This window comes from Bartonella sp. ML69XJBT, assembly GCF_028618515.1.
Taxonomy (GTDB): domain Bacteria; phylum Pseudomonadota; class Alphaproteobacteria; order Rhizobiales; family Rhizobiaceae; genus Bartonella.
Genome location: NZ_JAQITB010000004.1, coordinates 1 through 115343 on the forward strand (window position 1 = coordinate 1; position 115343 = coordinate 115343).

Consider the following 115343-nt stretch of genomic DNA (forward strand, 5'->3'; position numbering starts at 1 on the left):
GCCATAATGCGAATAACCGGCTCAGTTCCAGAAGCACGGATCACCAATCGTGCGGCTTTTCCCAAACGCTGTGCGGCTTGATCTATTGCCGTTTTGACCGGATTTTCTTTCAACACATTTTTGTTTTTAATCGTTACATTTTTTAAAATTTGTGGCACAGGTTCAAATCGTTTACACAATTGACTCATCGGGCTTTGACTTTCCTGCATACAAGCCAATACCTGCAAAGCAGCCACCAGCCCATCGCCCGTTGTCCCAAAATCACTCAAGATAATATGTCCAGAAGCTTCACCACCAACATTATATCCCTTTTGGCGCATCGCTTCCACCACATAACGATCCCCAACATTTGTCCGCACAAGCTCCAAGCCTTTGCACTCTAAAAAGCGCTCTAGCCCAAGATTTGACATAATCTTTGTAAAAAAGAAAGCATTCCTTTATGATAGGGCATCGTGATGGGTGATAACCTCCATCATCTCTGCCACCGCAGCATCCAGAACGTCTCTAGCGTCACCTTCCGCCATAATGCGAATAACCGGCTCAGTTCCAGAAGCACGGATCACCAATCGTGCGGCTTTTCCCAAACGCTGTGCGGCTTGATCTATTGCCGTTTTGACCGGATTTTCTTTCAACACATTTTTGTTTTTAATCGTTACATTTTTTAAAATTTGTGGCACAGGTTCAAATCGTTTACACAATTGACTCATCGGGCTTTGACTTTCCTGCATACAAGCCAATACCTGCAAAGCAGCCACCAGCCCATCGCCCGTTGTCCCAAAATCACTCAAGATAATATGTCCAGAAGCTTCACCACCAACATTATATCCCTTTTGGCGCATCGCTTCCACCACATAACGATCCCCAACATTTGTCCGCACAAGCTCCAAGCCTTTGCACTCTAAAAAGCGCTCTAGCCCAAGATTTGACATAATCGTTGTCACCACGCCGTTACCCTGTAACCGTCCGGTTTTATGCCAATTTTCAGCAATCACAGCAATCAACTGATCCCCATCAATTGTTTGCGCTTTTTCATCCACCAAGAGAACACGATCCCCATCGCCATCAAGAGCAATCCCAACATCGGCACGCACTTCATGAACTTTTTGTTTCAAAGAAGTCAGATCGGTTGACCCACATTTTTGATTAATATTGGTACCATTTGGTGTATCATGGATAGCAAACACCTCGGCTCCCAGTTCCCACAAAGCACGTGGAGCAGCTTTATAAGCAGCGCCATTGGCGCAATCCACAACAATACGCAAAGCATCCAACCGAACATCCCGTGGCAAAGTTCGTTTAGCATATTCGATATAACGATAAATATCGCCCTCAACCCGTTTTGCATAACCAATTTCAGCAGAACTTGCTAAAGATTTTGAAAGATCTGTATCGATTAATTGTTCAATTTTTTCTTCCATTTCATCGGAAAGCTTAAAACCATCAGGACCAAAAAGCTTAATTCCATTATCATAGAAGGGATTATGAGAAGCAGAAATCATCACCCCAAGATCAGCGCGCAAAGAGCGACAAAGCATAGCAACAGCAGGTGTTGGCACAGGTCCCAACAAAAAAGCTTCCATTCCCGCAGCTGTAAATCCTGAAACTAAGGCATTTTCCAACATATAACCAGATAATCGTGTATCCTTACCAATCACCACACGACGCGACTGACGTTGTGAGCGAAACAAAACTCCCACAGCCATCCCCACTTTCATGGCAAAATCTGGTGTCATAGGAAAAGCATTGGCTTTCCCCCGAATTCCATCTGTACCAAAATATTTTTGCGCCATCCCTATTTCCTTTATACGCATTCTTTTTTCTGCTCTTCCATGAGAGCAGAAACTCCGCTCAAATGAAATCCTTCATGTGACTAAGGACACGCCTTTATTCTCAAATCCTAAGAGATAACAAAGCTGCTGCCCACCACCTAAAGAAAATTTCACAACAACGACACCAAAACTCCTCATGATGTCTTGCCACTCTTCCTATTAAGTCCTAAGATTACTCATAGGGAAACACTGGCTTTGCCCTTAAATTCCATCTGTAGCAAAATATTTTTGTGCTTTTCTTACTTCCTCGATACGCACTCTTTACTTTTATCATCCTGTTAGAGCAGAAACTCTGTGAGAGCAAAACATCCTATGAATAAGAGCATTTGCACCCCTTCATTCTCAAATCCTCAAACAACAAAATCGCCCACTACCACCTAAAAAAATCTCTACCAAAACTACAGCAAAACTCCTAATAATGTCTTTCCGCTCTCCCTATTTAATCCTATGATCATTCATGGGAAAAACATTGGTTTTTTCTTGAATTTTCTCCGTAGCAAAATCCTTTTGTGCTATCCCCTTGATACGCACTCTTTCTTTTATCATCCTGTTAGAGCAAAAACTCTGTGAGAGCAAAACATCCTATGAATAAGAGCATTTGCACCCCTTCATTCTCAAATCCTCAAACAACAAAGCCGCCCACCACCACATAGAGAAAATCTCTCCAACAAGCATATCAACGCTATCAATTATGCTTTGATATCGCACATACTAAGCAATACTATCCCTGCATGTTTTACACATACGCTCTGCTTTAAACAAAACCTCTCCTTAACAAAACCAAAGAAAAAAAACCTCTATCAAAAGACCAATACCCCATTTCACACGACAAGCACAAAGTCACCAATCTTAAGTCCCCACATCACCAGCCAGAGATCCAAGCAGACACTTTGAGAATGCAGGAATTGCACAGGGACCTTCCCCTCTGGGGGATTTCACACTCTTCCCACATTCCTTGGGAGGCGCAAGCAAGACTCGCGCCTTGCTCAAAAAAAATCCTTAGAATCCTCTCTAAAACTAAAGTGAATCAAGCGTCGTTAGAAGGCTCCTGTTTTTCTTTATCACGTCCTGGAGCATTCGACTTCTTTCCAGAATTGGTTTTACTTACAGAACGATTGACGACCTTTGTCGTCCTTTTTGCGCTTTGCGTTTTTTTCTCCATCTCACGAGATGGCCTACCTTGAGACGCAGCATCATTGGCTTTAACATCACTGGATTTTGTTGTTCCCTTTACAATTTTTGGCTCTGCTTTACCAACATTGGTTTTATTGGCATTGGTTTTCTCAGCATCAGCTTTTTTAACAACCGTTTTTTCAACATCTGTTTTCTTAACGTTTGTTTTATCCGCTGTTGATGTATAAGCCTCTGCCTTTATGACTCCCGTTTTAGGCACAGAAGAAACGCGCGGAGCACTTTCATCTTTTTGAGTGCGTGAAGGAGGTTTTCCAGCAATGACTTCATTAATTTCAGCACCAGTTAAAGTTTCATATTCCAATAAACCTTGTGCTAAAGCGAACCATTCTTTTCTTTTTGTGTTCAGAATTTCGGTAGCACTTTTATAAGCATTATCGATGAGTTTACGCACTTCAGCATCGATCATACGTGCTGTTTCTTCAGAGACATTTTGTGTGCGTGCCACAGAATGCCCTAAAAAGACTTCATCCTGATTATCACCATAGGCCACATTGCCAAGCAGATCAGAAAAACCCCATCGTGTAATCATGGCGCGTGCTAATTTTGTTGCTTGTTCAATATCGGAAGCAGCACCGGAAGTGATATTTTCCTTACCAAATTTCAATTCTTCTGCCACTCGTCCTCCCATCATGATAGCCAGACGAGAAATCATCCAGCGATAACTCATGGAGTAGCGATCACCTTCAGGCAATTGCATGACCATTCCCAAAGCTCTTCCTCTTGGTACGATTGTTGCTTTATGGACAGGATCAGCAACAGGCACACTCAACGCGACGATAGCATGTCCTGCTTCGTGATAAGCGGTGAGTTCTTTTTCTTCTTGTGTCATAGCGGTTGAACGACGTTCAGCTCCCATCATCACCTTATCTTTGGCGTCTTCGAACTCTTGCATAGTGACGACTCTTTTATTGCGGCTAGCAGCCATGAGAGCGGCTTCATTGACAAGATTCATCAGATCAGCACCAGAAAAGCCTGGAGTCCCCCTTGCTAAAACTTTCAAATCCACATTAGGGGCTAGAGGCACATTGCGCACATGCACTTTTAAGATTTGCTCACGCCCAGAAACATCAGGGTTTGGTACCACCACTTGCCGATCAAAACGCCCTGGTCTTAACAAAGCAGGGTCGAGCACATCGGGACGGTTGGTTGCGGCAATAAGAATAATACTTTCATTAGGCTCAAAACCATCCATTTCGACCAGCAGTTGGTTTAAGGTTTGTTCACGTTCGTCGTTTCCGCCTCCAAGTCCAGCACCACGATGGCGTCCCACCGCATCAATTTCATCGATAAAGATAATACAGGGCGAATTCTTTTTAGCCTGTTCGAACATATCGCGCACGCGGCTTGCCCCAACACCAACAAACATTTCGACGAAATCAGAACCTGAAATAGTGAAGAAAGGTACATTAGCTTCGCCTGCCACAGAGCGTGCCAGCAGAGTTTTACCAGTCCCCGGAGGACCAACCAGCAAAACACCTCGTGGAATACGTCCCCCTAAGCGTTGAAATTTTTGTGGTTCACGTAAAAATTCAACAATTTCTTGGAGATCCTGCTTTGCTTCTTCAACGCCGGCGACATCTTGAAAGGTCACGCGCCCCTGTGCTTCGTTAAGCAATTTTGCTTTTGATTTACCAAATCCCATTGCCCCACGTGATCCATTTTGCATTTGTCGCATAAAAAAGACCCACGCCCCAACGATAATAATAACAGGAAGCAAAGAAAACAGCAGATTAAGGAAGATACTATTGCCAGAGCTTTCAGGAATAGCTTTGACATTGACATTTCTGTTTTCCAATTTTTGTATCAAACCTGGATCTCGTGGAGCATAGGTTGAAATAACTCTGTGCTCAATGGTTTGTCCTGTTAATTTTTGACCTTGAATGGTCACAGATTTCAGCTCATTATTTTCGACTTTTTGCAAAAATTCGGAATAAGAAATCTCTCCACCACCAGAACGCTGGCTATCTCCATTAAAGAGAGAAAACGACACAATCAAAATCAAGGCAATAACTCCCCAAATGAGGACAGAGCGGTAATTGGAATTCATATTCAGCCCACTTAATTCAATATATATATTTTAATAGTTCCCCTTAACATATAACCTTGTCAGCTTCTTGCCAAGGTATGAGAAGATGTTTATTGTCTTTTTAGAGTGATTTTTCTTTATCTTTTCATCTCAATGTTAAAAAAAGGTTCCACAACATTCACCAGAGTGGCATCTTCACATGAGAAAAGCCAATGGAAAGGAGCCATAATTCGCTTGACGATAATATTTTGCTGAAAAACAGTAGGGTTCGTCAACTCTGGAATATCATATCCTTTGTCATTTGAAACCATCACCAGCGATTGCAAGGAAGGAAAATGAGGATTTTCAAGATCAACATAACTCTTTTTAAGGAGAGATTTCAGTTCCTCTAAACCCGCTGCCCTAACCTTTATGGCATCAGCACCATGATTGGTAATCTGATAGCGCCCATCCCACAAAAAAGTTGTTTTTGGCGCAACGACAGCCTCTCTCATATTTCGCGCCTCGCGCCAAAAAGCGATTCCATTTTTATTATATTCAATAACAGATCCAGCATAAGTAAAGCGCTGCTTTTTGGATGAATGAAGACACAATTTTTGCACAAGAGTGGTCAATTTTTGCCTGGGCAGCAAATAAAAACCTCCTCCCATCAACACAGCAAACAACCCAACAACAAAGGGAAAACCGGAATGATTCTGTAGAAATGGTGCAGGTTTTGCAATAAAACAACGTCCATATTCTACCATGATATCCAGCGCCAAAATCAAATCAGCAATTATTTGTGCCTGTTGACGACGCGCCCGTGCAGCTTCATGAACCTTTTCAACAATATTGGCAAGCGTTTTGGGATGAAGCGATTGGCGCACACGCACGCGTTCAAAATTGCAATTTTCATTGCTTGGATCATCAATCCATGTTGTCCCCTTAAAATGCAAATAAGCACGCAATGTTTCACGCTTTACAGCAAGGAGTGGGCGAATCAAACGGACTTTTTGCCGCAACATCGCCTCGCGCGTCATACAAGATAAACCACGCGCAGACAACAACCCATCATTTTTTTCGCTAACAATACAATTTTCCTGCGCACTCTTTTCTCTAGCTTCTGTAAAAGATACTCCACTATGCATAGTTTCAAAAGCTTTACCTTGCACAATGCCAAAAGATGCTCTCACATAGCCCCCATCACGCATCCCCTCAAAGGCTACACCTTTCACAACATCTGCAAACGCCCCCGCATACCCCCCATCACGCATACCCTCAAAAGCCTGGCTTTGCATAACACCAGAAGCCCCCGCATAAACCCCATCATGCATGCCCTCAAAGGCTACACCTTGCAAATCCTTATTTTTTCGAAGACGTTGGGAGCGCATTTGATAGGTTTCCACCTGATCATTAAGCGTATGCCCTGTCATAATAAGCGTTGCGCCTTGTTTTTGCGCTTCTTGAAACAACAGATCATAGCGTGCAACACGGGCACTTGAAGCGATATGCGTCTTTGGTTTTTTGCCTTCCCAGCGCACGGTGACATGTTTAATGCGATGAGCACGACAAATTTCTGCAACAATTGAAGCTTCACCAGCCGATTCTTTTCGCAATTGATGATCAACGGTGACAGCAATCATTTCTGGAGGAACGGAGAGAGTTTTTAAATAGTCTTTGACTAAAAACAGCAAAGCCAGAGAATCACTCCCTCCTGAGACCGCAAGGATCAATTTTTGACACTGGATAAAATCCGATGTTTTAAAGAGATTTCCTGCTAGTCTAATGCACACCGTGGATGACCTCACTCCTTTTCAGAGGTTTACAAAAGATAGATTCTAAAGTTTTAGAGTGTTTTGATTTTTTTGCGAAAAATGCACAAGACTCTTTATTTGGTTCAAGAGTCACCATACTTCTCGCCAATTTCAGCAAAATCTCAGAAGTGTAGGCTTTCTTTTTGTCTGCATACCATACATTAAGATAAACTTGTGCTGCTTCATGATAGCGTTTTTGTCCCAACAAAGCTTCTGCTAACCAAAACAAAGCATCATCCCTTAAAGGATCTTTTTGATAATGCTGTTGAAAAGCACAAAAGGCTTTTTCAGCATCAACATAATTGGCAGCAAGAAGAGCATCATAGCCTTTTTTATACAACTCTTTAGAAGAGAGAGAAGAGGTATCTTTACCCTGCTGTGGTTCAATATGCTCAATTGCCCCATAGGTTTTCTCTAAAAGCTTATGAGCTTCCTGCAAATTATCTTCTGTTTGCTTGGCAAACTTATGTATTTCCTTCAGATTTTCATCCGTTTCTTTTAAATGATCATGGCTCCTCACTGTAGCATGATTGCTTTCCACATCAGCAACACTCTTCATACCATCTTTTAGGCTATGCTCCACCACCTCTTGCTTGACAGCAAACAGACTTTCATCCCCAAGAGCACTCTCAAAAGCACAAGAATAAACAGAAGAGTCTTGTTTATCAAAAAGCTGGTGGAATTGCTTTTGAACATTTTTCAAATTGTTATGCTCAAGCACTGTTCGTATATGATGCAAAAGTTTATCCAAATCATAATCTTTAAAGAGAGTCTTTTGATTTTCTAGGAGTGACTCTCGACTTTGCAACGCCCCCTGAACAGGGAAATCCGTAGCATCCGCGGCTTTTTCCACAGCACCAGCAGCAGCATTCTTCACCGCATCAGCAGCCTTTTCTGCCCCACCATCAGTAGCCTTATTCACCGTATCGCCAACCTTATTTACGACATCGCCAGCTTTTTCCACCGCACCAGCAGCAGCATTCTTCACCGCATCGCCAGCCTTTTCCGCCCCACCATCAGTAGCCTTATTCACCGCATCGCCAACCTTATTCGCTACATCGCCAGCTTTTTCCACCACACCAGCAGCAGCATTCTTCACCGCATCAGCAGCCTTTTCCGCCCCACCATCAGTAGCCTTATTCACCGTATCGCCAACCTTATTTACGACATCGCCAGCTTTTTCCACCACACCAGCAGCAGCGTTCTTCACCGCATCAGCAGCCTTTTCCGCCCCACCATCAGTAGCCTTATTCACCGTATCGCCAACCTTATTTACGACATCGCCAGCTTTTTCCACCACACCAGCAGCAGCGTTCTTCACCGCATCGCCAGCTTTTTCCGCCCCACCATCAGTAGCCTTATTCACCGCATCGCCAACCTTATTCGCTACATCGCCAGCTTTTTCCACCGCACCAGCAGCAGCGTTCTTCACCGCATCGCCAGCTTTTTCTGCCCCACCATCAGTAGCCTTATTCACCGCATCGCCAGCCTTATTCGCTACATCGCCAGCTTTTTCCACCACACCAGCAGCAGCATTCTTCACCGCATCAGCAGCTTTTTCCGCCCCACCATCAGTAGCCTTATTCACCGCATCGCCAGCCTTATTCGCTACATCGCTAGCTTTTTCCACCACACCAGCAGCAGCATTCTTCACCGCATCAGCAGCTTTTTCTGCCCCACCATCAGTAGCCTTATTCACCGCATCGCCAGCCTTATTCGCTACATCGCCAGCTTTTTCCACCACACCAGCAGCAGCGTTCTTCACCGCATCAGCAGCTTTTTCCGCCCCACCATCAGTAGCCTTATTCACCGCATCGCCAGCCTTATTCGCTACATCGCCAGCTTTTTCTGCTGCACTAGAATCCGAATTATCCTTAGAATATTGTGTGAACCAGCGCGCTCCACTTTGAACAGATGAAGCAGAACAAGCTACGAGAACAGCCATATAAAAGACAGTTCTCCAATTTTTTTTACCATACATCCACATAGTTTTTTCCCCTCTAGTGCTGGTCTTTAATGACCGTTCATGTTACTTCAGTGTTGTAACAGCACGACGATTTTGGTTCCAACAGGAAATATCATCACACACTGCTACAGGCCTTTCTTTCCCATAAGAAATTGTTTGAATCCGTTGTGCGGAAACACCAAGAGAAATCAAATAATCACGCACAGCGACAGCACGACGTTGTCCAAGTGCTAAATTATACTCACGTGTTCCACGCTCATCAGCATGACCTTCAATCATTATAGAATAATGAGGATAATGCAGCAACCATTCTGCTTGGCGCATCAAAACAGGTTCAGCATCAGAATCAATGGAAGAAGAATCAAGACTAAAGAACACACGGTCTCCAACGTTCACCATAAATTCTTGTCCCGAACCTGGTCCTGTCTGATTCACACCAGCACCATTCAAATACGCACTATTCATACCGTTGAGTGTACTACCACGTTCTTTTCCACAACCAACCAAAGACAGTGAGCCAAACAAGACCATAGCTAAAGGATGAAAGATAATATTTTTGATAGAGCGCATGTATTAATTCTCCTTAACGAGTGCCCACAAAAATTGAAAGAATAGATTCTTTCAAAAACGTCTCAAGAATAGCTGCTAATTCCTAATGAAGAAAAAATTTTTCATTTTCACCTATTATCCTTCATTTAAACTTCCAGCATTCCTTTTCATCGCCAAGCTTTCAGCATAAAGAGAAAAATGCATTTACAGTTAACCATTTATTTATGCATCATCATCCTGACGGTTTTTTTGTAGTGCATTAAGTTTTGCAAAAACTTTATCGGCATCAAAATTTTTATTATGGTCATTTTCCATATGCTCTTCCTGAAGATCAACATTTTCTGTCACGGATGCAGGCAGCAAAGATCTATCGCCTTCTACGGAGGCAGGACGATTTTTTGCCGCACGTTGGAGCTCAAAATCCAAATCGATTTGTGAACATAGTCCCAGCCCGACAGGGTCGAAAGGCACCAAGTTTGCACTATTCCAATGGGTTCTCAGGCGAATTTGCTCAATGGTTGCTTTTGTTGTACCAATTAATCGTGCAATTTGTGCGTCCTTCAATTCAGGATGATTGGTTACCAACCATAAAATACCATTGGGACGATCTTGACGTCGAGAAAGGGGGATATAGCGCGCACCTTTACGCTTTTTCTCAGGAATGCGTACCCGAGACTCGGAAATTTTTAAGCGTGCATTTTGATCAGCCTCCACCCGTGCAATTTCACTACGTGTCAACTGCCCAGAACTAATGGGATTAAGCCCCTTAATACCGTGAGCAGCTTCGCCATCAGCAATAGCTTTCACTTCCAACACGTGTAATTTACAAAACTCTGCAATCTGATCAAAAGAAAGAGCAGTGTTATCAACCAGCCAAACAGCTGTAGCTTTGGGCATCAAAAGTTGCGTTGCCATCTTTATCATATCCTCTCACTTTGCCTCTTTGCTTAATTTATTGAGGCAGATTATTGCCCACTCTGGAGCACTGGATCTTTTTCTTACACATCAGGTCTTCTTCACTCCCTCTTAAATTAAAGCGAGTTATGAAATAAACCACTTTTGTCATGAAATTATATTCTGTTATAACCTGATTTTTGCTACACGACAAGAGATCTGTCTTGTCATGCTGCTCAACAGAGTATCTTTACCTTTAAGATGAATTTTCTTATAAAGGATTCATTTGATCACTTCATCTTGATACTGTGGCACATTTATTCTGGTGGGATGTATGTTTCAGCACCTAAAATTTTAGAAACATTCCCCCAAGAAAGAAAGCCCTCAAACTGGAAAGAAAACTATGGCAGGTCATTCACAATTTAAAAATATTATGCACCGTAAAGGACGTCAAGATGCAATGCGTTCGAAAATATTTTCTAAGCTTGCACGCGAAATTACCGTTGCAGCCAAACAAGGCGCCCCTGATCCAGCCATGAATCCACGCTTAAGGCTTGCTGTCCAAAATGCTAAAGCACAGTCTATGCCAAAAGACAACATTGAACGCGCCATTAAGAAAGCGTCAGGAGGAGATGTCGAGAATTATGATGAAGTGCGCTATGAGGGCTATGGTCCAGGCGGCGTTGCTGTCATTGTCGAAGCCTTAACGGATAACCGTAACCGCACCGCTTCAAATGTACGTGCTGCTTTCACCAAATCAGGTGGTGCACTTGGAGAAACAGGATCAGTCAGCTTCATGTTTAATCGGATTGGCGAAATAATCTATAAGCCAGAAGTAGGAACAGCAGACAGCATCATGGATGCCGCTATCGAAGCTGGTGCGGACGATGTGCAATCAGAAGAGACCGGACATCATATTACCTGTGCCTTTGAAGATATTGGTGAAGTTTCTAAAATGCTTGAAGCCACACTTGGCGAAGCAGAATCAATTAAAACCATTTGGAAAGCCACCACCCTTGCGCCCATCGATGAAGAAAAAGCTTTATCCGTTTTACGGCTTATTTCTACATTAGAAGAAGATGATGATGTACAAAATGTCTATGCTAATTTTGATGTGAGCGATGAAGTTTTAGCAAAACTGTCTGGTTAACCTCCACATGGCGAACCCACGCCATTATCATGCTATGGGCTCCCCTCTTTTCATGAGAACCACACATATCTGTCTACAAAAAGGTGTAATCGCTTCTCATCTTTACTACAACAAACAAGCCCTGCTTCAAACGCAGGGCCATATAACCTCTCAAACATTTTCCATAAGAAGCATAAAAGTTTTTCACCAAACTTTTTCACAGAGCTCTTTGGCTTAAAACGTCATTTCCTCAAAGAAATAACAGCCCCCCAAAGGAGCAAGAAAAACGCACAATATATTTAAATCAACACATTATTATGTAAAACTATCTTCCTTACATGGCAGAAAGAATTGTTATCGCACAAAGATCACATGATGGGCTTGCACCGTCAATCACCACCTTTAACAACGCATCTGAAAGCCTAAAAACTTACCCCAAAATATTTCACTGAAGAAGTACCCCCAAAAACTCCCACATCTCTAAATGTCATTTCTCAAAGAACTGACAGCAACAGTAAGAGCACAAAAGAGAGAGGGATTGAAAATATATCACATCAACAGATTAAAAAGCACAAACGCCCCCTTTAGCCATAAAAATGCTTATTGCCCAGACAAAAAGCATTATCTTATACAAAAACAAAATAAATTCAACATATTAAGTTTATCTGTTTTAGATAAGTTCCCTTTAAGAGTCCACACTTTCCTGTTTAAATTGACCATTTTTTATAAAAGATTGTCCTCTATGAAGAAACCATAAAAAGCAAATTATAAAAAGGTTTAAGAAGCAAAAACAACCTCAAATTGTCCTTCAATCTTTTTAACTTTTTTAGAGCTCTCAACAATCTTGATTGTCATTTCCCAATTTTGCCAAACACACAAGCATTTTCATCACACGCATTTCTCGAAATTCTCCATTTAAAAGTTTAGACCATTGAGGCTCTGTCATTTTTAAAAGTTGACGAGCCTGTTTTCAGGTTCTTTTCTTTAAGAATTGACTCCTTTTGTGAACAATTTGCGCTTTTATAAGCATCTTTCGAGAGTCTAAAAACCAAGGTCTGCATAAACATTGGAACTACCATGAAAAACATTTATCATCTTCATTCCTTATCTCTTGCTCTGCTCACTGGAGATGCTCTTTAATCAAGTTGATAACTGGTTTTGGTGTTGCAATAGCATGAGTTGCTTTTTTGAGAGAAATCTACGATTTCCCAGACTCTCATGCAACAAGCAAAACACTGAATTGTCATTATAAAACAAAATCTTGCAAATCCCATGATGCGCTTGCGCCATCAATCACCACCTTTAACAACGCATCTGAAATCCAAAAACACTTGCCAACAAATAATTCACTGAAGAAATTCCCCCAAAACTTCCGCATCTATGGGATGACGATCGATGTGGTATAAAATTTACAACCTCTCCAACTGATTAACAAACACAAACGGCTCTCTTAAGCTGTAGATGCTTGGTTGACCTACAACCACAGAGAATTTTACCTTGTTTATTTTTATCAACCACCTCGTTTATTGTACAGTAAGCAATGGCGACCATGCCGGATCAGAAGCATCATTGGGGGTCGGCAATTGGCGTTCATTGCGCCCTGTAATATCAATAGTATAAATTTTGGGGCCCATACCTGGATTTTTGCGAAAGAACATCAAAACGCGTCCATTAGGTGCCCAAGTTGGACCTTCATTGTGAAACCCTGTAGTTAAAATGCGCTCTCCTTGTCCATCAGGGCGCATCACACCGATAGAAAATTGGCCTTCTGATTGTTTTGTAAAGGCAATATAATCACCTCGTGGAGACCAAATGGGTGTAGAATAGCTCCCCTCATTTGAGGAAATCCGCTGAATATTGCTCCCATCCGCATTCATAGTATAGATTTGCGGCTTTCCACTGCGGTCTGATGAAAAGACAATTTGCGACCCATCCGGCGAATAAGAAGCAGATGTATCAATAGCTGCAGTTGTTGTAAGCCTCGTCATTGTGCGGGTGCGTAAATCCATGGTATAAAGATTTGCGCTCCCATCATTTTGCAACAAACTCATAATAACTTTTTGCCCATCAGAGGAAAAACGCGGAGCAATTGTCATATTTTCAAAAGTTCCTATCAACTCTCTTTGCCCCATTTCGATTTGTTGCAAATAAACATGCGGCACTTTATTGTGCTCGTAAGCCATATAGGTAATTTCTTGTCGTTTTGGTGAAAAGCGTGGAGTGAGAACCAATTCACTGCCATCAGACATATAGATCAAATTTGCTCCATCTTGATCCATAATCGCCAAGCGTTTAATGCGTGCATTTTGTGGACCTGTTTCATCGATAAAAACAATCCGTGTATCAAAATAACCACTTTCTCCTGTCATCTCACTATAGATCTCATCAGCGATCATATGTGCAACTCGCCGCCAACGTTCTGTAGCGGTATAAAAACGGCGTCCTTTGAGTTGACGCTGTCCAAAGACATCCCATAAACGAAACTCAACTCTCAACCGCCCATCGGTTTCTCTGATCACTTGTCCAGTCACCAACCCTTGTGCTTTTATTTTTTTCCAATCAGAAAAAGCAGGGGGTCTATTAGGATTGGAAATTTTTTCAAAAAAACTTGCCTTATCAAGGGGCAAAAACAGTCCTGAGCGTTCAAGATCAGCTGTGATAACAGCAGACATTTTAAGCCCAATTGAATCATTAGAAACAAAATCTGGTATTGCAATAGGAATAGGATTAAAGTCGGCACTTGAAATAGTGCCTTTGAGTTGTGCATAAACCGATGAAAAACTCGAAAGCCACAAACCGCAAGTGACAATACACCAAGAAAAAAATTTCTGTCTCGTTATAGTCATCATGGAATGTATCCTTTCATTAAAGAAAAATATCTTTGTTTTTCATCGTGTTATTTCTTGAAGGGGATCAACATTAAAATCAAAGCCCTGCCCCCATAAATCATATTGATCGCGTGGAAGATCAGCATAAGGTTGACATGAAAAAACGGCTGCGTACACCTGCCTTATCATAATGTTTTGCTGGCTTTGTGCACCGCTTAGGGGATCAATGATTGGATCACCCATAACCATTCCTTCACGATTGAGAGTAAATCGCAACCGCACAACTGGACGGTTTTTTAAATCACCACCAAGCGCCACAAGTTTAAGCTTCTGTTGAATACACCCCCCAACGATACTGACAAGAGTTTGTGCCATTTTTGTGGTATCGTTGATATTTTTTCTTGCTCCCAGAGCCTCTGGTGTATCGGAGCGTTTTGCCCCACCTCCTTGGGTACGAGCACGATTGAGGAGATTATTTTCCTCCATGGTGAGAATATCTTCAATTGTCTTATCTTTTATTTGTTGTTTTTTCTGATTGTGAGCTTGTGCATTTGCAATTTTTGCTTCTTTAGCAGGTTTTGGTTTCAACTGTGGGAGAAGAGGTTTTTCTGGCAAGGCAATTTGCGGAAGTTGTGGATGCATTGTTGTTTGCTTTACAGGTTCTTTTTTCACCACTGGAGGAGTCAATTCCTGTGGCGATACTCTTTCTTCATTTTTGCGTACCTCTAACGGCACCTCAGGCATAGCCTTTGGCGTATCCTCTGATCTTTCTAAAGGCGCCTCAGGCATAGTCTTTGATGTATCCTCTGATCTTTCTAAAGGCGCCTCAGGCATAGCTTTTGGTGTATCCTCTAATCTTTCTAAAGGCAGCTCAGGCATAGCCTTTGGCGTATCCTCTGATCTTTCTAAAGGCAGCTCAGGTATAGCCTTTGGTGTATCCTCTACTCTTTCTAAAGGCGCCTCAGGCATAGCCTTTGGCGTAGCCTCTACTCTTTCTAAAGGTGGTTCTGTTTCCGATAATTCTGGTTTGGTTAATTCTGGAAGAGGTTTTTCCGGCGCCTTCTCTTCTCCTGATGGTGAAGGTATTGTCTCAACGCTCCGAGGTTTTTCTTTAGGTTTAAAAGGTGCAGAACTGTCTATCTGTCCCTCTCCCACATGGTGTGCATCTTCTTTTTCTTGTGGTTTAGTGGTTGGTTTTACTGCGGGAATTGCTCGCACAGGGGCATTCACAGAGCCTTGCTGAGAAGAAAGCTCTTGTGTCAAAGGAGCAAGGGTGATGGGAATTGCTTCTAACTGTTGTGGTAAAGAAACGGGATGAATGAAGGTAATAGCCCCCCAGCTAACAAAAACGACATGGAGTGCAAGGGATAAAGCCAAGCCTCGTTTCATGCTATGATAAGAGCCTTTGTTCATCTCTCTACCTTGCGTTTTTATTTTTATCACTTTCATATTGTTTTGCAAACAATAGATGACAGTTTATCATGATTTTATTGTGCGAGACTAGCTAACGAAACTTGTGAAAAGCCTGCTTTTTGAATATCGGCAAGCAATTGTAGCACTTGTTGATATTCAACGGTTTTAGCAGCCCGCACGAAGATACGTTGGCTTTTTTGTGTAGGGTCTTTTTCCAATAAGCTTTTAAGTTGTGCAATCAAAGCCTCAGGGGTATCGTAATAATCTTGATTAATAGCCAAGCGCCCCCGTGCATCGAGTGAAACCGTGAGTGGAGTCTTGTCCATACGGACAGGTCCTGCTTGGCTATGAGGCAAATCGAGGGGGACACCGTTTACCAAAAGTGGTGCAGAAACCATAAAAATAATCAACAACACCAGCATAACATCCACAAAGGGTGTGACATTGATTTCGCTCATCAATTGACTGTGTGCATGATGCCGCCTACGTGTTTTTTTTTGAGAAGAAGAAGCAACAGAAACGCCCATAAATAATCCCCTTTAGAATGATGAATTCGTCGTACGTGTTTCATCGAGACGTCGTGATATAATTGTCGAAAATTCATCGGCAAAATTTTCTATTTGTGCAATAATTCGCGCACTTTCACTGGTCAATTTGTTATAAGCAATAACGGCTGGGATTGCTGCAAACAAACCAATAGCAGTTGCCAACAGCGCTTCAGCAATACCTGGTGCCACAATGGCAAGCGAAGTATTTTGAGAGGCTGAAATAGAAAGAAAGGACCCCATAATGCCAACAACGGTTCCAAAAAGACCGATAAAAGGTCCTGCTGAGCCAAGGGTTGCAAGAAAGCCTAATTTTGATTCTATTTTTGCACTTTCACGCCCCAAAGTCAGATCCATAGCCTTATCAATCCGGCTCTGCAAACTTATCGATGTATGGATTCCTTTTTCAAGGGATTTTTTCCATTCCACCATTGCAGCCATAAAAACTGCGGATATACTATTAGTACGTTGACTTTTACATTCTGCATAAAGATCTTCTAGCGCCTTTCCCGACCAAAATATGCGTTCAAATTTTTTGATCTCACGCCGTATTCTGCGATAGGTGAAGATTTTATCAAAAATAATAGCCCAGCTCCATACAGAAGCCAGCAGTAATAAAATCATCACAGCTTTAACAACGAAACCCGCTTGCATAAACAAATGCAATATCCCAATCATTTCTGGATTCGTGAGTTCTACATGCGGCATAATTTTTGTCCCTCTAACTGAAAGGTTTGTTGATGAAACAAAATAAAACAGATTATTTTATAGTTTCTAAATCTAAAAAACAAATTCCCCTCCGTCTCTTTAGCCAAAGAGTTCATACAATATCACTTTTTAAAGTGAATACAGTTTAAACAACAATTATTTTTAAACAACAATTGTTGCAAAAAGCCCTTTGGGTAAACGGCGTGGTTTTCCTGCCTCATTAATAAGAGCAATTTCAACTTTTGCTGTTACCAACATCATATCCTCATGGAGAATATGTTGCTCCATAAAAAAGCGAGCCCCTTGAATGCGGTGAATTCGTGTTTTAATTGTTAACAAATGATCAATTTGTGCTGGTCGTAAAAAATGAAGTTCCATATGGCGAACAACAAAAAACAGTTTTTCCCCCTCCACACCTGCTGCTAACATCTTGTTATTAAAACCGGTATCGCGTAAGAATTCTGAACGTCCCCGTTCAAAAAATTCGAGATACCGTGCATGATACACCACACCAGAAAAATCTGTATCAGCAACATAAACACGCACTTGCAAATCATGAAAATCATTTTTAGGAGTGCTTGTCAAAGAATTTGTTTCAGTCATCTGCTCTATCCTATAAAATTATCTAAAGTCGTTTATTATTTTGTGTATGAAGCAGTTGAACGTGTTTTTGTGGTAAAAGAGTGGAATCGTTAGAACAAAGTCTGAACTTCTCCCAAACTTTTTCTGTAAGCATTTACCCACCTATGGAGCATTTTATGGCTCTCTTTAAAAGAAAATGTTTTAGTCATCTTCTCCGTCCCATAAAGTTGCCTGAAGGGATGCATTATCCTTTGTGTCGAACAGTTGCGCGCGTCTTTGTGGTGAAGTCTGAGATGCTGGAGGACAAAGCCCTAAATGGCTCCATGCTTTTTCTGTAAGTATTCTCCCACGAGCAGTGCGTTGCATAAAGCCTTGTTGGAGCAGATAGGGTTCCACAATATCTTCCAGAGCATCACGTGGTTCCGAAAGAGCAGCAGCAATGGTTTCAATACCCACCGGTCCACCTAAAAAAGTTTCCGCAATCAAGAGCAAATAGCGGCGGTCGAGCGGGTCAAGACCAAGATGATCAACTTCCAAGCGTGAAAGGGCTTCATCAGCCACTTTTTGATCAATTTTTTTTGCCCGCCTCACCAGTGCAAAATCACAAACCCGCCGTAAAAGCCGCCCAGCAATTCGTGGAGTACCGCGTGCACGGCGTGCAATCTCATGGGCACCATCATCACTAATCTGTACTGAAAAAAGCCGTGCATTACGTTGAACGATGTACTCCAGCTCCTCTATAGTATAAAAATTGAGGCGAATGGGGATACCAAAACGGTCCCGCAGTGGTGTGGTCAAAAGTCCCAAACGGGTGGTTGCAGCCACTAGTGTAAATTTAGCCAGATCAATTTTTACGGAGCGTGCCGCCGGTCCCTCACCAATGATCAGATCCAGTTGATAATCTTCCATAGCTGGATAAAGAATTTCTTCCACAGCTGGATTGAGCCGGTGGATTTCATCAATAAACAGGACATCGCGTTCCTCTAGATTGGTTAAGAGAGCTGCTAAATCTCCCGCTTTAGCAATAACTGGTCCTGAGGTAGAACGAAAATTAACGCCTAATTCTTTAGCCATAATCTGTGAGAGCGTTGTTTTTCCCAAACCAGGTGGTCCAACGAATAACACATGGTCGAGCGCTTCGTGACGTGCTTTGGCTGCTTCAATAAATATCTTCAAATTTGCCCGTGCAGCTTCTTGACCAATAAAGTCGTCGAGCACTTGTGGTCTTAAGGAACGATCTGGATCGTTTTGCAGGGGAGCAGCCCCCAAAAGGCGTTGATCTTCATCTTTATGCATTGTTACCTTATACTCAAGTAGGAGAAGAAAGCAATTTGAGACTATGGCGTATAAGCAGTGCTGAAGAAATGTTTTCCCCCTCAAGAGCCTTCATCGCTAAAGCAAGCGCCCGTGCTGCTTGATCACGCTCAAAACCAAGCTTGATCAAAGCAGCAAGCGCCTCATTTGTTGGTTGATGGGTCTCTTCCAGATGAGGACGCGAAACATTATGGAATGCTTTTTCATGAAAGGGAAGAGCTTTACTTTTTAGTTCGCGGACAATCCTTTCACTGACTTTTTTACCAACGCCTGGAGCACGACTGATCATTGCCACATCATTTAAGGCAATCGCCTGCGCCAGTTCATCTGGTGACAAAGTCCCCAAAATTGCCAAGGCAACTTTAGCTCCCACGCCAGGAACATTTTGCAGCATACAGAACCATTCTTGTTCAACTCTTGTCGCAAAACCAAACAGGCGAATGGCTTCTTCACGCACATGGGTTTCAATAAAAAGGCTTAACGCCTCCCCCACAGCTGGTAAAGAAGCACGCAGCCGATTTGAGACAAAAACCACATAGCCCACCCCATGAACATCAACAAGAATATGATCATCAAAAATATGTTCAAGGATACCTTTTAATTTGCCAATCATGCTGTAAGTCCGATCATATAGCCAACCCTCATCATATCACAATCTTTGCATGATGAGAGACATGAGCACTCTTATGAAGCACAAGCCAGCACAGAGCAAGCACATCCGCCGCGTCACTGCAGGCAAATTCAGCCAAGATCCACAACACCACCATCTTAGCATAATAAACAAAGATGCGTTGAAAAAGGCTCTTGTCCATCATGCCATCACCCTTGCACGATGAGAGATACTGCTGCGGTGCACACTCAGGCACAAAGCAAGAGCAAGCACATCCGCCGCATCACTGCAGGCAAATTCAGCCAAGATCCACAACACCAACATCTTAGCATAATAAACAAAGATGCGTTGAAAAAGGCTCTTGTCCATCATGCCATCACCCTTGCACGATGAGAGATGCTGGTGCGGTGCACACTCAGGCACAGAGCAAGAGCAAGGGCATCCGCCGCATCACTGCTGTCAAATTCAGCCAAGATCCACAACACCACCATCTTAGCATAATAAACAAAGATGCGTTGAAAAAGGCTCTTGTCCATCATGCCATCACCCTTGCACGATGAGAGATGCTGGTGCGGTGCACACTCAGGCACAGAGCAAGAGCAAGGGCATCAGCCGCATCACTGCTATCAAATTCAGCCAAGATCCACAACACCACCATCTTAGCATAATAAACAAAGATGCGTTGAAAAAGGCTCTTACTCATCATGCCATCACCCTTGCACGATGAGAGATGCTGGTGCGGTGCATACTATGGCACAGAGCAAGAGCAAGGGCATCAGCCGCATCACTGCTATCAAATTCAGCCCGTGGCAGCAAAACTTTTACCATCATATGAATTTGTTCTTTATCACCATGCCCAACACCAATAACGGATTTTTTGACTTTATTTGGAGCATATTCAAAAACAGGAAGCTTTGCTTGTGCTGGAACAAGCAAAGCAACAGCACGCGCTTGACCAAGTTTTAAAGTTGCCGTAGCATCTTTATTGACAAACACATGTTCCACGGCAGCTTCATGGGGCATGAATTGATGCACAATCTCTGAAAGTCCGTTGTGAAGCTGGCAAAGTCTGGAGGCAAGATCACATCGCACATCAGAAGAAACTGTCCCTGCTGCAACGAATTGAAAGCGATTACCGGAGAGATCGATAACACCCCACCCTGTCCGCCGTAATCCTGGATCAATGCCTATAATACGAATCGTCTCTGCCATGCTCCCCAGCCTATACACTTTTACGGTGCTTTAAAAGAGGTGAGAGAGCAAAGAAAAACAAAGGCAACCAAAACGCATACTTAAAGCAAAGCACTTTCTCCCCATATGCCTCAAAACAGCAAAGAGAACACCAAATGAAAAAGCACTACATGGCAAAATTTACTAAGAACGGCCAAATACAGTCTTCAGCAATTCGATTTGTTTGCCCACTGGGTTCTCTTCTTGCAATCCATCGGTAGAGCCGTCTTCTTTGCCAATGCGCATATATTGCATACGTGCTTCTAGCCGCAGTGAACGGTCGACAAAACCGCGGAATACTTCTGGCAGCTCGTGCCAATCAGCATTTTCCAATTGCAATGTTGGTGTATGAAGCGATACTTTAGCGATTTCTTTTTGTATTTGTTCTGGTGACATTTCTCCTTCGCGCTCAGCACGAAGAAGCAGGAGTTGAGAAGCAATTTGCATAAGCCGTGTACTTAAATACATAGCTTCTTTGGCATACATCGCAGAAATCTCTGTTGAAAGAGCACGTGCTGCTAATTTTCCTTCGGTGTCAATATAAATTGCTGTTTCTTCAATGAGCCTCATGGTCTCTTCATAGAGACGATTAAAAGCACTTTCAAAAGCATCATGCTCAATCATGATAATGGGTTCATCATAGGGACGTTTATGTGCACTCACGCTTTTATACTCCAAATATCAGCACAAAAATCATGCTACTCAACGAAAAGAGAAGGAAAAAGTTTCTTTTGTTGCTGTATAGAATGCATTTTTTAAATCTGACTACCTCTTTTTAAACTTTTACGCAACGCGCTTCTTATTCTAAGGTTAACGCGTTATAAGAAAGCGTTACAAACGGATGAGTTCCCCTGAAGAAAACCGTTGAAGAGCTCGACGTTTTTCACAATAATAAGCCACCCCAAATTGCAGCGCAATGCCGCTTATAATCAAGAGAGTATCGGAAAAAACCGTTCCCGTCATCATTGTTTTTAAAATTTGTCCAAACATAGCAAAAACAGTTCCGCTTACAAAGACAGGAAGGCTGTGTTTTCCTAAAATTGCTAAGGGGTGTTTTTTGGAGACATAAAACCAATTATGCAAACGGGGCCAACAAAGGATAAGAGTTGCAAGTGCCACAATATGAAAGAGACGTGGTAAGCTTAAAAAGGTTTTATTAAAATTAAGCAAGGGGGAAGACCAACCAAGCCAGCCCAAAACACCCCACCAATTGAAACGCACCCATAACAATGAAAGCACAAGATACAAAACTGCCAAAACAACGAACACGGGCTGAAAAGCGATGTTTTTTCCTTGTTTGAGAGATAAAGTGGTTGTCAAGCCTATAATAAACAACAGTTGCCAAGATAAGGGACTTAAAAACCATTTTCCCTCTATGGGGTAAGAAGGTGGCGCAATTTCATAAAATCCACAAATGAGATAGAGCATGAACGAGCCTAAAAGCAGTAAGCCTTTATGTTTACAGCTCCAATAAAGGGCAAGAGGCGCAAACAGCATAAGAATGATGTAAAGCGGTAAAATATTATTATATCCCAATTGATGCCCAAAGCTTAAGGTACTTAAAAATGCCGTAAGCGGTTGTGTGAAAAAGAGCCCCACATTATTCATGGTTAAGAGTTTTTCTGACCTACAGAGTAAAAAAGCACCAACAAAAAGGCTTAAAGTTACAAATGTGGTAAAAAGATATGCTCCATAAAGCTGCAAAGCTCTGTACCAAAGTTTGCGTACAATGAAAATAAAAGGCTTGTGCTGTAAACGTGCATGAAAACTGAGCCCAAGAGAAACGCCTGAAAGCAAAACAAATGCTTCTGCTGAATCAGAAAAACCGAAGTTTCTATGGGTAATAGCCTCATAGAGCGTTCCAGGAATATGATTGATAAAAATCGTTAACAAAGCTAAAGAACGAAACACATCAATGCGTGTATCACGTTGAACAGGATGCATCTTATGGTTCAAAATATTTTTGTATCCCATAAATGGACTCCCATCAGTCATAAAAGTAACCTTTTAATATAACAAAGAACATTTATAAGATGAAGTTTTAATTTTTAAGCGTTAAATTCCTTATATATTAAAAAAACAAGGATTTTGTATGACAAAACAAAAAGATAAACGAATTGATTCCCCCTTTTTTGCTCAATTGATTTTGACATTAGATGTTCGGCGCACTTTTACCCCCGCTTTTTTACAGCAAATTTTGGCAACAAAATCTTTTGTAAGTGTCATTGTTTATGACTCTGAAGGGGATGAAGCTTTTTTACAAAAACAAGCCCAAACTTATGCGCAAGATATTCAAAACAATGGCGCAGCCCTTCTCATTGCTGGCGAATATCGCATTGCTGAACGAGTAAAGGCTGATGGTTTTCATAGAGAAGGTGATCTTAACGCTCTTGAACAGTTACATGATCAGAAAAAAGCACAAAAGATCATTGGTTTTGGCAATATCCGTAATCGCCATAGTGCGATGGTAGCTGGAGAAGCCGGTGTTGATTATCTATTCTTTGGCAAACTCGGCGCTGATAAAAAGCCGCATGCCCACCCGCGCAATTTGCAACTGGCAGGATGGTGGGCAGAAATCATGGAAATCCCCGCCATTATTCAAGCAGGAAGCGATTTTTCAACCTTTGATGAGGTTCTAAAGACCACCTGTGAATTTATCGCCGTGGAAGAAGCCCTTTTTACCCATGACAATCCCTTGCAACTTCTTAAAAAAATGCAAGAAAAATGTGCAAGCGTACCCTTGTAATAGGGGAAGAGAATTCGTAAATAAAGCGTTAACAAAAATCCACACACGCACCGCCGCTCTATGACCTAGAGAGAACACACGATGACAGATATAAGGGGATAAAAATGCGTTTTGCTCACCTCAAAACTCAATAAAACTGCTTAATAATGCAATTAAATAAGATAAAAAATCTAGCATCTTTTTTCACATAATATATTCGAAAGAAAAATCATCAAACTTTCTAGTTCAATGTCTTATAAAAAGAAGCCATGACGATTGCGGGGGAAATTATCATTATTCATATTGGTCATGAATACCAACAACGAATGATAGAGATATGAAGGGGACATAAAAATGGAATACAGAGGGACGTTTGAAGACCTTCAAAACATGATTCACAAGTGTGGATATCAAATCAGAGAAACCAAACCTATACAAAATGCATCCAAGAAATCAGCGCATCAAATCAGAACCTCTGATGGAGGTATCATTAATTGGTATGAAAGCACAGGAACACTTTACGTTCAAGGCAAAGATCAAGCAGCAAAAAAGCTACAAGAAGCTTTAACTCCATATCTAGCAGAAACATCAACGACTCCTTCTCCACAGATTTCTTCCAATATCGCACAAGCACCTTCCCCAAAAATTTTTATCGTTCATGGTCATGATCATGTTGCCCTAGAGCAAGTTAGGCTAGTTCTTTACGATCTTGGCCTCGAACCATACATCTTACCTATCAATAATGGTTTAACTATCATTGAAGCTTTGGAAAAAGAAATCTGTGAGACAACCCGTTCTACAAAATTCGGTATTGTACTGCTTACTCCTGATGACATGGGCTATGTTAAAACTGCCGGTGAAAAAACAGCCCAACCCCGTGCGCGCCAAAATGTCATTCTCGAAATGGGTATGTTAATCTCTGTGCTTACACGAAAAAATGTCGCTATTCTCATAAAACAACATGTTGAAATCCCTTCAGATGCTCAGGGAATTATATACATTCCTTTTAATGACCACGTAAAAGAAACAGTTCCTCAACTTGCTGGTCGACTGATAGACGCTGGATTCACCATAGATCCAAAGAAACTTGCCCTTGCATCACGTTAAATTTGCATAATGTTTATCTTTCCTTTTTAGAGCACACGCCGTTCGCTTATCATCTTCTTGAGCAAACAAGATCCATGAGCAAAACAGCGAAGCTATTTCGAAAATTCTAGAGGCTCTCCTTTTTTCATTTTTTGATCAAACGCCTCCCACACCACAAAACTGTCATCATTTTTATTGCCAATATGCTAAAAATATATTTTAATCCCACAAGCAACAATCAAGAGAGATTTAAAATTTCTAAATCCGAGCATAAAAAGAAAACAACTCTGCGAACATCTTTGGGATTCCGGGAGATTTTGCACTGTCCAAGTGCTTACCAGCACTAAAAGCAAAATGCTGACTAGGGTTCAGTTCTTTCAACTCCCGGAATACCAATGCGAGGGCGCTCGCAACCGGCAGAGGGAATAACCACAAACCAGAAATCCTCAGAACAACATTCTCATTGGCAAAAATTGCTTCAAGAGCTGTCGTCATTCTTATTGCCAATCCTCTCAAATTACTTTATGAATCGAGAGGTGTTTTGGTCGCATACGCAACGACCAATAGAGTGTTGGAAGCTCGAAAACTCAAACATGGAAATTGATCCTGCTTTGCAGGTGTCCCGGGATTCCGGGGGCTTTTGTTATGTCCAAGTGCCATAGGTACTAAAAGCAAAAGACTGATTTGAGTTCAGTGCTTCCAACCTCCCGGAATAACAATGCGAGGGCGCTCGCAACCGGTGGGAGGGGAAATGCAAAGTAAAAATCCTCAGAACAACATTCTTATTGGCAAAAAAATTCGCTTCAGACGAAACATGCTGAAAATGTCTCAAAAACACTTAGGGCAGTCTTTAGGAGTAAGCTTCCAGCAAATTCAAAAATATGAAACAGGATTAAATCGTGTTGGAGCTGGGCGTTTAAAGGAAATTGCTGATATCTTAAATGTTTCTATAGCCTTTTTTTACGCAGATCTCTTCACAAAACAACACCCACCCACTCATCATGATGAAGTTGCATCGAGCAGAGAAGAATATCTGCTTTTAAAAAATTTTAGAGTCCTCGCTAAAGTAAAACAAAAAGCAATTTTACAATTAATCTCTGAACCAAATGAAAACTTTTAAAATCATGCGGCCCCCCACAGGCTTTGTTTATCAGCATACAGCGTATTAAAAAAAGCATCCCTTTAAATGCTGATTGAATGAATAGCATGCCGCCTTTTATCTAAAGAAAAGCTGTGTTCATTCTTATTGTAAATTTCCTGAAATTACTTTATGAATCGAGAGGTGTTTTGGTCGCATACGCAACGACCAAAAGGGATTCAAAACCCCTAAATCCGAGCGTAAAAATGAACCCGCTTTGCGGATATCCCGGAATTCCGGGAGATTTTGCTATGTCCAAGTGCTTACCAGCACTAAAAGCAAAATGCTGACTAGGGTTCAGTTCTTTCAACTCCCGGAATACCAACGCGAGGGCGCTCGCAACCGGTGGGAGGGGAAATGCAAAGTAAAAATCCTTATAACGACAAATTCATTGATAAATTCATTGGCAAAAAAATTCGCTTCAGACGAAACATGCTGAAAATGTCTCAAAAACACTTAGGGCAGTCTTTAGGAGTAAGTTTCCAACAAATTCAAAAGTATGAAAAAGGCTCAAACCGTGTAAGCGCTGGACGTTTAAAGGAAATTGCTGATATCTTAAATGTTTCTATAGCCTTTTTTTACGCTGATCTCTTCACACAACAACACCCACCCACTCATCATGATGAAGTTGCATCGAGCAGAGAAGAATATCTGCTTTTAAAAAATTTTAGAGTCCTCGCTAAAGTAAAACAAAAAGCAATTTTACAATTAATCTCTAACCAGAATGAAACCTAAAGAAAGAATGCGATACGCTCTATTTCTCCGCATGCATGGGTGTTTTAAAAAATTCCCTTCTTCATGTAGATGCCTTCTGATTGCAATGAAAAGCACACCACTTTTCATGCATCATTTCCAAACCTAGTGCTGGCATTCTTGCTTGTTGTGCCAGCATATACCATGTCGTTGCCATGACCATATCGGCTTTTGTGTTCGTGCTATTTTGGTAAGGCTTTTCTCGATAAAGCTTGATAGGTTTGTGTTTTAAAAAATAACTAGGAGATTTTCTGCTTCTTTGCGTGCTTTTTCCAGCTGTTTATCGTCCATTCCTTCAAGCATCATTTCAAGATCAGGTGCTTGTATTTTTGCTCGCTGTGCCAGCATATACCATGCCGCTGCCATGATCATATCGGCTTTTGTGCCTATGCCGTCTCGATAAAGTCTGGCAAGGGAAACTTGTGCTGGCGCGATCATCTTGCTGGCGTTGCTGAAAAGCAAATGAAAAGCACGTTGAAAATCTGTTTCTCCTCCACGACCCTGTACAAGCCATTGGGCCAACAGAATTTGTGCTGAAGTATGGTTGTTTTGCGCCGCAACTTCCATGAGTTTGCGTGCATTGCGCTCATCCTTTGGGCGCGTTAAAGTTCCCAGAGAAAGAATTTTTGCCGCAGCAAAAGAAGCTTCAGGATCGCCAAGAGCTGCACCTTTTAAGAACCATTTGAGCGCTTGCTCTATCGCTTCATTTTCACGACTTGGTGTGCTAACACCGGAAAGAATTTGCTTTTCGCGAGCAGCTTTATAAAGAAGCAGTTCTCCATAATAAAAATAGGCTTGCTCGACACCAGCATCTGCCGCTTTGCGAATAAATTCCTCACCAAGTTCTTGGTTTTGTGAAATAAAATTACCATCAAATAACATAAGCCCATAACGCAATTGTGCCTGTGGCTCACCTTGTTTTGCTGCACGTCCAAACCACAAAGCGGCGCGTGCACCGTCAATAGGAACAGCACATCCTTCCATGTAAATTCGAGCAACCAGAGTTTGGGCAAAGGGATCATTTTGTTCAGCGCGCCGGAGTGCTTCACGAAAAGCTTTCAGATAATAGCCTTGGATATAATAGTCATAGGCTTGATCATATTCTCCAACTTGCAAAGGTTGAAAAGATTTGTCAGTATTTGAATTTGTTTGAATCGTATTTAAAGAGCGTTCAAGATTTGAAGATTCTTCAGCCATTCTCGTAGAATTTGCATCAGTGATGGCATTTGCAAAGCAAATCATTATCAGAGTGGAGAGCGCTACGTTTTTTTTTATCATGCCTTGCTTTATCATGAATGCTCCTCCCCCATCAATAAGAAGAAATTTTTACATTTTTCTTTCATCATTTCAAGCAGGAACACAGGGTTATCCCTGTGAAAAAAACATAAAGATACATCTGGCTTTATCACCTTATCAAGGGATGTAAAATTGCTTTGCCTTTGAATAAAGGGAAGGCTTTTATCATCTTTGTTTGTTGCTGTGTTCATTGAATAAGGCGTAAGAAGATAAAATGGCATTCTTTTATACCCAAATAGCCGATAGAAAACGCTAATAATAGAAGAAATTAAAAAACTTCAAAAAAATGAGGGCAATGGGCAGTAGCTAAAACACAAAGCAAAGCACCAGCAAAATTATGAACGAAATCAAAGCGGCATTTGAAGTATATCAGAAACCAGAGGAGAAATAGGTGGTTGTATCTGTTGTATTGTTTGCATATCCAACCAAAATTTCGCTTTACTAAAACCAGCTCATTCTTATTTAACTGCAAGCTCAATACTCATAGAAGCATGTCCGTTAAGCACTCTTAAGAGAGAAGCTCTTGTCATATGGAGATGATCCGCTAACTTTTGTATTGTTATCCCCATTTCTTGCAAGAAAGTGACTTTTAGAACTTCGCCCGGATGTGCGGGGTTATGCATCATTTGTTTTCGTTCCTTTCATGAATGGTGGTCTTGATAATCAACAAGCTCCACATCTGTTCTTATAAAACGAAAAGTAAAACACCCATTTCCATTCAGCTCTATAGAATAATATCTGTTCACCTTTAAGAGGATACATTTTGAAAGCCAAGTGCTCTCAACATTTCAAAGGTAGTAACACTTGTTAAAGCCGTTAAGATAACACACAATTGTCATTCGCACGTCTTGTTGTATACTATTACTATACGGTCAATAAAAATAAGATAAAACATCATACTGGCAAATCTGGTTACATATTTGGATAAAATGATTAAAAATAGGCTATGAAACGGTTTGGGATAGACAGAAAAATTTATCCATTCTGACTAGAAATGAGGGTTATTATGAAGGCGCAAATCCCTTTACCTTTCACAAGAGCTTTTAAGTTTTTGCGTCTCAAATATAGAAAATGTCTACATTAAATAGCGAGTTATTTATTCTTATAAATATGTAGATAATAACTTGGTTCTCCAGCCCACTCATACTGAAGAACAGAAATTATACGTCCATCATTCTTTGGTGTGAGTGTGTAAAACAAATTTACACCCATGTTTTGTTGCTTTTGAGGTTGATCTGTATAGATCACATTATATCCATTCTGTCGCAACAGATTGATAAATAAAGGCGTAAAGTTGTCTGCTGTATTATTTTTCTTTATAATAACTGTGCTTGTAGCTGATGGTAAAGGTTTTTTGATAACGTGAACATAATCATTAGCAATGAATTTGGCAGTATTCTTCGTAATACCTTGACCGACATAATTTGATGAAAGACCTACAGATGCGCAACCCGCCGCCAACACAAGCGGTGATAGCAATAAATATTTTAACATCTTTAATTCCCCCCTTCATTTTTACTTTCTCTTAGGAAGTTCTCACACAAGAAAGAAAAGCAACTTTTCTATAATTGTACTACCACATATCGGTATCCAATTAAGCGTTAAGTCATCAATTTTTACACGTTGTTTAAAAAAACTTCCATCATTTCCATAGCATTTAAAGCTTATGCTTAACATACAAAATAAAATGATGCGTTAGGTGATACTCTAAATTGACCAAATAAACTTTTAAGCACTCCGAGGCTACCTTTAAGAATACGCATGATTGCAGATGCACAAAGCTTGTGGAGCGTGTATGATGCTAAAAGCTTTCATTTGGTTCAGACAGCAGCTGTAAAATCGCTCTTTGTTTTATCGTAGTGAGAACACGAAATCTTTTCAAAAGCAGATATTCTTCTCTGCTCGATGCAACTTCATCATGATGGGTTGGGGTGTGTTGTTTTGTGAAGAGATCTGCGTAAAAAAAGGCTATAGAAACATTTAAGATATCAGCAATTTTCTTTAAACGTCCAGCGCTTACACGGTTTGAGCCTTTTTCATACTTTTGAATTTGTTGGAAACTTACTCCTAAAGACTGCCCTAAGTGTTTTTGAGACATTTTCAGCATGTTTCGTCTAAAGCGAATTTTTTTGCCAATGAATTTGTCATTGAAAATGTCGTTATAAGAATTTTTACTTTGCATTTCCCCTCCCACCGGTTGCGAGCGCCCTCGCATTGGTATTCCGGGAGTTTGAAAGCACTGAGCTTAATCAGCCTTTTGCTTTTAGTGCTGTAACAGCACCTGGACATAGCAAAAGCTCCCGGAATCCGGGAGATACCCACAAAGTGGGTTTATTTTATGTATTAAGCTTTCGGGCTTTCAAATCCCTATTGGTCGCTGCGTATACGACCAAAACATCTTTTGATTCATAAAGTAATTTGAAATTATTTACAATAAAAATGACGACAGTGTTTCTTAACATATCATTTTTTAAGGTGAGTAGTGGTGTGCTTTTCATGCAATTAAAAAGCCTCATATTGAGAGAGGCTTTTAAAAATACGCATGCATGCGGAGAAACAGAGCGTATAAAATCCTCTCTTTAGATCTCATTCTGATCAGAGATTAATTGCAAAATTGCTCTTTGTTTTACTTTAGCGAGGACTCTAAAATTTTTTAAAAGCAGATATTCTTCTCTGCTCGATGCAACTTCATCATGATGAGTGGGAGTATGTTGTTGTGTGAAGAGATCAGCGTAAAAAAAGGCTATAGGAACATTTAAGATATCAGCAATTTCCTTTAAACGCCCAGCTCCAACACGATTTAATCCTGTTTCATATTTTTGAATTTGCTGGAAGCTTACTCCTAAAGACTGTCCTAATTGTTTTTGAGATATTTTCAGCATGTTTCGTCTGAAGCGAATTTTTTTGCCAACGAATTTATCAATGAATTTGTCGTTATAAGGATTTTTACTTTGCATTTCCCCTCCCACCGGTTGCGAGCGCCCTCGCATTGTTATTCCGGGAGGTTGGAAGCACTGAACTCAAATCAGTCTTTTGCTTTTAGTACCTATGGCACTTGGACATAACAAAAGCCCCCGGAATCCCGGGACACCTGCAAAGCAGGATCAATTTCCATGTTTGAGTTTTCGAGCTTCCAACACTCTATTGGTCGTTGCGTATGCGACCAAAACACCTCTCGATTCATAAAGTAATTTCAGGAAATTTACAATAAGAATGACGACAGTGTTTCTTAACATATCATTTTTTAAGGTGAGTAGTGGTGTGCTTTTCATGCAATTAAAAAGCCTCATATTGAGAGAGGCTTTTAAAAACACCCATGCATGCGGAGAAACAGAGCGTATCACATTCTTTCTTTAGGTTTCATTCTGATCAGAGATTAATTGCAAAATTGCTCTTTGTTTTACTTTAGCAAGGACTCTAAAATTTTTTAAAAGCAGATATTCTTCTCTGCTCGATGCAACTTCATCATGATGAGTGGGAGTATGTTGTTGTGTAAAGAGATCAGCGTAAAAAAAAGGCAATGGGAACATTTAAGATATCAGCAATTTCCTTTAAACGCCCAGCTCCAACACGATTTAATCCTGTTTCATATTTTTGAATTTGCTGGAAGCTTACTCCTAAAGACTGCCCTAAGTGTTTTTGAGACATTTTCAGCATGTTTCGTCTGAAGCGAATTTTTTTGCCAACGAATTTATCAATGAATTTGTCGTTATGAAGATTTTTACTTTGCATTTCCCCTCCCACCGGTTGCGAGCGCCCTCGCATTGGTATTCCGGGAGTTAAAAGCACTGAACTCAAATCAGCATTTTGCTTTTAGTGCTGGTAAGCACTTGGACATAGCAAAATCTCCCGGAATCCCGGGATACCCGCAAAGCGGATTCATTTTATGTTTGAGTTTTCAGGCTTTTAATCCCTATTGATCGCCGCGTATGCGACCAAAACACCTTTTGATTCATAAAGTAATTTGAGAGGATTGGCAATAAAAATGACGACAGCTCTTGAAGCAATTTTTTGCCAATAAGAATGTTGTTCTGAGGATTTTTACTTTGCATTTCCCCTCCCACCGGTTGCGAGCGCCCTCGCATTGGTATTCCGGGAGTAACAAGTACTGAACCCTAGTCAGCATTTTGCTTTTAGTGCTGTTAAGCACTTGGACATAGCAAAATCTCCCGGAATCCCGGGACACCCGCAAAGCGGGTTCATTTTTACGCTAGGGTTTAGGGCTTGTTGTCCCTCTTGGTCGTTGCGTATGCGACCAAAACATCTCTCGATTCATAAAGTAATTTCAGGAAATTTACAATAAGAATGACGACAGCTTTACTGTATGAAAGATCATAACAATATACAATGGGAAAAAACACGCAAAGACGCAACAAAACCCCCTTCTGTTTTCAAAAAATAATATCCTTGTGCTCCCAAGAGATAAATTTTCATCCCCCCTGTAAAATCTCCATAAGAATCCCCATAACAATTTTTATGCAAAAATCTTTGTGTAAATTTTTAAAAGGCTTGCGTCTTGGCATTTTTTATGATCTTGCAAAGAGTTGAAAAGCTCTTTTTTGCGGCACTTATCTAGGCTTTTCTCTCAGAGTGTAAAAAAGTCTACCGCAAAGACAAGCAAAGAGCTTACCGCAAAGACAAGCAAAGAGCTTACCGCAAAGATGACGAGATGAGCCTACCGCAAAGATAACAAGGAGGCTCACCCTAAAAACAACATGAGAGCTCGCTGCCAAAACAACGAGGGAAAGAGCCATAAAAACAAAAGAGAGCTCTTTTTACAGGCATAGAATTGGATAGAGACGATGAAAATTAATGGCAATGAAATTCGCCCTGGTAATGTAATTGAGCATCAAGGCAGCCTATGGGTTGCTGTGAAATGCAACGCCGTAAAACCAGGCAAGGGTGGTGCATTTAATCAAGTTGAAATGAAAAACCTCATTGATGGCACAAAGCTCAATGAGCGCTTTCGTGCTGCTGAAACGGTTGAGCGCGTACGCCTTGAACAAAAGGATTTTACCTTTCTTTATCAACAAGGTGATGCTCTCATTTTTATGGATTCAGAATCTTATGAACAGCTTGAATTACAAAAGGATTTTGTTGGTGAGCGCGCTGCTTTTCTCCAAGATGGGATGACTGTCACAGTTGAACTTTATCAAGAAAAGCCCATTGGCATATCGCTTCCCGATCAAGTTGTGGTGACGATTGCTGAAGCTGACCCCGCCATCAAAGGGCAAACGGTCACATCCTCTTATAAACCGGCCATTCTTGAAAATGGTATTCGCATTCTTGTCCCTCCCTTTATTAATGCCGGTGAACGTGTCATTGTCGATACCAACGAATTAACTTATTTGCGTCGTGCAAATGAAAAGGATAAATAAAGGAATATAACATGGCACATTCTGCAATCATGAATGTCATGGTGCAAGCCGCAATGAAAGCAGGGCGCTCGCTGGTGCGTGATTATGGAGAGGTACAAAATTTGCAAGTGTCTTTGAAGGGACCAGCAGATTATGTAAGTCAAGCAGATCGTAAAGCAGAAAAAATTATTTTTAATGAATTAAGCAAAGCGCGCCCCAAATTTGGTTTTCTGATGGAAGAGTCTGAGGAAATCATTGGCGAAGATTCACAACACCGTTTTATCGTTGATCCTCTGGATGGTACGACAAATTTTCTCCATGGCATTCCTTTTTTTGCTGTTTCCATTGCTTTAGAGAGTCAAGGAAAAATCGTTGCTGGTGTCATTTATAATCCGGTAAGTGATGAACTCTTTACTGCTGAACGTGGTGGTGGTGCTTTTTTTAATGACCGGCGTTGTCGCGTTTCTGCACGGCGCAAGTTAGAAGATTGTGTCATTGCCACAGGCATGCCCCATTTGGGGCGCAAAGGTCATGGGACCTATCTCATTGAACTGCGCAATGTGATGGCAGAGGTTTCTGGACTTCGCCGTTTTGGCGCTGCTGCTCTTGATTTAGCTTATGTCGCTTCTGGTCGAACCGATGGCTATTGGGAAGACAATTTACAAATTTGGGATATAGCTGCTGGAATATTAATGGTCCGCGAAGCCGGTGGTTTTGTCACCGATAAGGAAGGTGGCAACGATATCTTTCGCAAAAAAAATATCCTTGCTGGCAATGAACTTATTCGCACCAAACTAGAGAGAGTCCTCAAAAAAGGCATTTAAACCTCAAAAGAGAATAATATGCCATTACCATGGGCACCCCCGTTTCTGTTGCCAAGATCATAGGAACTCTCTCATTGCAGTCTTGCAATGTGATGAAAGTTTCTGGACTTCGCCGTTTTGGCGCTGCTGCTCTTGATTGAGCTTATGTCACTAGCCACCAAGAAGAACCGATGGCTATTGGGAAAACAATTTACAAATTTGGCATATGGCTGCTGGAATATTAATGGTCCGCCAAATCGGTGGTTTTGTCACCGATAAGGAAGGTGGCAACGATATCTTTCGCAAAAAAAATATCCTTGCTGGCAATGAACTTATTCGCACCAAATGAGAGAGAATTCTCAAAAAAGGTATTTAAACCTCAAAAGAGAATAATATGCCATTACCATGGGCACCCCTATTTTTGGTCGCCCAAGCCACACAACCTCTCTCATTGCATTCTTGCAATGTAATGAAAGTTTCTGGACTTCGCCGTTTTGGCGCTGCTGCTCTTGATTGTGCTTATGTCACTAGCCACCAAGAAGAACCGATGGCTATTGGGAAAACAATTTACAAATTTGGCATATAGCTGCTGGAATATGAATGGTCCGCCAAATCGGTGGTTTTATCACCGATAAGGAAGGTTGCAACGATATCTTTCGCAAAAAATATCCTTGCTGGCAATGAATACAACCCCACCAAGCTAGAGAGAATTCTCAAAAAAGGTATTTAAACCTTATAGCCTTAACACTGTATTTAAAAAGTCCACAGAGCTTAAAACGCCCCTTAGAATCCAAAAAACAATGTGAAGAAGGGGTTTCAACTTTCTTTACAGAAACGATAGGAAATAACGCATGAGACAGTAACAAAAAACTATCAGTAACAATCAATGCCCCATAAACTTCAAAAGATGTAATGGACAGCTTAGCAAATATTATTAATCCTGCTTTTTCCTCCATTCACCTACAAAAAAACTATAAGACAAAAAGTACCATCACAACAAAATGCTCTCACAAGCAACAGCCACAGCCAAGGTAAAAAGCCTCCCCTACCCCTTATATTCTCTTGATACTACGCAAAAAGAAAAAGATTGGCTCCAAACGCCTCTCCTCTTTGCTAAGAGCTGTCACATATGCCTCTCATTGCTTTTCACTGTTTTTTACCACTGCACAGGATAGAGATCCCAGCAAATTCATTGATTCATACAATACTCCCCCCATCCCCTTCATTTAATCGTTATTTCAGATAACTTATAAAATGCTCACAAGATTGATCGTAATTCAAATATTTATTTGCGAGAATTGCTGATTGTATTTCATTCTTAAACCGTTTTTTTTCTTTATCAATAGCCGCTTGCAATGCTTGCACCTTCTTATCACCAAAGATAATTTTTAATTTCTTTTTTGAATTTTCTATTGTGATAAGCATCTCCCAAAAAATCATCCGGTTATCACATGTCTCATTTGATGACCTCATCCATGCTTCAGCACCTAATTTGTAAGCTTCTTCAAATGTTGGCATCTCTTCAGAAATACTAAGTCCTTTTTTCTCTTCTTTATCTCTCTTTCTATAAACCTGTATTGCCCATTCAACCGTAGAGTAAAAACAACCTTTATCAAAGGCAATATATCCTTCTTTCACCGTATCAATAAGCATCTTATAGTAAATAAAAGTTTCTCTTGCTGCCTTATAATCACTAGAAATATCATACAATAATGAGAGAAGCCCCTTTTTACAAACGTATAGCATCTCAGAATCCCCCAGCATATGATACCAGTACGGCAGTATCTTTTCTAGCGTTTCATATTCTGTATATTTAGGTAGGTCTTGATAATAGATTCCCCTAGATGCTAAATCGTCATAGCATCCTGAAGCCTTATCTTTTTGTTGCTGTTCATATTCAGCTGTAATCATATCATCAATCATATATAACCACCAATGAAACAACAGCATTGTAGGCTTATAGCGTTTTTTTTTCGTCAAAGGATCCACAAACTTTCGCAATTTAATGCCATTCTGTTTCATTAATCGCACGACTTTACGATAATTTTTCTTAAAAAGTGGACGCCTCATTACTTCATTTACTCTTTCAATCTGCTCAACAGTAAATTCCACTTTCAACGCCTGTTTATAAAGAAAAAATGTATCTGCATATCCTTGAGCACAGATATCTTTCACCACCATCGGATGCTGTTGTTCGCTCATTTGAGAAAAGTGCCCAGGATTTTTTATCTCCAATATACTCCTTTCCCATTGCCTTACTCCCTCATCCCATTGTCTAATCCACTCTTTCGGTATTCTTCGCGTTTTTTGAAAAAGCCTTTGCTCTCCCTGTGCAAGAATATTTTGATATATCGCGCACTCTCGATATTTTAGCTGCAGTAATTTCTCACGATGATTTGCTAACCAAAGGCTATAGATTATGCTCGCTGCTATGATTATTCCTACTATAACTATGAAAGTATTGTGATCACCCATTCTTGCTCTCTTTTATCCTCACCAACATTGAATACAGCTCGCTTACCAATTTCTCGATATTGTATCATTATGTGTATATCCGATTCATGGGAATCTATATATTAATATACAAAATAGAGATGTTTACATTGGCAAGACGCAGCAATTTGTATTTCACTATACTGCTTTATGCACTCTCAAAAAGCCTTTGTTCTGCTTGTGCAATAGTCTTTTTATATATCTTGCATAATTTCTTATTCTTATGATTTGCGACTACCAATATTAAGATTCCACCACCACCACACCCCTATCGCTATGGCGATTAAAATCATAACGCTTAATCCTAAAACCCTATATTTCTTCTTCCCACGAATGAACTTAATTATAGCTATTATGGCAATCATTTCCTCTACTATGAAACTAATTACCTCTTTTACTTCTTTTATCTCTTCAAGCATTCTTGCTCTCTTTTATCCTCACCGACATTGAGTACAGCTCCCTTACCGATTCCTCGATATTGTATCATTATGTGTATATCTGCTTTGAGAAGCACTACATATTTTATTTTAATAAAAATAATACACAAAATATAGCTTATTGCATTGGTAATATACAACAATTCGTATTTAATTATACTGCTATCATGCTTTATGCACTCTAAAAAAGCCTTATAAGCCCTCAAAAGGCATAATCCATAAAATAGGGAGCAAAGAACTAAACATCTTAACACAACAAAACATGCTGCCTGCTCTGTTCACCCTGTTGAGTCACATCAACAAAAAGCATTTATTTTTCCATTTATCAGCTTTTCGAACTTACAACAGTACGAAAACATTGGGCGTCTGAACTTAGCATCATTTTATCTTTACACAGACAAGATATTCTGTACACAAAAGCTTTTTTATTAAAAATACGCCATTTCACAGAATAAAAGGTCATTCAAGAATTCAAGAAATAGCCTCTTGCCCCTCTTTTTTTCAAGAGTCCTTAAAAGCAATAAACCTACCAGAAAAGAGTGGTACTCTTAAATCTACTGGCTCTTGTATCATGAAAACTTATTCGGGAGAAAATTGCAATTTGGCGAGGTAAGCATAAACGCCATTTTTTGCCACAAGCTCTGCATGGGTTCCTTCTTCCACAAGGGCGCCTTTATCCATCACGAGAATCCGATCGGCTTTTAAAATTGTTGCCAAACGGTGAGCAATCACCAATGTTGTTCGATTTTGCATGAGCCCTTCTAAGGCTTCTTGCACCAACTTTTCACTGTTTGCATCTAAGGCAGATGTTGCTTCATCAAGCAATAACAGGGGAGCATTTCTTAAAATCGCCCGGGCTATACCAATGCGTTGTTTTTGTCCACCAGAAAGCATCGTACCGCGTTCTCCCACTTCGGTATCAAAACCATTTGGTAAGGCTTCAATAAATTCAAGGGCATTGGCTGCTTGAGCAGCAGCAATAATTTGCTCTTCCACGACATTTTCTGTCCCGAACATAATATTATCGCGCAGCGTGCCATCAAAAATGTCAACATCTTGTGGAACATAAGAGATTGCACCACGTAAATCTTGCAAAGAGAGACGATTAACTTCCACGCCATCAAAGCAAATTTTTCCACTTGTTGGATCATAAAAACGAAGAATTAAAGAAAAAATTGTGCTTTTCCCCGCCCCTGAAGCGCCAACAAAAGCAACCGTTTCACCCGCTTTGATAGAAAAAGAAAGACAACGCAAAATCTTGTCTTCTGGTCTGGAAGGATAAGTAAAATCCACCTGATCAAAAATAAGTGCGCCTTGAACAGGCTTTGCCAAAGGGGAAGGATTTCCTAGTGCTAAGATAGTAGGCTGTTCTTGTAGCAATTCGGCAAGCCGTTCAGCAGCGCCTGCTGCTTGGATTAATTCTGCGCCAAGTTCCGATAATTGTGCAAAAGTGGTTGCTCCAAAAACGGCATAGAGAACAAACTGACCTAAAGTTCCTGCCGTCATAGTGCCATTTAAAACATCTCGAGAGCCAATCCATAAAACAGCAACCACACTGCTAAAAACCAGAAAAATGGCAAAGCCAGTAAAAAAAGAACGCAAGATCACAGAAGTGCGCGCGGTCTGGAAAGCACGCTCAATCAACTGTGAGAAACGTGTCGCAACAAGTTTTTCAGCGGTAAAAGCTTGTACAGTACGAATAGCACTAACCTGTTCTGTCGCCAAAGCATTGGCATCTGCGACACGGTCCTGTGCTGCACGTGTACGTGTACGAACCTTGCGCCCAAAGACAACTAACGGAATAGCAACAAAGGGAATAGCAAGCAGCACCAATGCAGATAATTTCGCATTAGTGATAACCATCATCACGATTGCGCCGATGACCACAATCAAATGGCGTAAAGCAGTAGAGGCGGTTGAGCCAACGGCTAATTTTATTTGCGTTGTATCGGTGAGCAGCCTTGAAACAAGTTCACCAGAATGAGACTTATCAAAAAAAGCAGGCGAAAGTTTCATAATATGGACAAAAACATCACGCCGTAAATCGGCAACAATCCGTTCTCCCAAAGTGATAACACAATAATAACGGCAAGCCGAAGCAAGGGCGAGAAGCAAAGCCAAAACAAATAACATAAAGAAATAAAAATTGATATGCCCATGGCTTGAGGCAGAAAAACCATGGTCAAACATTTTACCGATAGCAACAGGCAAAGCGAGTGTGATAAGAGCAGCAATGGTTAAAGCACAAAAAGCAAAAATAAACAGCCAACGATAACGGATAAGATAAGGAGCAAAAGTTTTAAGCGAAGAGAATGAAGAATTTTTCACAGAAGGTGTGGTAGATTTTTCTGAATGATTAAAGAGATTCATAAGGGGTTGCTCACTCTATTAGATTGTCCATAACCGTTGATACAATGATGTATCTTGAACACTTGTTTTTTGATGCGTGCTCGGTTATAGAAATGGTACTTTAATTAATTTATCAAAAAGACAAAGGAAGCGCACTTAAAAAATGAGCAAGTGCCACTTCATTTTACAAACACAAAAGGTTTGACGCATGAAAGCGAATATTCATCCCGACTATCACAAAATTACCGTCGTTATGACGGATGGTAGCCAATACACAACGCGTTCCACTTGGGGAAAAGAAGGGGACGTCCTGAATCTGGATATCGACCCAAGAACCCATCCAGCATGGACAGGTGGGTCTCAAACCCTCGTAGACCGTGGTGGTCGTGTTTCTAAATTCAAAAACCGTTTTGGTAATCTTGGCATGTAAAAGCCTATTTAAAAGCCTATTATGGTAAAAGACAGAAAATGTTTCATAAAGTTTGAGCACATTAAAAACAATGAAACTTCTTGAGACAAAAAAGAATACAGTTTCATGGCTTTTACAATTCAGGCTTTTATAAAAAACACATGTAAAATTTCCAAGAAAAGATGCCCTGCCTTAAAATGCGGGGCTTTTTGTGTGTCTGATAAACAATAACGGTTGATTGTGCCCGAGACCGTGATAATAGAGAGAAAAAAGAACAGAGACTCTTCCCTGAAACAGGCGAAAAGCAGTCTGTCACCTCAAAGCAGCGCACAATGGAATGACCACATGCGCCTCCAGTACACTCCCAGTTCAAAAAACAGAACAATCCTTAACTCCTTGACACAAAAGCAACAAACGGACAAGAGCCCATGCATTTTGCCTCTCTTATATTGGCAATGTCTGTGCATCAATGGCAACCACTTACACAGTCCTTGAGCAAAACGCACTCTAGAAGAGCACAGTATCTTGACGGCATCATCTCATCAAGAAAAAGCCGCTAATGGAAAATTTGTTTTTATTTAAACACAAGACTGCTCGTGCTCTTTTGTCCATTTTCCCAAAGCAGCCAAATGGTTCATGCGAGCACGATGACAAAAAGCCTTTTGCGCAGCAGCAATATTTTCATGTTTACCAGACCATGCTTTTAAGGCCGCTGCTTGCAATGCTCGTCCGTAAGAAAAGGTCAACTTCCAAGGCAATGCCCCTAAAGCATTCATAGCTGATAAATGGGCAGTCGCTTCTTCATCAGATTGTCCGCAAGACAAGGAAAGCAATTCCTGGTACAGCAGCAGGCACAGTTTGTTTAAGCACTTGAACCGTCTTTTCCGCCACCTCTTCAACAGAAGCTTTTCGCGCATCTTTACCATCAATCACCATATTGGGCTTTAAAATCATCCCCTCGAAAACAACACGAGCTTCAAACAACTCTTTAAACACAGCTGTTAAGACAGCCTGTGTCACCTCAAAGCAACAAACGGACAAGAGCCCATGCATTTTGCCTCTCTTATATTGGCAATGTCTGTGCATCAATGGCAACCACTTACACAGTCCTTGAGCAAAACGCACTCTAGAAGAGCACAGTATCTTGACGCAGCAAAACACATCCACCCTTTGCGCATCATCTCATCAAGAAAAAGCCGCTAATGGAAAATTTGTTTTTATTTAAACACAAGACTGCTCGTGCTCTTTTGTCCATTTTCCCAAAGCAGCCAAATGGTTCATGCGAGCACGATGACAAAAAGCCTTTTGCGCAGCAGCAATATTTTCATGTTTACCAGACCATGCTTTTAAGGCCGCTGCTTGCAATGCTCGTCCGTAAGAAAAGGTCAACTTCCAAGGCAATGCCCCTAAAGCATTCATAGCTGATAAATGGGCAGTCGCTTCTTCATCAGATTGTCCGCAAGACAAGGAAAGCAATTCCTGGTACAGCAGCAGGCACAGTTTGTTTAAGCACTTGAACCGTCTTTTCCGCCACCTCTTCAACAGAAGCTTTTCGCGCATCTTTACCATCAATCACCATATTGGGCTTTAAAATCATCCCCTCGAAAACAACACGGGCTTCAAACAACTCTTTAAACACAGCTGTTAAGACAGCCTGTGTCACCTCAAAACAGCGCACAATGGAATGACCGCGTGATGGTCCATCCATCAGCACTTCTGGTTCAACAATCGGCACAATTTTTAATTCTTGACACAAAGCAGCATAACGCGCGAGAGCCCATGCATTTTGCTTGATAGCCCCCCTTGTTGGCAGCGTCTGTGCATCAATGGCAATCACCGCACGCCATTTGGCAAAACGCGCTCCCAAAGCATAATATTCTTTTAAACGTTCACGAAGTCCATCCAACCCTTCGGTAATTGTCTCATGAGGGAAAGCCGCCAATGGTTTAGCACCGGTATCAACTTTAATCCCTGGCAAAGCACCAGCATCACGAATAACATCTGTCAACATTTTCCCCGTAGACGCTTTTTGACGAATGGTTTCATCAAATAAGATGACACCCGAAATAGCACTCTCCATAGCTTCTTTTGCGCTAAAAAGCATTTCACGATAAGCACGCCGGTTATCCTCATTGGATTCAACACCAATGCTTGCAAAACGCTTGCCTATTGTCGCAGTACTTTCATCGGCAGCCAAAATACCCTTACCAGCACACACCAGAGCAAGGGCTATATCTTCAAGACGTTCACTCATTAAAAATTCCTCTTATTTTATCGCATTTCCAAAATCAGCAATACAGCCAGCACACTTAAACACAGCCCGTGACCATACAGCTTTTTCAATTTTCTCTTCAATAAAGCCTTTAAGCTTGCATGAGAGCGAGAATACCAGGAAGCACCTTGCCTTCCATCCATTCTAAAAAAGCACCCCCTGCGGTGGAAAGATAAGTAAAATCATCAGCAACACCAGCATGGTTAAGTGCAAAAACCGTATCTCCTCCTCCCGCAATTGAAATCAATTTTTTTGTCAGGCTCTGTTCTGCTGCATGACGTGCTACTGCTATGGTACCTTGATCAAAGGGCGATATCTCAAAAACCCCAAGGGGACCATTCCAGACAAGGGTAGCAGCCTCGTCAATCGCAGCATTAATATGGGCAATGGAGCGCGTCCCAATATCCAGAATCATACCTTCCTCTGGAATATCTCCAATATCATAGAGACGATGGGGAGCATCTTTTTCAAAGCGAAATGCAACAATCGCATCCACAGGAAGCAGAATCCTACATTGGCACTCCCGCGCTTTTTCCATAACCTTTTTAACTGTTTCCATCAGTGCATGTTCACACAGTGATTTTCCAACACAGATACCTTGTGCAGCTAAAAAACTGTTGGCCATACCACCACCAATGACCAAATGATCAACCTTTTCAACCAAATGATTGAGCACAAAAAGCTTACTGGAAACCTTTGCGCCTCCAACCAATGCAATCACGGGACGCGTTGGATTGCCAAGCCCTTTTTCTAATGCTTGTAATTCACACTGTAGAGAGCGCCCCGCATAGGAAGGCAACAAATGTGTTATTCCCTCCACCGAAGCATGGGCACGATGAGAAACAGAAAAAGCATCATTCACATAGAGATCACCATTATGGGCGAGAGCTTCAGCAAAAGAAAAATCGTTCTGTTCTTCACCTGGATGAAAACGAACATTTTCAAGCAATAAAACGCCTCCGTTTTGCAATGTCTCAACCGCTACCTGCGCTGCTGAACCAATACAATCGGATGCAAAAGTCACCGGTTGATTGATGATTTTTTCCAACACTTCCACAACGGGATTGAGTGAAAATTCTGGCTCAACTTTTCCCTTGGGGCGCCCACAATGAGATAGAAGAATAAGCTTAGCACCACGCCTTTGCAGTTCAACGAGCGTCTCTTTATGCCGTTGAAGACGCGTTTCATCGCAAACTTTGCCAAGCGCCATGGGCACATTAAAATCCACCCGCACAAGAACACGCTTTCCAGCCACATCAACATCATCAAGTGTACGAAAACCCATCCGCTATTTCCTCTTTACTTTCCGTTGTTTTAAACAAAAACACATTGACAACCTTCGCCTTACGCAATCATCTCAATCTGCAATCAAAGAAAACAGTCCGCACACTCACCCATAATACAAAGACACACTCTCTCAGCCTTCATCAACATCACCAAGTGTATGAAAAACCATCCGCTATTTCCCCTTGACTTTCCATTGTTTTAAACAAAAACACATTGACAACTTTGCCTTACGCAATCATCTCAATCTGCAATCAAAGAAAACAACCCGCACATTCACCCATAATACAAAGACACACTCTCTCAGCCTTCATCAACATCACCAAGTGTATGAAAACCATCCGCTATTTCCCCTTGACTTTCCATTATTTTAAACAAAAATCCATCGATCACCTTTGCTTTACAAAACTTTCTCTTTGCTTTTATAAAAAAGAGATCAGCAGCTCTATTTTCTCAAACTTTGTCTCGTTTATACTTTGTCTCGCTCACAAGCACAGTTTTTCAAACATTTCTTGTTTATATGGTTTTTAAAACCAACTATGCCTGTACAAACACAAAACACACTATGCCATCACTTGGACAATACCTTGTTTTCAGCCACCAAGAACGCTTTTAGGCGTTTTTTTCAAAAAGATTGCGTCCTTATTTTTATCATAAAATTTGACCTTTTAATATAAAAGAGGACCCGAAGGTCCTCTTTTATATGGTTTTGGCAAAAGCGACTGCCGTATCACCCATGCGGTTTGAAAAACCCCATTCATTATCGTACCAAACCAAAACACGACAAAGCTGACCGTCGATCACCTTTGTTTGATCGTTATGAAAAATAGCTGAATGCGGATTATGATTAAAATCACAACTAACCAGCTTTTCTTCCGTATAATCTAAAATTCCCTTGAGTGAACCGCGTGCAGCAGTGCAAATCGCCGTATTAATTTCTTCAACTGTTGTGGAACGCTTAGCGGTAAATGTCAAATCCACCACGGATACATTTGGCGTTGGCACGCGAATTGACACACCATCAAGCAAACCTTTTAATTCTGGCAAAACCAATCCCACAGCCTTTGCCGCCCCTGTTGAGGTAGGGATCATAGAAAGAGCGGCGGCGCGTGCCCGATAAAGATCACGATGCATTGTATCCAACACAGGTTGATCGCCCGTATAAGAATGGATTGTTGTCATAAAGCCCTTTTCAATGCCCACCGTATTATGCAAAACTTGTGCAACAGGTGCTAAGCAGTTTGTTGTACAAGAAGCATTTGAAACAACGTGGTGCTCTTTGCTTAAAGATTGGTGATTCACGCCATAAACCACCGTAAGATCTGCACCTTCAGAGGGTGCAGAAACAAGAACACGTTTTGCCCCCGCATCCAAGTGAGCACTTGCTTTTTCACGCGTCGTAAAAATGCCGGTACATTCCAAAGCAATATCGATATCCAAAGCTTTCCACGGCAACCGTGCTGGATCACGCTCTGCCAACACCTTGATCAAACCACCTCCCACATCAATGGCATCACCAACCACCTTCACATGCCCTGGAAAACGCCCATGGACTGAATCATAGCGCAACAAATGGGCATTGGTTTCCACCGATCCCAAATCATTAACAGCCACAACTTCAATATCTTTCCGCCCACTTTCTACCAGTGCCCGTAAAATATTACGCCCAATACGACCAAACCCATTAATTGCAACGCGAACCGTCATCTCACATTTCCTCATTTCTCTTTATAGCACAACAAATGGGTATTCGCTCCAACACTCCCAAATGGTGAAAAGCTACAAATTCCATATCTTCATCAATTACTCAATCACCCGTAAAATATTACACTCAATACACTCAAACCCATTCATTGCCACGCGAACCGTCATCTCACATTTTCCTCATTTCTCTTTATAGCACAACAAATGGGTATTCGCTCCAACACTCCCAAATGATGAACAGCTACAAATTCCATATCTTCATTCATCACTTAATCCACAACTGTGCAAAAAATAAATATTGCCTTCGATATGTTCACAACTACTCATTGCACCATGAATACTTATTTGGCATTTTCCTTATTGATTTCTTCCCGTTTTTTTTCAACGTGAGCCACCACATTCTCACAAGTAATGCCAAAATGTGGATAAAGCGCCTCAATTGTTCCGCTCGCACCAAATCCATCCATGCCAATAAACACACCATCACAGCCAATAAAGCGCTCCCATCCCTGCCCCACAGCAGCTTCAATGGCAATTTTAATGGGTGCATCGCCAATAAGAGCACGTTGATAAGAAAGAGATTGCTGGGCAAAAAGTTCAAAACAAGGCACAGAAACCACACGTGTTGGAATGCCCTTTTCTTCCAACAGCGCATGTGCTTGCACGGCAATTTGCAATTCTGAACCAGAAGCAAACAGGGTCACCTGCGCATCATCGCTAGCAGTGAGCAATTCATAAGCACCTAGCATACAAAGATTTTCTTCTTCATGCTCTTGACGCAACAGTGGTAAATTTTGTCGGCTTAAAGCCAAAGTAGAAGGCGTTCCACGGGCTTTCAAAGCCAATTGCCAACACTCCACTGTCTCTATAGCATCAGCGGGGCGGAAAACAAAATGGTTGGGCATTGCACGCAAAGAAGCCAAATGCTCTACGGGTTGATGTGTGGGACCATCCTCACCAAGACCGATGGAATCATGAGTCATGACATAAATCACTCGTAATCCCATCAAAGAAGAGAGCCGCATGGCAGGGCGCATATAGTCAGAAAAGCATAAAAAAGTTCCCCCATAAGGAATAAATCCGCCATGAAGGGCAAGACCATTCATCACAGCGCCCATGGCATGTTCGCGAATTCCATAATGCAGATAGCGTCCAGAAAAATCTTCAGCAGAGATGCTTTTCATCTGGCTGCTTTTCGTATTATTAGAGCCTGTTAAGTCAGCAGAACCACCAATGGTTTCCATAACAACTTCATTGATGACTTCAAGAGCCATTTCCGAAGCTTTACGAGTAGCAACCACAGGGCGGTCTTCGACGATTTTTTGTTTATAAGCATCAATAGCGCCATCAAATCCACCCAACAAATCGCCCCGCATCAATCTTTCAAATTCCACACGTTCTGACACAGGCAGAGCAGCTAATTTTTCTTCCCACTTTTGCCGCCCTTTAGCAGCACTAAGACCCGCCAAGCGCCAATTATCAAGAATATCCGCTGGAATAACGAAAGGCTCACTCCTCCAGCCTAAAGCGATACGAGTTTCAGCAATTTCCCGTGCTCCTAAAGGAGCACCATGAACTTTATTGGTTCCAGCTTTATTGGGTGCTCCAAAACCAATGGTTGTTTTACAAGCAATCAAAGTTGGTTTATCAGAATTTTGTGCTTCTTTAATGGCATTGGCTATAGCCGTTTGGCTATGCCCATCGACTTTGTGCGTATTCCACCCAGACGCCTTAAAACGCGCTATCTGATCTGTATTATCAGCAAGGGAGATTTCACCGTCAATAGAAATATTATTATCGTCCCACAATACAATAAGCTTGTTGAGTTTCAAATGACCCGCCAGGGAAAGTGCTTCTTGAGAAATCCCTTCCATAAGACATCCATCGCCAACCAAGGCATAAGTATAATGGTTGATGAGATCACCAAAACGCGCATTTTGTAAGCGCTCAGCAAGCGCCATCCCCACGGCATTCGCCAACCCTTGTCCAAGAGGCCCGGTGGTTGTTTCAATACCCGCAGCATGCCCATATTCTGGATGCCCAGCAAGCTTCGAGCCTAGTTGGCGGAAATTTTTGAGATCCTCAAGAGAGATATCTTCATAACCGGAAAGATAGAGTAAAGCATAAAGCAACATAGATCCATGCCCAGCCGATAACACAAAGCGATCACGGTTAGGCCAGGAAGGATTTTTAGGATCATGGGCAAGGAACTTTGTATAAAGAACGGTAGCAATATCAGCTGCACCCATTGGCAAGCCAGGATGACCAGAATTTGCTTTTTCAATCGCATCCATCGCAAGAAAGCGGATAGCATTGGCCATCTGATTTTGTTGTTCAGTATTTGTCATAAATGATAAACCATTTCGTTAAACAGGTTATTCTGTTGCTTCTTCTGTATTCTCTTAGATTTTTTGAGCAATACTTTTTTCATTTCTAGGGTCGGATTTTTTACCATTCTGTAAGTAATACCAATACCATTCCCCTCACATATCCTTTGCACACATATCATTTATGCCAATACTTTTAAAAAATCCAGCCTTTAATTCATATGTGTTCTCTGCCTTGCTTGCTAAAATGTCTTACATACTTAAAAATAAAATTTACACAAGGAAAGAAAATGAGTGATTCGTTTTTGCATAAAAAACTGATAAAGGATACAATCACTTGGAGGATAAAAATATCATGAATCAAGAAACTACGGTTCTTCCACACGCTTTAGAGCAATTAGAAAAAGCACTAAGAACCTTAGAGATCACCATTATAAATCGCAATGTTGTTATTGATAAAAATAACGAATGGGAAGAAGAAATTCAACGAATGAACACTGATCGTAGCCATCTTGCCCAAGCGCTAGATAAAGCTGAAGCACAAGTTGAGCGGCTAGAAGCAGTAAACAAAGAAGTTTCCAAACGTTTGGTTAAAGCGATGGAAACCATTCGTGTTGTCATTGATAGATAAAGGTTTGAATGTATGGAAACTGTTTCCGTCACCATTGATGGTAAAGTTTATCGCATGGCTTGCAATAAAGGACAAGAAAGCCATCTTATTGAACTTGCAGCTCGATTAGACCAATATATCGCCCATTTGAAGAAAAATTTTGGTGAAATTGGCGATCATCGTTTATCGGTTATGGCCGGCATTATGATTATCGATGAAATGGAAGAAATCCAACGAGAAAATAAAAAACTACAAGAAAATTACGAGGCTCTTTTGCGGCTGCACAATGAAAGAGACCGCACCATGGGAAGAATTGTACGCAATACAACAGAACGCATTGAAAAGCTCACCAATCAATTGCTCCAAGATAACCAAACCAGCATTGATGTTCAAGAACGAGAGAGCTCATAAACACACACTCGTTCTCAAATTGACCAGAAATATAATTTTCCCAACAACAATCAAAAATCGGTCTCATTGTAAAAGTCGTACATATACAGCAACAAGCAAAAGAAATATTTTTCTAAAAAAGCAGTATGTATTTTGCATAAGCTGTTGTCTCACAAACAAATACCTCTCATGAAGAATATCATGCAAAATCTCTGAACGGTTCCGTCTTTGCACTTATCAAGGAATAGACCAACAGTACTGTTCTGCCTCCTTGCCCTTTTTGCAATTTTGTCGCTGCTTTTGCATTTAAACGGTTTATGAAAAGGATATTGGCTGTTTTATTTCCCCACCAACTCTTCATGAAATGAACAAAGAAGCAAATATTGTTCACCTCTAAACCAAGAGGCTTTAAACTGAAAAAATATTTTTATTAAGAGCTTTTAAAATGAGAAAATGCTGAATTATCATCAATCAATATCTTGGACTGTCAAAACAACTCTCCTAAAGCGTGTCCTGAAAACAATGTAATATCAATTTAAAGAACAATGTCTCACAAATAGCGCAATAAAATTCACTAACCATCATCAGAATTGCTTCTTCAAAATAAAGATCGGATACCGATTGAGGAGATAATATTACAAGATTAACTCTCGCAATCTAAAAGCCTATCGCCGCGCTGTTTTGACAATGGGTGATAAAGCAATAATGGATCTATTTGCGCACTCTCGTGAAGCACGCACACCCGTTGTGCCCGAAGCGGTAAGCAACAATAGCTATGCATACGAGTGTTTCAGCGATCTCGCGCACTGCCCCAGAGAAATGGCATCGGTTCCCGTGGACTCTGGTGCAGGATGCTGCACTCCAACCATCACTTCATAAGTATGATCTTGCTCAATTTGCCGAGCAATGCGATCCATCATAAGCACAGCTTCTTCAGGATAAAGACCAGAAGCGGATTCAGTAGACAACATCACCGCATCGCTCTGTAAACATCAGAAACTTCTGCGCACATCAAACAGATGCCAAATAACATCTGCCCTCCAAAGTAAAACACTCTACCCAAACATTTCTAATACCCCCCAACCTTTTAAACACCCTTTTTACCATCTTGAGAAACAACCGCAATACGCAAGAGATTTGTCGCACCAGGCGTACCAAGGGGAACGCCTGCGGTAACAAGAAAGCGGTCTCCACTTCTGCAAAAGCCTTCTTGAAAAGCAATCGCTGCTGCACGGTCAACCATATCCTCTAGATCCCGTGCATCTTCACTCACCACACAATGTAGCCCCCAAACCAAAGCCAATCGCCGCGCTGTTCCCACAATAGGTGACAAAGCAATAATGGGTCTACTTGGGCGCTCTCGTGAAGCACGCACACCCGTTGTGCCCGAAGCGGTATAAGCAACAATAGCTGCTAATGCGAGTGTTTCAGCGATTTGTCGCGCGGCCAAAGAAATGGCATCGGTTCCTGTTGACTGTGGTGCAGGATGCTGCGCTCCAACCATCACCTCATAAGTATGATCTTGCTCAATTTGCCGAGCAATGCGATCCATCATAAGCACAGCTTCTTCAGGATAAAGACCAGAAGCGGATTCAGCAGACAACATCACCGCATCGCTCCCCGCATAAACCGCTGTAGCAACATCAGAAACTTCTGCACGTGTTGGAACAGGAGAGGAAATCATAGACTCAAGCATTTGTGTTGCCACCACCACGGGTTTTCCTGCTAAACGACAGGCTTTTATGAGTTGTATCTGCAATGCAGGAATCTTTTCCAAGGGCATTTCTACACCAAGATCTCCCCGTGCAATCATAATGCCATCACAAACATCAATAATTTTCTCTATGTGCTCCAAAGCTTGAGGTTTTTCGATTTTAGCCATCAAAGCCACTTTGCCTTTCGTCAACCGGCGCACCTCTATAATATCTTCTGGACGCTGGATAAAAGAAAGAGCGATCCAATCCACAGGCTGTTGCAAAACAGCTTGAAGATCAGCCTTATCCTTTGACGTCACCGAACCAAAAGGCAAAATGGTATCCGGAAAACTGACACCTTTGCGATCAGAAATACGGGTTCCAGCAACCACACGGCATTCAACAAAATGGTCATTACATAACTGTGCACGTAGTTCCAACTTTCCATCATCAATCAACAGCCGATCCCCTGGTTTCACAGCAGCCAACACATCCTTATGGGGAAAATAAACACGCTGTCCATTCCCCAGCTCATCATGACTGTCTAATGTAAAACTTTGCCCAACACGCAACTCCTCTTGCCCTTTAGCAAAAGATCCAACACGCAATTTTGGTCCTTGAAGATCCACTAAAATACCAATGGGCCGGCGAACAATTTTTTCAACCTCGCGTATGCGCTGAACCAAATCAGCCATTGTTTCACAGTCCGTATGGCTCATATTCAAACGAAAAACATCGGCTCCCGCCCTAAAAAGTTTTTCAATCATTGCAAGAGAAAAAGAAGAAGGACCAAGAGTAGCAATAATTTTTACCTTACGTGCACGTTTCACTGTGAAGAACCTCCTAAAAGCGAGGGGGGCTGTACTACTGAATCACCCAACAAGGACTCTTCCGTCAACTGTACCATCCAACTGGTTTGATTACCCGTATCAATTTCCTTAAACTCCGCCTTTTGATAGCCTCGCGGAAAACAATCATGAACCCCCTGAATGGTAAATTGGCTATCTTGCACACACATCGTTATAGACCCTGCCCAGTTGCCTTTTTTCTGTGCACCCTCGGCATAAAAATAATAAAACCGTGAAGAAAGTGGTCCCTCAATTAAGGTTTTACACTCTGTCACGGGAACCACCCACCACCCTTCACTCACCCAGCCTGAAAATGTACGATAGCCAAGGGCAACACCAACGGACTGTTGGGTGGTATTACAAACTCTAAAATCAGCTCTTGCCAAACCAACAAACCAGCACGACAGCAGAATACTCAAGAAAAAAACGCTCAGTTTTTTCCACAACCCCCATTCCTGTTTTTTGGCAACCACAAAACTTCCTTTATCATGTAAGCGATTAAAACAAAGCATACAGCCCTTATTCTTTTTCAAAAGCCTCATCACATCTCTTACAAATCGATAGAGATATGTTTTTATCCTTTTTGGCTTCTTAATGCCTTTTTATCAATGCATATCTTAAAAATTTTACAAAATATTTAAAGTCAATTTGTAAAAAAACGATGTAGCTTGATTGACCTCTTGTTTTTCAGGCTTTCTCAACAAAAAATTATCGCTAACAAAACAGCTTAAAACATAAAGTCCGGAGAAAAATGCAATGAACACAGTGACCAATGAAACACACGCAATATCCGTAAACCAATTGCGCGCTTTTATTGAGCGTATTGAACGATTAGAAGAAGAGAAAAAAACGATTTCTGATGATATTAAAGAGGTTTACGCCGAACTTAAAGGCTCTGGTTTTGATAGTAAAGCTGTGCGCAGCATTATACGGCTGCGTAAAAAAGAAGAGCATGAACGCATAGAAGAAGAAACCATCATCCAACTCTATAAAGATGCACTTGGGATGAGTTAACGCCATTCATCACAAGAATGGCATCAGATATTTTCTCAATATGACAGAGAAAAGGAATCACACACCTCAATTTCTTGTCAGAAATGAGCGGTGCATAGAGCTTATAACGATAATATCAACGACATGTTGGATTTTTCGCCTCTGATACAAAACAGCGCGCTACAAAAAATGCTAGAAAATGGCCACCACAAAATACTCTTGTGTTCCTAATTTGCGCACTTGTTTTAAAGAGGAGTTTCTCAATGCACCGCCCCTATTTCACAACAGGACCCATAAAGGACATCACGATCAGAATATGACAAACCAATCACTACGCACACCATCAGACTCTTCCCTCCCCAATGTTGCGGATACCCTTGGCACCTGAAAACATTCATCAACCAAGCCCCCTTATCTTCAATCACTTTCACCCCACATGCCAATCCCGGTTGTAAGCAGCAAGAAAATGATTTGGCATGATTTATCATAAACAAATTTGCAATCAGAAAATCCTACCATATTCGAGATTCTTCTTGAAGATCAGAAATAATAAATGACCGTTATAAATCAATGCATCACTTATTGATGAATGGTTGTTTGAGAAAATATAACATCTCTTGTACGAAAAAATCTTCTCCTCTCTCACTCCGTTATAAGGAGAGAGAATCAAAGAAACCGATGAGTGAAAACACCAAAAACTATGCACTGATTGTAAACCATACCCTCTTTTGCACAAAGCAAATGGCAAAAAAGTTATTCAATCTCTCATCGTCAAAAATGGGCTGAGAAATGGATTGACAAACTTCCCATAATTGCACACACGCAAAAAGGATATAATCAAAAAGCAGAAGGTCATTGAACGAAAAGAGCACTATCATAGAAAGGAAAAAAGACGCAACCCTCACACCACCAACGCAGAAATGTGCATCAAATCAGTCAGGGTTTCAGGATTGCAAATTTGCACACAGCCGCACCCATTGCCTCCTATGATTTGCCAAGTATTTTTGGAAAGGACAAAAATCTATACATCCTTCATAAGCGTAAAGAACGCATCAATGATAAAGAATAAGCTTTGGGCTTTAGAGTAAGCGAAAACGCTTTTATGCAAAGGAGAAATTTAAAAGAGATAAATCAATGTAACAAAGCATAACAATCAATTGCAAAATAAGCTCTGAATCGGTAACTTTTCCCCCATCATTCCACACCTTGCTGCAAAATTTATCACATGTGATAAAGCCCACAATCAACATCCCACCCTTTACAATGAATTTCAGCTCCAAAATAAGCCATGTGAAAAATGACATTAAGAAACAGACAGACTCGCACATTTTTATGGGAAAAAAGCTATGGCAATCACAACAAAACGCACAATTTCCACCTTAATTGGTCCAGAAGATGCAGCCGAACTGTCCTGCTATTACCTGCGCAATGAGAATCATCTCCGCCCCTTTGAACCAGTAAGATCTGCTGATTATAACACCCTAACAGCTTAGGAAACACGCGCAAAGGCTTTTGCTCATGAGAATGCACAAGGACAAGCATATCGATATGCCACACGATTGAAAAATGACCCTACAATCATTGCCACCGTGAATTTTACCAATGTGGTTCGTGGTGTTTTTCAAGCCTGTCATCTTGGTTTTTCTGTTGACGAAAAACAGCAAGGAAAAGGTCTCATGTTCGAGATTTTATCTACTCTGATACCCCATATCTTTGCTGTTTATCATCTCCATCGCATGATGGCAAACTATATGCCTGAAAATACCAAAAGCGGAAATTTATTGAAGCGCCTTGATTTTGAGCAAGAAGGCTATGCGAGAGATTATCTGATGATTTCTGGCAAATGGAGAGATCATATTCTCACCTCTCGAATTCATGATCCTCAGAGCCCAAGAAATCAGTATAAAGCTTTATAAGGTATTTTCACCAGATGTGAAAAGAGTATCATATCAAGCCTTACAAAATGATGAAAATGTTCCTTTTTCACTATCTTCACATAACAGGACACATATTGATTTATAATGATAATTTAGCGTTATTCATATTGAATGAGACCCTCGAATATCGTAAGATTCTCTCATTTCAAACCTGTCTATCTTGAATCAATCAAAACCACTCGCTTGCACGTCAAAAGCGGGACTGGTGTGTGGGTAAAAATTGTATAAGAAAGAACTAAAAATGGCTCTTCTGAACCGTCTTAGGTGCCAAGGGCTGTCGCAACATTGGGAGCTGGCAAAGTGAATCATGATGCCGGCTTGCTTCTTCACAAGCGTAAAAATAGCAGTGCTCAATGGCTTTACCGTTATACCCTTCACGGACGCTGTCGTGAAATGGGCTTGGGGGCATTGTGAAATGTCTCTTTAAAAAAAGCCCGTGAATGTGCAAATCAATGGCGTTCTGTTTTGCATGAGGGCTGTGCCCCCATTAAAGTGCAATCTCCCATTACTCCTCTTTCATGCGTAACTCTTTTTCCTCTCCAATATGCACACGCATTCCATACAGAATGGAGCAAAACAGAGAGGAAATGAAAAAGAAGCGATCATCCAAATCCATAAAAAGCTTCTTGAAAGAATTAACGCTAAAGCGTTTATAACTTTCCACATTCACTGTCTTCGCGCAATAATTCAAGTTCTAACCATTCCTCTTCTTTGTCAGCACAATTCTTTTTTTTCTCTTCCAGAGCTATGGATAAACGCTCGAAACGCTCTTTATCCTTGCCATAGAGCGCTGGATCAGAGAGTTCTTGTTCAATTTTTTTGATTTCATCCTGCAAAGCAGCGATTTGTTCAGGCAATTTTTCCAGAGCATAAACCTGCTTATAAGACAGCTTGCGTGGCTTTATTTTCTCCCGCCCCCTAAAGTCATGATCTTTTGAAATGAGATTTTCATTCGCCCATCCACGCGGATTTGCAGATGCTTTACGTTTTGATAACTCTTTATTTTTGCGCTCTAACGATACAGCGTTCTTATTTTGCGCTATCATATCGCTATAACCGCCAGCATACAAAATCCAATGCCCATCTCCTTGGGGCGCCAACATATGAGTCACCGTGCGATCTAAAAAGTCCCGATCATGGCTCACCAACAAAACTGTTCCAGCAAAATCGGCAATAAATTCCTGCAACAAATCCAAGGTCTCCATATCCAAATCATTGGTGGGTTCATCAAGAATCAAAAAATTTGCCGGACGCGATAGCAACCGAGCCAGCATAAGGCGCGCTCTTTCTCCCCCTGAAAATTCTTTGAGTGGTGTACGTGCTTGTTCAGGTAAAAACAAAAAATCCTTCATATAAGAAACCACATGGCGCTCTTGGCCATTGATCACAAGAGTCTCTCCTCTCCCCCCCGTGAGATAATGCGCTAATGTTTCTTCTTCATTGAGAATACGCTGTTGATCAAGAAATGCCATGGAAAGATTATATCCATGCCTCACCATACCACTATCAACGGCTTCTTGCCCAATGAGGGTAGAAAGCAATGTTGTCTTGCCAATACCATTGGGACCAACCAAGCCGATACGATCACCACGCTGAATGCGTAAAGAAAAATCTTTGACAATAACGCGCTCCCCATAAGATTTTGAAATTTTCTTTGCTTCAAGGACCAATTGACCAGAATGAGAACTTTTAGCAGCAGTCAAAAGCGCAGTTCCTGGTTGCCCTTTATAGGTTTTGTGAAGTTTTCGCAGCTCTTTTAATTCCCCCAACCGACGTACATTGCGTTTACGCCGTGCGCTCACCCCATAGCGCAACCATTGTTCTTCACGTGCAATCTGTCGTCCTAATTTATGTTGCTCTAGAGCCTCCTCTTGCAACGCCTTATCACGCCAATTCTCAAATTCCGAAAAACGCTTTTCCAATCTTTTTGTACTACCTCGATCAAGCCAGAGGGTTGAACGCGTGACATTTTCCAAAAAACGCCGATCATGGGAAATCACCACAATGGCTGAAGACAAAGAACATAAAGTCCTTTCTAACCATTCAATGGTTGGCAAATCGAGGTGATTGGTTGGTTCATCTAACAGAAGAATATCTGGTTTTGCGGCAAGAGCACGCAACAAAGAGACACGCCGCTTTTCCCCCCCAGAAAGGGTCTCCAATTTTTCACTTCCTGAAAAACCTAGATTATCGCGAAGTGTATTTATCCATGGTACATCAGGGGTCTGATCTAACCCCGCTTCTACAAAGCCATGAATATCCTCAAATCCCGCACAATCGGGATTTTGTGAAACATACCGTATCGTGACTCGAGGGTGGCGAAAAATTTCCCCACCACTCGGCTCAATTATTCCTGCGGCAATTTTTAACAGCGTTGATTTTCCACAACCATTACGCCCCACCAGCGCGATACGAGCCCCTTGCTCAACCGATAAGCAAGCTTGGTTGAGCAAGGGGGTTGTTCCAAAGGTTAGAAAAATGCGGTCAAGCCGCAAGAGCGGCAACACCATTAACGAACGCGGCGTGGACAAGGTGCCTTATACATCACACCTCTTCCATCCCGATAAGTGCACAATTGTGGTGTTTTTTGTGTATGCATTTTTTGTGCACAAGGTGCTTTGTAATAGTGTCCTTTATGCCCACGATAAGTGCACATTGCTGTTGACTGATGAATAACAATCTGTCCTTCTCGTCTTTGTTCTCTTTTCTGATTGACAGCAGCACCTGTTACTGTTCCAGCAATAGCACCAAATGCGGCACCAGTCAGTGCGGCACCAGGAGTACTTCCAGCAATTGCAGTTCCCGCCAAAGCACCTATTGCTGCTCCTCCCACACCGTAACGTGCAACACGCTGATCATTTGTAGTACAAGCTACAGTACTTAAGCCAATGGCTGAAATAACTGCCACTTTCAAAAATGATTTTAACATATTAAAACCTCTCCTTAAATTAATACATAAATATATCATTCATGCCAGCACTTCATCGCTTGCCCCCCTCTGCCTTAATAAAATATACCGGAAGAGCTTTATGGAATAGGTACAGACGCCAACAATATAGCTTTTCCAGAACCTAAATGGCAAGAAAAGGTTCCACAAATACGGTTAGAAAGTGTCAAAGACGACCCAAATGACACATTTTTGTCACAAAGTGGCCATTTCACCCCTGAAAGCGTCAAGCCTTGTAAATCAGAAAAACCGATAATACTAAACAAACATCCATCGGGGAGATCATATGAAAAAGTCTTTGGTAAGACCGGCCATCCTTCTTCACAACCGCTTGTCAACAACACTGTAATACCTTTTTCTGCCATCATCAGTGCTTGCACCATATGAGAAAGACTATGATCACTCCGTTCCCCTCCCAAGGCACCACACAAAATAAGGTGTTTGGCACCTTTTTGCAGAGCTCTCTCACATGCCAGAGCACTATCGGTCATATCTTTATCAGAGGGAAAAATCTCACGGGGCACATGAATATAGCTGTTGATTAAAGTTTGATCTGATGAATCGAAATCTCCCACCCACAACTCAGGCATCACACCAAGTGCAGCAGCATGACGCATTCCCCCATCTGCAGCAATCACGCGACTGTTGTGAATTTGCGTGAGCAACCGATCGGTGATACAAACATCTCCATTTAACAATATTGTAAATGTTGTCATACTATACTCTGCCTTCCGTAATTTTTTCTCGTATCTTTTATCAAAAAGACCCGTTTCTTATGGACAATAACCGTGCTATAGCCAAAAGAATCCTTATCAAAAAGCTCCTTCCCCAAAAGCTTCTTCCCCAAAAGCTTCTTCTTACTAAAAAAAACATATACAAAGAGACCAATGAAATTTGCCACAATTCACCCTAAAAACACAGTGTATAAGAATCAACAACACCAAATTTTTCAACGAAATATTCCCTTTCGTACCAGAATGTACAGAGCACCTTTCATAAGCCTTACGCTTCTCCTTTCTGCTTGTCATATGCATCTCTCTCCCAATGATATGCTTTCTTCAGATTCTTCTGGAACAGTCAAACATGCCAGCAAGCACAATATTTATGTCACATTAAGCGCTCTACAACACCCCCGTATTTTGCAAAAATATGGCGGTACCTATTATAACGCAAAACTTGAACGTCTATTAGCGAAGATTGTGCACGAACTAGCTAGCGTGTCACACAATCCTCAGCAACACTATTCTGTAACAATCTTAAATTCAGAAAGCATCAATGCATTTGCCCAACCCAATGGCTCTATTTACATCACCCGTGGCATGCTTGCCTTAGCCAATGATTCTTCAGAAGTTGCAGCAATTTTAGCCCATGAAATAGCCCATATTACCGCTAATCATGGCATTTTACGGCTGAAAAAAGAAGCGGAATTGAAGGCAACAAATCATCTCTCCTCACACCTTTTCCCTCATGAAACAAGCAAGCTTCATAATCCTATACAAAACAAGCAACAACTGGCACAATTTTCACGCAATCAAGAACTAGAAGCTGATTCCATTGCCTTAGAAATGCTCAAAAAAGCAGGATATGATCCGTTTGCCTCCCTACGCTTTCTCCAATCAATGGAAGCCTATAGAGTTTTCCGTAATATCTTGAGTACAGCAAAAACTTCCTCGGACTTTCTAGCAAACCACCCAACCACTCCACAACGGATTCGCCTTGTCAAAGAAAAGGCGCGTAAAATCACGACAGCGAACATAGGAAAGAGGGACCGTGCTTCTTTTCTCAAAAGCATTGATGGCATGATTTTTACTGGAAGCTTTCCTACAGGTTTTGTAAGAGACAACCAATTTATTCACCAGCAACTGCGTGTCACTTTTGGTGTGCCTAACAATTTTACCATAGAGAATTCAGCCCATACTGTTTGGGCCAGTGGACCAGACAATATTGCCATTCGTTTTGATGCTATACCGCGCCCCTTTGCACTCTCTGCAAGTGAATATTTAAAAAGCGGATGGATTATAGGATTGGACGAATCATCCGTGCACCCCATTACAATTCAAGGACACCTTGGAGCACAAGCTCGAGCAGTCAATGCACATTGGCAATTTGATGTGGTCGTCATTTTTTTCAAAAATCACGCTTTTCGTTTTTTAACCGCCGCCCCACATCATTCTCAACATTTTGAAGAGATTGCCACAAAAACGATACAAAGTTTTCACTCACTTTCATCATCACAGTTTAAGGAGCTGAAACCCTTGAGAATCCGTGTTGTACGCGTTCAGCAGGGAGAGAGTGTTGCAAATCTTGCCAATAAAATGCAAACAGCAACGCATAAAGAAACACTCTTTCGCATTCTCAATGCACTCTCGCCCACGCAAACTTTACGAGCAGGCACAGATGTTAAAATCATCACGGAATAAGGAGAGCTTTTTTATTTTTTGCACTTCTTCTTTCCTCCTACCCTCTTTCCCCTGGACTCTAAAGCATTCACAATCCCAAACCGATTGGCTTTTGTAACCAATAATAGTTTCTCACATGCCTCATAGCCACTAGCGAATTAACCTCTCAAGACTCCTCTAATGCCTATATCTCATAGGCATCTGCTGAATGAACGTTCAAAAGAGCAGAACGCAATTTTTGCAAAGCCCGTGCTTCAATTTGGCGCACCCGTTCTTTGGAGATTCCCAACTTTTCACCCAAAACTTCCAAAGTTGCTCCATCTTCATTCAAACGACGAAAACGAATAATTTCCAACTCTCGTTCATTGAGAATTTGCAGTGCATCATAAAGCCATTGTGTCCGCCGTTGACCATCAATTGTTTGTTCAATTAAAGCATCAGGCAGAGGATTCTCATCCACCAGAACATCCATTTTAGCAATGGGATTATCGCTATTTTCAGAAACAGAAACACTTAAAGAATTATCCGCACTGGAAAAACGAAAATCCATCGTTTCCACATCACGCACGGAAACACCAAGCTTTTCAGCGATTGTGCGAAAGATATCTTGTTTTGAAAGAGCACTATCATCTTGCACCAATTTTGCTCGCAAGCGGCGAAGATTAAAGAAAAGTGCTTTTTGCGAAGAACTGGTTCCTCCTCGAACGATAGACCAATTTCGTAAAATATAATCTTGAATAGAAGCGCGTATCCACCATGTTGCATAAGTCGAAAAACGCACTTCCCGATCAGGTTCAAAACGCGCAGCAGCTTCCAACAGTCCCACATAACCTTCTTGTACCAGATCCCCCAACGGCATTTTGAAACGTTTAAAACGGTTAGCAATCGCAATCACCAAGCGCATATGCGCAGCTGCAATTTGATGCATAGCTTCATCATCGCGTTTATCTTTCCACCTTAGAGCCAAATCATGCTCTTTTTGTCGTTCAAGATAAGGCGCTTGCATAGCAGAACGCATCATATCACGTCCTAAGCTTTTATCTGCATCGCTATAATTTTTGCTGCCTTTATAAACAGCATTTGAAAGATTACCCATAATAACCCCTTGCGATTAAAATTATCAAAATCGATTTGCTAACGACACCACTGTCCTTTTCAAGAAAGAACTAAAAAGTTGTTTGTTTGTATGCTGCTACTTTAACGTGTATTTTTATAATCGCAATTGTTTTTTTTATGAGAATTGTAAAACTTATGATCCCAAGACACAGTTTTGCCTATAAAACAGCGATATAATATACACTTATTGCTAGCAAGAAATGTGCAAAAAATTTTATTTTTATATTTTGGTGACAGAACAAAAAAATAAAAAGATCAAATAAACAAATACTGTTTCGTTTAATTATCGACTTACCTTATCCTTTAAATGACAAGCTTATTTTATGCTCACTGCTTTACAACGCAACCAATACGTGCAATGACCTTTATAAAAAATCTAAGATAAATAAAAAAGAAAATATCCAAGTTAAAGGAGCAAAAAGAAGTATCAAAAAGCAACAAGAATGATTGAAGAAAACGCAACAAACGTGCTAAAGGAGCAGCATAATGATAGAATTATTAAGAATAAGCTTTTTACCAGTCTAGCACTGAGAAAGAAAATAATCATGGATAGCAAGATTGTTCCACCGAATAATGTTTTTCAGGATGATATTCTTATTGAAAAACATGGCAATGGCAAATTTGAAGGTTTTCGTTTTTATGCCAACAAGAACAATACCGATCAATCAGTAGGTGTGCAAAACGCAATAGAGAATGACAATTTGATTCTTGCTTTTTCTAAACGTGCGATGCGTTTTTCTGCTTGTGCCAATAAAGATTTTACTCTTGGTTCTGATGGAATTGTGCGTTGGATTGGTCAACCGGTAGGTCAACTTGTTAGAGGAGAAGATTTTTTTAAACCCAAGCTAATTATTTTAGCAGATGCACAATTAACGGGGGAAGCACGTGAGAATGTAGTAAAACGCTTGGAGCGTTTTATAACTTTTTATTTTGAAACCGCTTTACAACCTCTATTTGACCTGCGCAATGCCGATAGTTTGACGGATTCAACAGGTAGTCTTGCTTTAAAACTAGTTCATTCATTAGGGATTTTACGGCGTCGAGAAGTTGCTGAAATGGTCAAAAATCTTGATCAAGAATCACGTTCTGTTCTGCGGCGTCTAGGTGTGCGTTTTGGTGCTTTCCATATCTATGTTGCAGGAATGCTTAAACCAGCTCCGGTTCAAGCTATTACCCTGCTATGGAAACTGCACAATGAGAGTGATGATCAAACGGGTTTTGGGGAAATTTTTGCAGCGTTATCCGCTGGACGAACCTCACTGGTTGTTGATTCTACTTATAACCGGCAATTTTATCAGTTAGCCGGTTACCGAATCTTAGGACAGCGTGCTGTACGCATTGATATTTTAGAGCGTCTTGCCAATCTGATCCGCCCAGCACTTCATTGGAAGCAAGGGAGCGCGCCTAAACCCGAAGGCGCTTATGATGGCAAAAGCTTTTTTGTGACATCGGAAATGATGTCGATTCTTGGCGCCAATGGAACCGATATGGAAGAAATTCTCAAAGGTCTTGGCTATCAATCGCATGCCATAAGCCATGCTGTTTTTGAACAACATCTCCTTACCGACAAAGCCTCTTTCCATACCTGTAGCACAGCAACAAATGTTCCTGCGGCAGAATGTGTTGGCGATCAATGGCAAGCAATTTATACTTTAGACACGGTCCAAGAAGAACAAAGCGCTGTATCCACCCATGTTGACACACAACAAACGACTATAGAGTGTTTACCAGAAGCAGAACTTGTTGGCGACTTTGCCAAGCAAAGGCGCACTATAGTAGAAGATAAAGTTATTTTATTATGGCGCTATAATCATCAATTTCATCATCACGCCCACAAAAAGCGTGATAAATCGGGACATAAGTGGCAAAATAAAGCAAAAAAAGCGTTTAAAAAAGAAGCAAGAACAGACGAAAAGACTCCTCAAGAGACCCCATCGCCTACGAAAAATCCTTATAAAATGAACAAATCCCACAGCAAACGCGCGAGTCATAAATCCCTTCAAAAAGAAAAACAACCTAATCCGGATTCACCCTTTGCAAAATTAGCGGCACTTCGTGATCAACTTAAAAATAATAAAGACACAGTTTCCTCCAAAGATCACTAAAATAAAAATGGAGTTCGATCTTGGCCCACGTAGTAACCGACAACTGCATTCACTGTAAATATACAGACTGTGTTGAAGTTTGCCCTGTTGATTGTTTTTATGAAGGTGAAAATATGCTTGTTATTCACCCCGATGAATGCATCGACTGTGGTGTTTGTGTACCAGAATGCCCAGCAGAAGCTATTGTCCCTGATACAGAACCAGGATTAGAAAAGTGGTTAGAACTTAATCTCCAGTATGCAAACAAATGGCCTAATTTAACCACACGCAAAGACCCTCTGCCCCAAGCAAAAGAAATGGATGGCGTTCCCAACAAATGTGAAAAATATTTTTCAGAAAATCCAGGAACTGGCGACGAATAACCCCACAACATACTTACAAAATAATGTCCAGAAGCCATAAACTCTGATACAGAAACCAAGGCTAGAAAAATGCTAAGAACTCAAATTTCGTTATGCGAATAAATGACCTCATTAAACCACCTGCAAAGCCCCTCTGCTTCAAACAAAAGAAATGGATAGCGTTCTCAACAAATAAGAAAAGTATTTTTCAAAAAAAACAAGAAGGGGCGATAAATAACAATACAACACACATCATGCGCCTTCAAAAATTGAGAGCATTTTCTTGTAAAAATAAAAATTCTTAAGCGAAATGATTGATTCTTTTGAATTTTGATGTTAGTGTTATTTTAACACGATCATCTTTCTAAGTATTGTTCTTTGCTTTTTTTAATAAAGCAATGTATTTTTTGTTGGATTTAAAAGTACTCAACTTTTATGCTCATTCAATTAGTGTAATATACTTGGTTAAGAACACTCAACCCTCAGGTTTATAGCCTGTTTTCCGATACATTTGTTGGTCATAAAGGGAGTAAACGAAAATATGGCATCCCAAAATGGAACATCTTCCAATTATAAAGAATTTACAACCTCTGAATATATCGTCTACCCTACCCACGGAGTGGGACAAATCATAGCCATTGAAGATCAAGAAGTTGCAGGACATAAATTAAAACTTTTTGTCATTCATTTTGCAAAAGATAAAATGGATGTTAAAGTGCCTATTGCTAAAGCCCTTTCCGTTGGAATGCGCAAATTATCTGCTGTTGATTCTGTTGAACGCGCATTACAAACCCTCCACGGAAAAGCACGTGTTAAACGCACCATGTGGTCACGTCGTGCGCAAGAATATGATGCTAAAATCAACTCGGGAGATCTTATTTGTATTGCTGAAGTCGTGCGAGATCTTTTTCGCTCAAATCTACAGCCCGAACAATCTTATTCTGAACGTCAACTTTATACCGCAGCACTTGAAAGAATGGCGCGTGAAATCGCAGTGATTAATAGTCTTTCTGAAACAGAAGCTATCAATCTCATAGAGATGCATCTCTCAAACAAACCAAAGCGTGAATTTAAAGCGAAGAGAGATGAAGCAACCTCAAGCGATGAAGCTGTTTATGCTGCGTAATAAAAATCTACTCATAAAATAAAACCAGCATCTTGCTGGTTTTATTTGTGTTGTTATTAAGCTTTTAGTGATCAAAAGGCATTTAGCAGAAAATCTGCCAAGAGCTCTTGTCCAATTGCATCTTGCTAAAATGAACAAAGTATAAGTATTATTATAAGCTCATATCTCAAAAAAAATCGAGATCTTACTCTTTTTTGAATCCTTTTTATCCCCACCTCACAGATCCCTTAAAGAAAATAATTCGCTAAAAAGCTTATCTCATCAAAAGCACCAGAGAGCTTTTGAGCGTTCCCTTTCAAGGGCATAGGTCACACAAAAATGCACATCAAAGCTTTTCCGTCATCTGTCGCGATAACAAAGAAAGTCTCGATATCCCAGACAAGGAGGAAGCTTTGTGTCTTCACATTCTCCATAAAGAGAACAACCAAAAAACAAACACCACCTCCCAGCACTCTTATCAGTGTAGAGAGTTGGTGTTTATTTCAATAAAAATTAAAGTTCTCAATCTTTAGGAGGGAGAACAACACGTCCGCGATACATCCCTGTTTTCAAATCAATATGATGAGGGCGACGCAATTCACCAGAATTTTTATCCTCGATATAAGTTGGCACCTTTAAGGCATCAGCCGAACGGCGCATACCCCGCTTTGATGGAGAGGTTTTTCGTTTAGGTACAGCCATAAAGAGACACTCCAAATCCACTAAAACAGAAAAAGCAATGCCAAAAATGACAATGCTTTTATCAAAAACACTATAAAATTTGATTGCTTTATACACTGATTAAACAGAAGAGGCAATGTCAAAATAACAATACTCTTACCCCAATGGGCAAAATTGATGATAGAAACGACAAGAGCATTACAAAGAGTTGAAAAATTTATATATGGATTAAAAGTCTTTTCATGAATCTTTCATTCAATTTTCGTTTGGCTTTCACAAAGACTCTCGCATAGAGTGAGAGTAAGTACCAAAAGAGCAATGAATTTTTTAATAAACACTTAAAGCAAATTGACGAAAAGAAGAAAAACAACTGCTTTTCTGTTGTAAGTTCCAAGATTTCATTTTGCAAAAATAGAAGGAAACAAGAATGCACGAATTTACCACCCTTCTTGCAAAACATGGCCAAAGCATTGAAAGCCGGCTGAGCACACTGTTAAGTGACCACATCCAAAATGGTGAAATTTCACGCCCTGAAAACTTAATCAAAGCCATGCGCTATGGGGTGTTGAACGGTGGAAAACGCCTACGTCCTTTTCTTGTGATTCAAAGCGCTGCACTTTTTGATATCCCTGTAGAACATTCACTTGATGTTGCATGTGCCTTAGAATGTGTTCACTGTTATTCTCTCATTCATGATGATCTTCCAGCCATGGATAATGATACCCTCCGGCGCGGGAAACCCACCGTCCACATAAAATTTGATGAAGCAACAGCAATTCTAGCAGGCAATGCCCTTTTAACATTTGCCTTTGAAATCATTGCCCATAAAGCCAATGCACTGTCTACAGAGATGAGAATGCAATTGATCACAGCTCTTGCACAAGCATCAGGATTTGGTGGTATGATAGGCGGTCAAATGCTTGACATTGAAGCGGAGAAAAAACCGCAAGAGAGCACCGATATTCTCACTTTACAACACATGAAAACAGCTGCCCTTATAAGCTTTGCTTGCCAAGCAGGGGGAATCATTTCCAACGCATCCAAAGAATTAACGGAAAAACTTGCTGCTTTTGGAACATATGTTGGTTTAGCTTTTCAATTAACAGATGATCTTCTTGACGTCACCGCCAACAGCGAAGTTCTAGGCAAAACCGCCGGTAAAGATGAAAATGCGCAAAAAGCCACCTTTGTTCGTCTTTATGGCATTAAAGAAGCACAAAAAAAGCGAGACGAACTCATTACCAAAGCAGAAAACCTCTTACACCCTTTTGGTATCAAAGCACTCCCTCTCCAACAAGCCGCTCGCTTTAGCGCAACACGCAAAAACTAACACCTTCACGCACCATCTCCCCACATAAAGAAGAATCAAAACAAAAAAACAAGCACAACTGTTTCTCTTTTGGTGCAAGAGAAAACATTTCAACAAGGCATCCACTTTAGTACAACAGCAACAATAAAAAAACGCACCACCACACAAAAAACAACACAAAAAAGGATACACAAAGCCTTTTTTAGTTTTCACCTTCGCAGACATAGAGAGCTAAAAAACAATAAGAAAATGCCAATATTTTCATTTTACAACGCATAAAAACAGCCGTCCTTATCAATTTTGCCTGCCAAGCAAGAGCAATCATTGCCCATGCCTCCAAACAATGAGCGAAAAAAACTGCTGTTTTGGGAACATATTTAGTTGAGCTTTTCAATTGACAGACGATCTTCTTGATGTCACCGCCAACAGCAAAGTTCTAGGCAAAATCACCCGTAAGGGTGAAAACACACAAAAAGCCACTTTTGTCCGTCTTTATGGCATTCAAGAAACACTAAAACGAGACTAACACATCATAAAAGACGCAATACATGGATATATAATGATAACGCATTCTATTATAACTTAAATGAGAAACCTTAAGACTGTAGAGTTCTGTCTCTTTAAATCTCTCCCATGTTGAATCAAGCAAAATCACTTTCTTGCACATCACAAGCGTGATGAGCGTGTGAGTAAAAACATTTAAAAAGGTATCAAATGCCTCTTATGAACGCGTTCAAAGACCACGGACTGTCGTCATATTAGGAGCAAGAATAGATCTTCTTCCTAAGCATAAAGACAGTGATGCACAATGGATTTACCATTATGACATACAAAGGTATCATCGTGAGATGGACTTTCGAACGTCGAGAAAAGTCTCTTTAAAACAAGTTGGTGAATATACAACACAATAGCATTTTATTTTGCGTAATAAATGTGATTCTATTAAAGAACATAAGAAATAAAAGCATGAGGCAATGGGTAAGCTTCATTATTGAAAAATATTGCTTTAGATACTTTTGCAAATCGTAAAGGATAAGCCCTTTTCGCCCTTTGTATGCCAAAGAAAGCATTCCAACAAGCCGTCTGTTTTGTCGCAACAGGCAAAAATGAATAGATTCGTGCACTATGCTACACATACAAAGAAGAAGAATCAAAGCAAACAAGCAAAACTTTTATTTTTTTACCGCCAAAGCACTTGCCCCAACAAGACACCTGCTTTAGCGTAACAAGCAACAATAAAAAACGCACACCCCACAATAAACAGCACAACAAAAGATACAAAAAACTTTTCTTTATTTTAGTTTATGGAACAATTAAGCTTGCCCAAAACGGGTATGAATATAATCACTCAAAAGAACTTCAAATTCTTCAGCAATGTGGTTTCCGCGCAAAGTCTTTACCTTCTGTCCTTCAATAAAAACAGGGGCAGCTGGGCTTTCACCCACTCCAGGCAATGAAATACCAATATCGGCATGTTTTGATTCTCCTGGTCCATTGACGATACAGCCCATTACAGCCACCTTTAAACTTTCAACACCAGGGTATTTTTCACGCCAGACCGGCATATTTTTGTGTAAATCTGCTTCAATTTTCTGTGCCAATTCCTGAAACACTGTCGAAGTTGTGCGACCGCATCCAGGACAAGCCGCAACCACGGGCAAAAATTGCCGAAATCCCATGACTTGTAGAAGCTCTTGCCCCACCTTTACTTCTCGTGTCCGATCTCCTCCGGGTTCAGGAGTTAAAGAAATACGGATGGTATCGCCAATTCCTTGCTGTAACAAAATTCCCATAGCCACAGAAGAAGCAACCACACCCTTTGTTCCCATTCCTGCTTCTGTCAAACCCAAATGAAGCGCATAGTCACACCGTTCTGCCAAATTGCTGTAAACAGCAATAAGATCTTGGACATCACTCACTTTAGCAGAAAGAATAATTTTATCCCTTCCCAAGCCAAGTTCTTCAGCAAAAGCAGCCGAAAGCAGAGCTGACTGAACAATAGTCTCCCGCATAATCTCAGCAACAGATAAGGGATTTTCCTTCCTTGCATTTTCATCCATAAGCCGTGTCAACAACGCATTATCAAGGGACCCCCAATTTACCCCAATGCGAATAGCCTTATCGTATCGACAAGCAATCTCAATAATTTCCGCAAACTGGCGATCTTTTTTTACACCGAACCCAACATTTCCAGGATTAATCCGATATTTTGCAAGAGCCTCTGCACAGGCAGGATGTTCTGATAAAAGTTTATGTCCAATATAATGAAAATCCCCAACCAATGGCACAAAAAAGCCCAATTTTTCTAATCGATCGCGTATTTTTGGTACAGCAGCAGCAGCTTCATCACGATCAACGGTGATTCGCACCAATTCGGAACCAGCTTGCCAAAGAGCAGCAGTTTGTGCAACGGTCGCATCAACATCGGCAGTATCCGTATTGGTCATCGACTGAACAACAATGGGGTTATCACCACCAACCATCACATCACCCACCGCAACACCAACAGATCGACGACGTTCAAGAGGTTTAGATAAAAAATATGCCGTGCTCATTAAGTCCTCAAATTTTCAAAAACTAGCGCTTATCAAGCATCTTTTATATTATTTTTCTCCACACTTTCAAAGGCTTCCTTCAAACCATCAATATGATCACAGATCAGCTTTTCCCAAACAGTTTCCATTTTCTACCACTGACGCAACGCATTTCATAGCTGTCGTGCACTTTACAGAATTACTAGACAAGTCTTGTCCTCAATATCCCGTTTAATTTTACACTTGTACACTTGGATCATTCAAAAAACCAACATCAGACAAAGATGACGCTGTCTTTATCTGTCTTATATGAACATCTTAAAGAATGATATTTTACAGCATCACAGATAAATGTTTGCCACAATACAGTGTTAAAAAAAGGCACCCCTTCATCAACCAAAAAACTTAAACTTTGAGCTCCCTTTAAAAAAAGAATAGTCCCACACAAATGGCACCTTGGAGGAAATCATCATCCGGTTAGGGTTCAGAAAATCAACGCAACAACAATCTCTTTTTCATACCACCAAGCAAGAGCACCAATGCAACCTTTCAATTTTCAAGCCGTTATAGCAAAGCCCCAAACACAATTCCAATTTTCGTAAAACAGTATAACACATGGAGGAGTCAACAAATGTGTCTATTTTCAACCCACTCTAAAAATGCTAAAATTAAAAAGCGCATCGCACAATTAAAAAGTGAACTTGTCCCTGTAAGTCGTTGGAATTCGCAAAGTGACAGCCTTGAGAGCATCTCTGACATGCTTGACACATGGAAACAAAAAAGCCGCCATGCACTATACCATCTCAACGAGCATGCTAGAGAATTTAAGAAAAAAGCCAAAGAACACCCTAAAACAACCCTCGCATTAGCGGCAGGACTAGTTTTAGCTGGCGTCTTGTTGATACGCAAAAACTAAAACACCACCCCCCTTTAAGGCTATCTCTTTTAATGCCCGCTTTAAATCGGGCATTTTTCTATAGCTTAAAAACGATAACTTTAAGAAATGGTAGAGATCACCATCATCATCTTCAGTCATCTGCTTACACTTCAAAAGATGAGAACGCCTCCAAGCTACCAATCTGATATTGATTTCCTCCTCATACCCCAAATGACGAAGATTCTTACCCATACTGATCCGTAAACAGTAGAGCTTCTTGTCTAGCAGATTTCATTTACTGACCATTTTCTCACTTAACAATAAAGTTCTACAGACAACCCCCACTCTGAATACATACAACACACTTTAGAAATACTGAATCTGTAAACTACCCTAAACGACGCTATTTTAAGGCATAACAGGATAAATTGCTTTGCTTAAAAAGAGCATATACTAAAATGATCATCATAAATCATCCTTTTTCCATTTGAATCATAACTCCCAATGCAGTCAAATTTTCCCATTTTACATCCTCACAGATTGAATCAAAATCACTTGCTTGCACGGCAATAGATACGCTCTACTTTACCCTCGACCTCATACCCTAGAATGGTTTCAGCGACCTCATAAGCAACATCGCTTGTTTCAGCAAGTCGATCACGTAAACTAGAGTAAAAACCGATGGGAACAGGCTTTAATTCTAGCGCGTTGCATATAAAGAGCCATACAATTCACATTAAATGGAGCACTACCGGAAAAAGAAAAAAGGAAATTACTTTTAGAAAGACAACGAGATTGTTCAATCACTTTTAGTGCTTCTGATGATAAAGGCACGCGAAATTCTGTTGTAGTATCACGCCTTCCTTTCATATTTTCAGCAGGAATTATCCATATGGTTCCATCAATTTGGTTGTCATATATATGACGTAAAGGATTTGTACGAACGCCTGTCAGAATAAGCAAACGTAAAGCCAGTTGTATTATGATTGTTGTTTGGCAAAGTATTTTATAAAAAGCCAGCACTCCTCTTCAATTCATTGCTGGTAAGTTTTAAACTTTATGACGTTGTTTGCCTCATAAAGCTTGTGCGTTTGTTGTTGCCTGTAAGCCAACATCCAAACCTAACACCGTAGCATGCTTAAGATAAAAATTGAGATGAATAAGAACTTTGTAAGCCGTGCCAGCTTTTGTATGCCATATAGGAGCGAGCGTATTGCATATATCTGTTAACGTAATCTCTGAAAGGAGCAGACAGCCTAGTTTAGGAAGAATATAAAGGCATAATGTTAAAAACCAAAATATCCAGCCTTAATATCCAGACTTGTCATCTCCTTTTAATTCAGCCTTACGGCTTTCAAAAGCATCTAAAGCAATGCTTTTAAATAATGGAAATTGCACATTGCCTAACGCCTTTGTTTATTGCGTTCTTTAATGGGATCACGCCCCTCATGTAAAACATGAGCGCCATTGGGGTGCCAATTCACAGGCTTGTTTTAAAGAGACATCTCTCAAGGCAGCCAAGCCCATTTCACGGCGCCGCCCATGGATAATATAACTTAAAAAGCCACTGAGCATCACCATCTTTAAACTTATGAAGCAACAAGCTGGCACCATCATACTCTTTGCCAGCTCCCAATGTTGCTACAGCCCTTGGCACTTAAGACGATTCATAAGAGGCATTTTTAATCTTTCCTTATACAATTTTACCCACACACCGGTCTCGTTTGTGACATGCAAGCAAGAGATTTGAAATGAGAAAATCTGACAGGACCCAATGTTCTAATTCAATATAAATAATGCTATATTATCATTATAAATCAATGCATTATACGTTATAAGCAGCATGAACCATAGGGAAAAATCATCAAAAAAATACAAATACCGAAACACCCTCAAATGCAAAAGCTATGGCAATATTGGTAGCGGGTAGATAATACGATGGTGCCCATAAGCATAAAGACGGTGGCACGACTTTAATACCCTTCACACACCTCGTCGTAAAATAGCTTTAGGTAGATTGAGAAATGTTTCTTTTAAAAAGGGCGTGAATTGACAACTCAAAAACGTACTCTTATGCAGGAAACGCGATCCCATTAAAAAACAAGAGCAACTAAAAGCGTGAAGCAATGCGTAACCTCCTCACTTAAAAAACATAGCTCTAAATCCTTTTGCAAGCCACAAAGTTTAAAAGGAAAAACGACAGTAAAGAGAGATTTGAGTTGACACCATCACCCTCTCACACAACGAGGCTATCTGCCCATTTCAGAGGTAACAAAAACAGAGACATGCAATATACTCGCCCCAATTTGGCATACAAACACTGATACAGCTCGTAAAGCACTGAACCATCTCCATCTTAGCCTCAAATATGCCATTATACGAGATGTAGCTATCGCTTTACCAGTAAAAGCAAGCATTTCATAAGGCATAACAACACCATAAAATGAGAAACTTTCCAGCAAAGAATTGAGAGAGGTTGCAACTTTTTATAAAACACTGTGCGAAACAACAAGCATAGAGGGTTTTTAGCTTTGCTTATTTTGATAAGAAGACACACCAATTCCTTGACTCATATTCATAAAGATCCGATGGAAGAAAAATTTAACCTACCAAGACGAGATTTTTTACATTCATGCCTTATATAATCTCTTCAAAAAATCACCAAGCAAATCTTACTTTTGAATTCAACATGACATTTTCACTTGGTTAATGCAAAAGAAAACTGAAATCAGCCAGAAACGACACTGTTATTTTTCATACGTATGAATGTATCTCACTCTTTTGAAAAATATTCTCTTACAGCAGCATAGATAAAAGTTTAAAGAGATGCATGATGACAAACCAAACAAAATCCTCTAAAGTGAATGCCCACTTGCTATAAGAAAAAGGTATAAAAAGTAAACTCAAAAAACCCAAAATTTTATCCTCCAGAAGCAGCACGTTGTGAAGTATCGACATACGTGACAACAGACATACCAGGAATAAGCTTTTCAGCCCCTTCTTGTCCAGGATCTAAAGCGATACGCACTGAAATACGTTGGGCAATTTTAATGAAATTACCAATTGTCGTATCCGTTTTTAACAGAGAAAACTCTGAACCTGTCGCGGGTGCAAAACGAACCACACGCCCTGTCAATTTCTTATTATCGAGTGCATCAACAGAAAAAATAACCGGTTGTCCAACACGCATCTGAGAAAGTTGCGTCTCCTTATAATTAGCAATAATCCAAATATCATCCGAAATAACCGATACCAGTTGGGCACCAGGCAAAACATATTGCCCCACCCGCGCACCAACCAAACCAATATAGCCCGTTTTAGGAGATAGAATCTTGGTATGATTCAAATTGAGCTGAGCCAATTCAACACCAACTTTTGCACTTGCAACTTCTGACTGCAAGCTTTGGCGTTCAAGATCCAATTGTTTTTGCAATTGCCGTTTTGTTCCAAGCGCTGCCAACAATTGTGAAAGAGGACGGGGACCATCACTCGTATTACCTCCAAAGCCTAGCTTTTTGTTTTCAGAGAGAACATTGGAAAATGCTTTTGAGCGCGCCAATTCTGCTTCTGCAGCATTAACTTCCCCCTGTAAAATCTGAGCCTGCAACATAACACTTGCAAGTTTTGCATTTTTTGAATCGAGAACAGCCTGTGCCCGTGCAAGTTGTTGGCGAAACAAGGCGTCATCAAGTTCAAAGAGCAGCATTCCCTTTTCAACACGTTGATAGTCTTGCACATAAATCCGTGCAATAGTCCCCGAGATTTGAGAACTCACCAGAGTCACATCACCCTTAATAGAAGCATTATCGGTAATTTGAATAGTACTCACAAAAGGAGGAAGCTTCCAAGCCCATAGAATCAACAAAATACCCATAATTCCTGAGAGGAATGCAACAAGCGTTGCTCTTGAGCGTAATGCTTTTATCATTTTTTGCATCCTTCTCTACTTGCTTGAGATTGCCTTTCGAATGCACGAACAGAACATAACTGTACAAATATTTTGACAAGAAAAATAGCAAATGCAACCATAGCAATATAAAAATAAAGCCTAAAAACATCATCATAAGCCAAAATATTTGCTGTTAACTTCAATTTTTCAATCACTCCAGATGTGCTTTGCTCATCACCCCAAATATGAGGAACAAAAGCACCATAAGAAGGAGAAAATAAGGTATTAGCCTCTCCTGAAATAACAGGATCTGTAACAACAATATTTTGTGTCAAAGACTCAAAGTTCTTATGGGCGAAAAAGAATTGCAAACTACCAAAAAAAGCCGATCCCATCAATCCACCGCTCACTTGTGTAAGCAGGAAAACAGCGATAAAACTCAAAACATAACGTGGTCCTCGCTCACCAGATATGACAAATCCCCTACAAAGCGCAGGAGGTAAAAAAAGCGCATAACTAAAACTGACCAACCCTTGACTAAACATCATATCTTGTGGACGCGTTAAGTGGTTCACATGACTATCTAAATAAGTCCCAAGCGCCAAACAACCCAAAGAGACAAGATAAAAATAATCCTCACGCCCAACCCGTAAAAAACACACACAAACCGCTCCCCCTAGAAGAGCACCCAATATAATCGCAAGATACATGGGTGCCATCTCACGATTTAATAAACCAAACAGATTAAAAAAACCCACCGCTAAAGTTGATCGTTCTAAGAGGAAAACATGAAAAACCAATAAAATAAGAACGGATTGTATCATTTCTTTACTGAAAATCCAGCGCAAATCAATCAACGGTTTTTCTCTATTCAGTTCAATAACAATTGCAATGACCAAAGAAAAAACAGCAAGCGCAAGGGCCCAACCAATCCATGGAGCTTCATACCACCAATACAATATGCCAACAGACATAATCACTGCATTGAGTCCAAGACCAAGAGCAATCAAACCATAACTGAGCCAATCTAATTTCTGAATAACCTTATTGCGTACCACAGGGGTTAGTGGCAGAGCATAAATACAACCCAAACTAATGAGAACAAGTCCCATTTCCATCGCTGAAAGGCTCGAAAAACCACCACTTTCCAGCAATCCAGGGGAAATCAAACGTGATAAGGGTGCAGCAAGAGCAGCATTCATATAATTCAAGCTAAGACCAATGGTAAATTTCTTTGCTGGTGCAAAAGCCTCCATCATATAAAGCAGCGCGAGTGAAGCCAAAGGCGCTGCAGCAATACCAGCGAAAAAGCGAATAATCAGTGCGGAGCGCAAATCCGTAACAAAGAGTTGCAAAACACAAACCAAAACGAAGCCAAGAATTGATAATTCAGCAAAAGCACGCAGGCCAAACTGGTAGCGAATTTTGATCAACATGATGGCAACGCTTACATTTGGCGCCATATAGGCAGCAACCAACCAGGTTGTTTCGGTCAAAGTTGCGTGGAAATCACCGGTAAGATGGACAATATTAGACTGAACAACATTTGCTCCCAAACCATAAGCCCACTGCAAAATAAAAGAAGCAAAAATATAAACGAAACATTTTGGCAAAGGACCTGCAAAGACGCGACCTGGATGTGGAAAAGGTTTTCCTCCTCTTTTAGCAGACATAACCGTACTTTTTTTTCCGCCCATGTCGCTTTTTCCCATATAATCCTTTACGCCTCGCTCACTCCAGCTCCAACAGCTGCCAGTTGATCAAAAAACTCTTCAAGCTTATGATTTGTTTCACCATTTGTCCCCTCATTTAATGTTGCTCGAACTTGCAAAATCTGCTGTTCTAACGCCTCAAAAGAGAGATGCTCCACAGCAACAACATGCTCCACCAAAAGAGAACAACCTGAAAAGGTAATATTGGCAACACCTCCACAAACAGCAAACAGCTTCTCTCCTGAAGAGCTCAGGACACGAACACTTCCCAACACAATACTTGCCACCAGCGGTGCATGATGCGCCATCACTGTCAAAGCACCTGATGCTGAAGGAAGAACAACGGAGCTCACCTGCTCTGAAAAGACAATCTTTTCAGGCGATACCAATTCAAACAAAAAATGCTCTTCTCTCTTGTGTTCCACAACAATCTCCACGAGGCTTGCTACAAGGACCCTTAGTCCTCTTTACACCAAGCATTCACTACAGACTTCTTCTTATGAAGAAGCCTCTGCAATGAGACGCTTTCCTTTTTCAATGGCTTCATCAATCGAACCAACCATATAAAAAGCTGCTTCTGGCAAATCATCATAATCGCCAGCACAAAGACCCTTAAAGCCTTTGATTGTTTCTTCTAAAGGCACAAGTTTTCCGGGAGAACCGGTAAAAGCTTCCGCCACATGGAAAGGTTGCGAAAGGAAACGTTCAATTTTACGCGCCCGCCCCACCAACAACTTATCATCTTCAGAAAGCTCATCCATTCCAAGAATGGCAATAATATCCTGTAGCGCTCTATAACGTTGCAAAATGGTTTGCACGTGACAAGCAACCGTATAATGCTCTTCTCCCACGATCAATGGATCGAGCATACGCGAGAAAGAATCAAGGGGATCAACAGCTGGATAAATTCCTTTTTCCGCAATGGAACGAGAAAGAACCGTTGTTGCATCCAAATGGGCAAAAGATGTTGCGGGTGCTGGATCTGTCAAGTCATCGGCAGGAACATAAATAGCCTGAACAGAGGTAATAGAGCCTGTTTTTGTACTGGTAATACGCTCTTGCAAAGCCCCCATATCCGTTGCCAAAGTTGGCTGATAACCCACAGCAGAAGGGATACGCCCTAAAAGAGCAGACACTTCAGCTCCTGCTTGGGTAAAACGGAAAATATTATCCACGAAGAAAAGAACATCTTGCCCCTCATCACGGAAGCTTTCTGCAATGGTCAAGCCTGAAAGCGCCACCCGTGCACGTGCTCCTGGTGGTTCATTCATTTGCCCATAAACGAGCGCACATTTTGACCCTTCTGTTGAACCATTATTTTCCTTTGGATTCACATTCACGCGGCTTTCGATCATTTCATAATAAAGATCATTGCCCTCACGTGTACGCTCTCCCACCCCAGCAAACACCGAATATCCACCATGCGCCTTTGCAATATTGTTGATAAGCTCCATAATAAGCACGGTTTTACCAACCCCAGCACCACCAAACAAACCAATCTTACCACCTTTAGAATAAGGTGCTAACAAATCAACGACTTTAATACCCGTGACAAGAATTTCTGAGACTGTCGACTGTTCCACATATTCAGGAGCATCTTGGTGAATAGAGCGCATTTTTGTTGTTGCAATTGGTCCCACATTATCCACCGGCTCTCCAATCACATTCATAATACGACCAAGTGTGGCCTCTCCAACAGGCACACTAATCTGTGTTCCCGTATCAAAAACCTTTTGCCCACGAACAAGACCATCGGTAGTATCCATAGCAATTGTACGTACGGTATTTTCACCCAAATGCTGTGCAACTTCCAAAACCAAGCGATTCCCTAAATTATCGGTCTCCAATGCATTAAGAATATTTGGCAACGCACCTTCAAACTGGACATCCACAACAGCACCAATAACCTGTTTGATCTCACCAACGGCACCTTTTGTACGCCCCTTTTCTTTTATAGGGGTATTTTTAGAAGAGCTCCGTGCAGACGGAGAGGAATCCTTCACGTTTACTTGAGATTTCGAGGCGGCTTTTTTTACGCCCGAACGAGCAGCTGGTTTCTTTTTCTCAACTTTTGCTGCTTCCTTACTTGACGTCACTGCTTTTACCATCAATCTTTACCTTTTCACCTTAAAGCGCCTCAGCGCCCGCAATAATTTCGATCAATTCCGTTGTAATCTGTGCCTGACGTTGACGATTATAAGCCACCGTCAATTTATTAATCATTTCACCCGCATTGCGCGATGCATTATCCATAGCAGTCATCTTCGCGCCCATTTCACCAGCGACATTTTCTAGCAACGCCCGAAAGATTTGCACGGACAAATTGCGTGGTACAAGCGCCTCCAAAAGAGAAGCAGCATCGGGCTCATAATCATAAACAATCGACTGTAAATCTTTGCTTTTATCTGCCTTTTCAACCATCCCTTCCGCCTCAAAAGCTCCTTTTATAGAACCCATTGGGATTAAAGCGAAAGCTGTTGGACGCTGATTAATCACTGAAACAAATTCAGAATAAAACAGCGTACAGACATCGAAAGCGCCCTCATTAAATAACGCGACAATCCGTTGGCTAATCATTGCCGCTTCAGTAAAACCAATCCGCTTTACAGCATGCAAATCAATATGATCAATCATCAAAGCTTTATAATCACGCGATAAAATATCTGCGCCCTTTTTACCTACGGTCAAAATCTTAACAATTTTACCCGCAGCAAGCAGAGCTTTAATCTGTTCGCGTGCACGACGCACAATCTGCACATTAAAAGCCCCACACAAGCCACGTTCAGCAGTACAAACCACCAAAAGATGCACATCATCCCGACCGGTTCCTCGCATAAGAGGCGGTGCATCAATGCCATCCACATCAGCAGCAACACTGGTTAAAATAGCAGCCATCCTCTGTGCATAAGGGCGTGCAGACCGTGCCACCTCTTGTGCACGGTGCAACCTTGCTGCCGCAACCATCTGCATGGCTTTGGTAATCTTCTGTGTTGCCTTAACCGAGGCGATACGGTCTCTAAGATCCTTCAACGACGCCATTTAAGCATTCCATCACTTCATCACGAAAAATTCTTCGCATAAGACTTAAGAACAGTAAGCAACTTATCCTTCAGTTCATCGGTGAGCTGTTTTTGCTCAGCAATTGCCTTTAAGAGATCTTGATGATCACTCCGCAAAAGTGTCAAAAGCCCTTGTTCAAATCGTGCAACATCAGACACAGCCAGCGGATCAAGATAACCATTGACTCCAGCAAAAATGACAGCGACTTGTTCTTCTGTTTTCAAAGGAGAAAATTGTGGTTGCTTCAAAAGCTCTGTCAAACGTGCACCACGATTTAAAAGACGCTGCGTTGAAGCATCCAAATCAGAACCAAATTGCGCAAAAGCCGCCATTTCACGATATTGTGCCAATTCCCCTTTGATCGAACCAGCCACCTGCTTCATCGCCTTAATTTGCGCAGCAGAGCCAACCCGCGACACAGAAAGCCCAACATTCACAGCAGGACGAATACCCTGATAAAACAAATTGGTTTCCAAGAAAATCTGCCCATCAGTAATGGAAATCACATTGGTAGGAATATAAGCAGAAACGTCATTTGCCTGTGTTTCAATGACTGGTAAAGCCGTCAAAGATCCCGAACCATTTTCCGCATTCAGCTTCGCCGCCCGCTCTAAGAGGCGCGAATGAAGATAGAAGACATCACCGGGATAAGCTTCACGACCTGGTGGGCGACGAAGCAAAAGAGACATTTGGCGATAAGCCACTGCTTGTTTGGAAAGATCATCATAACCAATCAAAGCATGTTGCCCATTATCGCGGAAATATTCGCCCATCGCACATCCGGCAAGAGGCGCAATAAATTGCAATGGAGCAGGATCAGAAGCGGTTGCCGCAACGATAATGGAATATTCAAGAGCACCACGCTCTTCTAAAATTTTCACGAACTGTGCTACCGTTGAGCGTTTTTGACCAATAGCAACATAAATACAATAAACCTTATCCTGCTCGCGCCCAGAATCATTCTCGTGGAAAGGTTTCTGATTTAAAAATGTATCGAGCAAAATCGCTGTTTTCCCTGTCTGACGATCGCCAATCACCAACTCACGCTGTCCCCGTCCAATGGGAATGAGTGCATCAATAGCTTTCAATCCGGTCGACATAGGCTCATGCACAGACTGACGCGGAATAATTCCCGGTGCTTTCACATCCACACGACGACGTTCTGTTGCTTTAATTGGTCCTTTACCATCGATAGGGTTCCCCAATGCATCAACAACACGCCCCAACAGAGCTGGTCCTACAGGAACATCCACGATAGTGCCTAACCGCTTAACACTATCACCTTCACGAATATCGCGATCAGAACCAAAAATCACCACCCCGACATTATCGATTTCCAAATTCAACGCCATACCGCGTACGCCATTTGAAAAGGAAACCATCTCACCTGCTTGGACATTGTCCAAACCATAGACACGGGCGATACCATCGCCCACAGAGAGAACCCAACCAATTTCTGAAACTTCAGCCTTTTGGTCAAAGTTTCTGATTTGCTCTTTTAGAATTTTTGAAATTTCAGATGGTCTAATATCCATCAGCTGACCTCTTTTTTCAATGCAAGCTTAAGCGAAGACAATTTTGTTACAAGAGACGTATCAATTTGAGACGACCCGACACGAATGATTAATCCACCAAGAATTGTTGGATCAACACAGATGTTTAGCAAAACTTTTCCCCCCACAGTCCTTTCCAAAGCCTTGCGCAATTCTTGTTCTTGGCGAGAACTTATCGGGCGAGCAGAAATAATCTGTGCTAGAGTTTCTCTACGAGAGAGAGCGACACGACGCTGAAAAGCATGTAAAATACCAGACAAGGCACCAAGCCGACGATTTATTGTGATCATATGCAAAAAATTCCCAATGATCTGACCTGTACTCTTATCAGCAAATTTGATGCTCTCACAAACAGAACGTATCACCTTAACCTGCTCTTTTACAGAAAAGAATGGGCTTTGTACAAAGCGTTTTAAGTCTTCATTTTGATCTAAGACAAGCAAAAAAGACGCCACTGCCTTTTCGACCTTTTCCACGGCTTCTGCTTCTTGCACGAAATCAAAAAGCGCTTGCGCATAGCGTTGATCTACCAATGGCAGCGGTATAAGAGAAAATGAATCCGACACGAAATACCGCCTCTTTCCCTTGAGCGACTCTCTGATAATTATCAGATGAAATGAAACAGACACTCTAAATTCTAAGAATGCCCTTCTTAAAACCCAGAATAAAAAAACTTTTTGGTTTCTAGCATAGACACAACCGACTCGCAACACTGCAAATTAATGCTTTCTGAAAATTTCAACGAAAATATTCAAAATATTTTTAAAAAGGATTTTTTCAGAATAGGCAGGTTACACTAGAGCTTACCTGTATTTCTTTTTGACATTCTCTGATAAATTTTTCAAGTCTCTTTTTTGCATCATAAACGGTGTAAAGCAAAAGCAGTCCGATTTTTACCGCTACCGCTACCGCTACCGCTACCGCTACCGCTACCGCTACCGCTACCGCTACCGCTACCGCTACCGCTACCGCTACCGCTACCGCTACCGCTACCGCTACCGCTACCGCTACCGCTACCGCTACCGCTACCGAAAAAATGTGTTATTTCAATCTTATAGGCAAGTCATAATAATAGATAATCACCTTAAAATAAGGAAAAACCACATCTTTTTGTTAATCTCCCCCCTTCTTTTAAGAATATCCCACCAAATATTTTATTTTAAAAGGCACTTTTAAAGCAAATTCCTCCCGCTATGGCGCATTGTATTGAGAAAAATACCAGTTATACAGATCACAATCCGAATTGAAGAAGGCATTTTGGGCGCATTTGCAAGCATTACACCAATAAAGCCTTGTATATCAAAACAACGCTGTCCTCCTAGAAAAACAAAAAAGCAGTAAAAGTTGAAAACGATAACGCCCTTAAATGGAGCCAGTGGAGCCTCTGCTGGTCCCATGACCGAGATATTTTTATCCCGTGGCACAACTTGGCGTGACGCCTGTGCATTATATTCTACAGCTTGATACTTTTCTAGACAACACAATCAAAGAGACAACCCAAATATCTTTACAGCCAATACCCTCTGTATTTTTCTAAAGAAAACTTTGTGGATCAATATCAATCTGAACCCGAACTGAAGAAGGCATTTTGGGCGCATTTGCAAGCATTACACGAATAAAACCTTGTACATCAAAACAACGCTGTCCTTGGAGCAAAAGTCGAAAACGATAACGCCCCCGAATGAGAGCCAATGGAGCCTCTGCTGGTCCCATGACCGAGATATTTTTATCCCGTGGTGCAACTTGGCGCAATGCCCGTGCATAATGTTCTGCAGTTTGACGTTTTTCTGAAGATATAATCAAAGAAGCCAACCGCCCATAAGGTGGAAGATGATAATGCTCACGCATAGCAATCTCATGTGTATAAAAATCCTCACCCTTTTGCGAAAGCAACGCTTTTATCACCGGATGATCAGGCTGATAAGTTTGCAAAAGCCCTAAGCTTTCTAGCCCCATACGCCCAGCCCTTCCAGTCACCTGAGACAAAAGTTGAAAAGTACGTTCTCCCGCACGTAAATCACCATTAGCAAGACCAAGATCGGCATCAATAACCCCCACCAGCGATAATCCAGGAAAATGGTGCCCCTTGGCAACCAATTGTGTTCCAATAATAATGTCCACTTCACCATTAGCAATAGCCTGTAATTCGCGCCGTAAATGACCAATCCCACCTTGAAGATCGGTTGAAAGAATCAACAACCGTGTTTGGGGGAAAAGCTCCCGTGTTTCCTCAGCAATTCTTTCCACACCAGGTCCACAAGCCACGAGATGGTCTAGGGTCCCACATTCAGGACAAGCTTCTGGAAGTGGTTGATGAAACCCACAATGATGGCATTTAAGCTGTCCTTGGGCGCGGTGCTCAACCAGCCAACTTGAACAATCGCTACAATGAAACCGATGCCCACAAACACGACATAAGGTTAAAGGTGCATAACCGCGACGATTGAGAAAAAGCAGCGCCTGTTCACCTTTTTCAAGCGTTTGTTTTAAAGCCGTCTCAAGAGCAAAAGAAATAAAACGCCCCCTTTGCACACCTTCTTGACGCATATCAACCACCCGCAATTTTGGAAGAGCCGCCGCTTGAAAGCGCGATGGCAAATGCACCTTCTGATAACGTCCCCACAAAACATTGACCTGACTTTCAATCGACGGTGTTGCGGAGGATAAAATCACAGGAAAATGCTCGAAAGAGCCCCGCGCCACCGCCATATCACGCGCATGATAAAAAATGCGCTCTTCTTGTTTATAAGCACTATCATGCTCTTCATCCACAATAATCAAGCCAAGCCCATGAAAGGGAAGAAAAAGTGCCGAGCGAGCTCCCGCCACAACCCTTATTCGCCCTTCTGCCACCTGTCGCCATACACGTTCACGACGGCGCGGTGCCAAATCGGAATGCCATTCGGCAGCTCCCGCACCAAAGCGGGCATGAAAGCGATCTAAGAATTGTTGTGTTAAAGCAATTTCCGGCAATAAAATGAGAACCTGCTTGCCCTGTGTGAGTGCTTGGGCAACCGCTTCAAAATAAACTTCTGTTTTTCCTGATCCGGTCACACCATCAAGAAGAAAAACTTGAAATTGAGAAGACAAAACACCATCCCGCAAAAGACACGCAGCTTCACTTTGTGCTCCCTCTAACTGAGGGGGGCAAAAATCTGGATTAGGCGGCGCCATAAGATTCGGCGGTGGCACCATAACCTCTTCAAAAACCCCAAGCGATTTTAATCCTTCAACAACAGAAACAGAAGTTCCTGCCGCATGAGCAAGACCAGAACGCGTCCAAACCTCACCATCACGCGCCAACTCCAAAACCCGCAGGCGTGCTGGTGTTAAACGCTCCACATCTCCCCCACAATACCGCAAACCGGGCTGTGGTGCTTCTGGTTCTAAAGCAGCCGGTATCCCCAAAACCAATCGTGCAACAAGTCCAAGAGGAGTCATCGTATACCGGCTCACAAAACGCAAGAATGCGATCATTTCCCCCCTCAACGGCGGACAATCAAAAACATGAAGCAGAGAGCGTAATTTTTTATCCGCCACAGATGGAGAACTTTGCCCATCTTTTGTCGTCTGTTTTCCGACATCCGCCACAATACCACAAACTTGGCGTCCCATCACCGGAACACGAACAAAAGAACCAACCTCACACGTCATAGAAGGCGGAACCTCATAACTATAAGCTTGCGTAACAGGAAGAGGCACCAAGACTGAAACAATCTTTCTCACATCCTCTGTTCCATTTGACTTTATCTCTTGTCTCAAGATACAAACCTTTTATAAAAACAATGCCTCGCTGACCGCCTCACATCCATTAGCAAATAATCCTTTGCCTAACTTATCATGCGCCCCCTCAACAAATCACCTAACCACTACAGCATCCATGACAAAACCATAAAAAGCACATCCTCTTAAAATGTCATATCTCTTCCCTAGAAAATACAATGCAATAACAATAAGCATGCAGAGTAAACACCAAAGAAAAACAATTTTCCTCTCTGCAACCTGTTTCGTTATTTTCTTATAGCAAGGTTATAAGAATTCTTTTACACAACCAGTATGACCACCTTTCCTATTCTTGTTGTTTGTCTTTACAGTTTGGAAAATGATGTGCCTTTTGCCTGATTTGTTCTTCACTCTTATCAAAAACATCTGTTTCATAAGCAACATTTCTAGGCATTCTCACCGCTGAAAAAACAAAACAACCAATCTCCTCCACAAAAAATGGCATTTTATCACTTAAACATTCAAGTTAAGGATACGCTGAGAGCTAACACCAATCGGCTCCCACATATCACCCTTTTTTTCAACAATCCATTTTTCACCCTTCCTCCTTTATGTCGTAGCTTATCCTATAAGAATGCAATCCTCCCTCTTGCTTTTGTCATAAACAATAGCGCATAACAAAAACAGCACAAAATATCAGAAGCTTTGCGTACAAGAGTGAACAACCAAGGAGATGGGATATGAAATTTTTTGTGGATAGCGCCAATATTGAAGAAATCCGAGAATTACAAAACTTAAACCTTGTTGATGGTGTCACCACCAATCCCTCACTGATCTTAAAATCAGGACGCAACATTTTTGACGTAACAAAAGAAATCTGTAGCCTCGTCAATGGACCTGTTTCTGCTGAAGTTGCAGCAACAGAATTTGAAGACATCATGAAAGAAGCAGCTACTTTAGCAAAAATTGCTGACAATATTTGTATCAAGCTTCCCTTAACATTTGATGGATTAAAAGCCTGTAGCGCTCTAACAAAACAAGGATTAAAAACCAACCTCACCCTTTGCTTTTCTGCCAATCAAGCTTTACTTGCTGCCAAAGCAGGTGCAACATTCATTTCACCATTTATTGGCAGAATCGACGATTGCGGAAGTGATGGCAGTGAATTGCTTCATGAAATTCGCACAATTTATGACAATTACAACTTTGAAACACAAATTTTGGCTGCTTCAATCCGTACCGTTAATCATGTTAAAGAAGCCGCATTAAGCGGTGCAGATGTTGCAACTGTCCCACCAGCCATTTTAAAAGCGCTTGTGAAACATCCCCTAACCGATAAAGGGTTACAAATCTTTCTTGAAGACTGGAAGAAAACTGGACAAAATATCGCTTAATCTTCTGCAAAATCTCAAACCAACACAAAATTTGTGCCACGAGGTTCCACAACAACACCCTCCCACACGTCTTTGTTTTTCACGTTCTTTAATGGGGGCACGCCCTTCACGAAGAACAGAACGCCATTGGTTTGCACATTCACAAGCTTGTTTTAAAGAGACATCTCGCAACGCTCCCAATCCCATTTCACGGCGGCGCCCGTGAATGGTATAGCGATAAAGCCATTGAGCACCGCCATCTTTACGCTTGTGAAGAAGCAAGCCAGCACCATCATTCACTTTGCCAGCTCCCAATGTTGCTACAGCCCTTGGCACTTAAGACGATTCATAAGAGCCATTTTTCTCCTTTCTTATACAGTTTTTACCCACACACCAGCCCCGCTTTTGACGTGCAAGCAAGTGATTTTAATTGATTCAAGATAAGCAGGTTTGAAATGAGAGAATCTTAGGTTATTCGAAGGTCTCATTCAATATGAATAACGCTAGATTATCATTACAAATCAATGCATTGCCCGTCTTTTGCATAATATATTCTTGGCGTTGACATTCTAAAGAAGCAAACAAAGTTCTCACGCTCTGAGAGCTTCGTTAAACCATCCTCCCAAATACCCCATCAATAATCTGAGAAGTGCTAGTAGAATCCCCCCTTAACCGATAAAGAATGACCAATCTTCCCTAAAGACTGGAAAAAACGGGACAAAATATCGCTTAATCTTTTGCAAGATCTCAAACCCACACAAAAATCTCTTTCGCAAATTTCACACAACACATTGATTTATACATAATAATTATTTTTTTTCATGTTAAATGAAAGATCTGAATATCATAGGATTTTCCCATTTCAAATCTATTTAGATGAAAACAATAAGATATTATTTGCCCGTTATAAGCCGAATTGGTGTGTAGAGAAAAACACTTCAAAAAAGGAGTAAAAACACCTCTTATGAACCGTCTCAAATGCCAAGGACTTTAGCAACATTGGACGCTGGCAAAGAGCAGGATGGTATCGACTTACTCCTCAACCACACGCCTCCCACGTATTTTCTTCTGCTTGTAGTATTGCATATTCTTAGCATGGCTCCTCAAAAGATGCACAGAGTGTCCCCATGCACTTAGAACGCTGTTGTAATCATCAATATTCCAGCAGCCATTTTAAAGGCATTCGTAAAAAAATCCCCTACCGGTAAAGGATTACAGATCTTCCCTAAAAACTGGAAAAACGGATAAAATACCACTTAATGAATTGAAAGATCTTTTGAAAGCAGCAGCATAATCTCTTCAGCTAACTCTTCAGCCACACGCTTCCTTGCATTTTCTTCTGCTTGTATTGTTGCATATTCTTGGCGCAACCGTTCAAAAGAAGCATTCATGCTTACCGTACTTTCAGCAAGGAGAACATTTTTCATATCTTGCAAAACATAGGAAACTTTACCCGTCACAGTTCCAACGGAAGGTCGCCCCTCTCTTTTTCTATCGCGATCAACTTCTATCTGTACAGATTTTCTTGTAAACATCGATGTTTTCAAGACCAATTGATAAGCGGGAGTAGAAGGTTTGCGCCCATTTCCATAAAGAAGAAACAACAAATGATTGCGCACCATCTGTCCAAAGCGATCTGACGGTTCTGCAACAACAACAGAGGCGAGTTTTTCGGAAAGACTCAAAGATTTTTGTTTTGGAGATGAATCATCATCAAAAACAGAATCCACAGAACCTATTTTTGTTGAAATCTGCGCTACTTGGCGATAAAGCGGCTCAACTTTGCACCCATACAAAAGAGTTAACAAACCCGCTAAGCTTACAAAAATAAAACTTTTAGAGAACGACATTGACAATCCTTTGTGGAACAATAATCATTTTTTTCACTGACTTTTCACCCAAATGCACCTTTACAAAATCAAGAGCCAAAACAGCTTCTTCAATCATTTCTGACGTAGCGGTTGCTGCCACCCTCACCTCACCACGTTTTTTACCATTAATCTGTACTGGCAGACTATAGCAGTCCTCAATGATTAATGCGCGATCATAAGCCGGCCAAGCAAGCTCAGACATTAAAGTTTTCTCCCCTAAAGCAGCATGGCATTCTTCTGCTAAATGAGGCATGATAGGTGCAATCATGGCAAGGAAAAAATCCACCCCTTGGCGCAAAGCAGCCTTCATTTCATCCTCAACACTTTCCACTTTATTTAATAAAGGTGCCATAATATTCAAGAGTTCATAAAGACGCGCAATAGCTCGGTTAAAGGCAAATTTTTCCAAATCATCTTCCACAGCGTGGAGCGTTCGATGCGCAGCCTTTGAGAGTTGCAAAGCCGCCCCATGCTGCCCAGCACAGGGCGCTACATTCCTTAATACTGGAGCACTTAAAGCCACATGGCGCCAAACGCGCTGCACAAAACGATGCGCACCTTCAACACCCGATTCTGTCCAGATAACATCCCGCTCAGGAGGAGAATCGGACAACACAAACCAGCGCACGGTATCGGCTCCATAGGATGCGATAATATCATCAGGATCAACAACATTCTTTTTTGATTTAGACATTTTTTCAATCAAACCAATCATCACTTCACTCTGATCGGTTAATTTATAAGCGTGCCGCTTTCCATCCTTTTCAACGATCGAAATCTCTTCTGGTGAAACCCAGCCCTTCTCATCCCGATAGGTTTCATGCACCACCATGCCTTGAGTAAAAAGCCCTTTAAAAGGCTCATCCACGCTCACATAACCCATTAATTTCATGGCACGCATAAAAAAGCGTGCATAGAGAAGATGGAGAATCGCGTGTTCAATTCCACCGATATATTGTTGCACAGGCAACCATTCTCTTATCGCTTGGCTATCGATGGGCTCCTGTGCAAAAGGAGCAGTAAAACGTGCATAATACCAAGAAGAATCGACAAATGTGTCCATGGTATCGGTTTCGCGTTTGGCAGGTTGACCGCAAACAGGACAAGCAACAGCTTGCCACCTTTCATGACGCACAAGAGGATTACCCGGCTGCTCAAACGTTACATCATCAGGCAACACAACGGGCAAATCGGCACGCGGTACCGGAACCACCCCGCAAGATGTACAATGGATCATAGGAATCGGACATCCCCAATAGCGTTGACGTGAAATGCCCCAATCACGCAAACGAAATTGCACTGTTTTTTCCCCCTGAGGCTTCCCATAAAGCATTTGCCCCTCAAGCCTTTTGGCCGCTTCTTCAAAAGCTTCTTGGGGTGTTAAACCATCTAAAAAGCTGGAATTGATCATCACCCCATCACCAATATAAGCCGTATCAGTAATGACAAAATCTTCTCTCTCAACCCCTGAAGGCAAAACCACAGGACGCACAGGAAGCTCATATTTACGCGCAAAATCCAAATCTCTCTGATCATGGGCAGGACAACCAAAAACAGCTCCCGTTCCATAGTCCATAAGCACAAAATTGGCAATATAAACAGGAATATGCACCGTTTCATCAAAGGGATGAACAGCCAAGAGAGATGTGCGAAATCCTTGTTTTTCAGCAGTTTCAAGCGCCGCAGTTGTTGTTCCACCACTCCGACAATTTTCTATAAACCCTTCCAGCGCTTTATTCTTTTGCGCCAGAGCTTGGGCAATAGGATGATCGAAAGACAATGCCAAAAAAGAAGCCCCAAACAGCGTATCGGGTCGTGTTGAATAACAGACCACTTCATTAAAGGACAGACAACCCTCATTGACTTCCTCTGTTGGCTTCAAAGCCCAACGAATCAACAAGCCTTGTGACTTACCAATCCAGTTTTTTTGCATAGTGCGAACTTTTTCGGGCCACTGTTCCAGCTCTTCAAGCCCTGCCAGTAACTCTTCACTAAAATCACTAATTTTGAAAAACCACTGCGTTAACTCTCGCTGTTCAACTAATGCCCCCGAACGCCAGCCCCGTCCATCAACAACCTGTTCATTTGCCAAGACCGTCTGGTCAACGGGGTCCCAATTGACCTTAGCCACTTTGCGCGCCACCAATCCCTTTTGATAAAAATCAAGAAACAATATTTGTTGACGGTGGTAATAATCCACATCACAAGTCGCAAATTCGCGCGCCCAATCTAGTGAGAGCCCTAACTGCTTTAATTGCCCACGCATCACGGCAATATTCTGATAGGTCCAAGTTTTGGGATGCACTTTATTTTGCATGGCAGCATTTTCAGCCGGCATACCAAAAGCATCCCACCCCATAGGATGAAGCACATGAAATCCCTTTGCGCGTTTATAACGCGCCACAACATCTCCCATAGCATAATTGCGCACATGCCCCATGTGAATGCGCCCAGAAGGGTAAGGAAACATTTCTAAAACATAATATTTTTCACGTGGATCTTCCCCCGCGGTCTGAAAAATCTTCTTTTCATTCCAAATTTCTTGCCATTTTTGTTCGCAGGCACGTGGATTATAGCGTTCACCTAAATTATAACGTTCAATCGTCATTTCTATGATACTCTTTATAAAATTGAACTAAAAAACTTGTTTTATGCTTGACCATGGATTAACCCCTTCGTCAACATTTTCAGTCAATATTTCACGAAGTATTTTTAAAAGCTCTTACAAATAATAAGGCAATCACTCAACAAAAATAGAAAGTATAAAAAGATGAGCACACACATCACCCCTCCTGATCCTTCTCTTGAAGCATGGAAAAATTTACAAAAAGATATTACTGAAACATGTAAAGAATATCATCGCCCCACAGAAGAGGTTCAACTTCTTGCTGTTTCAAAAACTGTTCCTATAGAGAATATACGCCCTCTTTTACAAGCAGGTCAAACGCTCTTTGCAGAAAACCGTGTGCAAGAAGCTGCTGAAAAATGGTCCATCTTGCGTCAACAGTTTAGAAATATTGAACTTCACCTTATCGGTCCTTTACAATCGAACAAAACAGCACAAGCTGTCAAAATTTTTGATGTTATTCAAACCGTTGATCGCGAAAAAATAGCCAAAAGTTTAGCAGAAGAAATGCAAAAACAACAAAGACATCTCCCCTGCTATGTTCAAGTCAATATTGGCTTAGAGCCGCAAAAAAGTGGTATCGCTCCCCAAGAAGTAATCCCTTTTATTGCCCAGTGTAAAAATCACTATGGACTTGATATCATTGGTCTGATGACCATCCCCCCAGTAGAGGAGAATCCCGGTCCCTATTTCGCCCTCTTAGCAAAACTCGCAAAACAAGCAGGAATCCCAAAGCTTTCCATGGGCATGTCCAATGACTTTAAAACAGCCCTGCAATTTGGCTCAAATATTCTGCGCATTGGCTCTGCTTTATTTGGCAAACGCCCTGTATAAAGCAATTTCCTCTCCATAAATTCATTTCCATTGAAAATCATATGCTCAAGCCAATATTGGCTTAGAGCCGCAAAAAATGGCATTACCCCGCAAAGAAGTAATCCCTTTTTTTGCCCAGTGTAAAAATCACTATGAACTTGAGGTCATTGCTCTGATGTCCACCACTCCTGTCGAGAAAAAAACTAGTCCCTCTTTCTCTCTGTGAGCAAAATGAGCAAAAAAGCCGGTTCTCCAAAACTTCTCCCATGATCTGTTTTCCAACAGATCCGCAATACATAGAATGGCGTCACAAAAACTCTACAATTTGGCTCTGATATCCCGCATTGGCTCTATTTTGCCAAACGCCCTCTCTCATCACCACTCCACCAAAACGACCACAACCCAACTAAGGCAAAATAAGAAAGGCGAAATGCACACGAAGAGAAAAGAGAGCTATAAGAGAAATAATGCGCAACGTTTCTAAGCACTTGTTTATATGAGTAATATTCATCAAACCTGTATGAAACAAAACATTCAGCACGGATATCACGGTAATTCTCGTTAAAACCACGAATTCTCTCAACTTCTCCAAGAGATGTGAACCATTGCCTCACGTACCAATGGCATAAAATACACGAAGAGAGGATTAAAACATCAATCAGCGCCCATATTTCAATGCAAGCTGTTTGATTGAATAAATACCTCAAATACCCAAGAGAACACTAAGAGCCATGCTAGCCAGCATAGGAGCAATCATAAATACCATAGAAGCTTTTTGCGTACCAAAAAGGTGAGATGCATACAGCAATCGCCTAAAAACAAAAATTCACCAAGCAAACGCATACATAACACTAACAACGCAACTGAGTTCAAAAACGATATAAATATATTTCCTTGTTATTCTCGTAAATCAAGAGAAAAACACCAATTTTTCATATGAAAAATTGGTGTAATTTAAAACTAAAATTAAGTAAAAAATAGGGTATTGTTTCTTATAAGTTAAATTATTATAAATAATATTCTTATCTTATTAAGAATAATAATTTCATTTATAAATAATATAAAAAGTATTTTTATTGATAATGTTAAAAATTATGTTTGATACTTCTCTAAAACGCATGATAGCAATTTGAAATGTATCATTGTGATATTATTTAATAGAGATAATTAAGGTGGAGTAACATAAGAAATTTTAGTTCAGTTTTAACTTATACTATAAATGATTTAACACCTGTTTATGGAAGTGCTTGTAGCTTTAATGATTTTATGTCTCATATGAATGCACAAGGCTTCAACGCAGGGGTGCAAGCAGGATTAGGCGGAGCAGTTCTGGGTGGTATAACTGGAGGACCAGCAGGTGCATTTTCAGGTGGAATTGCAGGTTTTACAACGGGATTCATAGGAGGTGCTGTTTGGGGCTTTGGACAAAAAGCTTGGGAGTGTTGGTTCTAATTTATAGAGAATAGCACAAAGATATCTCTGAAATTTGTAATTTTGTAAATATATTGGAAAGAATATATCAAAGTTAAATATCTAATATCTATAGATAAAATAATTTTCAGAGATATCTACTATGGGTCACATCTTATAATCAGGATTTTGTTATAATGAATATTCATTATGAAATAATAAGAATGTTTTGCATGTTTGTTGTATTTGTCTCTCTCTATACTACTATTATCAAAGTATGCTGTGGTCAGAGTTGGAAGTTAGCTATCATAACATCATTATCGGGAGGAGTTGTGCTCCTTATTTTGGATAGTTTGTGTAGGTACTTTGGTTTATACTAATCTTTATTAGATGAGTTGCGATAACACTGAAAAAAATAATTTTTAGAGGTATCTACTAATCTCATATAGTATAACTAGGATTTTGTTATAATGGATATTTATTCTGAAATTGTAAGACTATTTTTTATGCTCATTATAATGACTCCTATAATTGCCATTCCTTTTAAAGTACTCAGTGGTATGGGGTGGAAATTGTCTATTCTAATGGCATTAACGTCAGTTATCATGTTCTTTATCTCTGATTTTTTGCGTAGATACTTTGGTTTATATTAATATCGTAACAATATTTCTTTTCGAAACAAGAGAATACAAGACATAAAAACATTCAAAGCGATAAAGCGCCTTCATCTCTCTTTTTTAGACTATTTTAAAAACTCTCATTTTTTATGCGCCTATAAAAAGTTCTATAATATAATACACTTTTCCACATTGAAGCACCCAAAAACAGCATAAAATATTCTCTGCAATATCATCATATCAGATTTTAAAAATTGACTATTCCAATTTTTGTCATTTAATCTACTCTCCAAATGAAAAGCTTACGGAGAAGTTTTGCCTAAAGGATACAGTGGCTGATTTTTCCCAACAATATGAAAAGAGGGAACTAATGTCTGAAAAAATCTATCCAATACCAGAGGATATAAAAAAAACTGCTCTCATCAACGAGGAAACCTATCAACAGTGGTATCAAGAAAGCATCAATAATCCAGAAAGCTTCTGGGCAAAACATGGACAATGTATTGAATGGTTTAAACCTTTTACAAAAGTAAAAAACACGTCTTTTAATGATGATGTATCGATTCAGTGGTACGAGGATGGAATAACAAATGTTGCCTATAATTGCATTGATCGCCACCTGAAAAACCATGGTGATAAAATTGCCCTCATTTGGGAAGGTGATAATCCTTATCATGATAAAAAAATAACCTATCATGAACTTCATCAACATGTCTGTCGTTTTGCCAATATCTTAAAGAACCACGGCGTTAAAAAAGGTGACAGAGTCACCATTTATTTAACCATGATTCCCGAAGCAGCCTATGCTATGCTCGCCTGTGCCCGCATTGGCGCTGTCCATTCAGTGATTTTCGCAGGCTTTTCTCCTGAAGCCATAGCAGGACGCATTGTTGACTGTAAGTCGACCTTCATCATCACCGCTGATCACGGCTTGCGTGGTGGCAAACGAATTAACTTAAAAGACAATGTTGACCATGCCATTGAGATTGCAGCCCGCCAAAACGTGCATGTGGACCAAGTCATGGTCATACGACGTACCTGCGGACCAATTGATTGGGTAGAGGGACGGGATTTTTGGTATCATGAGGAAATACCCCATACAAAAACAGACTGCCCCGTAGAACAAATGAATGCTGAAGATCCCCTTTTTATTCTTTACACCTCCGGCTCTACAGGCAAACCGAAAGGTGTTTTGCATACAACAGCGGGTTATCTTGTTTATGCCGCAATGACCCATAAATACGTTTTTGATTATCATGCTGGTGAAATTTACTGGTGCACTGCTGATATTGGTTGGATTACGGGGCATTCTTACTTAGTTTATGGCCCCTTATGCAATGGCGCTACCACTTTAATGTTTGAAGGCACACCAACCTTTCCTGACAACGGTAGATTCTGGGAAATTGTTGATAAACACCAAGTCAATACATTCTACACCGCACCAACGGCTATTCGCGCCTTAATGGGAACAGGAAATTCATTTGTTGAACGCTCAAAAAGAACATCCCTACGTCTGTTAGGTACCGTGGGCGAACCAATTAATCCAGAGGCATGGGAATGGTTTTACCATACAGTTGGAAACAATCACTGTCCTATTCTTGATACATGGTGGCAAACAGAAACAGGAGGACATATGATCACCCCCCTTCCTGGCGCAACACCGCTTAAAGCAGGCTCCGCCACACGTCCTTTTTTTGGAGTACAACTCCAAATCATCGACGAACAAGGAAATATTTTGGAAGGTGAAGCAGAAGGGTATCTTTGTATTATTGACTCATGGCCAGGACAAATGCGCACCCTCTATAGTGACCATAAACGTTTTATTGAAACCTATTTTTCCACCTATAAAGGCAAATATTTTACAGGCGATGGTTGTAGGCGCGATAGCGATGGCTATTACTGGATTACAGGGCGGGTTGATGACATTCTCAATGTTTCTGGACACAGACTAGGAACAGCAGAAATTGAATCAGCGCTTGTTTCTCATCCTGCTGTTTCAGAAGCCGCTGTTGTTGGTTACCCTCATGCCATTAAAGGACAAGGAATTTATAGTTTTGTCACCCTCATGGAAGGGACAACTCCAAGTGAAGCGTTGCACAACGAGCTTATTAAGCATGTGAGAAAAGAAATAGGCTCCATTGCCATATTGGATAAAGTACAATTTGCGCCCCAACTTCCCAAAACGCGATCAGGAAAAATTATGAGACGTATTTTGCGCAAAATTGCCGAAAATAATTTTGACAATCTAGGAGATACTTCAACCCTTGCCGAACCACAAGTTGTTGATGATCTTATTGCCAATCGCCAAAATAAAGAAACCACAGCTTAGCACAATACTACCCGTTGGGGCTTTAGCCTTTCTGCTAAAGCCCCCAATAAATACTCAACTTGTACAACTATTCTCTTTGCCAACGCAAAATATTACGGATACCCTTTTTATTTAAGAGAATTCATAAAAAGTCTCTTATCCTTTTCTTAAACGTTCCCCACGTGCATTCTCCATGAAGCACAAATGGAAGAGTTTATACTCATGATAAAAAAGCATACAATGAATATACTATCTGCAAAACTTTCCTTCAAATTTCAAAATAATAAATTATCCTTATAAATCAATGTTATTTTTGGTAAAAAAGAAAAACAAGCAAAGATAAAAAATGCCCATAGCGAGTTTTAACACAATCTAAAGCAAGCGATACAAAACATCTTACCAACCGCCAACCAAGCAAGATCAATTCTAAACCTCAAAAAAACAGAAATAGCGGTTGTTATGTTTCTGCTAGAAACACCTTGGAATTCTTGCTAAAATCATAAATAAAGATAAAATTAAGGAGATATATAATGAATGATATTCAGCAATATTTCTCAAGAACAGAGGGATAATATTGCAAGGTGTGGAGTATAATCTTAAACCAACAGCCAAAAACAATGGGAGTAAAAGTGCTGAGAGTGATACAATATAACAGCAGAAGTGGTAGCGAAAAGTGATTCATTTTGAAAATGTTGGTCTACGCTATGGAATGGGCCCAGAGGTTCTTCGTGATATTAGTTTTCATATTCCTCCTGGCTCATTTCAATTTCTCACTGGTGCTTCTGGAGCAGGAAAAACATCGTTGATGCGTCTAATGTTTTTGGCGCTTAAACCAACGCGTGGTCACATTGATTTATTTGGCAATGATACAGCATTACTCAACCGGCAAGAGCTTCCTGCATTACGCAGACGTATTGGTGTTGTCTTTCAAGATTTTCGTCTCCTTGATCACATGACCACTTATGAAAACGTGTCTTTACCCTTACGCATTAAAGGACAAGAAGAAGCAACTTATCGCAGTGAAGTAGAAGATCTTCTCTGTTGGGTAGGTCTTGGAGATCATATTCATGTTTTACCACCGGTTCTTTCTGGCGGAGAAAAACAAAGGGTAGCCATTGCACGCGCACTCATTGATCAACCTGAAATTTTGCTTGCTGATGAACCGACAGGCAATGTTGATCCACCTTTAGCAAAACGTCTGCTACGCTTGTTTATTGAATTAAACCGTTTTGGCACAGCTGTCGTCATTGCCACCCATGATATTGCCCTGATGGAACAGGTTGCAGCACGGCGTATGCTTCTCCATAACGGACGGATGACGATTCATGAATAAGTCTTTCCCTATTTTTACAAGCAATCAAAAAAACACCACGGCGATTATTCCCAATAGCAATATTTCTGGACAAGCATTGGTTGCAGTGATTGCGATTATGACATTTCTCTCAAGCCTCACCTTAATCGGCGTTGATTTAGTCCAGCGTGCTGCGAACAGTTGGAGTAATCAAATCAGTTATGAAGCAACCATTCAAATACGCCCCATTGAAAATATTGATATCGAAAAAAACCTGCAAAATGCGGTTAAATTAGCTAAAACATTTTCTGGTGTAGAAGATGCCAAAATTGTTGACCAAACAGCTACTGAAAAATTGCTTGAACCGTGGCTTGGAACGAATTTAAGCATAAATGAATTGCCCCTTCCCCGTCTTATCATTGTGACCTTGAAAGAGAATGAAGAAATTGATTTTCGTGCTATCAGTCAGGCAATCAAAACACAAATTCCAGGAGGTCAGTTTGATGATCACCGTGTTTGGGTCAGTCGTTTTGCAACCATGGCACACACCACTATTTTTATTGGTTTTGCGATTTTAATATTGGTTCTAGGCTCACTGATACTCACGGTTATCTTTGCCACACGCAATGCATTGGCGGAGAATGCACATATTATCAATGTATTATATTTTCTTGGCACGGAAACACTTTTCATTGCACGACAATTTGATTGGCATTTTTTTAAAACTGCACTGCGTGGAGCATTATATGGTGGTATCACAAGCGCATTGCTGTTTACTGTCTTTGCCTTTTGGACAAACTATAATCTAGGGAGAGTGGAAGCCAGCCAAATAACCGCCTTGTTTGGACACCTTGCCATAAGTTCTCTTCCTTATGGAAAAATCATTGGTCTTATTCTTTTTGTTTCTTTTCTTACCATGTTGACAAACCGCATGACTATTCTTGCACAACTTAAAAAAATTGATCAATGCGAAAACGGTCTCTTTTAATATTATGATTCACGATTCCTATAATCCGAACTCACTGATGCAAGACACCCCAGAGCTTTCTGTGAAAAAGCGTAACATAGGTAATCCATGGCGCCGCTTATTTCGCTATTTTCCACCGACAGCACTTATTCTTTTAATCATTGTTCTGTTTTTCTGTATTGGTTTTATTATTTTTTCCGAAAAAACCGAGCGCCTTCAACCACCCCATCCTTTGCTAAAAGCAGATGCTATCATTGTTCTTACAGGAGGAGAAAAGCGAATAGAGACAGGGCTTAATCTCTTGCAAAAGGGGCGAGGTTCGCGGCTTTTGATCAGTGGCGTAAATACAACCACCAATCTAAAGAGTTTCATGCATAGCACACACATTACACCCCAACTCTTTACCTGTTGTGTTGATATTGGCCACAAAGCCACAAATACCAAAGGGAATGCGGAAGAAAGCGCAGCTTGGATCAAAAAACACCACTATAAAACCCTTTATATTGTCACCCATGATTACCACATGTGGCGTTCAATGCGTGAACTTAAATATCTCATGCCTGAGGTTCATTTTATTGCCTACCCTGTTAAAAAGAGCGGTGATGAAAGCATCATACAACAGATCAATCAAATCCGTATTCTTGCCTTTCAATATATCAAAACAATTCAAGTCTATATAAGAACTGCATTCTAAGTTTTACGTACTGTTTTTCTGCAAATCTTGATAAGCAACACCCTCACTATTGACCAACCCATCTTTCCCAACCCAAATGTCACAACAAGCCCTAAAGAGCATCCATAACAAGCGTTTTGTTATCTTCAATATCCAGATACAATCCCGCTTCTTAATTATTAATATACAGAGGAAGAATTTTGATTCATTCTAAGAGGGCTTAAATTGACGTCCTCCCTACCCTAAAAGACAAAGATTGCCCCCCACTGGTTTGCAAACAATCCGGTTTCTTATTTCATAGGCTCTATCTGCTGACCACGTACACAATCCCCTCCATAAAACTAGGCAAACACGCCCTGCCCTCATGCAAAGCAGAACGCTCCATGCATGATATCCCTTGAGAATAATACTCCTCAGACTGCTATAAAACCCATTTTACATTTTCATAAAAGCGCAAACCGCACTCTCAAACGATACCGCCTGTAATGTTGCAATAGCTTATATCTGTGAAGAACATAAAAAGCATTTTGCGTCTTTCCTAAACCATAACACGCCAACTTCACTTGTGACATGCGAGGAAAGGAGAAACTCCTACGCATTGACCTAAGGCATCACCCCACACTCTCCCCAAAATTCTCATAGTGAAAATAGCACCACACCTCAAAGAACAGCGTTTTATGATGCTAACAACAAGGCTAAAAAATACCTCATATAAAGTTTTAGCAGCCCTCTATAACCATCCTCAACAATGGTGTTTTATCACTGCCTCGACACTGCTTGATAAGATATTGATTTATAATGATAATATAGCATCATTCATATGGAATTAAAGACCCGAATAACGTAAGATTTTCTCATTTCAAACCTGCTTATCTTGAATCAATCAAAATCATTCGCTTGCACATCAAAAGTGGGAATGAATGTGTGGATCAAATTTGTATAAGAAAGGACTAAAAATGGCTCTTATGAACCGTCTTAATGCAAGATCTATCGCAACATTGAGAGCTGGCAAATATAATGATGGTGCTGGCTTGCTTCTTCATAAGCGTAAAGATGGAGGTGCTCAATGGATTTACCGTTATATCATTCACAAACGTCGTCGTGAAATGGGCTTGGGTGCCCCTTAAGAGATGTCTCTTTAAAACAAGCCCGTGAATTGGCAACTGGGTGGCAGACTGTTTTACGTGAGTGTCGTGACCCCATTAAAGAACGCAATAAACAAAAGCGTGAGGTAATAAGCAATCTTCATTATTTAAAAGATATTACTTTAGAGACTTTTGAAAGTCGTAAAGCTGAATTAAAAAGTGATAGCAAAGACGGAATCTGGTTTTCACCTTTTACGGCACAATAGATAACTTAACATTTTCAGTTTCTCGCACTTCCAATTTTGGCAGACTGCGTACAATTTTCATAGTTTCTAAGCTTACCGTAATAACCCGTTGAAACAATTCCAAAGGATAGGCTGGATTACCAACTGTCTCAACAGCATAGCGATTGGCATCATTAACAATACCGCTCGCTTTATCCGTTTTGACAACCTGCCGCTCCATCACCCATTCAAGAGCAGGCCTACCGTTAACGATATAATCATAAGCTTCAAGAGGAATATTATGCATCGTGATATGTGCATTATAAATCACACTACTTTTATCAATAGCACCGCGCTTACCTGCAAATTTCATCGCTTCAACACGGTAAAAACTCTCCGCATCAGAAATCATCCAAGTACTTGGATCACCCTGCTTATAGGTTACAGAATAGGGCTCAACCTCTTCATAATTCATATGCAAAGCACCAAGCTTTCGCCCCGCTGACACAAAAGCCCAAAAATCCTCTACCTTTTTAACCGTTGGAATCCGTGGTAATTCTTTAGACAAGTTGTGTGCATAACGCACACGATAATCCTCAGAATGCAAAATTCCATAAACATAATAAAACAAATCATCCTTTGTAATCACTTCACCAGGATAGGCTGCTTTAAAATATGCCAACCCTTCATCCGTGAGTGCATCACGCCGCTCTAAACCAACCTTTTTGCTTTCCTCTGCAAAATTTGCAAACAAATGAACCTGATCCTCTTCTTTATCTTCTAAGAATTCAGTATTTTCATAAACATACCGTGGAAAACATTGGCCTTTCTCCATTGCATCAAGATTAGGCAAACTCTTAGTCATAAGAACAGAAAAACCACTGCTTGCTCCAACTCCTGTAACTTGTATAACACTATTTCCAAAAGCTTTTTCTAGTGGAAAGATACGCGGCATTTGGTAAATCATTTCATTAAAAGCGCGATTATAATAGAGCCACTGTCGTGTAAAAGGACGGTATGAACTCTGAGTAAGGTATGTCTCTTTAAGTTCAAAAACCTTTCCTCTAACTAACTGTTGTTTGAGGCCACGACTCCAACTGATCTTTTTGGCATCCGTGTTAACAAAATCGTCTACAGCACCTATACGTGTTTTACGATCATAATGCAGATACGCAGCATCAAAACGCTCTACTTCACCGTTATAAAAAGTAATCATATTGCTCATATTATTGGCTAGAGCTTCACGACTTGAATTATGTGCCCAAGCATCACGATTGGTTTTTATACCACAAGAAAAAGTTTTAAAGAGCTTTTTATTACTGCTCTTCTTGTCACCTAAGGCTAGAAATTTTTCAAAATCACTGTTGCGTTGATCCAACCAATCTCCATGCTCATCTGGTGTAATCATCTGCCAACTACGTGCACGCTTTATACCACCAACACTGCCCAATCGCTTAAGTTCAGAGAGTTTCTCTTTTGTTGTGAGATTATCCCCAATATCATAATAATAAATTTTACAAGACTTAGAAACATTTGGATTTTTAACAAACAGTGTCACAGCAATTCCTGTCATGCTTCCACTTCCAAAAACATTTTGCCCTTCTTGCGCACGCCCTTTACTCATCATATTTTTACGAATATCACCTCGCAAATTGAGAACATAAATATTTGAAAACTCTTTACTTAATTCTTTTCGTAAACTATCCGCAGAATATCCATTGATAAAACCTGAATTTGTCACAAAACCAATAACACCGTAGTCTTTTATGCGATCACTTGCCCAGCGAATAGCACGAATATAACTGTCATAAAGTCCATTAACATTGCTCGCTTTGGATTGAGCAGCATAAGTTTCACGAATACGACAATCCAATTTTGGATAGCCAATATTTTGTGCATTGTCATTTGCGCTTTTTTGTCCAGAAGAATAAGGGGGATTGCCAACAATAACACGAATATCTAGTTCTTTCTGGCGCGACCTGCGGGTGCTATTATCCACCAGCAAATCACTTATCAGATCTTTATCTTGCTCATAAAGCTGAAATGTATCGGTGAGACAAATTCCCTCAAACGGGACATAATCGCCCCCCATCAGACCATGATAAGTCGTCTCAATATTAATAGCTGCAATATAATAGGCTAAAAGCACAATTTCATTGGCATGAATTTCATGACAAAATTTGTGTTTCATCTCCTCTGCTGTGATCAAACCCGATTGTAAAAGCCGCGTGATAAAAGTCCCTGTTCCTGTAAAGGGATCCATGATGTGAATACCAGGTGAGCCAAGTGTTTGGCCAAATTCAGCCTGTAAAACATCATTAACAGAGTGAAGAATAAAATCCACAATCTCAACGGGAGTATAAACAATGCCCAATTTTTCTACTGTGCGTGGAAAAGCATAACGGAAAAATTTATCGTAAAGCTCTATAATCAACCTCTGCTTTGCTGCTGGATCGGTAATGCCACTTGCTCGTAATTTTACACTTGCGTAAAATTTCTCAAGATCTTTGGATTCCTTATCAAGATTTGCTTCATCAAGCACATCAAGCATACACTGCATAGCACGCGAGACAGGGTTCTCATGCGTAAATTGATAACCTTCAAACAACACCTGAAAAACAGGACGGGTGATGATATGCTGTGCCAGCATCTCAACCGCATCAGCCTCTGTGATGTTATCGTTTAAGTCATCACGCAATTCTGCTAAAAATCTGTTAAAGGCTTGACGCGCCTTAGTATCTGGTGCAGCGAGAATAGCTGTTAAGCGCGTGATATGATTCTTAGCAATTTCCGCAATATTGCTCGCCCAATCTTCCCAATAATCACGCGTACCACATTTTTTGACGATCTTTGCCATGATGGCACGCGAAAGCTCATCCACAGGAAAAGAAAGTTCCCCTTGACCTTGATCTGTAATAACACGATCACGCTCCGATGTTCCAATGCTCGAGTGTGCAGGTTGTGAGCGAACAGGAAGGTTGTCTACAACAGCCGTAACAGCCTTTAACTCAGTACTCTGAGTGACACCAATAATCTCAATCACATTGCTGATATCTTGCCCTAGAGATGCCTTATTAATTGTCGCATCAAAACGATCATCATGCGCACGCAAAGCATTTAAAATTTGCCAAACAACCCGATATTTTTCATTGTTATTCAAAGCTTGTTCCACTGGAATCCCAGAGGGAATGCCTATTGGCAGAATAACATACCCCATCTTTTTACCCTCAGAGCGACGCATCACCCGTCCAACCGATTGGACAACATCAATCTGACTCTTGCGTGGATTTAAAAACATGATAGCATCAAGAGCTGGAACATCGACCCCTTCAGACAAACAACGAGCATTGGTCAAAATACGACAAACATCATCCCCGCTCTCAGCTTTTAACCAATCAAGAAGAGCACCACGATCTTTGGCATTGAAAGTGCCATCAACATGTTCCACTTCACATTTCAAAAATGGCTCTTTTTCGATGTTCTCTTTCGTATACTCAAGATACTCTTTAACAACCGCAGAAAATTCATCGCGAACTACTTTAGAACTTTGAATAGTTTTACAAAACGCCAAAGCACGATGCATGGGATAGAGATCCGTGCCAATATCAGGCTTGATATCTTGTTTTGTCAGCGCCTTATAACAGCCGATAATTTTCGTGGCATCATCCAAAACAAGCTCAGACTTGTCATCACTAAGACGCTTTTGAACAGCGGAACTTACTAGTTTTTCATCCATTGCTAAAACAATAACCTTATAGTCCGTTAAAAGATTATTTTGTACAGCCCAAGAAAAACCCCGATAAAAAAGTGTTTTGCCAAACAGCTTTTCATCATCCATCGAAGCAAGAACGGCATTCACTTCATGTGCACGACTTTTTACATTATCACCAAAAATGCGTGGTGTCGCTGTCATATAAAGACGTTTCTTGGCACGAATAATATCGTTGGAATGCACCTTAACAAAATTGGATTCATCCTCTCCCACCAGCGTTGCACCTGTTGTACGGTGCGCCTCATCACAAATGATAAGATCAAATGTTGGGAAACCATAATTTTTCTGCGCATCAGAAACCACCTGAAGAGATTGATAGGTTGCAAACACCACGCTCATCTTATCTGCAACACTATTCTTTGCCTGTTCTGCAAGTTTTGCCGCATCGGTTGTCGCCGGAAAAGCAAGATCAAACACATCAATTTCAGCAACATCATGCGTATTTTTACGACGCTTTCCCACTTGTGTATCGGAACATACAGCAAAAGAACGTAAATCAATTTCAGCATCCGTTGTCCACTCACGCACCGTTTGTGACATCAGTGCCAAGGAAGGTACAAGAAACAAGACAAACTTGCCTTGACCGGCTAAATCCTCAGCAATCTTAAGACTGGTAAATGTCTTACCGGTACCACAAGCCATAATGAGCTTACCCCGATCTGCCTCAGCAAGCCCAGCACGCACAAAACGTAATGCTTCCAGCTGATGTGGACGGAGTTTCTTTTTATCTTCCAGGACAATTTTGCCTTTGGCTGCAAAAGTCTCCCAACGAATCGGACTTTGTTGCATATCGGAAAGACCAATTCGTGTAACAGGAATATCCTGCCCCCGTATCATAGTTTCCGCATTTTCACTCCAAGCAGTTATTGTACTATCTATAACTACGCGCCGCTTAAATGGTTTTTTCCCTGATGCTGAAATAAAACTATCAATATCTGCTTTTTTAATCCGATAGGCTGCATCATAAAATTTACATTGGATTGCTGCAAAACCATCTTCATGACGAAGCTTTGCCACAAGATCAATACCGGTATCACCACCATCCCAGCCATTTTCATGAGCCCAATCTTTAAAGGTCTGAACTTTTTCATACTGAACAGATTGGAGAGGATCATGTGTCAGATAAGCAAGAGCAAAACGCTCAAAATACGTCCCCTTATCTCGTTCGCTACGCGCTTCATCATGATATGTCTGTAAAAGCGACTGTAGCGTTGTCATATTTCACCCCGTTAAAAAATCTTCAATTATCGAGTCTAAATAGTTCCGTCAATGCCTATTGTTCTATCCAAAAGACTTTAGACTGTATACACTCAATTATTTACAATGGAATAGTTTCTCAGCAAAATAAATCGAGAAAACTTTACTTATCAGCAAAAGAGTGGAATCTCCTCTTCAAGCTCAAAATCTCATAGATTTTACACACTAATGTGTCAAATCTGTATGGCTATAGGTTATATCTTTTTAACAAAATGGTTTACAGTATAAACTTAGTGCCTTACCTGAATAACTTCACGCTTTTTTTAGTGCACTCAACCACACTGATAAATATTGCGCAAAGTAAAAACAGAAAACTAATCTGCACATCATTCTACAAGCCATTTTTTGCTCTTTTCTAGCAGTATATCATGCACCACAGAAAACCTCTTGAGAAGAACTTAACAAATATTTTGCCCATTCACGTTCTTTTTACTCAAATGCTTCTCCCATGAGTACTTCATCCAAGCAAAAAGCATAACAACAAATACACCTCAATTAACGACCGTTTAATCAGAGGCAAAATCAAGACATCTCCCTCATGCTCATTATTTTATTAAAGTGGAATACTCCATATAGCCTCACACCCCTCATTCATAGCCTTGAATGACTTTCCCATACGAACGCGCCACAATCATATTCGTAATAATTGCTAAAACTTAATCACGTGAAAGAGCAACAACAGGATCAAGCCGTGAAGCTTGTCGTGCGGGCGAAAAGCCAAAACATATCCCAATGAGAGTTGAAAAAGTAAGAGATATGATAATTGAATCCATTGTATAAACCAAGTGGATAGGCGCCTTAAAGAGCAAAAACAAACCACCGATAGAAAGCCCAAAGAGGATTCCCAAACCACCGCCAATAACACAAACCAAAACTGCTTCAATGAGAAATTGCTGCAAAATATCACTTTGGCGCGCGCCCACTGCCATACGCACCCCAATTTCATTAATTCGCTCAGAAACAGTGACGAGCATAATATTCATCACTCCAATACCACCCACAATCAATGAGATAGCAGCAATAGAAGAGACTAAAAGCGTTAAGATATGCGTACTTTCCATGATACGCTCACGAAAGAACTCTGAATTTCGAATGAAGAAATCTTCTCCACCATGGCGCATAGTAAGAAAGCGTTTTACCATCTTTTCTGCTAAATGTGAATCGACATTATCAGCAATTTTAATCGTAATTGCCCGAACTTGTGTCGTTCCAAGTAAACGCGTTTGCACGGTTGTATAAGGCAAATACATCTGCAACGTACTTGAAATGCCTCCTCCCATATGTTGCGGATCGACCACCCCAACAATACGTACAGGAACACTTCCCACATGAACGACTTTTCCAATGGGACTCTCACGACTATGAGGAAAAAGTACAGCAACTGCTTCTTTTTCGATCACCAGATCCACAGCTCTCTCACGCACACTATTCCGATCAAACAATCTCCCTTGAACAGCTTTAAGTCCTTGTGTCTGAAAATATTGTTCTCCCACCCCAGCAATAACAGCATTGGCTTTAACGGCACCAGAACGTACAATAGAGCTTGTTGAAAGTTGAGGTGTTACACCAGCAACATAGGGTAATCCCGAAAAAGCTTCTGCATCTGCTTCCACCAAACTTGTTATTTTGTCTGCTTGTGGATCAGAGAGGCTTTTCCCCGGCAAAATAGTTAATGTACTGGAACCCAGACTTTTAAAATTGTCCATAATTTTTTCCCGCGTACCATTACCCAAAGCCACCATAGCAATAATCGCGCCAATACCGATAATCACCCCGAGCATTGTCAAAAAAGTTCGCATTCGGTGGGCGTTCATTGCCAACAAGGCCATCACAAATGCCTCACGAAACCGTTCAGCAAAAGAACGAAAAACCCCCATTGTTTTTTGCTCTTTTAGATTTTGTTTTTCCTGAAGAGATTGGGTATTTCTTTTTGTTTTCGCACCCTTTGACACATTGTCCGCAATAATTTCACCATCACTGAGTTCGATAATACGCTCTGCTCTTTCAGCTATCTGCATATCATGCGTTACGATGATAATGGTGCGTCCTTCTTGATGAAGCTCATCTAAAATACGCAACACTTCTTGACCACTCTGTTTATCTAATGCACCGGTTGGTTCATCAGCAAGAATGACCTCTGCATTATTCATCAGGGCACGAGCAATAGAGACACGTTGTTGTTGACCACCTGAGAGTTGATTGGGACGATGATTTATCCGATCTCCCATGCCTAAGCGTTTTAAAAGCTCCCCTGCACGTTTTTTTCTTAAACTTGGTGCACATCCTGCATAAATAGCTGGAATTTCAACATTGCCAAGCGCCGTTAATTCATTAAGCAGATGATAGCGCTGGAAAATAAATCCAAAATGATTGCGCCGCAAAGCGGACAATTCATCAGCAGAAAGGATAGCTGTTTCTTTTCCTGAAATCCAATAACGGCCAGAACTTGGTCGATCAAGACAACCCAAAATATTCATCAAGGTGGATTTTCCTGAACCCGAAGCGCCCACAATCGCCACCATTTCACCACGCTTAATGGTAAGATTGATATCTTTCAAAATAGTAACAAATGTCTCACCGGTGGGAAACTCGCGCACAACATTTTCTAAAACGAGGACAGCTTCTGCTTGCTCTGCTTTCATGCTTTAGCTCTCATCTTCATTATGTTCACCAGGAATATTTGGCATCACTCCATCACTCGAACCTGTGATAACCACATCCCCCTCCTTAAGCCCTGAAACAATCTCTGCCATCACTTTATTATTAAGCCCCACGGTCACTTGTTTTGCCACCACTTTATCTTTCTCTTCCAAGACAGAGACCCATGCTGTACGTTCTTTTGTCTCATCCCGCAAAGCATCACTTGGAGCCAACAAAACGTTCTGAGCTCGCCCTAAGATAATATGAACTTGTGCCGTCATATAGGTCCGCAAAAAATTATCGGCATTATCCACATGCACCACCCCATTATAATAGATAGCCGATGATATCAGAGCGCTCGACCCTCCCACCATACCAGGATTAATACTCACATCAGCGCGAATTTCCTCAGGAGCCGGATCTACCCTTTCTAACACCCCCTCATAACGACGTTGTGAATTGCCCAAAACCGTAAAATACAAAGGTTGTCCTGCATGAACTTTCAAAATATCAGCTTCTGAAATTTGTGCTTTTATTGTCATTTTTGACAAATCACCCAAAATAACAATCGTTGGTGCTGACTGAACCGCATTAACATTTTGCCCTTCCTCCACAACGGTTGCTAACACTGTTCCCGCTGAAGGAGCCGTCACTCTGGTATATCCTAAATTGACCTCTGCACTATCTACATCAATTTGTGCTTGTACAATTTGCTGGCGGAGCTGAGCAATTTGCGCCTCGCGTATTTTTACTTGTGTTGTAGCATCATCGAGATTTGCCCGTGAAGTCGCATGTGACTTGATCATTTCTTTCTGACGCTCTAAATTTTTCTGTGCAAGGGAAAGGTAAGCTTCTTGTTCCACTAAATTCGCATAATAATGCGATAATGCTGCCTTTTTTCTTTTCAGATCATTTTCCTGGTCTGTAGGATCAATTTCCGCTAAAAGATCACCTTCTTTGACAACACTACCAGGAACAACACGCATAGATACCACACGCCCCGTTGCACGTGCACCAACAGCCACCAACCGATAAGGGCGCACAAGACCAGAAGCCAAAACACTTTCCTCGATATCACCACGCTTCACCACTGCTGTCATATAAACTGGTGTTGATGTTCCAAAAAAAACAGAACGCAACCATAATAAGATGATAAGGAATATAACAGTTAAAAAGAAAGACAGTTTTTTACGTTTTATAATGAAATTTTTGATGAAACCTTTTTTCATTTCCCTACCTTTGTACGCGTACGTGGTACACCATCAACAACTTCTGGACGTGACACATCAACAACACCATCCCATCCACCACCCAACGCCTTCATCAGCGCGATATATTGAGTAACCAAAGTAATACGACTATCGTTAAGCGCTATTTGCGCAGAATAATAAGAGCGATTAGCATTTAACAATTCAAGAAAACTGGTATTTCCATTTTCAAACAGGCTGCGTGAAAGTTGTAAAGAACGCCAAGAAGCCTTATTTGCAACGATCAACTTTTCTAAACGCTGATGTTCTTTGGTCAATCTTACCAACGCATTTTCCACATCTTCTAACGCTGTCAACACAGCAGCCCGATACGCAACGAAAGCCTGATCACGCTGTGCACGTGCAACCGCCACAGAAGCCATAATCTGCCCCCCATTAAACAAAGGCAAACGAAGACCTGGTCCAAAAGACCAGCCAATCGTTGAAGCCTTCCATAATTGATTAATTGTCTCTGCTGCTGTCGAAATACTACCGGTTAAAGTAAGTGATGGATAGAGATCTGCTTCACGTTGACCAATACGTGCTGTTGCTTGTGCATATTGGCGCTCAACCCGTCGCAAATCCGGACGGGTTAACAAAATATCCGCTGGAATTCCTGCTGGTATTGGCCATTTTGGTTGCGGAATTTTGGCATGTTTGGCATTTTTCTGTAAAAGATCCTGCAAAGCTGTAGGCACACGCCCAATTAAAACAGAAAGGCGATGAATGCTCATAGACAAATTCGCTTCCATCTGTGATATATCTGCTTCTGTATTGGCCACTTGTGCCTCTGCATTTGAAACATCAAGCTCTGAAGCATCACCAGCCGTTAATTTGCTCCGTATTAATTCGTATGTTTTACGCTGTGATGCAGCAATTTCCCGTACAATCAACAACTTTTGTTGCCACCCACGGACTTGAACATAATTTGTTGCCACATCTCCCAAAAGCACTACCATGGTATCACGCATATCTTCCACAGTTGCTTCAAAGCTATAACGTGCAGCTTCAACTGCTCGCTTGTGTCCACCAAAAAAATCAAGCTCCCAGCTCGCATCAAAACCATTATGATATTGGTTGAAATTTTTGTTTAAAACCGTAACAGATCCGCCACTATTACGCGTTCCTGAAAATGAATTTGTCATACTTGGCAAAAGAGATCCAACCGTTTGCTCTAAACTAGCACGCGCCTCACGAATTCGTGCCTTGGCAACAGCAATACTATTATTTCCAGAAATTGCCTCATTAATTAATGCATTCAAAACAGGATCATTTAAACGCCGCCACCATCCAGCAAGAGTAACCGTACGCCCTGAAATCTGCCCAGACTGTTGTCCCCAATTTTCTGGAACACGAAAAGATGTTTTACGGTAATTAGGACCAACCATACATCCTGATAATATAAAAAAACACAATAAAACACTATAGAGTAATCTGTTAGAAATAACCCCTTTGAGATTTCTGATATACATCTAGTCTCCCATATTTCTTCAGAATCAATAATAATATTAATATTTTATTTACTTGTTATTTCAAAATTGGCGTGAAAAATCAAATACAGTTTGTACTGGAACATGATCTGAAGGTTGTTTCCAGCCCCGTGCATCACGAAAAATGGAAAGATCCGCAACAAACGGAGCTAAATCTGGAGAAGACCAGATATGGTCAAGCCGCCGTCCCCGATCAGCAAGTGCCCAATCGCGTGCACGATAACTCCACCATGTGTAAAGCTTAGCAGGAACAGGAATATGCATACGCATAAGATCCACCCACCCACCTTGATGGCATAAGGCTTGTAACCGTTCCGTTTCAATGGGGGTATGACTTACGACCTTCAACAACTGTTGATGAGACCACACATCCTCTGCCAAAGGAGCAATATTCAAATCACCCAGCAAAAGAGAAGAAAGACCATCTCCTTGATCAGCGCGAATAGCAGACATTTCTTCTAAAAAGTCAAGTTTATGACGGAATTTTTCATTCACCTTAGCGTCAGGCACATCTCCCCCTGCAGGAACATAAAAATTATGAATCCGCATGCTTTTGCCATAAGCTTCAACAATGACCGAAAGATAACGACAATCTTGTTTTTGACAAAAGGAACGCTTTTCCACCTTTTTAAAAGGCAAACGCGAAACAATTGCCACGCCGTTGTAAGATTTTTGTCCACTCAATAGGATATACTTATATCCGGCTGCTTTAAAAGCCTCCACTGGAAATAAAGCATCCGGGCATTTTGTTTCCTGTAAACATAAAATATCAATAGAAAAGAGTTGCAAATACTGCAAAACCTGTGCAAGACGCAAACGGATAGAATTAATATTCCAAGTTGCAATACGAAAGACCATCTGTTTCAATTCCAATGAGGTACAACGCACTATTTATTCGAGGGAAGTGTAAACATCCCATCAGCGAATCTAACGCCGGTGCGTACATTCATGACTTGAACAGTGGTCTCCAAATTTTGCTGATCAACAATTGTCCATTGCCGTAAAGCCGCGTTTTTAGAATCAAAAACCATTCTTATTTGCCCTGCTCCCATGCTTTTATCCCGCAGAACAATTGTCACTGCGCCTGGATCTTCACGAAATGCCAACAAACGCCCTGATGATATATTAATTTTATCGTCTAACAGAAACTTCATTGGCGTTTGAGAAAGTTGTGAAAAGTTCCAAGTATTCAGTGCACGATTATTAATTCCTATGAATTGTCCATCTACAATGATCTGTAAAGGTATTTTTTTATAAATAAAACGAATTTTTCCTGGACGCTCTAAATAAAACGTTCCCTGAGACATTTTTCCTTTCGGACTAAACTGAATAAAATCCCCTGTCATTGTTTTAATTGCTGCAAAATAATTCACAACATTCTGCGCCCTTGCTACCTTATTGGAAGCCACTTTATTGTATGATTGCGAAAAAGCAGGAAAAGTTAAGCACAAAAAGACAATAATTCCAACAAACCTAAAGCTTCCTCTTTGTTGCAAAAAAGACGTTTTCATAAACAATGCTCCCAAGCAATACACATTCGTTTTATCATGAAGGTGTCAATAAATACCCTTCTCTAAAAGAAAAAGATATTGTTTTAAAAGACTATCAAAAGATTTATTTCAAAAGCGTTCTTTTGGGGCAGTCACCAAAACTTCCCGTTTTCCCATATGATTTGCAGCACTAATAATACCTTCTTCTTCCATCCGCTCAATCCATGAAGCAGCACGGTTATAGTCAATTCCTAAACGGCCTTGAAGATAAGAAGTTGAAGCTTTACGATCACGAAGAACAATGGCAACCGCTTGACTATAAGGATCATCTGCACAAGAAGAACTCACCGATGCATCCGCACTCTTCTTGCCAATCTTCTCTGTACATTCCCCAAACAATCCAACGTCCCTTGAGTTTCTGAATCCATTAAAACTTCCCCCTCCCCATATAATGTGCCGCCCCAATAATATCCTCTACTTCCATACATCCAATGAATAATGTAGCATGGATTATAACCAATGCTCAACGGAAAATGAAAGAGCAAAAAACATGATTATTACGAACATAAATGCTTTTTTCAGTCATAAAAAACGTTTTTATAAATTCTCATAAGCAACAGCTATTTCCTTTATGTGATTATAAATCCCCTCTCTAAAAGAAAAAGGTATTATTTTAAAAGACTATCACAAGATTTTATCTCAAAAGCGTTCTTCTTCAGCAGGTACCAAAATTTCCCGTTTCCCCGCATGATTTGCAGCACTAATAATACCTTCTTCTTCCATCCGTTCAATCAATGAAGCCGCACGGTTATAACCAATTCCTAGACGGCGTTGAATATAAGAAGTTGAAGCTTTACGATCACGTAGAACAACTGCAACAGCTTGGCTATAAGGATCATCTGCACAAGAAGAAGTCAACGATGCATCCGCCTCATTTTCTGCGGTCTCTTGAGTAATGGTCTCTAAATAATCAGGAAGGGCTTGTGCTTTGAGATGCATGACAACCTGCTCCACTTCATCATCAGCCACAAAAGGTCCATGAACACGCTGGACACGTCCTCCGCCCATCATGAACAGCATATCGCCTTGTCCTAACAACTGCTCAGCACCCTGTTCGCCAAGAATTGTTCGACTGTCGATTTTTGAACTGACAGAAAAAGAAATGCGTGTTGGAAAATTAGCTTTAATAGTCCCCGTAATCACATCCACCGAAGGACGCTGTGTTGCCATAATGACATGGATACCAGCAGCACGTGCCATTTGTGCCAAACGTTGAACTGCTCCTTCAATATCTTTGCCGGCAACCATCATTAAATCAGCCATTTCATCAATAATAACAACAATATAGGGCATAGGACTAAAATCAAGTGTTTCCGTTTCATAAAGGGGCTCACCAGTCTCATGATCAAATCCCACTTGAACTGTACGCGTCATTGTTTCCCCTTGATTTTTTGCCTCCTTAAGACGTGCATTAAATCCATCAATATTACGAACGCTCAGTTTAGACATTTTGCTGTAACGTTCTTCCATTTCACGAACAGCCCATTTCAGCGCAATCACTGCTTTTTTCGGATCTGTCACCACAGGTGTTAACAAATGAGGAATGCCATCATAAACCGAAAGTTCAAGCATTTTCGGATCCACCATGATGAGGCGGCATTGTTCAGGTGTCATACGGTAAAGAAGTGATAAAATCATGGTATTAATGGCAACAGACTTTCCTGATCCCGTTGTACCTGCCACCAAAAGATGTGGCATTTTTGCTAAATCTGCGATAACCGTCTCACCCCCGATTGTCTTACCCAAAGCAAGTCCCAGTTTTGCTTTGCTCTCAACAAATTCTTGCGCTTGTAACATTTCTCGTAAATAAACCATCTCACGCTTCGCATTGGGCAATTCTATGCCAATGACATTACGTCCTGGTACCACAGCAACACGCGCTGAAATGGCACGCATTGAACGTGCAATATCATCTGCCAAACCAATAATACGGGAAGACTTAATACCGGCTGCTGGTTCAAATTCATACAAAGTGACCACAGGACCAGGGCGCGCATCAATAATTCTTCCCTTAACACCAAAATCTAACAAGACCCTCTCAAGTTCCTGAGAATTGACTTTTAAGACAGCAGGAGAAAGTTTTGCATCTCGAACAGACGGTGGTGGAACCGAAAGATAATCTAAATGTGGAAGAAGAAAACCACCATTTGAAGAAGCCGTTAAAGGTTTCACAACACGGCTTTTAACAGGAGAAATAGACGCCTTCTTCTGATTTTCTTGATATTTTGTTTTTTCATCGCCAAAAATTGGTTCAATGCGATCCAAAGACTTTTCTTGTCTCTTAGAGCGACTTTTTCGAGAAAAAAGGCGAAAAAAACGCGCTTGTAAAAAATAAAAAAGATGGAAAACAGCACCCAAAGTTGTCACAAAAAAACCATGGTGCACCCTCTCTGCTCCCTGTTCTGTATCTTCTAATACATCGAAGAGAGGATCAACAGTTTCGTTTTTGTGGATATTTTTTACTTTTCTTTTCTTTCTCTGGCGCCGCCATACTACATTACCCGCAAAAGCAGCCATGAAAAAACCCAAAACAAGCACAACAAACCCCAACAGTACATTCTGAACAGGAGAAAGAAAAACAGGAAAAATAGAATAAACAACACTTAAAACTTTATCGCCCAAAACCCCACCCAAGCCCATAGGCAATGGCCAATATGTAAAAGAAGCAACAGGGGTCATAAGGGCAAAAGAAATTAAAAAACAAATTGTTGATAACACCCACAAAAAAAGGCGAAAAATCAAATTATAAATATTCTTTTGCGCCAACAAAAGAAACGACCAAAATAACAGTGGCAACAACACACCAAGACCCGCCAAACCAAAAAACTGCATGACAAAATCTGAAAAAATTGCCCCTGGCCATCCCATAAAATTTGTAATTTTATTTGTACTTGCATGCGTTAACGAAGGATCTGCAGCATTCCACGTTGCCAAAGCCAAAACACAAAAAAGAATGAAGCCCAAAAGTCCAAGCCCAATGAAAACACCAATTTGGCGCAAAAACATTTCAATGAGCCGTGAACTGTAAGATTTTTGCGCTTCTAATGAATCATAGGGAGAAGAACTTTGATGCATCTCTCAATTCCAAATACAAAACCTTCACATTAAAGAGTTGTAAAATTATGACCGCAAAATACTAATACAGTTTTAACCATCATAATCATAACAATTTCCTACTTTGTAGGACCATCAGACCTTCTCCTTTAAAGGGTGATACTAAAACACATCATGCCCATTAAAAAGAGAGTGCTATCGCTGTTTGATTTCAGTTTTCTTTTGCATCAACTAAGTATACAAATAGAGAAGTATAAAATTAACCAGAATATTCAGGGTACGATTTGCTCAATGAAACTATGAAGTAAATTACACGGATGATTATCAAAAGGTATACACCTAAGAATATCCTACCTATTTCACAGATCGGTGCACGTCAAAGATCCTAGTTCTTTAAAGTAAAGAGGACGTTAAAATATTGTAGAAAAAAGAATGTTAAAAAAAGATATCCTTATTTAAAAACAAATAAACTGCCAACAATGGAACGAAGTGTTGTGTATTCTGATCCTAATAAAAATGTAAAACCCGATAAAAAGACAAAATCTAACCAAACGATAAAGCAATGCGATCTTCTCATTGCGGGGGGAGCGGCTGTTGGTTTAACGCTGGCAATAGCACTCAAGCAAACAGCCCCTACACTGAAAATAACGATCGTTGATGCAGCTTCCCCACAAGACATACCCGCTTCCAATATACGAACCATTGCCCTCGCAGCTGCTTCTATTCGTATGTTAAAACAATTGCAATGTTGGAAACCTATAGAACCCTATGCCCAACCCATTCATTCCATGATCATCACCGATGCATACGCAAATGATCCTGTTAAACCAACTCTTTTAACTTTTGAAGGAGATATTGCTCCCGATGAACCCTTTGCAGCTATGGTGGAACATAGCGAACTCATCAATGCTTTAAAAAAACGTGTAAAAGATCTGGATATCCCCGTTATTACAAACACGTGTGTTGTTGATTTTCACCAACAAGAGCAGCATACAACTGTCACCTTAAACAATAAAGAAATCTGGCAAACGAAATTGCTTATTGCAGCTGATGGAGCACATTCACAATTACGCGCAAAAGCAGGACTTAAAAACTTTTCTCATCCCTATAAACAAACAGCAATCATCTGCACCATTGAACATGAAAAACCCCATCACGGACAAGCAATTCAACATTTCTTACCTGCTGGACCTTTCGCGCTTCTCCCGCTCAAAGGCAACAGATCAGCCATTGTATGGAATGAAGATCATAAAACCGCGCAATATTACCTCAAAGCTGATGCTCTTATTTTTGAAACAGAACTTGAAAAACGCATTGGTCATCGATTTGGAAAGCTCTCTTGGAATGGTGAACGTCAAGCTTTTCCTCTAAACCTTTCCCTAACACGTCAATGCATTAAAGCTCGATTTGCTCTAGTTGGCGATGCTGCCCACACAATTCATCCCCTAGCAGGACAAGGACTCAATTTAGGATTACGTGATAGCGCTGCACTTGCTGAAGTTCTTATTGAAACAGCACGATTGGGGCTGGATATTGGCTCCCTCACTGCTTTAGAACGCTATCAACGCTGGAGACGTTTTGAAACCACACGTATGGCTTTAAGCAATGACTGGCTTAATAAACTTTTTTCTAATGATAATCTCTTTTTGCGAATACTACGCGATACCGGTCTTGGAATTGTCAATCAAACGCCAAAGATAAAACAATATCTTATTCAAGAAGCTGCCGGACTTTCCCCTCATGCTCCACGTTTGCTACACGGACTCCCACTTTAAAAAATAAGTAAAAGCCATATCATTTCACTGTTTGCAAGTTATGAACAAAACTTCTCCTGATCGTTAAAAAAAGCTCTTCGCTTATTTCTCTATACCAAGCTTTTAAAAGAATCGATATACAGTGGAATCACCTGGTATTTTCTCACAAAAATCTTCGAGGAATCATGTATGCAATCTTTCCCTTTCCGTACCGTTCAAGCAAACAAAAAAGCGAGAAAATGATTCTCTCTTATATTTTCAATACACCCTCTATTCAGTGATCGACATAATGAATTTTGATAATAAACGCATTTAAAATGCATCGCAGAATTCTATCAAAACACTAAAACCAACACTAATTATAAAAAAATATCTTCTAAAACACTTTCTTATCTTAACTACACAAATGATAAAAAGATCAAACCAAGAGCTTCTCTCTACAACCACATCATAAA

Annotated in this window: 90 protein-coding genes and 15 pseudogenes; 33 read left to right on the plus strand and 72 right to left on the minus strand. The window is 40.9% G+C overall.

Annotation, left to right across the window (positions count from 1 at the left end; genetic code table 11):
- The 7 genes and pseudogenes from glmM (PVV68_RS02045) to PVV68_RS02075 form a co-directional block, all read right to left on the minus strand.
- Positions 1-419: pseudogene (gene glmM, locus PVV68_RS02045) on the minus strand (phosphoglucosamine mutase); the annotation flags it as partial.
- Positions 420-437: 18 nt separating this feature from the next.
- The gene (gene glmM, locus PVV68_RS02050; protein ID WP_273721413.1) at positions 438-1790 is read right to left on the minus strand and encodes a phosphoglucosamine mutase; all 1353 of its coding nucleotides are present in this window, start codon (positions 1788-1790) and stop codon (positions 438-440) included.
- A gap of 1066 nt (positions 1791-2856) precedes the next feature.
- Positions 2857-5070: an ATP-dependent zinc metalloprotease FtsH gene (ftsH, locus tag PVV68_RS02055; RefSeq protein WP_273721410.1), complete on the minus strand. Its 2214-nt coding sequence runs from the start codon at positions 5068-5070 to the stop codon at positions 2857-2859.
- 116 nt (positions 5071-5186) lie between these two features.
- Positions 5187-6821, minus strand: coding sequence for a tRNA lysidine(34) synthetase TilS (gene tilS / locus PVV68_RS10680; protein WP_273721408.1), 1635 nt, complete (start codon positions 6819-6821; stop codon positions 5187-5189).
- The gene (locus tag PVV68_RS02065) at positions 6811-8787 is read right to left on the minus strand and encodes a tol-pal system protein (RefSeq protein ID WP_273721406.1); all 1977 of its coding nucleotides are present in this window, start codon (positions 8785-8787) and stop codon (positions 6811-6813) included. Before PVV68_RS02065 ends, tilS begins: the two co-directional genes overlap by 11 nt.
- A gap of 84 nt (positions 8788-8871) precedes the next feature.
- Positions 8872-9378 (minus strand): peptidoglycan-associated lipoprotein Pal, encoded by a 507-nt coding sequence (pal, locus tag PVV68_RS02070; RefSeq protein WP_273721404.1) that lies wholly within the window; start codon positions 9376-9378, stop codon positions 8872-8874.
- A 201-nt stretch (positions 9379-9579) separates the two neighbouring features.
- Positions 9580-10272: a DUF1013 domain-containing protein gene (locus PVV68_RS02075; RefSeq protein ID WP_273721402.1), complete on the minus strand. Its 693-nt coding sequence runs from the start codon at positions 10270-10272 to the stop codon at positions 9580-9582.
- Between the two features lie 382 nt (positions 10273-10654).
- On the opposite strand from PVV68_RS02075, the gene PVV68_RS02080 reads away from it, so the two are divergent.
- On the plus strand, positions 10655-11401 hold the full coding sequence (locus tag PVV68_RS02080) for a YebC/PmpR family DNA-binding transcriptional regulator (RefSeq protein WP_273721400.1): 747 nt from the start codon (positions 10655-10657) through the stop codon (positions 11399-11401).
- Between the two features lie 814 nt (positions 11402-12215).
- Here the strand turns inward: PVV68_RS02080 and PVV68_RS10615 are convergent.
- From PVV68_RS10615 to PVV68_RS02150, 15 genes are all read right to left on the minus strand, one after another.
- The gene (locus PVV68_RS10615) at positions 12216-12326 is read right to left on the minus strand and encodes a hypothetical protein (protein WP_273721399.1); all 111 of its coding nucleotides are present in this window, start codon (positions 12324-12326) and stop codon (positions 12216-12218) included.
- Between the two features lie 577 nt (positions 12327-12903).
- Positions 12904-14226 carry a Tol-Pal system beta propeller repeat protein TolB gene (gene tolB / locus PVV68_RS02085; RefSeq protein ID WP_273721416.1) on the minus strand — a complete coding sequence of 441 codons (1323 nt, stop codon included), beginning with the start codon at positions 14224-14226 and terminating at the stop codon, positions 12904-12906.
- Between the two features lie 42 nt (positions 14227-14268).
- The gene (locus PVV68_RS02090; RefSeq protein WP_273721397.1) at positions 14269-15621 is read right to left on the minus strand and encodes a cell envelope biogenesis protein TolA; all 1353 of its coding nucleotides are present in this window, start codon (positions 15619-15621) and stop codon (positions 14269-14271) included.
- Between the two features lie 74 nt (positions 15622-15695).
- The gene (gene tolR / locus PVV68_RS02095; RefSeq protein WP_273721395.1) at positions 15696-16148 is read right to left on the minus strand and encodes a protein TolR; all 453 of its coding nucleotides are present in this window, start codon (positions 16146-16148) and stop codon (positions 15696-15698) included.
- A gap of 12 nt (positions 16149-16160) precedes the next feature.
- Positions 16161-16874 carry a protein TolQ gene (tolQ, locus tag PVV68_RS02100; RefSeq protein WP_273721393.1) on the minus strand — a complete coding sequence of 238 codons (714 nt, stop codon included), beginning with the start codon at positions 16872-16874 and terminating at the stop codon, positions 16161-16163.
- Positions 16875-17036: 162 nt separating this feature from the next.
- Positions 17037-17477 carry a tol-pal system-associated acyl-CoA thioesterase gene (gene ybgC, locus PVV68_RS02105; protein ID WP_273721391.1) on the minus strand — a complete coding sequence of 147 codons (441 nt, stop codon included), beginning with the start codon at positions 17475-17477 and terminating at the stop codon, positions 17037-17039.
- Between the two features lie 180 nt (positions 17478-17657).
- Positions 17658-18752, minus strand: a complete 1095-nt coding sequence (ruvB, locus tag PVV68_RS02110) for a Holliday junction branch migration DNA helicase RuvB (protein WP_273721390.1) — start codon at positions 18750-18752, stop codon at positions 17658-17660.
- Positions 18753-18765: 13 nt separating this feature from the next.
- A complete protein-coding gene (gene ruvA, locus PVV68_RS02115) occupies positions 18766-19383 on the minus strand; it encodes a Holliday junction branch migration protein RuvA (protein WP_273721389.1) in 618 nt (205 codons plus the stop codon).
- A gap of 31 nt (positions 19384-19414) precedes the next feature.
- A complete protein-coding gene (locus PVV68_RS02120; RefSeq protein WP_273721387.1) occupies positions 19415-19585 on the minus strand; it encodes a hypothetical protein in 171 nt (56 codons plus the stop codon).
- Positions 19582-19752: a hypothetical protein gene (locus PVV68_RS02125; protein ID WP_273721385.1), complete on the minus strand. Its 171-nt coding sequence runs from the start codon at positions 19750-19752 to the stop codon at positions 19582-19584. The genes PVV68_RS02120 and PVV68_RS02125 overlap by 4 nt, the downstream gene beginning before the upstream one ends.
- Positions 19749-19919 (minus strand): hypothetical protein, encoded by a 171-nt coding sequence (locus PVV68_RS10685; RefSeq protein WP_404978430.1) that lies wholly within the window; start codon positions 19917-19919, stop codon positions 19749-19751. Before PVV68_RS10685 ends, PVV68_RS02125 begins: the two co-directional genes overlap by 4 nt.
- Positions 19916-20086 (minus strand): hypothetical protein, encoded by a 171-nt coding sequence (locus tag PVV68_RS02135; RefSeq protein WP_273721382.1) that lies wholly within the window; start codon positions 20084-20086, stop codon positions 19916-19918. Before PVV68_RS02135 ends, PVV68_RS10685 begins: the two co-directional genes overlap by 4 nt.
- Entirely contained in the window at positions 20083-20592 is a 510-nt protein-coding gene (ruvC, locus tag PVV68_RS02140) for a crossover junction endodeoxyribonuclease RuvC (RefSeq protein ID WP_273721380.1), read from the minus strand. The genes PVV68_RS02135 and ruvC overlap by 4 nt, the downstream gene beginning before the upstream one ends.
- Before the next feature lie 162 nt (positions 20593-20754).
- The gene (locus PVV68_RS02145) at positions 20755-21273 is read right to left on the minus strand and encodes a DUF1465 family protein (protein ID WP_273721378.1); all 519 of its coding nucleotides are present in this window, start codon (positions 21271-21273) and stop codon (positions 20755-20757) included.
- Positions 21274-21441: 168 nt separating this feature from the next.
- On the minus strand, positions 21442-22584 hold the full coding sequence (locus PVV68_RS02150; protein ID WP_273721415.1) for an OpgC family protein: 1143 nt from the start codon (positions 22582-22584) through the stop codon (positions 21442-21444).
- Positions 22585-22702: 118 nt separating this feature from the next.
- Here PVV68_RS02150 and PVV68_RS02155 point away from each other — a divergent pair, with 118 nt between their 5' ends.
- The 5 genes from PVV68_RS02155 to PVV68_RS02175 all read left to right on the plus strand — a co-directional run bounded on the left by PVV68_RS02155 (position 22703) and on the right by PVV68_RS02175 (position 26294).
- On the plus strand, positions 22703-23356 hold the full coding sequence (locus PVV68_RS02155) for a thiamine phosphate synthase (protein WP_273782611.1): 654 nt from the start codon (positions 22703-22705) through the stop codon (positions 23354-23356).
- Between the two features lie 333 nt (positions 23357-23689).
- On the plus strand, positions 23690-24442 hold the full coding sequence (locus PVV68_RS02160; RefSeq protein WP_273782613.1) for a TIR domain-containing protein: 753 nt from the start codon (positions 23690-23692) through the stop codon (positions 24440-24442).
- Positions 24443-24816: 374 nt separating this feature from the next.
- On the plus strand, positions 24817-25083 hold the full coding sequence (locus PVV68_RS02165) for a hypothetical protein (protein WP_273782615.1): 267 nt from the start codon (positions 24817-24819) through the stop codon (positions 25081-25083).
- A 56-nt stretch (positions 25084-25139) separates the two neighbouring features.
- Complete coding sequence (locus tag PVV68_RS02170) at positions 25140-25541, plus strand: helix-turn-helix domain-containing protein (RefSeq protein ID WP_273782617.1); 402 nt, start codon at positions 25140-25142, stop codon at positions 25539-25541.
- A 375-nt stretch (positions 25542-25916) separates the two neighbouring features.
- On the plus strand, positions 25917-26294 hold the full coding sequence (locus PVV68_RS02175) for a helix-turn-helix domain-containing protein (RefSeq protein WP_273782618.1): 378 nt from the start codon (positions 25917-25919) through the stop codon (positions 26292-26294).
- 246 nt (positions 26295-26540) lie between these two features.
- Here the strand turns inward: PVV68_RS02175 and PVV68_RS02180 are convergent, their stop codons facing one another.
- The 7 genes and pseudogenes from PVV68_RS02180 to PVV68_RS02210 all read right to left on the minus strand — a co-directional run bounded on the left by PVV68_RS02180 (position 26541) and on the right by PVV68_RS02210 (position 31693).
- A complete protein-coding gene (locus tag PVV68_RS02180) occupies positions 26541-27605 on the minus strand; it encodes a tetratricopeptide repeat protein (RefSeq protein WP_273720661.1) in 1065 nt (354 codons plus the stop codon).
- A 350-nt stretch (positions 27606-27955) separates the two neighbouring features.
- Positions 27956-28234: pseudogene (locus PVV68_RS10620) on the minus strand (HigA family addiction module antitoxin).
- A 466-nt stretch (positions 28235-28700) separates the two neighbouring features.
- Positions 28701-29102 carry a hypothetical protein gene (locus tag PVV68_RS02190; RefSeq protein WP_273782622.1) on the minus strand — a complete coding sequence of 134 codons (402 nt, stop codon included), beginning with the start codon at positions 29100-29102 and terminating at the stop codon, positions 28701-28703.
- A gap of 307 nt (positions 29103-29409) precedes the next feature.
- A complete protein-coding gene (locus PVV68_RS02195; RefSeq protein WP_273782624.1) occupies positions 29410-29823 on the minus strand; it encodes a helix-turn-helix domain-containing protein in 414 nt (137 codons plus the stop codon).
- Positions 29824-30187: 364 nt separating this feature from the next.
- Entirely contained in the window at positions 30188-30598 is a 411-nt protein-coding gene (locus PVV68_RS02200; RefSeq protein ID WP_273782625.1) for a helix-turn-helix domain-containing protein, read from the minus strand.
- A 363-nt stretch (positions 30599-30961) separates the two neighbouring features.
- Positions 30962-31373, minus strand: a pseudogene (locus PVV68_RS02205) (helix-turn-helix domain-containing protein).
- A gap of 119 nt (positions 31374-31492) precedes the next feature.
- Entirely contained in the window at positions 31493-31693 is a 201-nt protein-coding gene (locus PVV68_RS02210; RefSeq protein WP_273720658.1) for a hypothetical protein, read from the minus strand.
- 717 nt (positions 31694-32410) lie between these two features.
- On the opposite strand from PVV68_RS02210, the gene efp reads away from it, so the two are divergent.
- The 4 genes and pseudogenes from efp to PVV68_RS10690 all read left to right on the plus strand — a co-directional run.
- Entirely contained in the window at positions 32411-32986 is a 576-nt protein-coding gene (gene efp, locus PVV68_RS02215) for an elongation factor P (protein ID WP_273720657.1), read from the plus strand.
- An 11-nt stretch (positions 32987-32997) separates the two neighbouring features.
- Positions 32998-33789 carry an inositol monophosphatase family protein gene (locus PVV68_RS02220; protein ID WP_273720656.1) on the plus strand — a complete coding sequence of 264 codons (792 nt, stop codon included), beginning with the start codon at positions 32998-33000 and terminating at the stop codon, positions 33787-33789.
- Between the two features lie 86 nt (positions 33790-33875).
- Positions 33876-34117 (plus strand): annotated as a pseudogene (locus PVV68_RS02225) (inositol monophosphatase family protein); the annotation flags it as partial.
- Between the two features lie 50 nt (positions 34118-34167).
- Positions 34168-34498: pseudogene (locus PVV68_RS10690) on the plus strand (inositol monophosphatase family protein); the annotation flags it as partial.
- 503 nt (positions 34499-35001) lie between these two features.
- Here the strand turns inward: PVV68_RS10690 and PVV68_RS02235 are convergent.
- From PVV68_RS02235 to PVV68_RS02245, 3 genes are all read right to left on the minus strand, one after another.
- The gene (locus PVV68_RS02235; protein ID WP_273782626.1) at positions 35002-36243 is read right to left on the minus strand and encodes a hypothetical protein; all 1242 of its coding nucleotides are present in this window, start codon (positions 36241-36243) and stop codon (positions 35002-35004) included.
- Between the two features lie 239 nt (positions 36244-36482).
- The gene (locus PVV68_RS02240; RefSeq protein WP_273720653.1) at positions 36483-36680 is read right to left on the minus strand and encodes a hypothetical protein; all 198 of its coding nucleotides are present in this window, start codon (positions 36678-36680) and stop codon (positions 36483-36485) included.
- 597 nt (positions 36681-37277) lie between these two features.
- Positions 37278-39068 (minus strand): ABC transporter transmembrane domain-containing protein, encoded by a 1791-nt coding sequence (locus tag PVV68_RS02245; RefSeq protein ID WP_273720652.1) that lies wholly within the window; start codon positions 39066-39068, stop codon positions 37278-37280.
- Positions 39069-39255: 187 nt separating this feature from the next.
- Here PVV68_RS02245 and rpmE point away from each other — a divergent pair, with 187 nt between their 5' ends.
- On the plus strand, positions 39256-39477 hold the full coding sequence (gene rpmE, locus PVV68_RS02250; protein ID WP_144751381.1) for a 50S ribosomal protein L31: 222 nt from the start codon (positions 39256-39258) through the stop codon (positions 39475-39477).
- Between the two features lie 557 nt (positions 39478-40034).
- On the opposite strand, the pseudogene PVV68_RS02255 reads toward rpmE, so the two are convergent.
- The 5 genes and pseudogenes from PVV68_RS02255 to tkt all read right to left on the minus strand — a co-directional run.
- Positions 40035-40485: pseudogene (locus PVV68_RS02255) on the minus strand (class I fructose-bisphosphate aldolase); the annotation flags it as partial.
- A 192-nt stretch (positions 40486-40677) separates the two neighbouring features.
- Positions 40678-41710, minus strand: a pseudogene (locus tag PVV68_RS02260) (class I fructose-bisphosphate aldolase).
- A 109-nt stretch (positions 41711-41819) separates the two neighbouring features.
- On the minus strand, positions 41820-43013 hold the full coding sequence (locus PVV68_RS02265) for a phosphoglycerate kinase (RefSeq protein WP_273720650.1): 1194 nt from the start codon (positions 43011-43013) through the stop codon (positions 41820-41822).
- 698 nt (positions 43014-43711) lie between these two features.
- Entirely contained in the window at positions 43712-44719 is a 1008-nt protein-coding gene (gap, locus tag PVV68_RS02270) for a type I glyceraldehyde-3-phosphate dehydrogenase (protein WP_273720649.1), read from the minus strand.
- A 338-nt stretch (positions 44720-45057) separates the two neighbouring features.
- Positions 45058-47064 (minus strand): transketolase, encoded by a 2007-nt coding sequence (gene tkt / locus PVV68_RS02275; protein ID WP_273782628.1) that lies wholly within the window; start codon positions 47062-47064, stop codon positions 45058-45060.
- Between the two features lie 334 nt (positions 47065-47398).
- Here tkt and PVV68_RS02280 point away from each other — a divergent pair, with 334 nt between their 5' ends.
- Positions 47399-47674: a DUF4164 domain-containing protein gene (locus PVV68_RS02280; RefSeq protein ID WP_273720647.1), complete on the plus strand. Its 276-nt coding sequence runs from the start codon at positions 47399-47401 to the stop codon at positions 47672-47674.
- Between the two features lie 12 nt (positions 47675-47686).
- Positions 47687-48064: a cell division protein ZapA gene (locus PVV68_RS02285; RefSeq protein WP_273782630.1), complete on the plus strand. Its 378-nt coding sequence runs from the start codon at positions 47687-47689 to the stop codon at positions 48062-48064.
- Positions 48065-48242: 178 nt separating this feature from the next.
- On the opposite strand, the gene PVV68_RS02290 is transcribed toward PVV68_RS02285, so the two are convergent.
- From PVV68_RS02290 to PVV68_RS02305, 4 genes and pseudogenes are all read right to left on the minus strand, one after another.
- Complete coding sequence (locus PVV68_RS02290) at positions 48243-48404, minus strand: hypothetical protein (protein ID WP_273782631.1); 162 nt, start codon at positions 48402-48404, stop codon at positions 48243-48245.
- A 307-nt stretch (positions 48405-48711) separates the two neighbouring features.
- A pseudogene (locus tag PVV68_RS02295) lies at positions 48712-49026 on the minus strand (pyruvate kinase); the annotation flags it as partial.
- 104 nt (positions 49027-49130) lie between these two features.
- Positions 49131-50567, minus strand: coding sequence for a pyruvate kinase (gene pyk / locus PVV68_RS02300; RefSeq protein WP_273782633.1), 1437 nt, complete (start codon positions 50565-50567; stop codon positions 49131-49133).
- Positions 50564-51097 carry a DUF1036 domain-containing protein gene (locus PVV68_RS02305; RefSeq protein WP_273756611.1) on the minus strand — a complete coding sequence of 178 codons (534 nt, stop codon included), beginning with the start codon at positions 51095-51097 and terminating at the stop codon, positions 50564-50566. The genes pyk and PVV68_RS02305 overlap by 4 nt, the downstream gene beginning before the upstream one ends.
- Positions 51098-51341: 244 nt before the next feature.
- Between PVV68_RS02305 and PVV68_RS02310 the strand changes: the two genes are divergently transcribed.
- Positions 51342-51599 carry a DUF2312 domain-containing protein gene (locus PVV68_RS02310; protein ID WP_273720643.1) on the plus strand — a complete coding sequence of 86 codons (258 nt, stop codon included), beginning with the start codon at positions 51342-51344 and terminating at the stop codon, positions 51597-51599.
- A gap of 239 nt (positions 51600-51838) precedes the next feature.
- On the opposite strand, the gene PVV68_RS02315 is transcribed toward PVV68_RS02310, so the two are convergent.
- Positions 51839-52003 (minus strand): hypothetical protein, encoded by a 165-nt coding sequence (locus tag PVV68_RS02315; RefSeq protein ID WP_273782634.1) that lies wholly within the window; start codon positions 52001-52003, stop codon positions 51839-51841.
- Positions 52004-52924: 921 nt separating this feature from the next.
- Here PVV68_RS02315 and PVV68_RS02320 point away from each other — a divergent pair.
- Positions 52925-53494, plus strand: a pseudogene (locus tag PVV68_RS02320) (GNAT family N-acetyltransferase).
- A 262-nt stretch (positions 53495-53756) separates the two neighbouring features.
- A pseudogene (locus PVV68_RS02325) lies at positions 53757-54007 on the plus strand (Arm DNA-binding domain-containing protein); the annotation flags it as partial.
- Positions 54008-54165: 158 nt separating this feature from the next.
- Here the strand turns inward: PVV68_RS02325 and PVV68_RS02330 are convergent.
- The 3 genes from PVV68_RS02330 to PVV68_RS02340 form a co-directional block, all read right to left on the minus strand.
- Positions 54166-56025 carry an ABC-F family ATP-binding cassette domain-containing protein gene (locus PVV68_RS02330; protein ID WP_273720664.1) on the minus strand — a complete coding sequence of 620 codons (1860 nt, stop codon included), beginning with the start codon at positions 56023-56025 and terminating at the stop codon, positions 54166-54168.
- Positions 56025-56444: a glycine zipper domain-containing protein gene (locus tag PVV68_RS02335; RefSeq protein WP_273720640.1), complete on the minus strand. Its 420-nt coding sequence runs from the start codon at positions 56442-56444 to the stop codon at positions 56025-56027. Before PVV68_RS02335 ends, PVV68_RS02330 begins: the two co-directional genes overlap by 1 nt.
- A gap of 98 nt (positions 56445-56542) precedes the next feature.
- Entirely contained in the window at positions 56543-57178 is a 636-nt protein-coding gene (locus PVV68_RS02340) for a thiamine diphosphokinase (RefSeq protein WP_273720639.1), read from the minus strand.
- A gap of 171 nt (positions 57179-57349) precedes the next feature.
- Between PVV68_RS02340 and PVV68_RS02345 the strand changes: the two genes are divergently transcribed.
- The gene (locus PVV68_RS02345) at positions 57350-58882 is read left to right on the plus strand and encodes a M48 family metalloprotease (RefSeq protein WP_273720638.1); all 1533 of its coding nucleotides are present in this window, start codon (positions 57350-57352) and stop codon (positions 58880-58882) included.
- A gap of 163 nt (positions 58883-59045) precedes the next feature.
- On the opposite strand, the gene PVV68_RS02350 is transcribed toward PVV68_RS02345, so the two are convergent.
- Positions 59046-59957 carry an RNA polymerase factor sigma-32 gene (locus tag PVV68_RS02350; RefSeq protein ID WP_273720637.1) on the minus strand — a complete coding sequence of 304 codons (912 nt, stop codon included), beginning with the start codon at positions 59955-59957 and terminating at the stop codon, positions 59046-59048.
- Between the two features lie 565 nt (positions 59958-60522).
- Here PVV68_RS02350 and PVV68_RS02355 point away from each other — a divergent pair.
- From PVV68_RS02355 to PVV68_RS02365, 3 genes are all read left to right on the plus strand, one after another.
- On the plus strand, positions 60523-62082 hold the full coding sequence (locus PVV68_RS02355; protein WP_273720636.1) for a hypothetical protein: 1560 nt from the start codon (positions 60523-60525) through the stop codon (positions 62080-62082).
- Positions 62083-62102: 20 nt separating this feature from the next.
- Complete coding sequence (gene fdxA / locus PVV68_RS02360; RefSeq protein ID WP_273720635.1) at positions 62103-62444, plus strand: ferredoxin FdxA; 342 nt, start codon at positions 62103-62105, stop codon at positions 62442-62444.
- Positions 62445-62964: 520 nt separating this feature from the next.
- Complete coding sequence (locus PVV68_RS02365; RefSeq protein WP_273720634.1) at positions 62965-63549, plus strand: CarD family transcriptional regulator; 585 nt, start codon at positions 62965-62967, stop codon at positions 63547-63549.
- A gap of 501 nt (positions 63550-64050) precedes the next feature.
- Here PVV68_RS02365 and rpmF read toward each other — a convergent pair.
- Positions 64051-64230 (minus strand): 50S ribosomal protein L32, encoded by a 180-nt coding sequence (gene rpmF / locus PVV68_RS02370; RefSeq protein ID WP_273720633.1) that lies wholly within the window; start codon positions 64228-64230, stop codon positions 64051-64053.
- 406 nt (positions 64231-64636) lie between these two features.
- On the opposite strand from rpmF, the gene PVV68_RS02375 reads away from it, so the two are divergent.
- Both PVV68_RS02375 and PVV68_RS02380 read left to right on the plus strand, forming a co-directional pair.
- Entirely contained in the window at positions 64637-65539 is a 903-nt protein-coding gene (locus PVV68_RS02375) for a polyprenyl synthetase family protein (RefSeq protein WP_273720632.1), read from the plus strand.
- 224 nt (positions 65540-65763) lie between these two features.
- Positions 65764-66038, plus strand: a pseudogene (locus tag PVV68_RS02380) (polyprenyl synthetase family protein); the annotation flags it as partial.
- 793 nt (positions 66039-66831) lie between these two features.
- On the opposite strand, the gene ispG reads toward PVV68_RS02380, so the two are convergent.
- On the minus strand, positions 66832-68073 hold the full coding sequence (gene ispG / locus PVV68_RS02385) for a flavodoxin-dependent (E)-4-hydroxy-3-methylbut-2-enyl-diphosphate synthase (RefSeq protein WP_273720631.1): 1242 nt from the start codon (positions 68071-68073) through the stop codon (positions 66832-66834).
- 610 nt (positions 68074-68683) lie between these two features.
- On the opposite strand from ispG, the gene PVV68_RS02390 reads away from it, so the two are divergent.
- A complete protein-coding gene (locus PVV68_RS02390; RefSeq protein WP_273720630.1) occupies positions 68684-68968 on the plus strand; it encodes a hypothetical protein in 285 nt (94 codons plus the stop codon).
- Here PVV68_RS02390 and PVV68_RS02395 read toward each other — a convergent pair.
- From PVV68_RS02395 to atpH, 9 genes and pseudogenes are all read right to left on the minus strand, one after another.
- Entirely contained in the window at positions 68936-69181 is a 246-nt protein-coding gene (locus tag PVV68_RS02395) for a hypothetical protein (RefSeq protein ID WP_273720629.1), read from the minus strand. The genes PVV68_RS02390 and PVV68_RS02395 overlap by 33 nt on opposite strands.
- Positions 69182-69480: 299 nt before the next feature.
- Positions 69481-70609, minus strand: a pseudogene (locus PVV68_RS02400) (tyrosine-type recombinase/integrase).
- A 1240-nt stretch (positions 70610-71849) separates the two neighbouring features.
- Positions 71850-72857 carry an HlyD family secretion protein gene (locus PVV68_RS02405; protein ID WP_273720628.1) on the minus strand — a complete coding sequence of 336 codons (1008 nt, stop codon included), beginning with the start codon at positions 72855-72857 and terminating at the stop codon, positions 71850-71852.
- A complete protein-coding gene (locus tag PVV68_RS02410) occupies positions 72854-74515 on the minus strand; it encodes an MFS transporter (RefSeq protein WP_273720627.1) in 1662 nt (553 codons plus the stop codon). The genes PVV68_RS02405 and PVV68_RS02410 overlap by 4 nt, the downstream gene beginning before the upstream one ends.
- 23 nt (positions 74516-74538) lie before the next feature.
- Positions 74539-74955 (minus strand): ATP synthase F1 subunit epsilon, encoded by a 417-nt coding sequence (gene atpC, locus PVV68_RS02415; RefSeq protein WP_273720626.1) that lies wholly within the window; start codon positions 74953-74955, stop codon positions 74539-74541.
- A 72-nt stretch (positions 74956-75027) separates the two neighbouring features.
- Positions 75028-76638: a F0F1 ATP synthase subunit beta gene (gene atpD / locus PVV68_RS02420; RefSeq protein ID WP_273720625.1), complete on the minus strand. Its 1611-nt coding sequence runs from the start codon at positions 76636-76638 to the stop codon at positions 75028-75030.
- A gap of 19 nt (positions 76639-76657) precedes the next feature.
- A complete protein-coding gene (locus PVV68_RS02425) occupies positions 76658-77569 on the minus strand; it encodes a F0F1 ATP synthase subunit gamma (protein ID WP_273720624.1) in 912 nt (303 codons plus the stop codon).
- A gap of 20 nt (positions 77570-77589) precedes the next feature.
- Complete coding sequence (atpA, locus tag PVV68_RS02430) at positions 77590-79125, minus strand: F0F1 ATP synthase subunit alpha (RefSeq protein ID WP_273720623.1); 1536 nt, start codon at positions 79123-79125, stop codon at positions 77590-77592.
- A complete protein-coding gene (gene atpH / locus PVV68_RS02435) occupies positions 79125-79709 on the minus strand; it encodes an ATP synthase F1 subunit delta (protein ID WP_273720622.1) in 585 nt (194 codons plus the stop codon). The genes atpA and atpH overlap by 1 nt, the downstream gene beginning before the upstream one ends.
- A gap of 253 nt (positions 79710-79962) precedes the next feature.
- Between atpH and PVV68_RS02440 the strand changes: the two genes are divergently transcribed.
- Positions 79963-80319 (plus strand): hypothetical protein, encoded by a 357-nt coding sequence (locus tag PVV68_RS02440; protein WP_273782636.1) that lies wholly within the window; start codon positions 79963-79965, stop codon positions 80317-80319.
- Here PVV68_RS02440 and PVV68_RS02445 read toward each other — a convergent pair.
- From PVV68_RS02445 to PVV68_RS02455, 3 genes are all read right to left on the minus strand, one after another.
- Positions 80316-80627: a hypothetical protein gene (locus tag PVV68_RS02445; protein ID WP_404978368.1), complete on the minus strand. Its 312-nt coding sequence runs from the start codon at positions 80625-80627 to the stop codon at positions 80316-80318. The genes PVV68_RS02440 and PVV68_RS02445 overlap by 4 nt on opposite strands.
- A gap of 49 nt (positions 80628-80676) precedes the next feature.
- Positions 80677-82893 (minus strand): primosomal protein N', encoded by a 2217-nt coding sequence (locus PVV68_RS02450; protein ID WP_273720663.1) that lies wholly within the window; start codon positions 82891-82893, stop codon positions 80677-80679.
- 319 nt (positions 82894-83212) lie between these two features.
- On the minus strand, positions 83213-83371 hold the full coding sequence (locus PVV68_RS02455) for a hypothetical protein (RefSeq protein ID WP_273720620.1): 159 nt from the start codon (positions 83369-83371) through the stop codon (positions 83213-83215).
- Positions 83372-83606: 235 nt separating this feature from the next.
- Between PVV68_RS02455 and fsa the strand changes: the two genes are divergently transcribed.
- Positions 83607-84260 carry a fructose-6-phosphate aldolase gene (gene fsa / locus PVV68_RS02460; RefSeq protein WP_273720619.1) on the plus strand — a complete coding sequence of 218 codons (654 nt, stop codon included), beginning with the start codon at positions 83607-83609 and terminating at the stop codon, positions 84258-84260.
- A gap of 66 nt (positions 84261-84326) precedes the next feature.
- On the opposite strand, the pseudogene PVV68_RS02465 reads toward fsa, so the two are convergent.
- The 3 genes and pseudogenes from PVV68_RS02465 to leuS all read right to left on the minus strand — a co-directional run.
- Positions 84327-84598: pseudogene (locus PVV68_RS02465) on the minus strand (Arm DNA-binding domain-containing protein); the annotation flags it as partial.
- Between the two features lie 897 nt (positions 84599-85495).
- Positions 85496-86089, minus strand: coding sequence for an LPS assembly lipoprotein LptE (gene lptE, locus PVV68_RS02470; RefSeq protein WP_273720617.1), 594 nt, complete (start codon positions 86087-86089; stop codon positions 85496-85498).
- On the minus strand, positions 86076-88718 hold the full coding sequence (gene leuS / locus PVV68_RS02475; RefSeq protein WP_273782637.1) for a leucine--tRNA ligase: 2643 nt from the start codon (positions 88716-88718) through the stop codon (positions 86076-86078). The genes lptE and leuS overlap by 14 nt, the downstream gene beginning before the upstream one ends.
- Positions 88719-88880: 162 nt before the next feature.
- On the opposite strand from leuS, the gene PVV68_RS02480 reads away from it, so the two are divergent.
- Positions 88881-89570 (plus strand): YggS family pyridoxal phosphate-dependent enzyme, encoded by a 690-nt coding sequence (locus tag PVV68_RS02480; RefSeq protein ID WP_273720615.1) that lies wholly within the window; start codon positions 88881-88883, stop codon positions 89568-89570.
- Positions 89571-89899: 329 nt separating this feature from the next.
- Here the strand turns inward: PVV68_RS02480 and PVV68_RS02485 are convergent, their stop codons facing one another.
- Positions 89900-90163: a hypothetical protein gene (locus PVV68_RS02485; RefSeq protein ID WP_273720614.1), complete on the minus strand. Its 264-nt coding sequence runs from the start codon at positions 90161-90163 to the stop codon at positions 89900-89902.
- A 652-nt stretch (positions 90164-90815) separates the two neighbouring features.
- On the opposite strand from PVV68_RS02485, the gene PVV68_RS02490 reads away from it, so the two are divergent.
- The 6 genes and pseudogenes from PVV68_RS02490 to PVV68_RS02515 form a co-directional block, all read left to right on the plus strand.
- Positions 90816-91001: a hypothetical protein gene (locus tag PVV68_RS02490; RefSeq protein WP_273720613.1), complete on the plus strand. Its 186-nt coding sequence runs from the start codon at positions 90816-90818 to the stop codon at positions 90999-91001.
- A gap of 945 nt (positions 91002-91946) precedes the next feature.
- Positions 91947-93905 carry an acetate--CoA ligase gene (gene acs, locus PVV68_RS02495; RefSeq protein ID WP_273720612.1) on the plus strand — a complete coding sequence of 653 codons (1959 nt, stop codon included), beginning with the start codon at positions 91947-91949 and terminating at the stop codon, positions 93903-93905.
- A gap of 652 nt (positions 93906-94557) precedes the next feature.
- On the plus strand, positions 94558-95217 hold the full coding sequence (gene ftsE / locus PVV68_RS02500) for a cell division ATP-binding protein FtsE (protein ID WP_273720611.1): 660 nt from the start codon (positions 94558-94560) through the stop codon (positions 95215-95217).
- Positions 95210-96163, plus strand: a complete 954-nt coding sequence (locus PVV68_RS02505; RefSeq protein WP_273720610.1) for an ABC transporter permease — start codon at positions 95210-95212, stop codon at positions 96161-96163. The genes ftsE and PVV68_RS02505 overlap by 8 nt, the downstream gene beginning before the upstream one ends.
- Before the next feature lie 4 nt (positions 96164-96167).
- On the plus strand, positions 96168-96836 hold the full coding sequence (locus tag PVV68_RS02510; protein WP_273720609.1) for a YdcF family protein: 669 nt from the start codon (positions 96168-96170) through the stop codon (positions 96834-96836).
- Between the two features lie 935 nt (positions 96837-97771).
- Positions 97772-98151, plus strand: a pseudogene (locus PVV68_RS02515) (Arm DNA-binding domain-containing protein); the annotation flags it as partial.
- Position 98152: 1 nt separating this feature from the next.
- Here the strand turns inward: PVV68_RS02515 and PVV68_RS02520 are convergent.
- The 8 genes and pseudogenes from PVV68_RS02520 to PVV68_RS02555 all read right to left on the minus strand — a co-directional run bounded on the left by PVV68_RS02520 (position 98153) and on the right by PVV68_RS02555 (position 113155).
- Entirely contained in the window at positions 98153-103114 is a 4962-nt protein-coding gene (locus PVV68_RS02520) for a type ISP restriction/modification enzyme (protein ID WP_273782638.1), read from the minus strand.
- A gap of 695 nt (positions 103115-103809) precedes the next feature.
- On the minus strand, positions 103810-105795 hold the full coding sequence (locus PVV68_RS02525; protein WP_273782640.1) for a MacB family efflux pump subunit: 1986 nt from the start codon (positions 105793-105795) through the stop codon (positions 103810-103812).
- Positions 105796-105798: 3 nt separating this feature from the next.
- Positions 105799-107022, minus strand: a complete 1224-nt coding sequence (locus PVV68_RS02530; protein WP_273720606.1) for an efflux RND transporter periplasmic adaptor subunit — start codon at positions 107020-107022, stop codon at positions 105799-105801.
- Positions 107019-108512, minus strand: a complete 1494-nt coding sequence (locus tag PVV68_RS02535) for an efflux transporter outer membrane subunit (protein ID WP_273720605.1) — start codon at positions 108510-108512, stop codon at positions 107019-107021. Before PVV68_RS02535 ends, PVV68_RS02530 begins: the two co-directional genes overlap by 4 nt.
- A gap of 60 nt (positions 108513-108572) precedes the next feature.
- On the minus strand, positions 108573-109388 hold the full coding sequence (locus PVV68_RS02540; RefSeq protein WP_273720604.1) for an exodeoxyribonuclease III: 816 nt from the start codon (positions 109386-109388) through the stop codon (positions 108573-108575).
- Between the two features lie 29 nt (positions 109389-109417).
- Entirely contained in the window at positions 109418-110041 is a 624-nt protein-coding gene (locus PVV68_RS02545) for an outer-membrane lipoprotein carrier protein LolA (protein WP_273720603.1), read from the minus strand.
- A 108-nt stretch (positions 110042-110149) separates the two neighbouring features.
- Positions 110150-110371 (minus strand): annotated as a pseudogene (locus tag PVV68_RS02550) (DNA translocase FtsK); the annotation flags it as partial.
- A 348-nt stretch (positions 110372-110719) separates the two neighbouring features.
- Positions 110720-113155: a DNA translocase FtsK gene (locus PVV68_RS02555; protein ID WP_273720602.1), complete on the minus strand. Its 2436-nt coding sequence runs from the start codon at positions 113153-113155 to the stop codon at positions 110720-110722.
- A 473-nt stretch (positions 113156-113628) separates the two neighbouring features.
- On the opposite strand from PVV68_RS02555, the gene PVV68_RS02560 reads away from it, so the two are divergent.
- Complete coding sequence (locus PVV68_RS02560; protein ID WP_273720662.1) at positions 113629-114909, plus strand: ubiquinone biosynthesis hydroxylase; 1281 nt, start codon at positions 113629-113631, stop codon at positions 114907-114909.
- Positions 114910-115343 lie beyond the last annotated feature (434 nt).

Excerpts from the sequence above, each read along its gene's own strand:
- glmM (WP_273721413.1), bottom strand. The coding sequence starts at position 1,790 with ATGGCGCAAAAATATTTTGGTACAGATGGAATTCGGGGGAAAGCCAAT.
- ftsH (WP_273721410.1), bottom strand. The coding sequence starts at position 5,070 with ATGAATTCCAATTACCGCTCTGTCCTCATTTGGGGAGTTATTGCCTTG.
- PVV68_RS02065 (WP_273721406.1), bottom strand. The coding sequence starts at position 8,787 with ATGGCTGTTCTCGTAGCTTGTTCTGCTTCATCTGTTCAAAGTGGAGCG.
- pal (WP_273721404.1), bottom strand. The coding sequence starts at position 9,378 with ATGCGCTCTATCAAAAATATTATCTTTCATCCTTTAGCTATGGTCTTG.
- PVV68_RS02075 (WP_273721402.1), bottom strand. The coding sequence starts at position 10,272 with ATGGCAACGCAACTTTTGATGCCCAAAGCTACAGCTGTTTGGCTGGTT.
- PVV68_RS02080 (WP_273721400.1), top strand. The coding sequence starts at position 10,655 with ATGGCAGGTCATTCACAATTTAAAAATATTATGCACCGTAAAGGACGT.
- PVV68_RS10615 (WP_273721399.1), bottom strand. The coding sequence starts at position 12,326 with ATGACAGAGCCTCAATGGTCTAAACTTTTAAATGGAGAATTTCGAGAA.
- tolB (WP_273721416.1), bottom strand. The coding sequence starts at position 14,226 with ATGACTATAACGAGACAGAAATTTTTTTCTTGGTGTATTGTCACTTGC.
- PVV68_RS02090 (WP_273721397.1), bottom strand. The coding sequence starts at position 15,621 with ATGAACAAAGGCTCTTATCATAGCATGAAACGAGGCTTGGCTTTATCC.
- tolR (WP_273721395.1), bottom strand. The coding sequence starts at position 16,148 with ATGGGCGTTTCTGTTGCTTCTTCTTCTCAAAAAAAAACACGTAGGCGG.
- tolQ (WP_273721393.1), bottom strand. The coding sequence starts at position 16,874 with ATGCCGCATGTAGAACTCACGAATCCAGAAATGATTGGGATATTGCAT.
- ybgC (WP_273721391.1), bottom strand. The coding sequence starts at position 17,477 with ATGACTGAAACAAATTCTTTGACAAGCACTCCTAAAAATGATTTTCAT.
- ruvB (WP_273721390.1), bottom strand. The coding sequence starts at position 18,752 with ATGCATAAAGATGAAGATCAACGCCTTTTGGGGGCTGCTCCCCTGCAA.
- ruvA (WP_273721389.1), bottom strand. The coding sequence starts at position 19,383 with ATGATTGGCAAATTAAAAGGTATCCTTGAACATATTTTTGATGATCAT.
- PVV68_RS02120 (WP_273721387.1), bottom strand. The coding sequence starts at position 19,585 with ATGATGGACAAGAGCCTTTTTCAACGCATCTTTGTTTATTATGCTAAG.
- PVV68_RS02125 (WP_273721385.1), bottom strand. The coding sequence starts at position 19,752 with ATGATGGACAAGAGCCTTTTTCAACGCATCTTTGTTTATTATGCTAAG.
- PVV68_RS10685 (WP_404978430.1), bottom strand. The coding sequence starts at position 19,919 with ATGATGGACAAGAGCCTTTTTCAACGCATCTTTGTTTATTATGCTAAG.
- PVV68_RS02135 (WP_273721382.1), bottom strand. The coding sequence starts at position 20,086 with ATGATGAGTAAGAGCCTTTTTCAACGCATCTTTGTTTATTATGCTAAG.
- ruvC (WP_273721380.1), bottom strand. The coding sequence starts at position 20,592 with ATGGCAGAGACGATTCGTATTATAGGCATTGATCCAGGATTACGGCGG.
- PVV68_RS02150 (WP_273721415.1), bottom strand. The coding sequence starts at position 22,584 with ATGGGATACAAAAATATTTTGAACCATAAGATGCATCCTGTTCAACGT.
- PVV68_RS02155 (WP_273782611.1), top strand. The coding sequence starts at position 22,703 with ATGACAAAACAAAAAGATAAACGAATTGATTCCCCCTTTTTTGCTCAA.
- PVV68_RS02160 (WP_273782613.1), top strand. The coding sequence starts at position 23,690 with ATGGAATACAGAGGGACGTTTGAAGACCTTCAAAACATGATTCACAAG.
- PVV68_RS02165 (WP_273782615.1), top strand. The coding sequence starts at position 24,817 with ATGCGAGGGCGCTCGCAACCGGCAGAGGGAATAACCACAAACCAGAAA.
- PVV68_RS02170 (WP_273782617.1), top strand. The coding sequence starts at position 25,140 with ATGCGAGGGCGCTCGCAACCGGTGGGAGGGGAAATGCAAAGTAAAAAT.
- PVV68_RS02175 (WP_273782618.1), top strand. The coding sequence starts at position 25,917 with ATGCAAAGTAAAAATCCTTATAACGACAAATTCATTGATAAATTCATT.
- PVV68_RS02180 (WP_273720661.1), bottom strand. The coding sequence starts at position 27,605 with ATGATAAAGCAAGGCATGATAAAAAAAAACGTAGCGCTCTCCACTCTG.
- PVV68_RS02190 (WP_273782622.1), bottom strand. The coding sequence starts at position 29,102 with ATGTTAAAATATTTATTGCTATCACCGCTTGTGTTGGCGGCGGGTTGC.
- PVV68_RS02195 (WP_273782624.1), bottom strand. The coding sequence starts at position 29,823 with ATGCGAGGGCGCTCGCAACCGGTGGGAGGGGAAATGCAAAGTAAAAAT.
- PVV68_RS02200 (WP_273782625.1), bottom strand. The coding sequence starts at position 30,598 with ATGCGAGGGCGCTCGCAACCGGTGGGAGGGGAAATGCAAAGTAAAAAT.
- PVV68_RS02210 (WP_273720658.1), bottom strand. The coding sequence starts at position 31,693 with ATGCGAGGGCGCTCGCAACCGGTGGGAGGGGAAATGCAAAGTAAAAAT.
- efp (WP_273720657.1), top strand. The coding sequence starts at position 32,411 with ATGAAAATTAATGGCAATGAAATTCGCCCTGGTAATGTAATTGAGCAT.
- PVV68_RS02220 (WP_273720656.1), top strand. The coding sequence starts at position 32,998 with ATGGCACATTCTGCAATCATGAATGTCATGGTGCAAGCCGCAATGAAA.
- PVV68_RS02235 (WP_273782626.1), bottom strand. The coding sequence starts at position 36,243 with ATGGGTGATCACAATACTTTCATAGTTATAGTAGGAATAATCATAGCA.
- PVV68_RS02240 (WP_273720653.1), bottom strand. The coding sequence starts at position 36,680 with ATGCTTGAAGAGATAAAAGAAGTAAAAGAGGTAATTAGTTTCATAGTA.
- PVV68_RS02245 (WP_273720652.1), bottom strand. The coding sequence starts at position 39,068 with ATGAATCTCTTTAATCATTCAGAAAAATCTACCACACCTTCTGTGAAA.
- rpmE (WP_144751381.1), top strand. The coding sequence starts at position 39,256 with ATGAAAGCGAATATTCATCCCGACTATCACAAAATTACCGTCGTTATG.
- PVV68_RS02265 (WP_273720650.1), bottom strand. The coding sequence starts at position 43,013 with ATGGGTTTTCGTACACTTGATGATGTTGATGTGGCTGGAAAGCGTGTT.
- gap (WP_273720649.1), bottom strand. The coding sequence starts at position 44,719 with ATGACGGTTCGCGTTGCAATTAATGGGTTTGGTCGTATTGGGCGTAAT.
- tkt (WP_273782628.1), bottom strand. The coding sequence starts at position 47,064 with ATGACAAATACTGAACAACAAAATCAGATGGCCAATGCTATCCGCTTT.
- PVV68_RS02280 (WP_273720647.1), top strand. The coding sequence starts at position 47,399 with ATGAATCAAGAAACTACGGTTCTTCCACACGCTTTAGAGCAATTAGAA.
- PVV68_RS02285 (WP_273782630.1), top strand. The coding sequence starts at position 47,687 with ATGGAAACTGTTTCCGTCACCATTGATGGTAAAGTTTATCGCATGGCT.
- PVV68_RS02290 (WP_273782631.1), bottom strand. The coding sequence starts at position 48,404 with ATGAAGAGTTGGTGGGGAAATAAAACAGCCAATATCCTTTTCATAAAC.
- PVV68_RS02305 (WP_273756611.1), bottom strand. The coding sequence starts at position 51,097 with ATGCTTTGTTTTAATCGCTTACATGATAAAGGAAGTTTTGTGGTTGCC.
- PVV68_RS02310 (WP_273720643.1), top strand. The coding sequence starts at position 51,342 with ATGAACACAGTGACCAATGAAACACACGCAATATCCGTAAACCAATTG.
- PVV68_RS02330 (WP_273720664.1), bottom strand. The coding sequence starts at position 56,025 with ATGGTGTTGCCGCTCTTGCGGCTTGACCGCATTTTTCTAACCTTTGGA.
- PVV68_RS02335 (WP_273720640.1), bottom strand. The coding sequence starts at position 56,444 with ATGTTAAAATCATTTTTGAAAGTGGCAGTTATTTCAGCCATTGGCTTA.
- PVV68_RS02340 (WP_273720639.1), bottom strand. The coding sequence starts at position 57,178 with ATGACAACATTTACAATATTGTTAAATGGAGATGTTTGTATCACCGAT.
- PVV68_RS02345 (WP_273720638.1), top strand. The coding sequence starts at position 57,350 with ATGAAATTTGCCACAATTCACCCTAAAAACACAGTGTATAAGAATCAA.
- PVV68_RS02350 (WP_273720637.1), bottom strand. The coding sequence starts at position 59,957 with ATGGGTAATCTTTCAAATGCTGTTTATAAAGGCAGCAAAAATTATAGC.
- PVV68_RS02355 (WP_273720636.1), top strand. The coding sequence starts at position 60,523 with ATGGATAGCAAGATTGTTCCACCGAATAATGTTTTTCAGGATGATATT.
- PVV68_RS02365 (WP_273720634.1), top strand. The coding sequence starts at position 62,965 with ATGGCATCCCAAAATGGAACATCTTCCAATTATAAAGAATTTACAACC.
- rpmF (WP_273720633.1), bottom strand. The coding sequence starts at position 64,230 with ATGGCTGTACCTAAACGAAAAACCTCTCCATCAAAGCGGGGTATGCGC.
- PVV68_RS02375 (WP_273720632.1), top strand. The coding sequence starts at position 64,637 with ATGCACGAATTTACCACCCTTCTTGCAAAACATGGCCAAAGCATTGAA.
- ispG (WP_273720631.1), bottom strand. The coding sequence starts at position 68,073 with ATGAGCACGGCATATTTTTTATCTAAACCTCTTGAACGTCGTCGATCT.
- PVV68_RS02390 (WP_273720630.1), top strand. The coding sequence starts at position 68,684 with ATGTGTCTATTTTCAACCCACTCTAAAAATGCTAAAATTAAAAAGCGC.
- PVV68_RS02395 (WP_273720629.1), bottom strand. The coding sequence starts at position 69,181 with ATGGGTAAGAATCTTCGTCATTTGGGGTATGAGGAGGAAATCAATATC.
- PVV68_RS02405 (WP_273720628.1), bottom strand. The coding sequence starts at position 72,857 with ATGATAAAAGCATTACGCTCAAGAGCAACGCTTGTTGCATTCCTCTCA.
- PVV68_RS02410 (WP_273720627.1), bottom strand. The coding sequence starts at position 74,515 with ATGGGCGGAAAAAAAAGTACGGTTATGTCTGCTAAAAGAGGAGGAAAA.
- atpD (WP_273720625.1), bottom strand. The coding sequence starts at position 76,638 with ATGGTAAAAGCAGTGACGTCAAGTAAGGAAGCAGCAAAAGTTGAGAAA.
- PVV68_RS02425 (WP_273720624.1), bottom strand. The coding sequence starts at position 77,569 with ATGGCGTCGTTGAAGGATCTTAGAGACCGTATCGCCTCGGTTAAGGCA.
- atpA (WP_273720623.1), bottom strand. The coding sequence starts at position 79,125 with ATGGATATTAGACCATCTGAAATTTCAAAAATTCTAAAAGAGCAAATC.
- PVV68_RS02455 (WP_273720620.1), bottom strand. The coding sequence starts at position 83,371 with ATGCCATTTTTTGTGGAGGAGATTGGTTGTTTTGTTTTTTCAGCGGTG.
- fsa (WP_273720619.1), top strand. The coding sequence starts at position 83,607 with ATGAAATTTTTTGTGGATAGCGCCAATATTGAAGAAATCCGAGAATTA.
- lptE (WP_273720617.1), bottom strand. The coding sequence starts at position 86,089 with ATGTCGTTCTCTAAAAGTTTTATTTTTGTAAGCTTAGCGGGTTTGTTA.
- leuS (WP_273782637.1), bottom strand. The coding sequence starts at position 88,718 with ATGACGATTGAACGTTATAATTTAGGTGAACGCTATAATCCACGTGCC.
- PVV68_RS02480 (WP_273720615.1), top strand. The coding sequence starts at position 88,881 with ATGAGCACACACATCACCCCTCCTGATCCTTCTCTTGAAGCATGGAAA.
- PVV68_RS02490 (WP_273720613.1), top strand. The coding sequence starts at position 90,816 with ATGTCTCATATGAATGCACAAGGCTTCAACGCAGGGGTGCAAGCAGGA.
- acs (WP_273720612.1), top strand. The coding sequence starts at position 91,947 with ATGTCTGAAAAAATCTATCCAATACCAGAGGATATAAAAAAAACTGCT.
- PVV68_RS02505 (WP_273720610.1), top strand. The coding sequence starts at position 95,210 with ATGAATAAGTCTTTCCCTATTTTTACAAGCAATCAAAAAAACACCACG.
- PVV68_RS02510 (WP_273720609.1), top strand. The coding sequence starts at position 96,168 with ATGATTCACGATTCCTATAATCCGAACTCACTGATGCAAGACACCCCA.
- PVV68_RS02520 (WP_273782638.1), bottom strand. The coding sequence starts at position 103,114 with ATGACAACGCTACAGTCGCTTTTACAGACATATCATGATGAAGCGCGT.
- PVV68_RS02525 (WP_273782640.1), bottom strand. The coding sequence starts at position 105,795 with ATGAAAGCAGAGCAAGCAGAAGCTGTCCTCGTTTTAGAAAATGTTGTG.
- PVV68_RS02530 (WP_273720606.1), bottom strand. The coding sequence starts at position 107,022 with ATGAAAAAAGGTTTCATCAAAAATTTCATTATAAAACGTAAAAAACTG.
- PVV68_RS02535 (WP_273720605.1), bottom strand. The coding sequence starts at position 108,512 with ATGTATATCAGAAATCTCAAAGGGGTTATTTCTAACAGATTACTCTAT.
- PVV68_RS02540 (WP_273720604.1), bottom strand. The coding sequence starts at position 109,388 with ATGGTCTTTCGTATTGCAACTTGGAATATTAATTCTATCCGTTTGCGT.
- PVV68_RS02545 (WP_273720603.1), bottom strand. The coding sequence starts at position 110,041 with ATGAAAACGTCTTTTTTGCAACAAAGAGGAAGCTTTAGGTTTGTTGGA.
- PVV68_RS02555 (WP_273720602.1), bottom strand. The coding sequence starts at position 113,155 with ATGCATCAAAGTTCTTCTCCCTATGATTCATTAGAAGCGCAAAAATCT.